Source organism: Anabaena azotica SJ-1 (assembly GCF_047275885.1).
Lineage (GTDB): Bacteria > Cyanobacteriota > Cyanobacteriia > Cyanobacteriales > Nostocaceae > Trichormus_B > Trichormus_B azotica_A.
The window spans coordinates 3,689,287-3,804,629 of sequence record NZ_CP178454.1 but is presented as its reverse complement, the minus strand read 5'-3'; the positions used below and the strand labels follow the sequence as shown (position 1 = coordinate 3,804,629).

General features: G+C 39.6%; 94 protein-coding genes, 1 tRNA gene, 2 pseudogenes and 1 other annotated feature (1 of these 98 running past the window's edge). Of the genes and pseudogenes, 53 read left to right on the top strand and 44 right to left on the bottom strand.

Features of this window, described 5'->3' with window-relative positions:
• The 4 genes from ACLLO5_RS16660 to argH form a co-directional block, all read left to right on the top strand.
• Positions 1 to 1,002: the 3' portion of an ABC transporter substrate-binding protein gene (locus ACLLO5_RS16660; RefSeq protein ID WP_413171612.1), read on the top strand. The gene continues 786 nt to the left of window position 1, outside the view; only the last 1,002 of its 1,788 coding nucleotides appear in the window; the start codon falls outside the window, past its left edge; it ends in the stop codon at positions 1,000 to 1,002.
• A gap of 139 nt (positions 1,003 to 1,141) precedes the next feature.
• A complete protein-coding gene (larB, locus tag ACLLO5_RS16655) occupies positions 1,142 to 1,927 on the top strand; it encodes a nickel pincer cofactor biosynthesis protein LarB (protein ID WP_413171611.1) in 786 nt (261 codons plus the stop codon).
• A 102-nt stretch (positions 1,928 to 2,029) separates the two neighbouring features.
• Entirely contained in the window at positions 2,030 to 2,272 is a 243-nt protein-coding gene (locus ACLLO5_RS16650; protein ID WP_413171610.1) for a hypothetical protein, read from the top strand.
• Between the two features lie 84 nt (positions 2,273 to 2,356).
• Entirely contained in the window at positions 2,357 to 3,748 is a 1,392-nt protein-coding gene (gene argH, locus ACLLO5_RS16645; RefSeq protein WP_413171609.1) for an argininosuccinate lyase, read from the top strand.
• Positions 3,749 to 3,981: 233 nt separating this feature from the next.
• Here argH and ACLLO5_RS16640 read toward each other — a convergent pair whose 3' ends face one another.
• A complete protein-coding gene (locus ACLLO5_RS16640; RefSeq protein WP_413176214.1) occupies positions 3,982 to 4,248 on the bottom strand; it encodes a hypothetical protein in 267 nt (88 codons plus the stop codon).
• 702 nt (positions 4,249 to 4,950) lie between these two features.
• On the opposite strand from ACLLO5_RS16640, the gene ACLLO5_RS16635 reads away from it, so the two are divergent.
• Positions 4,951 to 5,424, top strand: coding sequence for an NUDIX hydrolase (locus tag ACLLO5_RS16635; RefSeq protein ID WP_413171608.1), 474 nt, complete (start codon positions 4,951 to 4,953; stop codon positions 5,422 to 5,424).
• A gap of 242 nt (positions 5,425 to 5,666) precedes the next feature.
• On the opposite strand, the gene ACLLO5_RS16630 is transcribed toward ACLLO5_RS16635, so the two are convergent.
• Entirely contained in the window at positions 5,667 to 6,428 is a 762-nt protein-coding gene (locus tag ACLLO5_RS16630) for a pantothenate kinase (protein ID WP_413176112.1), read from the bottom strand.
• Positions 6,429 to 6,590: 162 nt separating this feature from the next.
• Here ACLLO5_RS16630 and ACLLO5_RS16625 point away from each other — a divergent pair, with 162 nt between their 5' ends.
• From ACLLO5_RS16625 to ACLLO5_RS16615, 3 genes are all read left to right on the top strand, one after another.
• Positions 6,591 to 8,339, top strand: coding sequence for a diflavin flavoprotein (locus tag ACLLO5_RS16625; RefSeq protein WP_413171607.1), 1,749 nt, complete (start codon positions 6,591 to 6,593; stop codon positions 8,337 to 8,339).
• Between the two features lie 114 nt (positions 8,340 to 8,453).
• The gene (locus tag ACLLO5_RS16620) at positions 8,454 to 8,858 is read left to right on the top strand and encodes an endonuclease domain-containing protein (RefSeq protein WP_413171606.1); all 405 of its coding nucleotides are present in this window, start codon (positions 8,454 to 8,456) and stop codon (positions 8,856 to 8,858) included.
• Between the two features lie 72 nt (positions 8,859 to 8,930).
• A complete protein-coding gene (locus ACLLO5_RS16615) occupies positions 8,931 to 10,655 on the top strand; it encodes a diflavin flavoprotein (protein ID WP_413171605.1) in 1,725 nt (574 codons plus the stop codon).
• Between the two features lie 592 nt (positions 10,656 to 11,247).
• Here ACLLO5_RS16615 and ACLLO5_RS16610 read toward each other — a convergent pair.
• Entirely contained in the window at positions 11,248 to 11,586 is a 339-nt protein-coding gene (locus tag ACLLO5_RS16610; protein ID WP_413171604.1) for an RNA recognition motif domain-containing protein, read from the bottom strand.
• A 276-nt stretch (positions 11,587 to 11,862) separates the two neighbouring features.
• The gene (locus ACLLO5_RS16605) at positions 11,863 to 12,423 is read right to left on the bottom strand and encodes a phycobiliprotein lyase (protein WP_413171603.1); all 561 of its coding nucleotides are present in this window, start codon (positions 12,421 to 12,423) and stop codon (positions 11,863 to 11,865) included.
• Positions 12,424 to 12,941: 518 nt separating this feature from the next.
• Between ACLLO5_RS16605 and ACLLO5_RS16600 the strand changes: the two genes are divergently transcribed.
• Together ACLLO5_RS16600 and ACLLO5_RS16595 are read left to right on the top strand one after the other, a co-directional pair.
• A complete protein-coding gene (locus tag ACLLO5_RS16600) occupies positions 12,942 to 14,315 on the top strand; it encodes an efflux RND transporter periplasmic adaptor subunit (RefSeq protein WP_413171602.1) in 1,374 nt (457 codons plus the stop codon).
• Positions 14,316 to 14,431: 116 nt separating this feature from the next.
• Positions 14,432 to 17,650 (top strand): efflux RND transporter permease subunit, encoded by a 3,219-nt coding sequence (locus ACLLO5_RS16595; protein ID WP_413171601.1) that lies wholly within the window; start codon positions 14,432 to 14,434, stop codon positions 17,648 to 17,650.
• Positions 17,651 to 17,792: 142 nt separating this feature from the next.
• Here the strand turns inward: ACLLO5_RS16595 and ACLLO5_RS16590 are convergent, their stop codons facing one another.
• Positions 17,793 to 18,851, bottom strand: coding sequence for a glycosyltransferase (locus tag ACLLO5_RS16590; RefSeq protein WP_413176111.1), 1,059 nt, complete (start codon positions 18,849 to 18,851; stop codon positions 17,793 to 17,795).
• Between the two features lie 742 nt (positions 18,852 to 19,593).
• On the opposite strand from ACLLO5_RS16590, the gene rplS reads away from it, so the two are divergent.
• The 8 genes from rplS (at position 19,594) to rplL (ending at position 24,265) form a co-directional block, all read left to right on the top strand.
• Positions 19,594 to 19,956 carry a 50S ribosomal protein L19 gene (gene rplS / locus ACLLO5_RS16585; protein WP_413171600.1) on the top strand — a complete coding sequence of 121 codons (363 nt, stop codon included), beginning with the start codon at positions 19,594 to 19,596 and terminating at the stop codon, positions 19,954 to 19,956.
• 149 nt (positions 19,957 to 20,105) lie between these two features.
• Positions 20,106 to 20,178 (top strand) — tRNA-Trp (locus tag ACLLO5_RS16580).
• A gap of 525 nt (positions 20,179 to 20,703) precedes the next feature.
• Positions 20,704 to 20,925: a preprotein translocase subunit SecE gene (gene secE, locus ACLLO5_RS16575; RefSeq protein ID WP_104387733.1), complete on the top strand. Its 222-nt coding sequence runs from the start codon at positions 20,704 to 20,706 to the stop codon at positions 20,923 to 20,925.
• A complete protein-coding gene (gene nusG / locus ACLLO5_RS16570) occupies positions 20,925 to 21,554 on the top strand; it encodes a transcription termination/antitermination protein NusG (protein ID WP_413171599.1) in 630 nt (209 codons plus the stop codon). Before secE ends, nusG begins: the two co-directional genes overlap by 1 nt.
• Positions 21,555 to 21,560: 6 nt before the next feature.
• On the top strand, positions 21,561 to 21,986 hold the full coding sequence (rplK, locus tag ACLLO5_RS16565) for a 50S ribosomal protein L11 (RefSeq protein WP_190561412.1): 426 nt from the start codon (positions 21,561 to 21,563) through the stop codon (positions 21,984 to 21,986).
• Between the two features lie 171 nt (positions 21,987 to 22,157).
• Positions 22,158 to 22,874: a 50S ribosomal protein L1 gene (gene rplA, locus ACLLO5_RS16560; protein ID WP_413171598.1), complete on the top strand. Its 717-nt coding sequence runs from the start codon at positions 22,158 to 22,160 to the stop codon at positions 22,872 to 22,874.
• A gap of 103 nt (positions 22,875 to 22,977) precedes the next feature.
• Positions 22,978 to 23,143, top strand: a sequence feature (ribosomal protein L10 leader region).
• Between the two features lie 83 nt (positions 23,144 to 23,226).
• Complete coding sequence (gene rplJ, locus ACLLO5_RS16555; protein WP_413171597.1) at positions 23,227 to 23,778, top strand: 50S ribosomal protein L10; 552 nt, start codon at positions 23,227 to 23,229, stop codon at positions 23,776 to 23,778.
• Positions 23,779 to 23,875: 97 nt separating this feature from the next.
• Positions 23,876 to 24,265 carry a 50S ribosomal protein L7/L12 gene (gene rplL / locus ACLLO5_RS16550; protein WP_413171596.1) on the top strand — a complete coding sequence of 130 codons (390 nt, stop codon included), beginning with the start codon at positions 23,876 to 23,878 and terminating at the stop codon, positions 24,263 to 24,265.
• Between the two features lie 121 nt (positions 24,266 to 24,386).
• Here rplL and ACLLO5_RS16545 read toward each other — a convergent pair whose 3' ends face one another.
• The 6 genes from ACLLO5_RS16545 to ACLLO5_RS16520 form a co-directional block, all read right to left on the bottom strand.
• Positions 24,387 to 26,255 (bottom strand): serine/threonine protein kinase, encoded by a 1,869-nt coding sequence (locus tag ACLLO5_RS16545; RefSeq protein WP_413171595.1) that lies wholly within the window; start codon positions 26,253 to 26,255, stop codon positions 24,387 to 24,389.
• 78 nt (positions 26,256 to 26,333) lie between these two features.
• Positions 26,334 to 26,786, bottom strand: a complete 453-nt coding sequence (locus tag ACLLO5_RS16540) for an SRPBCC family protein (protein WP_413171594.1) — start codon at positions 26,784 to 26,786, stop codon at positions 26,334 to 26,336.
• 27 nt (positions 26,787 to 26,813) lie between these two features.
• Positions 26,814 to 28,259, bottom strand: a complete 1,446-nt coding sequence (locus tag ACLLO5_RS16535) for a protein kinase domain-containing protein (RefSeq protein WP_413171593.1) — start codon at positions 28,257 to 28,259, stop codon at positions 26,814 to 26,816.
• 39 nt (positions 28,260 to 28,298) lie between these two features.
• Positions 28,299 to 28,919, bottom strand: coding sequence for a 2OG-Fe(II) oxygenase (locus ACLLO5_RS16530; protein WP_413171592.1), 621 nt, complete (start codon positions 28,917 to 28,919; stop codon positions 28,299 to 28,301).
• A 60-nt stretch (positions 28,920 to 28,979) separates the two neighbouring features.
• The gene (locus ACLLO5_RS16525) at positions 28,980 to 29,849 is read right to left on the bottom strand and encodes a fructosamine kinase family protein (protein WP_413171591.1); all 870 of its coding nucleotides are present in this window, start codon (positions 29,847 to 29,849) and stop codon (positions 28,980 to 28,982) included.
• A gap of 299 nt (positions 29,850 to 30,148) precedes the next feature.
• Positions 30,149 to 31,432, bottom strand: a complete 1,284-nt coding sequence (locus tag ACLLO5_RS16520; RefSeq protein ID WP_413171590.1) for a M16 family metallopeptidase — start codon at positions 31,430 to 31,432, stop codon at positions 30,149 to 30,151.
• Positions 31,433 to 32,085: 653 nt separating this feature from the next.
• On the opposite strand from ACLLO5_RS16520, the gene ACLLO5_RS16515 reads away from it, so the two are divergent.
• The 4 genes from ACLLO5_RS16515 to ACLLO5_RS16500 all read left to right on the top strand — a co-directional run bounded on the left by ACLLO5_RS16515 (position 32,086) and on the right by ACLLO5_RS16500 (position 35,130).
• A complete protein-coding gene (locus tag ACLLO5_RS16515; RefSeq protein ID WP_413171589.1) occupies positions 32,086 to 32,943 on the top strand; it encodes a DUF4388 domain-containing protein in 858 nt (285 codons plus the stop codon).
• Positions 32,944 to 33,354: 411 nt separating this feature from the next.
• On the top strand, positions 33,355 to 33,819 hold the full coding sequence (locus ACLLO5_RS16510; RefSeq protein WP_413171588.1) for a hydrocarbon-binding protein: 465 nt from the start codon (positions 33,355 to 33,357) through the stop codon (positions 33,817 to 33,819).
• 91 nt (positions 33,820 to 33,910) lie between these two features.
• Positions 33,911 to 34,282, top strand: a complete 372-nt coding sequence (locus ACLLO5_RS16505) for a roadblock/LC7 domain-containing protein (protein ID WP_413171587.1) — start codon at positions 33,911 to 33,913, stop codon at positions 34,280 to 34,282.
• A 302-nt stretch (positions 34,283 to 34,584) separates the two neighbouring features.
• A complete protein-coding gene (locus ACLLO5_RS16500) occupies positions 34,585 to 35,130 on the top strand; it encodes a GTP-binding protein (protein ID WP_413171586.1) in 546 nt (181 codons plus the stop codon).
• Between the two features lie 105 nt (positions 35,131 to 35,235).
• On the opposite strand, the gene ACLLO5_RS16495 is transcribed toward ACLLO5_RS16500, so the two are convergent.
• The gene (locus ACLLO5_RS16495; RefSeq protein ID WP_413171585.1) at positions 35,236 to 35,550 is read right to left on the bottom strand and encodes a YciI family protein; all 315 of its coding nucleotides are present in this window, start codon (positions 35,548 to 35,550) and stop codon (positions 35,236 to 35,238) included.
• A 200-nt stretch (positions 35,551 to 35,750) separates the two neighbouring features.
• On the bottom strand, positions 35,751 to 36,470 hold the full coding sequence (locus tag ACLLO5_RS16490) for a hypothetical protein (RefSeq protein ID WP_413171584.1): 720 nt from the start codon (positions 36,468 to 36,470) through the stop codon (positions 35,751 to 35,753).
• A gap of 143 nt (positions 36,471 to 36,613) precedes the next feature.
• Here ACLLO5_RS16490 and crtD point away from each other — a divergent pair, with 143 nt between their 5' ends.
• Positions 36,614 to 38,128 (top strand): C-3',4' desaturase CrtD, encoded by a 1,515-nt coding sequence (gene crtD, locus ACLLO5_RS16485; protein WP_413171583.1) that lies wholly within the window; start codon positions 36,614 to 36,616, stop codon positions 38,126 to 38,128.
• Positions 38,129 to 38,245: 117 nt separating this feature from the next.
• Here the strand turns inward: crtD and ACLLO5_RS16480 are convergent, their stop codons facing one another.
• The 4 genes from ACLLO5_RS16480 to hslO all read right to left on the bottom strand — a co-directional run bounded on the left by ACLLO5_RS16480 (position 38,246) and on the right by hslO (position 42,389).
• Positions 38,246 to 38,572, bottom strand: coding sequence for a DNA-binding protein (locus tag ACLLO5_RS16480; protein WP_413171582.1), 327 nt, complete (start codon positions 38,570 to 38,572; stop codon positions 38,246 to 38,248).
• Complete coding sequence (locus tag ACLLO5_RS16475; protein ID WP_413171581.1) at positions 38,544 to 38,888, bottom strand: type II toxin-antitoxin system RelE/ParE family toxin; 345 nt, start codon at positions 38,886 to 38,888, stop codon at positions 38,544 to 38,546. Before ACLLO5_RS16475 ends, ACLLO5_RS16480 begins: the two co-directional genes overlap by 29 nt.
• A 360-nt stretch (positions 38,889 to 39,248) precedes the next feature.
• Positions 39,249 to 41,327 carry a chromosome segregation ATPase gene (locus tag ACLLO5_RS16470; protein WP_413171580.1) on the bottom strand — a complete coding sequence of 693 codons (2,079 nt, stop codon included), beginning with the start codon at positions 41,325 to 41,327 and terminating at the stop codon, positions 39,249 to 39,251.
• Positions 41,328 to 41,483: 156 nt separating this feature from the next.
• Positions 41,484 to 42,389, bottom strand: coding sequence for an Hsp33 family molecular chaperone HslO (gene hslO, locus ACLLO5_RS16465; RefSeq protein ID WP_413171579.1), 906 nt, complete (start codon positions 42,387 to 42,389; stop codon positions 41,484 to 41,486).
• 110 nt (positions 42,390 to 42,499) lie between these two features.
• On the opposite strand from hslO, the gene ACLLO5_RS16460 reads away from it, so the two are divergent.
• The 5 genes and pseudogenes from ACLLO5_RS16460 (at position 42,500) to ACLLO5_RS16440 (ending at position 45,458) form a co-directional block, all read left to right on the top strand.
• On the top strand, positions 42,500 to 42,880 hold the full coding sequence (locus ACLLO5_RS16460) for a hypothetical protein (RefSeq protein WP_413171578.1): 381 nt from the start codon (positions 42,500 to 42,502) through the stop codon (positions 42,878 to 42,880).
• 650 nt (positions 42,881 to 43,530) lie between these two features.
• Positions 43,531 to 43,689, top strand: a complete 159-nt coding sequence (locus ACLLO5_RS16455) for a hypothetical protein (RefSeq protein ID WP_413171577.1) — start codon at positions 43,531 to 43,533, stop codon at positions 43,687 to 43,689.
• Entirely contained in the window at positions 43,677 to 43,988 is a 312-nt protein-coding gene (locus ACLLO5_RS16450; protein ID WP_413171576.1) for a DUF433 domain-containing protein, read from the top strand. Before ACLLO5_RS16455 ends, ACLLO5_RS16450 begins: the two co-directional genes overlap by 13 nt.
• On the top strand, positions 43,981 to 44,121 hold the full coding sequence (locus ACLLO5_RS16445) for a hypothetical protein (protein ID WP_413171575.1): 141 nt from the start codon (positions 43,981 to 43,983) through the stop codon (positions 44,119 to 44,121). The genes ACLLO5_RS16450 and ACLLO5_RS16445 overlap by 8 nt, the downstream gene beginning before the upstream one ends.
• A 136-nt stretch (positions 44,122 to 44,257) precedes the next feature.
• Positions 44,258 to 45,458, top strand: a pseudogene (locus ACLLO5_RS16440) (ISAzo13 family transposase).
• Between the two features lie 245 nt (positions 45,459 to 45,703).
• Here the strand turns inward: ACLLO5_RS16440 and ACLLO5_RS16435 are convergent.
• Positions 45,704 to 46,836 (bottom strand): annotated as a pseudogene (locus ACLLO5_RS16435) (ISAs1 family transposase).
• A 180-nt stretch (positions 46,837 to 47,016) separates the two neighbouring features.
• On the opposite strand from ACLLO5_RS16435, the gene ACLLO5_RS16430 reads away from it, so the two are divergent.
• Together ACLLO5_RS16430 and ACLLO5_RS16425 are read left to right on the top strand one after the other, a co-directional pair.
• Positions 47,017 to 47,223, top strand: a complete 207-nt coding sequence (locus tag ACLLO5_RS16430; protein WP_413171574.1) for a DUF5615 family PIN-like protein — start codon at positions 47,017 to 47,019, stop codon at positions 47,221 to 47,223.
• A gap of 166 nt (positions 47,224 to 47,389) precedes the next feature.
• Entirely contained in the window at positions 47,390 to 47,641 is a 252-nt protein-coding gene (locus ACLLO5_RS16425) for a hypothetical protein (RefSeq protein WP_413171573.1), read from the top strand.
• Positions 47,642 to 47,786: 145 nt separating this feature from the next.
• On the opposite strand, the gene ACLLO5_RS16420 is transcribed toward ACLLO5_RS16425, so the two are convergent.
• Positions 47,787 to 48,215 (bottom strand): universal stress protein, encoded by a 429-nt coding sequence (locus tag ACLLO5_RS16420; protein WP_413171572.1) that lies wholly within the window; start codon positions 48,213 to 48,215, stop codon positions 47,787 to 47,789.
• 174 nt (positions 48,216 to 48,389) lie between these two features.
• A complete protein-coding gene (gene hisD / locus ACLLO5_RS16415; protein WP_413171571.1) occupies positions 48,390 to 49,715 on the bottom strand; it encodes a histidinol dehydrogenase in 1,326 nt (441 codons plus the stop codon).
• Between the two features lie 394 nt (positions 49,716 to 50,109).
• Here hisD and rpsT point away from each other — a divergent pair, with 394 nt between their 5' ends.
• Together rpsT and ACLLO5_RS16405 are read left to right on the top strand one after the other, a co-directional pair.
• The gene (gene rpsT / locus ACLLO5_RS16410; protein WP_413171570.1) at positions 50,110 to 50,403 is read left to right on the top strand and encodes a 30S ribosomal protein S20; all 294 of its coding nucleotides are present in this window, start codon (positions 50,110 to 50,112) and stop codon (positions 50,401 to 50,403) included.
• Positions 50,404 to 50,480: 77 nt separating this feature from the next.
• A complete protein-coding gene (locus ACLLO5_RS16405; protein WP_413171569.1) occupies positions 50,481 to 51,266 on the top strand; it encodes a TatD family hydrolase in 786 nt (261 codons plus the stop codon).
• Between the two features lie 597 nt (positions 51,267 to 51,863).
• Here the strand turns inward: ACLLO5_RS16405 and ACLLO5_RS16400 are convergent.
• Positions 51,864 to 52,085 (bottom strand): hypothetical protein, encoded by a 222-nt coding sequence (locus ACLLO5_RS16400; protein WP_413171568.1) that lies wholly within the window; start codon positions 52,083 to 52,085, stop codon positions 51,864 to 51,866.
• Here ACLLO5_RS16400 and rpoB point away from each other — a divergent pair.
• The 3 genes from rpoB to ACLLO5_RS16385 all read left to right on the top strand — a co-directional run bounded on the left by rpoB (position 52,084) and on the right by ACLLO5_RS16385 (position 61,836).
• On the top strand, positions 52,084 to 55,452 hold the full coding sequence (gene rpoB / locus ACLLO5_RS16395; protein WP_413171567.1) for a DNA-directed RNA polymerase subunit beta: 3,369 nt from the start codon (positions 52,084 to 52,086) through the stop codon (positions 55,450 to 55,452). The genes ACLLO5_RS16400 and rpoB overlap by 2 nt on opposite strands.
• A 217-nt stretch (positions 55,453 to 55,669) precedes the next feature.
• On the top strand, positions 55,670 to 57,547 hold the full coding sequence (locus ACLLO5_RS16390) for a DNA-directed RNA polymerase subunit gamma (RefSeq protein ID WP_413171566.1): 1,878 nt from the start codon (positions 55,670 to 55,672) through the stop codon (positions 57,545 to 57,547).
• Between the two features lie 116 nt (positions 57,548 to 57,663).
• Complete coding sequence (locus tag ACLLO5_RS16385) at positions 57,664 to 61,836, top strand: DNA-directed RNA polymerase subunit beta' (protein ID WP_413171565.1); 4,173 nt, start codon at positions 57,664 to 57,666, stop codon at positions 61,834 to 61,836.
• A gap of 104 nt (positions 61,837 to 61,940) precedes the next feature.
• Here ACLLO5_RS16385 and ACLLO5_RS16380 read toward each other — a convergent pair whose 3' ends face one another.
• The gene (locus ACLLO5_RS16380) at positions 61,941 to 62,336 is read right to left on the bottom strand and encodes a hypothetical protein (RefSeq protein WP_413171564.1); all 396 of its coding nucleotides are present in this window, start codon (positions 62,334 to 62,336) and stop codon (positions 61,941 to 61,943) included.
• Positions 62,337 to 62,633: 297 nt separating this feature from the next.
• Here ACLLO5_RS16380 and ACLLO5_RS16375 point away from each other — a divergent pair, with 297 nt between their 5' ends.
• Complete coding sequence (locus tag ACLLO5_RS16375) at positions 62,634 to 63,179, top strand: GIY-YIG nuclease family protein (RefSeq protein WP_413171563.1); 546 nt, start codon at positions 62,634 to 62,636, stop codon at positions 63,177 to 63,179.
• A 167-nt stretch (positions 63,180 to 63,346) separates the two neighbouring features.
• Positions 63,347 to 63,718 carry a Dethiobiotin synthetase gene (locus ACLLO5_RS16370; RefSeq protein ID WP_413171562.1) on the top strand — a complete coding sequence of 124 codons (372 nt, stop codon included), beginning with the start codon at positions 63,347 to 63,349 and terminating at the stop codon, positions 63,716 to 63,718.
• A gap of 26 nt (positions 63,719 to 63,744) precedes the next feature.
• On the opposite strand, the gene ACLLO5_RS16365 is transcribed toward ACLLO5_RS16370, so the two are convergent.
• The 7 genes from ACLLO5_RS16365 to ACLLO5_RS16335 form a co-directional block, all read right to left on the bottom strand.
• Positions 63,745 to 64,356: a hypothetical protein gene (locus tag ACLLO5_RS16365; RefSeq protein WP_413171561.1), complete on the bottom strand. Its 612-nt coding sequence runs from the start codon at positions 64,354 to 64,356 to the stop codon at positions 63,745 to 63,747.
• Between the two features lie 117 nt (positions 64,357 to 64,473).
• Complete coding sequence (locus ACLLO5_RS16360) at positions 64,474 to 65,505, bottom strand: zinc-dependent alcohol dehydrogenase (RefSeq protein ID WP_413171560.1); 1,032 nt, start codon at positions 65,503 to 65,505, stop codon at positions 64,474 to 64,476.
• A 189-nt stretch (positions 65,506 to 65,694) separates the two neighbouring features.
• Complete coding sequence (locus ACLLO5_RS16355; RefSeq protein ID WP_413171559.1) at positions 65,695 to 67,920, bottom strand: CHASE2 domain-containing protein; 2,226 nt, start codon at positions 67,918 to 67,920, stop codon at positions 65,695 to 65,697.
• A 3-nt stretch (positions 67,921 to 67,923) separates the two neighbouring features.
• A complete protein-coding gene (locus ACLLO5_RS16350; protein WP_413171558.1) occupies positions 67,924 to 68,727 on the bottom strand; it encodes a DUF928 domain-containing protein in 804 nt (267 codons plus the stop codon).
• Positions 68,728 to 69,050: 323 nt separating this feature from the next.
• Complete coding sequence (locus ACLLO5_RS16345; RefSeq protein ID WP_413171557.1) at positions 69,051 to 70,205, bottom strand: beta-ketoacyl-ACP synthase; 1,155 nt, start codon at positions 70,203 to 70,205, stop codon at positions 69,051 to 69,053.
• Between the two features lie 83 nt (positions 70,206 to 70,288).
• Positions 70,289 to 71,071 carry a peptidylprolyl isomerase gene (locus ACLLO5_RS16340; protein WP_413171556.1) on the bottom strand — a complete coding sequence of 261 codons (783 nt, stop codon included), beginning with the start codon at positions 71,069 to 71,071 and terminating at the stop codon, positions 70,289 to 70,291.
• Between the two features lie 303 nt (positions 71,072 to 71,374).
• A complete protein-coding gene (locus tag ACLLO5_RS16335) occupies positions 71,375 to 71,944 on the bottom strand; it encodes a photosystem I assembly protein Ycf4 (RefSeq protein ID WP_413171555.1) in 570 nt (189 codons plus the stop codon).
• 703 nt (positions 71,945 to 72,647) lie between these two features.
• Here ACLLO5_RS16335 and psbD point away from each other — a divergent pair.
• Together psbD and psbC are read left to right on the top strand one after the other, a co-directional pair.
• Complete coding sequence (gene psbD, locus ACLLO5_RS16330) at positions 72,648 to 73,703, top strand: photosystem II D2 protein (photosystem q(a) protein) (protein ID WP_413171554.1); 1,056 nt, start codon at positions 72,648 to 72,650, stop codon at positions 73,701 to 73,703.
• The gene (psbC, locus tag ACLLO5_RS16325; protein WP_413171553.1) at positions 73,687 to 75,072 is read left to right on the top strand and encodes a photosystem II reaction center protein CP43; all 1,386 of its coding nucleotides are present in this window, start codon (positions 73,687 to 73,689) and stop codon (positions 75,070 to 75,072) included. The genes psbD and psbC overlap by 17 nt, the downstream gene beginning before the upstream one ends.
• A 138-nt stretch (positions 75,073 to 75,210) precedes the next feature.
• Here psbC and ACLLO5_RS16320 read toward each other — a convergent pair whose 3' ends face one another.
• The 4 genes from ACLLO5_RS16320 to fabI form a co-directional block, all read right to left on the bottom strand.
• Positions 75,211 to 76,647: a polysaccharide biosynthesis/export family protein gene (locus tag ACLLO5_RS16320; protein WP_413171552.1), complete on the bottom strand. Its 1,437-nt coding sequence runs from the start codon at positions 76,645 to 76,647 to the stop codon at positions 75,211 to 75,213.
• Positions 76,648 to 77,234: 587 nt separating this feature from the next.
• A complete protein-coding gene (locus ACLLO5_RS16315; RefSeq protein ID WP_413171551.1) occupies positions 77,235 to 78,215 on the bottom strand; it encodes an ABC transporter ATP-binding protein in 981 nt (326 codons plus the stop codon).
• Positions 78,216 to 78,348: 133 nt separating this feature from the next.
• On the bottom strand, positions 78,349 to 78,945 hold the full coding sequence (hisB, locus tag ACLLO5_RS16310) for an imidazoleglycerol-phosphate dehydratase HisB (protein ID WP_413171550.1): 597 nt from the start codon (positions 78,943 to 78,945) through the stop codon (positions 78,349 to 78,351).
• Positions 78,946 to 79,093: 148 nt separating this feature from the next.
• Positions 79,094 to 79,870, bottom strand: coding sequence for an enoyl-ACP reductase FabI (fabI, locus tag ACLLO5_RS16305; protein ID WP_413171549.1), 777 nt, complete (start codon positions 79,868 to 79,870; stop codon positions 79,094 to 79,096).
• 471 nt (positions 79,871 to 80,341) lie between these two features.
• On the opposite strand from fabI, the gene ntcA reads away from it, so the two are divergent.
• The 3 genes from ntcA to ACLLO5_RS16290 all read left to right on the top strand — a co-directional run bounded on the left by ntcA (position 80,342) and on the right by ACLLO5_RS16290 (position 83,314).
• Positions 80,342 to 81,013 (top strand): global nitrogen regulator NtcA, encoded by a 672-nt coding sequence (gene ntcA / locus ACLLO5_RS16300; protein ID WP_190564903.1) that lies wholly within the window; start codon positions 80,342 to 80,344, stop codon positions 81,011 to 81,013.
• Positions 81,014 to 81,319: 306 nt separating this feature from the next.
• Positions 81,320 to 82,810: a DUF3084 domain-containing protein gene (locus ACLLO5_RS16295; RefSeq protein WP_413171548.1), complete on the top strand. Its 1,491-nt coding sequence runs from the start codon at positions 81,320 to 81,322 to the stop codon at positions 82,808 to 82,810.
• Between the two features lie 69 nt (positions 82,811 to 82,879).
• Complete coding sequence (locus ACLLO5_RS16290) at positions 82,880 to 83,314, top strand: pre-16S rRNA-processing nuclease YqgF (RefSeq protein WP_413171547.1); 435 nt, start codon at positions 82,880 to 82,882, stop codon at positions 83,312 to 83,314.
• A gap of 166 nt (positions 83,315 to 83,480) precedes the next feature.
• On the opposite strand, the gene ACLLO5_RS16285 is transcribed toward ACLLO5_RS16290, so the two are convergent.
• Both ACLLO5_RS16285 and ACLLO5_RS16280 read right to left on the bottom strand, forming a co-directional pair.
• Complete coding sequence (locus ACLLO5_RS16285) at positions 83,481 to 83,744, bottom strand: DUF3146 family protein (RefSeq protein WP_096566311.1); 264 nt, start codon at positions 83,742 to 83,744, stop codon at positions 83,481 to 83,483.
• A gap of 250 nt (positions 83,745 to 83,994) precedes the next feature.
• Positions 83,995 to 86,151 carry a polyribonucleotide nucleotidyltransferase gene (locus ACLLO5_RS16280; protein ID WP_413171546.1) on the bottom strand — a complete coding sequence of 719 codons (2,157 nt, stop codon included), beginning with the start codon at positions 86,149 to 86,151 and terminating at the stop codon, positions 83,995 to 83,997.
• 507 nt (positions 86,152 to 86,658) lie between these two features.
• Between ACLLO5_RS16280 and ACLLO5_RS16275 the strand changes: the two genes are divergently transcribed.
• The 4 genes from ACLLO5_RS16275 to ACLLO5_RS16260 all read left to right on the top strand — a co-directional run bounded on the left by ACLLO5_RS16275 (position 86,659) and on the right by ACLLO5_RS16260 (position 92,403).
• Positions 86,659 to 89,877 (top strand): DEAD/DEAH box helicase, encoded by a 3,219-nt coding sequence (locus ACLLO5_RS16275; RefSeq protein WP_413171545.1) that lies wholly within the window; start codon positions 86,659 to 86,661, stop codon positions 89,875 to 89,877.
• 87 nt (positions 89,878 to 89,964) lie between these two features.
• Complete coding sequence (locus ACLLO5_RS16270) at positions 89,965 to 90,273, top strand: DUF4351 domain-containing protein (protein ID WP_413171544.1); 309 nt, start codon at positions 89,965 to 89,967, stop codon at positions 90,271 to 90,273.
• A 126-nt stretch (positions 90,274 to 90,399) separates the two neighbouring features.
• Complete coding sequence (locus ACLLO5_RS16265) at positions 90,400 to 91,251, top strand: SWIM zinc finger family protein (RefSeq protein WP_413171543.1); 852 nt, start codon at positions 90,400 to 90,402, stop codon at positions 91,249 to 91,251.
• A 303-nt stretch (positions 91,252 to 91,554) separates the two neighbouring features.
• On the top strand, positions 91,555 to 92,403 hold the full coding sequence (locus tag ACLLO5_RS16260) for an SPFH domain-containing protein (RefSeq protein WP_413171542.1): 849 nt from the start codon (positions 91,555 to 91,557) through the stop codon (positions 92,401 to 92,403).
• A gap of 256 nt (positions 92,404 to 92,659) precedes the next feature.
• Here ACLLO5_RS16260 and ACLLO5_RS16255 read toward each other — a convergent pair whose 3' ends face one another.
• From ACLLO5_RS16255 to ACLLO5_RS16240, 4 genes are all read right to left on the bottom strand, one after another.
• On the bottom strand, positions 92,660 to 93,682 hold the full coding sequence (locus tag ACLLO5_RS16255) for an IS4 family transposase (RefSeq protein ID WP_413171541.1): 1,023 nt from the start codon (positions 93,680 to 93,682) through the stop codon (positions 92,660 to 92,662).
• A gap of 70 nt (positions 93,683 to 93,752) precedes the next feature.
• Positions 93,753 to 94,616, bottom strand: a complete 864-nt coding sequence (gene folP / locus ACLLO5_RS16250) for a dihydropteroate synthase (protein ID WP_413171540.1) — start codon at positions 94,614 to 94,616, stop codon at positions 93,753 to 93,755.
• A 174-nt stretch (positions 94,617 to 94,790) separates the two neighbouring features.
• Complete coding sequence (gene tpiA / locus ACLLO5_RS16245) at positions 94,791 to 95,516, bottom strand: triose-phosphate isomerase (protein ID WP_413176110.1); 726 nt, start codon at positions 95,514 to 95,516, stop codon at positions 94,791 to 94,793.
• Between the two features lie 475 nt (positions 95,517 to 95,991).
• Positions 95,992 to 96,174, bottom strand: a complete 183-nt coding sequence (locus ACLLO5_RS16240) for a hypothetical protein (protein ID WP_413171539.1) — start codon at positions 96,172 to 96,174, stop codon at positions 95,992 to 95,994.
• 114 nt (positions 96,175 to 96,288) lie between these two features.
• Between ACLLO5_RS16240 and ACLLO5_RS16235 the strand changes: the two genes are divergently transcribed.
• Entirely contained in the window at positions 96,289 to 99,558 is a 3,270-nt protein-coding gene (locus ACLLO5_RS16235) for a GAF domain-containing protein (protein ID WP_413171538.1), read from the top strand.
• Positions 99,559 to 99,771: 213 nt separating this feature from the next.
• On the opposite strand, the gene ACLLO5_RS16230 is transcribed toward ACLLO5_RS16235, so the two are convergent.
• Entirely contained in the window at positions 99,772 to 102,129 is a 2,358-nt protein-coding gene (locus ACLLO5_RS16230) for a CHAT domain-containing protein (RefSeq protein ID WP_413171537.1), read from the bottom strand.
• Positions 102,130 to 102,223: 94 nt separating this feature from the next.
• On the bottom strand, positions 102,224 to 102,802 hold the full coding sequence (locus tag ACLLO5_RS16225) for a hypothetical protein (RefSeq protein WP_413171536.1): 579 nt from the start codon (positions 102,800 to 102,802) through the stop codon (positions 102,224 to 102,226).
• Positions 102,803 to 102,853: 51 nt separating this feature from the next.
• On the opposite strand from ACLLO5_RS16225, the gene ACLLO5_RS16220 reads away from it, so the two are divergent.
• Positions 102,854 to 103,840, top strand: coding sequence for a hypothetical protein (locus ACLLO5_RS16220; RefSeq protein WP_413171535.1), 987 nt, complete (start codon positions 102,854 to 102,856; stop codon positions 103,838 to 103,840).
• 460 nt (positions 103,841 to 104,300) lie between these two features.
• On the opposite strand, the gene ACLLO5_RS16215 is transcribed toward ACLLO5_RS16220, so the two are convergent.
• Positions 104,301 to 106,022, bottom strand: coding sequence for an EAL domain-containing protein (locus ACLLO5_RS16215; protein ID WP_413171534.1), 1,722 nt, complete (start codon positions 106,020 to 106,022; stop codon positions 104,301 to 104,303).
• A 297-nt stretch (positions 106,023 to 106,319) separates the two neighbouring features.
• Between ACLLO5_RS16215 and ACLLO5_RS16210 the strand changes: the two genes are divergently transcribed.
• On the top strand, positions 106,320 to 107,774 hold the full coding sequence (locus ACLLO5_RS16210) for a GTP-binding protein (protein ID WP_413171533.1): 1,455 nt from the start codon (positions 106,320 to 106,322) through the stop codon (positions 107,772 to 107,774).
• Positions 107,775 to 108,023: 249 nt separating this feature from the next.
• Entirely contained in the window at positions 108,024 to 108,752 is a 729-nt protein-coding gene (locus tag ACLLO5_RS16205) for a DUF429 domain-containing protein (RefSeq protein WP_413176109.1), read from the top strand.
• A gap of 45 nt (positions 108,753 to 108,797) precedes the next feature.
• Here the strand turns inward: ACLLO5_RS16205 and ACLLO5_RS16200 are convergent, their stop codons facing one another.
• A complete protein-coding gene (locus tag ACLLO5_RS16200; RefSeq protein WP_413171532.1) occupies positions 108,798 to 109,922 on the bottom strand; it encodes an FAD-dependent oxidoreductase in 1,125 nt (374 codons plus the stop codon).
• 238 nt (positions 109,923 to 110,160) lie between these two features.
• Here ACLLO5_RS16200 and ACLLO5_RS16195 point away from each other — a divergent pair, with 238 nt between their 5' ends.
• The 3 genes from ACLLO5_RS16195 (at position 110,161) to ACLLO5_RS16185 (ending at position 114,317) form a co-directional block, all read left to right on the top strand.
• The gene (locus tag ACLLO5_RS16195) at positions 110,161 to 110,757 is read left to right on the top strand and encodes a pentapeptide repeat-containing protein (protein WP_413171531.1); all 597 of its coding nucleotides are present in this window, start codon (positions 110,161 to 110,163) and stop codon (positions 110,755 to 110,757) included.
• A 238-nt stretch (positions 110,758 to 110,995) separates the two neighbouring features.
• Positions 110,996 to 112,468 (top strand): pentapeptide repeat-containing protein, encoded by a 1,473-nt coding sequence (locus ACLLO5_RS16190; protein ID WP_413171530.1) that lies wholly within the window; start codon positions 110,996 to 110,998, stop codon positions 112,466 to 112,468.
• A 373-nt stretch (positions 112,469 to 112,841) separates the two neighbouring features.
• Complete coding sequence (locus tag ACLLO5_RS16185) at positions 112,842 to 114,317, top strand: S8 family peptidase (protein ID WP_413171529.1); 1,476 nt, start codon at positions 112,842 to 112,844, stop codon at positions 114,315 to 114,317.
• Between the two features lie 409 nt (positions 114,318 to 114,726).
• Here ACLLO5_RS16185 and ACLLO5_RS16180 read toward each other — a convergent pair whose 3' ends face one another.
• Positions 114,727 to 115,272: a hypothetical protein gene (locus tag ACLLO5_RS16180; protein WP_413171528.1), complete on the bottom strand. Its 546-nt coding sequence runs from the start codon at positions 115,270 to 115,272 to the stop codon at positions 114,727 to 114,729.
• Between the last annotated feature and the right edge of the window lie 71 nt (positions 115,273 to 115,343).

Sequence of the window (115,343 nt, the reverse complement as noted above, 5' to 3'; positions counted from 1 at the left end):
ATTGTCGAATCAACAGATACTTCTTTGTTACAATTTCGTTCTGGTGGTTTAGATGCTGTGGGGGTAGCACCAGACTATTTTTCTTTATTAAAGGTACAAGAAAAACAAGGTAATTTCCAAATTTATAATGGAGGTCCATCTACAAGTACAAGTTTTGTAGTTTTTAATTTGAATCAAGGGTCAAGAAATGGTAAACCACTGATAGACCCCATTAAATCACGTTGGTTTAATAATGTAGATTTTCGCCAAGCTGTGGCTTATGCAATTGATAGACAAACCATGATTAATAATACATTTCGTGGTTTGGGTAAACCGCAAGATTCACCCATTTCTGTACAGAGTCCCTATTACCTTTCTCCAGAAGCAGGACTAAAAGTTTATAACTATAATCCCGAAAAAGCTAAGGAATTATTACTCAAAGCTGGGTTTAAATACAATGATCAAAATCAGTTAGAAGATGATCAAGGAAACCGTGTTAGGTTTGCTTTACTTACCAATGCTGGTAATAAGATTCGTGAAGCAATGGGTTCACAAATTAAACAGGACTTGAGTAAAATTGGTATCCAAGTTGATTTTACTCCTTTAGCGTGGAATACTTTTATAGATAAGCTATCTAACACTTTAGATTGGGAAGCTTCTTTACTCGGTTTAACTGGTGGATTAGAACCAAATGATGGGGCTAATGTGTGGTCTCCTGAAGGGGGGCTACATATGTTTAATCAAAAACCCCAACCTGGACAAAAGCCAATAGAAGGCTGGAAAGTTGCACCTTGGGAAGCGAAGATTCATGAACTTTATATTCAAGGCGCACAGGAATTTGATGAAGCAAAAGTGAAAGAAATTTATGCTGAAAGTCAACAATTAACCCAGGAAAATTTACCATTTATTTATTTAGTAAATTCCTATTCTCTTTCCGCAGTCCGCAACCGTTTTCAAGGAATTAAATTTTCTGCTTTGGGTGGTCCTTTCTGGAATATTCATGAAATTAAAATTACAAAGTAGGTGACAGGTGATAGGTGACAGGTGACAGTAAGAAGGGAATAGTCCGCATTTCACCAATTAAGCTTTACCAAAATATCAATCCAAAATCCAAAATCTAAAGTCCAAAATCCAAAATCCAAAATCTAAAATCTAAAATTGAATGTCTCAACCTGAAGCTTTGCGATCGCTCCTGGAAGCGGTTGCTAATGGTAAAATTACCCCAGATATAGCCTTAAACTCACTCAAAGACTTATCTTATGAATCTGTAGGTGAGTTTGCCAAAATAGATAACCATCGTCAATTAAGAACCGGTTTCCCAGAAGTGATTTGGGGACAAGGTAAAACTATTGATCAAATTGTACAAATCATGACAGTGATGCGTCAGCGTAATTCGGTAGTTATGGCTACCCGAATTGAACCATCAGTTTACGCTGAACTGCAAAAAAAAGTTAGAGGTCTACAATACTACGAATTTGCACGCATTTGTGCCATAGCACCCCCAGAAATTGAAATCAAATTCCCTGGACAAATCGGTATTCTCTCTGCGGGTACGGCTGATTTACCTGTAGCGGAAGAAGCCGCAGTTACAGCAGAACTTTCCGGTTTTCGTGTCCACCGTCTTTGGGATGTAGGTGTAGCCGGAATTCACCGTTTACTTAGTAACCGGCACTTACTAGAGTCATCATCCGTGTTAATTGTTGTTGCAGGGATGGAAGGAGCTTTACCTAGTGTGGTAGCAGGTTTAGTAGATTGTCCCGTGATTGCTGTTCCTACCAGCATCGGTTATGGTGCAAGTTTTTCTGGTTTAGCTCCTTTATTGACAATGCTTAACTCTTGTGCCGCTGGTGTAGGTGTAGTTAATATAGATAACGGCTTTGGTGCAGCAATTTTAGCAGGACAAATTTTGCGGACTTCAGAAAAGTTACGCTTGGCATCTCAAAGTTAATCAGCTAATAAAGTAAATACTGTGTATAATTACGGTTATTTGATCTGAGATTAGTTACTATCATTTTTGGGAATTCTATATCAACTCTTTGGGCATAAAATTATGGAACATTTGAATGATACGGTATTTTCCCTCTTAGGCAACCTGCACTTCCATCTCAGTTTTCCCATTAGTGACCATACTCATTTTTTCCTAGTTGGTGATTACACTAACGTTAAAGATGCGGATCTTTTAGGTCAAATGCAACGTACTTGGAATAATTTTGTCAAAACAGGTCAAATTTGGGCGATGTTGATTGGTATGATTGTTGGCTATCTTCTCAAGGGTTTAACCAGTTACGGTTAAATAGATTTTAGATTTTAGATTTTGGATTGATATTGATTCAAAATCTGAAATCTTAAGTTGATTTATTACTCTTCCTTCTAATTTATGACCGAAAAACAAACTTGGAGCCAGCGGTTTGAATCTGCACTACATCCAGCGATCGCACGTTTTAATGCTAGTATAAGTTTTGACATTGAACTCATAGAGTATGATATCACTGGTTCTCAAGCTCATGCTCAAATGTTGGCTCATACAGGGATTATTTCCCCAGAAGAAGGAAAGCAATTAGTTACAGGTTTAGAGCAAATTCGGCAAGAATACCAACAAGGCAAATTTCAGCCTGGTATTGATGCTGAAGACGTACATTTTGCCGTTGAAAAGCGACTTACAGAAATTGTTGGTGATGTCGGGAAAAAGCTACATACCGCCCGTTCTCGTAATGACCAAGTAGGAACTGATACTAGACTCTACTTACGCGACCAAATCCAGCAAATTCGCCAGCATTTACGGGAATTTCAAAGCGTCTTACTTGACATAGCTGAAAAAAACATTGAAACCCTGATTCCTGGCTATACCCACCTGCAACGCGCCCAGCCTCTCAGTTTAGCGCACCACCTCCTGGCATACTTTCAGATGGCACAACGAGACTTGGAACGCTTAGGAGACGTTTCTCAACGAGTGAATATTTCTCCCTTGGGTTGTGGTGCGTTAGCGGGAACAACTTTTCCCATTGACCGGCATTACACCGCCAAATTATTGCATTTTGATCAAATTTATGCTAATAGCTTGGATGGAGTGAGCGATCGCGACTTTGCCATCGAATTTCTGTGTGCAGCCAGCATTATCATGGTTCATCTCAGCCGACTCTCAGAAGAAGTCATTCTCTGGTCATCAGAAGAATTCCGCTTTGTCACCCTCAAAGATAGCTGTGCCACAGGTTCTAGCATCATGCCCCAAAAGAAAAATCCCGACGTGCCAGAATTAGTACGAGGGAAAACCGGGCGTGTTTTTGGTCATCTCCAAGCAATGTTAGTCATTATGAAAGGGCTACCCCTGGCATATAACAAAGACCTACAAGAAGACAAAGAAGGCATATTTGACAGCGTCAATACAGTCAAAGCCTGTCTAGAAGCCATGACCATTTTGTTGAGAGAAGGCTTAGAATTTCGTCCCCAGCGACTAGCACAAGCAGTCACAGAAGACTTTTCTAACGCTACCGATGTCGCAGACTATTTAGCAGCACGAGGAGTACCCTTCCGCGAAGCTTACAACCTTGTAGGTAAAGTAGTAAAAACCAGCATAGCCGCAGGTAAACTACTCAAAGACTTAACCATAGAAGAATGGCAACAAATACACCCAGCATTTGCAGCCGATATTTATGAAGCCATATCCCCCCGTCAAGTAGTTGCAGCCCGCAACAGTCACGGTGGTACTGGTTTTGCACAAGTTCGCCAAGCTCTTCTTGCAGCCCGTACTCAAGTCAGTGCTGAATTATAGCAACCGCTAATGTAGTCAGGACATCAAATAAGAGGGCTTTCTTCCTGACTCCTGACTCAAAAATAAATAAAGGCGTACAAATACTAGATAGATGTACGCCCAAATATACAAAATTAATATAGCAGTTGTCAGGGTAATTAGGGCAAGCTCAAATTCCCAACTCTTGATTATCTAAGGTTTATCAAAAGCTGAATGCTGACTGCTACACAAGAGTAAATATTTAAACAGTCAAATTATTCAGCAGCGTCCATTGCTGCTGCGCCTGTTCCTTCATCTTCTTCACTCTTCGGTGGTCTTTGTTGGAACCTTCTTTGCATTCTTCCTGTCGTAGTCCGTTTACGAAACTTTCTGGCATAAGCCTGGTTCCGTAGCGCCTTTTCTTTTTTCGGGTTGCGGCGCTTGGCCATATTCACCTCATGAATAAACAACAAAAAATCCACATCTAGGCATTTCTCGGTAATATCAGCTACCGATTTTATTAATATAGTTCCAAAAAGCATAGATATTCATTTATCTCATGCCTTAAGTTAATCGGATATAACCGATGGGGCTAACTAAAAAACCCAATCCCTAAAGTATAAAGCTGTCGGGATTACTTTGCGCCTAGTGCAGTAAACATTAACACTTTAAACAGCATACTATTATAGCGTACTCACATAGTTGCTGTCAAGCTATATTGGCATTCATTTATGTTTATAGCTACAGTAAATAATTTTTCATAACCAGAACCCCGAATTCTTTTAAAATTTGGGGATCTGAAGCCAGCACTCATGTAGAAGTTCAAAACTTGGTAATTTAAACACTGCGCTTTTTAGCAATTCAACCGGAATGTAGTTAACAACCCTAGTATTGATTATTGCTGTGAATCAAGCTCATAGTGTTTAAAATCGGGGAATACTTAAAAAGTATGAGTTATCAATTTTATTCCCAGTGGGAAGGAAAACACAAGCCAGGAATTAGGGATTTATAGATCCTTTTTGATGTCTGAATATACGTCTAATCAATTTTTACTGGTTAATGATTTATAGTTAAATAGTATAATTGATGTATTATACGTATGTTCGCTAAAATAAAAGCTCTAATCCCACTATATCTATATCCAACAAAACTCAATTTATATTTTACTAATTGAGTTTATATCAGTGGTGGGAAATTACCAACTACACCAAAAAATTTAGATATTGAATACTATTAATTTTCTTATGCCAGTGATTCAGCCCATACGCAGTTTATGGCACTTTGGACAAACGGTTTTGGGTATTATCTTTCGCCATCCCATTACTGGTACTAGTGTGATTCCAATTTTACCTGATGGTCGAATTGTGTTAATTCGTCGGAAAGATGATGGTTGCTGGTCTTTACCTGGTGGTATGGTTGACTGGGGAGAAGATATTCCTCATGCAGTGCGTCGAGAGTTGATGGAAGAAACCGGACTGGATGTGTTAAAAATTCGGCGTTTGGTGGGAGTTTATTCTTCACCAGACCGTGATCCGAGAATCCATTCTATTTGTGTTGTTGTTGAGGCTGAAGTCCAAGGAGAAATGAAGGTTCAAGATAATTTAGAAGTAATGGAAATTAAGGCTTTTAATCCTAGTTCTTTACCTCAACCACAGATGTCTCATGACCATGCTCGACAGTTGCAAGATTATTTGCATGGTTTAACGACTTTGGCATGATCAACCAAATTGCTAGTTATATAGTTTAGCCTGGTAATTGGTGATAAAATACGGTGATGTCATTTCACTCATTTTTGCTGCTACAGTGAAACCCTATTTTGGTTTAAAGCAGCTTAGATTTGATTTGAAGATAGTTTTCTTGATCATAATTTGATTCATCAGGTTTGGAACAAACAAAAATTCCTGTATTCCTTATCTGTTCCCTGCTATATCTTTACTAAGATTAAAAGTTCGTATTTATATTAACCATTCCCAAATAAGATTTTTTCCATACCCAAGAAAATTAAATTTTTTTCGGAAATTAATTGTGCAGATATTTCGGGATCATAGGTCTGGAAATAGCTTTTTAATAAATCACTATCTCCACCAGTAATTGCTATTTTACTATCTGGAAATAAAGACAACCAAGATTCAATAAAATCTTTAGTTCCTGCTAACAATGTATAAATCACTCCACTTTGAATTGCTTCTTTTGTGTTCAGGGCAAAACGTTGTGGTAGAGAAGTGATTGAATTTGTTTTTAATGATGGTAATTGTCCTGTATTTTGACCCAAACTGTTAAATTGTAAACTTAGTCCTGGTAAAATTGCACCACCTATTAAACGCTGCTGATGATCAACACCTGTAAAAGTTAGTGCTGTGCCGACATCAATGACTAATATAGGAAATCCATAAGTTTTACCGGCACCATATAAAGCCAGCGCCCGGTCAATTCCTAGTGTGGGATACATACCCTTGATGGGGATGTGGTTTAAGGTAATTAAGCGGACATTTGGGTAAGTTTGCCAAAGTTTTGTTTGAGTGGGAACTACGGAAGCTAAAACGAGAGTGATGGGGAGGTTGGAAGAGAGGAAAATAGGTCGAGTAGAAGATGGTGAGAGAGGTAGAGTATTTGTTTTAGCTAACAGTTGCATATCAGATGCTGATAAATGCTCTGTGTCCCAAGTTGAGTTGAGGGTATTATCAACAAATAACGCCCAATGTAAGCGGGAATTACCAATCATTAATCCTAGCCAAAGATTATCTGTGGTTATTTGGTGGGTATTCTGTTTCACTCTTTTAATTTTCTTAAGTCAGCTATAGGTTTTTCAAGAAAAAGTAACATTCAACCCGTGTCACAATAAAGGAAGAGGAATAAATACTCAATTTTGTCAAGGAGGGGAGTTATGGTATTGCTCACCGATAAATTTGAAGGACAGGGAAACCCAGCCCCGGAAAAACGTCTCACGATACAGACTGTAGAGATTGCTGAAGATACAACAGCGATTCGGTCTTTGGACTGGGATCGCGATCGCTTTGATATTGAGTTTGGTTTGCAGAATGGTACAACTTATAACTCATTTCTCATCCGTGGTGAGCAAACTGCCTTAGTTGATACGTCTCACGAAAAATTCCGTCAGCTATACTTTGATACACTCACGGCTTTAATTAATCCTGAAGAGATAAATTATTTAATTATCAGCCACACTGAGCCAGACCACAGCGGGTTGGTGAAAGATTTGCTATCTATGGCTCCTGATATTACTGTAGTCGGTTCTAAGGTGGCAATCCAGTTTTTGGAAGATTTGGTACATCGGCCTTTTAAACGGCGGATTGTCAAAAATGGCGATCGCTTGGATTTAGGTAATGGTCACGAATTTGAATTTGTCATTGCCCCTAATCTACACTGGCCTGACACTATTTTCAGCTTTGACCACAAAACCCAAACTCTCTTCACCTGCGATGCTTTTGGGTTGCACTATTGCTCAAATAGTACCTTTGATGACAACTTAGCAGCCATTGAAAAAGATTTTCAATATTATTACGACTGCTTGATGGGTCCAAATGCCCGTTCTGTTTTATCTGCCCTGAAGCGGATGGGAGAATTAAAAACAATCAAAATGGTCGCTACAGGTCATGGTCCGTTACTCTACCATAACGTTGAGGAATTAATTGGACGTTACCGGAATTGGAGTCAAGGACAAACCAAGGCAGAAACCGCTGTTGGGGTATTTTATGTTTCTGAGTATGGGTATAGCGATCGCTTGGCGCAATCAATCACCAACGGTATCGTTAAAACAGGCGTAGCTGTAGAAATGGTTGATATGGGTGGAGCAGTCGATTTACAAGAGTTACGGGAGCTTGTAGGTCGTTGTGCGGGGCTAATTGTGGGGATGCCTCCTGCTTCTGGTAGTGCCACTATTCAAGCTGCCCTAAGTACAGTTTTAGGTTCTGCAAAAGAAAAACAAGCGATCGGTATTTTTGAAACCGGTGGTGGAGATGATGAACCAACTTACCCACTATTAAATCAATTCCGGGCTGCGGGTTTAAATGTTGCTTTTCCTGTCATTGAAATTCGGGAAACACCGACAGAGAACATTTACAAAAAATGTGAAGAAGCGGGAACCGACTTAGGTCAATGGGTGACTAGAGACAAAAGCATCAAAGCCATGAAATCCCTTGGTGCTGACTTAGACAAAGCATTGGGGAGAATTAGCGGCGGTTTATATATCATCACCGCCAAAAAAGGCGATGTATCCAGCGCCATGTTAGCTTCTTGGGTAAGTCAAGCCAGTTTCAAACCTTTAGGATTTTCCATCGCTGTTGCTAAAGACCGGGCGATTGAATCACTCATGCAAGTAGGCGATCGCTTCGTTCTCAATGTATTAGAAGAAGGCAACTATCAACCATTGATGAAACACTTCTTAAAACGGTTCGCTCCTGGTGCAGATCGTTTTGAAGGAGTTAAAACCCAACCAGCGGAAAATGGTGCGCCTATTTTAGGTGATGCTCTCGCCTACATGGAATGCGAAGTAATTAGTAGAATGGACTGTGGCGACCATTGGGCAGTATTCAGCACCGTCTACGCCGGAAGAGTATCAAAACCCGATTCACTAACAGCAGTTCACCACCGGAAGGTTGGTAATCACTATTAAAATCAAACTATCTTGTCCCCCCTCCTCGCTTGCGGGGAGGGGGTTAGGGGGTGGGGTTTTACGGCTATGGGAAAACGATTAACTCTATAAATTAAACCAAACTGTCAATATCAAATGATTCCAGATCATCACGGCACAGGTTTAGGAGGAGGGGTTGCTGTACCTTGGCAAAGCCCACCAGAACTCTGGGAAAAACTTAAACCTTTAGCCCGACAGATGCGGACTGAATCCACATTAGCAGAAAAGCTACTTTGGCAAAGATTAAAAAATAAGCAACTGCTAGGTTTTAAGTTTCGTCGTCAGCAGGTTATTGATAGATTTATAGTTGACTTTTATTGCCACGAAATCAAATTAATAATTGAGGTGGATGGTGAAATTCACAATTACACTAAAGTAGAAGATGCTATTCGACAGGAGTTTTTAAAGTCTTTGGGTTTACGGGTTCTGAGGTTTAAAAATGAGGATGTTTTGTTCAGGATAGAGGGTGTTTTGGAGGAGATTGTGCGGTGGTTACAATAAAACCCCACCCCTAACCCCTCCCCGCAAGCGAGGAGGGGGACAAGAATTTATTGAAAATAAGGAAATAAAATCATGCCAGAAAATACTAAACCCCGTGATATTCAAATCCTCCCAATTGGGACAGATACAACAATTTTGCGATCGCGCAGTTGGACAAGATTAAGATTTGAAATAGAATATGCTCTTGCTAAAGGTACAACTGCTAATTCTTTTTTAATTCAAGGTGATAAAATCGCCATAATTGATCCACCAGGCGAAACTTTTACCGAAATTTATTTAGCAGCTTTACAGCAAAGAATTGATGTAAAAACCATTGATTATGTAATTCTTGGTCACGTTAATCCTAACCGGGCTGCGACATTAAAAGCTTTACTAGAAATTGCCCCACAAATCACCTTTGTTTGTTCAAATCCAGGGGCGATAAATTTAAAAGCAGCATTAGAAAATCAAGCACTAGAAAATCAGAATCCAATTTTAGTAATGCGGGGTGAAGAAACTTTAGATTTAGGTAAAGGACATCATCTGCAATTTATTCCTACACCTAATCCCCGCTATGCTGACGAACTTTGCACCTACGATCCCCAAACAGAAATACTATTTTCTGATAAATTATTTGGGGCGCATATTTGTGGTGATCAAGTATTTGATGAAGGTTGGGAAGTCTTTAACGAAGATAGGCGTTATTATTTCGATTGTCTCATGGCTCCCCACGCCAAACAAGTAGAAACAGCGTTAGATAAATTATCTGGTTTACCAGTAAGATTATACGCCACTGGTCACGGTCCATTAGTTCGTTATGGTTTAATTGAACTTACCCATTCTTATCGGGAATGGATTCAGCAACAAACCAATGCTGATATGACCGTAACTTTGATTTATGCTTCTGCTTATGGGAATACAGCAACATTGGCTGGTGCGATCGCCCGTGGTATAACTAAAGCAGGTGTTAGTGTTGAGTCAATTAACTGCGAATTTGCTGACCCCGAAGAAATCAAAACCGCGATCGAAAAATCCGCAGGTTTTGTTATCGGTTCTCCCACATTAGGCGGACACGCACCCACACCAGTACAAACAGCTTTAGGAATAGTTCTCTCTACTGCTACTAACAACAAACTCGCTGGAGTTTTCGGTTCTTTTGGTTGGAGTGGAGAAGCAGTTGATTTAATAGAAAGTAAACTCAAAGACGCAGGTTACAGATTTGGTTTTGACACCATTCGCGTCAAGTTCAAACCCAACGAAGTCACCTTACAAACCTGTGAAGAAGCAGGAACAGATTTCGCCCAAGCACTAAAACGTGCTGCGAAAAGATCAGTTGTGGCTAAACAACCTGCAACTAATGTAGAACAAGCCGTTGGGCGCATTGTTGGTTCTCTGTGTGTTGTCACCGCTACTCAAGGGGAAGTGAAAACAGGAATGTTAGCATCTTGGGTGACACAAGCCAGCTTTAGTCCTCCTGGTTTAACCATTGCGGTAGCTAAAGATAGAGCGATGGAAAACATGACCCACACTGGTAATCAATTTGTGGTCAACATCTTGGCAGAAGGTCGGGAAATACGCAAGCATTTTATGAAGGTTTACGCCCCTGGACAAGATAGATTTGCAGGTTTAGATACAGCAGAATCTAGTAATGGTGGTGTGATTCTGAATGGTGCTTTAGCTTACCTGGAGTGTTCTGTCCAAAGTCGCATGGAAGCCGGTGATCATTGGTTGGTTTATGCGACTGTTAATGATGGGAAGGTGTTAAATCAAGATAGTGTAACTGCTGTGCATCATCGCAAATCCGCGAGTTATTATTAAACATAGGGTGGGCAATGCCCACCTAAATATACAGCAGAATCATTTTCCCATTCTTTCTAATTCTTCTCGCAATACTCGTCTGAGAGTTGCTTCTAAGGGTTCACGGCGTTGTTGAATATACTCAAGCAGAGCATCATTAATCAATGTTTGGTAATTTCCCCCACCTGCTTGGTGTACTTGTTCACGAAATCATGTCAGTATTTCATCATCTAGACGAATTGTAATCCTTGTTTTTCCAGGTGGTGTGGGTTCAATCGCACCCCTTTTACCTTGATTAAAATTATACTCAGACTCCATAAATTTATCCTGCCTCATATTGTCTTTTCTCATAATTCGTGGCTTTGCGAGCATAAATCTTGAACTAACCGCAACAGGACAACTAATAATTCTCCCAGGTTTTAGAAATTTACCGACTCGGAAAACCTGTAGAAATTGTCCAACTTCCCGCGCTACTTTCTGGAGAAGAAGTTTGACCAGGATTTGAATTACAGCTTTAAATTTAAAATGAAAAACCAAAACACTAAAAAGCAACCCACCCCGAAGTCGGAATGGGTTGCTTCTATTTAATGGAAATTAGCTGTTTAGGGGAAACTTAGTAGCGATTGCGACTACCGCCGCCGCCACCACCACCGTAACCGCCGCGACCACCGCCGCCGCCGCCATAACCACCACCACCGCCACCACGGTCTTCTTTGGGCTTGGCTTTGTTAACTTTCAAATCACGACCCATCCATTCAGCACCATCAAGGGCTTCAATGGCTGCGGTTTCTTCTGCATCAGAACTCATTTCTACAAAGGCGAAGCCACGTACACGGCCTGTTTCCCGGTCAGTGGGAATTTGAACACGCTTTACAGAACCGTATTCTGCAAAAACCTGTGTCAAAGCGTCCTGTGTAACTTCGTAAGAAAGATTGCCTACGTAAACTGACATATAATGTCTCCAAAATCACGAGTTTGTAGAGATTTAGATTTCGGAGAGCAGTCTGTAAATACCACAAGTAAAAAGCCTGTCAATACTAACAACAAAATCACTAATCGCCGAATTAATTCTCTCCCTAATGATGACATACAAACCAGGTTTTTGGGAGAAGATTTTACGAAATTTTTATAGAAAATTTTGCCAGCCCTGAAAATATTAGTGCTGGCTAGTATTTCAAGCTGATAGCTGACGGATGTAGACGGACTTGAGGCAGGGTTATCTAAATATTTATATTGACGGACTACTTTGGGCTTGAATGCGCTTTTCCAAATATTGACCAATCATTAGCTGTTCCCCAGCACGGGAAATAATACTTTGTCTGGTGCGGTATTTATCACCAATGAGCTTAATTTCTTCCTCAAATACTGAGTTGTTGTATTCGGTTCGTAAGCACAGGGTTTGGGGATGGGGGAAATTATATTGAGCCGTTACAGGTTTGGTGGTGGCAAAACCGCGATCGCGATACAAAATATTTCCCAAAGCGCCAAAAATTGTCATACCGACGGCTTCTTTTCTAGCATTGTGTAAGTCGGTACTGTCCCAGGTGACTTTTGCACCACAAGTCAAACTGCCTAAATCTGACAACTCGTGTAACTGAGCTAGTTTTTGTAGTTCAACATCGCCCTGTGCCAAAAATTGGATGGTAACAATACTTACAATTTCCTTAGTTTCCCCTTCCGGCAGGGTGTAATAGCGCCGTTCAGAACGCCATTGTCCTACAGATGCTTGAAAAAATTCTGCAATCAGTTGTTCATCGGCAGTTTGGACAATTTTCAGCAGTGATGTCACTTGTTACCTTCCTCACCTAACGTGAATTGTTGCTTTAGTAACTTCTGTCCATAGTCTATGGTGATCACAAAAGCAATATTTCTTTAATATTCTTAATATATACACAAAGTCTTCAAAAATTCTAGTCTAAATAACTCTTTAACCGACAAATTTCCCATAAAAACTAATTTTTTAGCAGCTAAATCATGACTAATTACCTATTACCTATTGCTGGCATAATCTTTATACTAACTTTATAATTTTTGAGACTACAGAATATGGTGATAATTCTGTCAGTTGGAATAAGCCAAAAAAAGTGATGAGGAATACATAAATAGTTGAAACAAGGATAAATTTTAATCGTTATTAGGACTTACAGCAGATAGCAGATCAATGAGATAAAGAATTTAAATTGAATCCTAGACAGCAAGAGAGATTTACTCGTCACTCTTGTCTTCTGCTGTAATTCATAGCTATTCCCGATCAATTGCGAAGAAAAAGCTGTTTGAGTGCAAATACTGCCCAATTGGAGAAAATTCATGGTTTTGGACACAAATAAGTCACAAAAACAGGTGAAAATATCAACTCTTATAGTTACCAAACCAGTTATAAATAACCATAGTTTATTAATGTTCTGTATGCTGTTACTGGCATTACTAACAGCCAGTTGTGGTTCATCACCAAAGGAATCAGCCGAAGCCCAATCGAGGCGGCCTGGTGGGAGAGAAAGAGGTAATAGTGAAACATCTGTAGATGTAGCGATCGCCCGGACTAACTTATTAAGTCCACCAGCGGATTATATCGGTAACACCACCCCATATCGGACAGTTTCTGTGCGATCGCAAGTAGAAGGAAGACTCATCGCCCTCAATTTAGATGTCGGGGATACAGTCAACCGTGGACAAATTATTAGCCAGTTAGACGACGTTCTACTGATGACAGCATCACAGCAAGCAGAAGCAGAACTAGCAACCAGTCAATCAGAAGTTGCTAGGGCGATGACACAAGTAAGTAATGCTCAAGCAGAAGTCGAAAAAGCCAAATTAGAAGTCATCCAAGCCCAAGCAGACTCCCAAAGACAACAACAATTATTCAAAGCGGGAGCAATTTCCGAACAAGCCGCCCAACAAGCCAAAACCAAAGCCCAAACAGTCCAAAAAGCCCTACAAGCCACCATTGAACAAGTCCGTACAGAAAAACAAGCTGTAGCCGCCGCCCAAGGTAGAGTATTCGCCCAGCAAGCAGTAGTTAAAGCCGCCAAAGAACGCCGTTCCTATTCCCGCTTAATCTCCCCCATCACAGGCGTAGTCACAGAAAAAGTCACAGAACCGGGTAATCTTCTACAACCAGGAAGCGAAGTCTTAAAAATTGCTGACTTGAGTCGGATTAAAGTAGTAGTCCAAATTTCCGAATTAGAACTAGCAAAAATACAGGTCGGGCAATCTGTACAAGTGCGTTTAGATGCCTTCCCAGATCAAACCATCATTGGTAGAGTGGCGCGTATTTCTCCAACTGCTGATAGCACAGCCAGATTAATACCTATAGAAGTAGTCATCCCCAATAGTGGCGGAAAAATTGGTAGCGGACTACTAGCACGAGTCAATTTTACAACCCAAACACCACAGCGAATCGTAGTCTCACAAACAGCAATTAATGGAACAGATCAACAAACAAAATCAGAAAACACCACAGGTACAGTATTTATCGTCCAAGAAACTGACGGTAAAGCCAAAGTAAAAGAACAATCTGTAACTTTAGGGAAAAAAGCTGATGGTAATGTAGAAATTCTCTCTGGCTTACAACCAGGAGAAAGTTATGTTGTTCGCAGTAGTAAGCCTTTAAAAGATGGTGAAGTTGTCAAGTTATCAATTTTGTCAGAAGGCAGGAGGCAGAAGGCAGGAGGCAGGAGGTAGGAGGCAGGGAGCAGGGAGCAGGAGAGATGGGGAGCAGGGGAGCAGGGGAGCAGGGGAGAAGATTTTTCCCAATCACCCATTACCCATCACCAATCACCAATCACCATTAATTAAAGATGCAAATAACAAATAACAACGGCTTTAGTATCAGCGCCATTTCTATCCGTCAGCATATCGGTACACTCATGCTGACCTTGGCTGTAATTGTCATGGGCGTATTTTTCATTATTCGTTTACCCGTAGATTTACTTCCATCTATTACTTATCCCCGGATTGGTGTGAGGATAGAAGCACCAGGAATTTCTCCAGAAGTAGCAGTTGATGAAGTTACAAAACCGTTAGAAGAAGCCTTTTCGGCAACAGAAGGTGTAGTTCAAGTTTTTTCTCGTACTCGTGAAGGTCAAGTAAGTTTAGATTTGTATTTTCAACCAGGAGGAAATATTGACCAGGCATTGAATGATACTACAGCTACCTTTAACCGTTCCAGAAATAGATTACCAGACACCATAGAAGAACCCCGTTTATTTAAAGTCGATCCTTCCCAATTACCAGTTTATGAATTTGCGCTCACTTCACCTACACTTAAAAATGTTGATTTGCGAGTCTTTGCTGAAGAAGAATTAGCTCGTGAACTGGGTGTAGTGCCAGGTGTAGCAGTAGTAGATGTCTCAGGAGGAGTCCAGGAAGAAGTTAGAGTCAATATTGATTTAGAGCGTCTTCAGGCTATTGGTGTCGGTTTAACTGATGTGTTAAACGAACTACAAAACCGTAACCAAGATATCTCCGGGGGAAGAATTTTAGGAACTAATTCTGAACCATTAACCCGGACTGTAGGACGTTTTCAAAATGCCGAAGAAATCAATAATCTTTCCTTTGAAGTATCTACAGCTAATTCTCCTATCAAAAATCGTGTTTATTTGCGTGACTTTGCCCAAGTTATTGACGGTTCAGAAAAACAACGAGTTTACGTTTTACTCGATGGACAAGAAGCGGTAAAAGTCAGTATTCAAAAACAAGCAGATGCTAATACAGTTAATGTTGTTGATGGAGTCAAAAAAAGGTTAGCAGAACTTAAGCAAACTGGTGTGATTCCATCCGAAGCAACTTTCACCCCTACTTTAGATGAGTCAAAATTTATCCGAAATTCCTTAGCAGATGTTACCAATGCTGCGATTTCTGGAGCTTTATTGGCAGCAGTAGCAGTATTGTTATTTTTGGGTTCATTTCGGCAGGCATTCATTATTTCTTTGTCAATTCCCCTTTGCACCCTGGCAGCAATTATTTTGATGAAACAGTTTAACTTATCTTTAAATGTATTTAGTTTAGGCGGTTTAGCACTGGGAATTGGGCAAGCAATTGATACTTCAGTGGTGATTTTAGAAAATATAGCAGTTAATACAGAGATTACTTTTGGCAAGTCCAGTCTAAATAAATTAACACCTGAGCGGATGATTGCCACAGCTATTACTTCTTCTCAAGAAGTAGAATCCTCATTAATTGCCTCAACTGCTGCCAATTTAATCTCCGTATTGCCATTTTTGTTCATTGGCGGATTTATATCATTACTATTTAATGAGTTAATTTTGACTATCAGTTTTGCTGTCGCAGCTTCGCTGCTGGTTGCACTTACTTTAGTGCCAATGTTAGCTTCCCGATTATTTGCCATTAAATGGTCTAGCCGAATTGATCAATTTTGGCTTTTGCGACAGTTTAATAGTAAATTTGCCGCTGCAACTCATAGTTATTCTCGTAATTTGAGTTGGGTGTTACAGCATAGGTTATTAATCATTGCGATCGCTATTTTTTTATTAGGTGGTAGTAGTTGGTGGATGGCTCCCCAACTTAGCCAAGAAATTCTTCCTCGCATCAACACTGGACAAGTTAGCTTAATTGCTCAATTTCCTCCCGGTACACCATTGGAAACTAATCAAAAAGTGATGAAAGCTGTAGATGATATTCTCCGTCAGCAGCCAGAAACAGAATATGTTTTCTCTACAGTTGGTGGTTTTCTTTTTGGTAACAACAGTACGGCTAATCCTCTGCGTAGTTCCAGCACCATTACTCTTAAACCAAACACAGATATAGATACTTATGTTGAGCGTGTCACTAAAGAATTTAGCAAGCTGAATTTAGTAGATATTCGTCTGCGTTTAACTCCTGGTCAAGTGCGGGGTTTAATTCTCAATAATTCTCCCACTCGCGGTGCTGACGTTGATTTAATTCTTCAAGGAAATGACTCAGACACTTTAGAAAAAGCAGGTCGTGAATTATTAGCAACCTTAGAAGAAAAAGTCACCTCAGTTAGATTCCGTCCTGATGCAGATGCACGTCAACCAGAAATCCAGATTTTACCAGACTGGGAACGAGTAGCTAATGTCGGTTTAAATACTAAAGATATTGGCGAAACAATTCAGACCGCCATTACAGGTAGCGTACCGACCCAACTGCAACGTAATAACCGTTTAGTAGATGTACGAGTTGAGTTAAATGAAGCTTCAGTACAAACAACTTCCCAATTAGAGAGATTACCTTTATTTATAGAAGGTAATCAACAAATTCGCTTGAGTGATGTAGCAACAATTAAAGAAAGTCAAGCACCAGGAGAAATTCAACGCATTAATCAGCGTCAAGTCTTCTTAATTGCTGGTAATTTGGCAGAAGGAGCAAGTCTGAGTACAGCTTTAAATCAAGTTGATGAAGTTCTCAAAACCGCCAATTTTCCTGAAGGTGTAAGTCTTTTACCCAGTGCCACAGTAGAATCTAATCAACAACTACAACAATCGCTGCAACTTTTGGGAGGTTTGGCAATTTTCTTAGTATTTGTAGTGATGGCTGTACAATACAATTCTCTCGTTGACCCTTTAGTAATTCTGTTTACAGTTCCTCTAGCTTTAGCCGGGGGAATTTTTGGGCTTTACATCACCCAAACTGCTATTGGTGCAACAGTAATTGTCGGTGCAGTTTTGCTAGTGGGTATTGTGGTTAACAACGCCATTATTATGGTGGAATTAGCCAATCAAATTCGGGAAAGAGAAAAAATTGATCGTCGCACCGCCATTTTAAAAGCCGCACCTCAGCGTTTACGTCCCATTTTAATGACTACAACTACTACAGTTTTAGGTATTCTTCCCCTGGCATTGGGAGTCGGAGAAGGGTCAGAGTTTCTTCAACCACTGGGTGTGGTAGTATTTTTTGGGATGTCTTTAGCAACACTACTAACACTGTTTATTATCCCCTGTTTTTATACTCTGCTGCACGATTTAATTGGTGGTCGTTGGGCAAAAACTGTATTTATCAAATTCCGTATCTGGAAAAAGAATTTCAAGAAAGCATAATTTGTCAGACAAAAAAATAGGTAAGAATTCAGGAGTCAGGAGTCCCTGCCCTTGGAGGGAATGTAAGTCCAATAGAACTATGGAGTTCTGGAGGCTATTCCCGATGAATTGGGAAACTCCATCCCTCTTACGGCGGAGTAGTTCACTTAACTAATTCTTGATATACTGCTAAAGTTTCCTGATGCACACGAACAACGCTTAACCTTTCTAAATTTTCCTGTGCGCGATATTTCCACTCTTGCAGCTGATCTGGATTACTTAATAAATTTACTAATGCTTCAGCTAAAGCTTGACTATCTTTAGCTGGTACTAAAACCCCAGCTTGTCCATTGTCCAAAGCTTCTGGGATACCGTCTACTCTTGTTGCAATAATAGCAGCACCAGCTTCCCTCGCTTCGGAAATTACTAAGGGACATGGGTCACGATGAGAAGCCAGAACGAAAATATCACAAGCTAATAGATAACGTTGTGGCTCTGTTTGAAAACCTGCAAAATGAATCCGATTACATACACTGGTTGATTTTGCTTGTTCTTCAAATATCTCTCTATCGGGTCCATCTCCCACTAAATAAAGATGTGCTGTGGGAAAGTCTAAAGCAATTTTTTCAAAACCAGTAATTAACTCATTTATACCTTTACGTTTATACATACCTGCTACGGTGGCGATCGCTGGTTGTTGTAATTTTAAAGGTTGATAATCTGAGATTTGTCTTGTGCGGGGACTTCCTAAAGTACCATTCCGTACTACCCTTAATTTATTCTCTGGTATACCACGCTGCATCATCGAAATTTGCACAGCTTGGCTAACAGCAATTACCCTATCTGCCAACCCCATCAATAAACTAGCTCGTTGAAATTCATTGTGTACTGTGGAAACTAAAGCATACTGGTTTCTAAATCTCAAAATACTAGCTAAAACTATTCCAGTCATCATGTGAGCATGAACAATATCCGGCTGAAATTCTTGTATAATTTCCCGAAAAGATAATGCTGCTTTTAGAATATTGATGGGCTGACGATTTTGGTTTATTTTGTAGTGTTTAACACCAAATTTATCCAATAAAATTTCATATTCTCCCCCACCAGATATTACTGCGACCTCATCACCATTCCTGGCCTGTAAACACGCTAAATCTATAGCTACGTTGACAATTCCATTTCCAATTTCTTGAACATGGTTCAATATATGTATTATTCGCATCATCTTGAAAACAAGTGTTAAATTTTTACAATTACTTCTACCAATTTAAAAAGCAAAAAATGTAACTAAATAGAAGTCATTAAGCAAGTAATATGTTAGTGAAGTGACAGATTAATAAGAAAATGAGCATTTTATCCACGATTTTTTCATTAGTCTTGACTACTTCCAACTTATAGGAATGACTAGGCATTATCTGCCCTATTCATAAGTTGTATGTGATGAAAATTTCTATTTCTGCTTTATCATATACAGCGTTATTATATTTTTTCTGTTCCTAGAGAAATAGATTGTTATTGCATTTAATTCTCTGGACAAAATTAAAAATAATCAGCTTTATTTAATTCAATTGACAGATGAATGCTTACATTTTTACATTTTTTTCCAAAAAAAATAACAATTAAAATCACATTTAGTATAAATAAATTCAATCACTTCAAAAATTTATAAGAGGACGTTTAATTTTCATGCTGTAGCTTGCTTTCCTCTAAATTATTTTTATTAAGCATATTAAAGCAACTTAAATAAAGATTAAGTGTCTTACAAGAGGCTATATTTAAATACTATTTAGTACATAGGCTATTCTATGCGTAACATAGCAACTAGATTAATAGTGGAAGAAAGCAAAAATCTTTAACTGGTTATACACACCGGAAAAAATCAACAATCTTAAATATCTGGACTCTCAGGCAGTTATGGATTTATGATTGGTGATCGTGGGTTTTTTTCAGAAAATTAAAATATTATGAACGCTCAAGAAATTATTCGTTCCATAGAAGCGGAACACATCAAATCCGATCTACCTGACATTTATGTAGGTGATACAGTCAGAGTAGGAGTAAAAATTAAGGAAGGCGAAAAATTCCGCGTCCAACCCTATGAAGGAGTGGTAATCGCTAAACGCAATGGTGGAATCAATGAAACAATCACCGTCCGTCGAGTGTTTCAAGGTGTTGGCGTTGAGCGAGTATTTTTGTTGCACTCTCCCCGTATTGACAACATCAAAGTCTTGCGTCGTGGTAGAGTAAGACGCGCTAAACTATATTATCTGCGCGATCGCGTCGGTAAGGCCACCCGGATTAAGCAACGGTTTGACCGCGCCCTGTGATTCACTCTGTCCTAGTGGGAGAGGAATTTAAATCTACAAGCGGCATCTGCCGCTAATTTGCTTTTTGTGAAAAATTAAGTTACAATCACAAAGAAGTTGTGTTAGACTAAATAAAGTTCAGCGCAATCACTGAAACAAAGACAGCTTGTGCGCTCTTAGTTCAGTTGGTAGAACGCAGGTCTCCAAAACCTGATGTCGGGGGTTCAAGTCCTCCAGGGCGCGCTCAAAAGCAAAAAATATAGCCCGAAACAAAAACGCATCTGCTAAAATAGCAGACAGCGTTGATTATTTCGGGTCTAATTATTTTTTACTTGCAGCTTTCTTGTTTCCATCAGATAGGTTAAAGCTGTAAACCTTGGTGCAAAATAACAAGGTGTTCAAATTATTAAATACTTTTATCCTCAACATCCAAACATAAGACTGACTATCAAACCAAAGGGTGAAAGTCCCGCTACTACAAAAAAGAAGCGTTAATCGCTATAAAAAAACTTAAACTTATGTATAAGAGCAAGAAAACATGGTTGATCAGAAACAGTTATAAAGGATAAGGGTAAATGTATTCCCAGTGTCCCCCAAAATAGGATTAGGGATAGTATAGGCGAGCAGTTCGCCTGTGAGAAGGTTTAGCATTGCGAAAGCCTTACTCAGAAGGGAAGATTCATGAATCATCCGTACAAAATCTAATGTCCATATTTTGGTATGGCATTATGAACTGTAGCTATGTAAGAAACGGGGGGTATGACGACCGTGGCCAAAAAAAACGAAGCAGAAATGCCAGAAACCGAAAATGGGTTTAGCTTAAACAATTTCTTCCAAGGAACAAAAGAAGAACTTGAAAAAGTAGTTTGGCCCAGTCGGAAACAGTTGGTGAGCGAATCAGCAGCTGTGTTATTAATGGTGACACTCTCCGCATCTTTGATATATTTGGTCGATGGATTGTTTGCTTGGGCAGCAAAACAGGTATTCTGATGACTTCTGCAACAGACGAACCACGGGATGCTTTACAGTCAGAGGACGCACGAGAAGCAGCGATAAAAGAAGCCCGCTGGTATGCAGTGCAAGTAGCCTCTGGGTGTGAGAAGCGCGTGAAGACAAACTTAGAGCAGCGCATCCAAACCTTTGATGTTGCTGACAAAATCATTCAAGTGGAAATCCCCCACACACCAACGGTAAAAATCCGTAAAGATGGTAAACGCCAACCCTCGGAAGAGAAAGTCTTTCCTGGTTATGTGCTGGTGCGGATGATGTTGAATGACGACACCTGGCAGGTGGTACGCAACACTACTCATGTAATTAACTTTGTGGGCGCAGAGCAAAAACGTGGTACCGGCAAAGGTCGGGGTCATGTTAAGCCAGTACCCCTGAGCAACTCAGAAGTAGAACGTATATTCAAACAAACCAGTGAACAAGAGCCAGTAGTCAAAATTGATATGGCTACAGGTGATAAGATAATGGTGCTTTCTGGTCCATTTAAGGACTTTGAAGGTGAGGTGATTGAAGTTTCGCCAGAACGGAGTAAGCTAAAAGCTCTACTCTCGATTTTTGGACGAGATACACCAGTAGAATTGGAATTTAATCAGGTAGAAAAACAGAGCTAAATCCAAATGGCGAAGAAAGTAGTAGCGGTCATTAAACTGGCCCTGAATGCTGGAAAAGCCAACCCAGCACCGCCAGTAGGCCCAGCATTGGGTCAACACGGCGTTAACATCATGATGTTCTGCAAAGAGTACAACGCCAAAACAGCAGACCAAGCTGGAATGGTGATACCCGTAGAAATTTCGGTTTTTGAAGACCGGAGCTTTACATTTGTACTCAAAACGCCCCCAGCATCAGTTTTGATTCGCAAGGCAGCGAAAATTGAAAGAGGCTCTAATGAACCCAACAAAAAGAAAGTTGGGAGCATTACTAAAGCTCAATTAAAGGAAATCGCCCAAACCAAACTTCCTGACCTCAACGCTAACGACATTGACGCAGCAATGAATATTGTGGCAGGAACAGCTAAAAACATGGGTGTTACCATCACAGATTAATAGGTGACAGGATTAGGTGATAGGCAACAGGTGACAGGTGACAGTAAATAAGCAAAATTAAAACTGCCAACTAACAACTGACCAATAACAAAATCCAAAATCTAAAATCCAAAATCTAAAATTATATCGGGGGAGAGGTGAGAAACTTCGAGATCACCCCAGGAGCAAAAAATGGGTAAGAAAATATCACGCCGTTTACAGGCGTTGCAAGACAAGGTAGAAGACCGGGATTATACACCCTTAGAAGCGTTGGCTCTGTTAAAAGAGACAGCAACGGCTAAATTCGCCGAAGCCGCAGAAGCGCATATCCGGCTAGGAATTGACCCCAAGTATACAGATCAACAGTTGCGGACAACAGTAGCACTGCCTAAAGGTACAGGACAAATCGTGCGTGTGGCAGTTATCGCTAGAGGTGAAAAGGTAACAGAAGCCACTAATGCAGGTGCTGACATAGCTGGTTCTGAAGAACTGATTGATCAAATTCAAAAAGGCATGATGGATTTTGACAAGCTAATTGCCACACCTGATGTGATGCCAATGGTGGCAAAACTTGGTAAATTGCTTGGGCCTCGTGGTTTGATGCCATCACCCAAAGGTGGTACAGTGACAACTGATGTTGCTAGTGCGATCGCAGAATTCAAAGCTGGTAAATTAGAATTCCGTGCTGATCGGACTGGTATTGTCCATGTTATGTTTGGTAAGGCATCCTTCGCGCCAGAAGATTTGTTAATCAACCTCAAAGCATTGCAAGAGACAATTGATCGTAACCGTCCTTCAGGAGCAAAAGGCCGTTACTGGCGTACATTCTACGTCTCTGCCACCATGGGACCTTCGATTAAAATCGACATCAGCGCCCTAAGAGATTTAAAACTGACTGAAGCTGCATAATTTTAGATTTGAGATTTGAGATTTTAGATTGAGCGTTGGTAAAAATAGGCAACTGAATTTTTTGCTTCATTATCAACCTTTAATTTCAAATCCAAAATCCAAAATCCAAAATTTAATAGAGCCGGAGACAGCAGGTGCTAACAGCTTAAAATCCTGCCGAGGTGAATTTTAAATGACTGAAGTTTGCTCAACAACAATGTGAAAACGACAGCACTAAAATTACCTCTGTGAAACCCTGGCCAAGATAGCTGGGGTTTATTGTTTTCGGTAAGTCAGTCAACTGTAAACAGTGAACAGTTAAAAGTGATAACTGATAACTGAATAAGATTTTGCCCTTGGAGGTGAAAACATAATGGGTCGAACGTTAGAAAACAAGAAAGAGATAGTAGCTGACCTCAAAGGAACTTTGAGCGAGTCAACTTTAGCACTGGTAATTGATTACCAAGGTCTAACAGTTGCAGAAATCAGTGACTTAAGGCGGCGTTTACGTCCTAGTGGCACTGTTTGTAAGGTGGCTAAAAACACCTTTATGGGCATTGCCATTCAGGAAGATGAAAAATGGCAACCTTTGTCAGAACTACTAAAAGGTTCCTCTGCCTTTTTGCTAGTTAAAGAAGATTTCTCTTCAGCAATTAAGGCTTACCAAGAATTCCAAAAAACCTCCAAGAAGACAGAACTTCGTGGCGGCGTTATGGACGGTCGGCTGCTGAAAGAATCAGATGTCAAGGCTTTAGGAGACTTGCCATCTAAGGAACAACTTATGGCGCAAATTGCTGGAGCTATCAACGCTTTGGCTACCAAAGTTGCTGTGGGTATCAACGAAGTTCCCAGTTCCTTGGCTCGCGCTGTTCAGGCTGTTGCTGATAAAGATAAAGACGATAGTCCTGAAGCTGCGGCTGAATAAAACTTTTTCATTAGTTAAACGCTGTTAGTAAAAACTAATAACTAACGACTAATGACAACTGACAGAAAACAAATCAAAATTTTTTAGGAGTATATCCATGTCTGCTGCAACCGATCAAATTTTAGAACAATTGAAATCTTTGACCTTGTTGGAAGCTTCTGAATTAGTTAAGCAAATTGAAGAAGCTTTTGGCGTAAGTGCTGCTCCTGCTGCTGGTGGAATGATGATGATGGCGGCTCCTGGTGCTGCTGCTGCTGAAGTTGTAGAAGAAAAGACCGAATTTGATGCAATTCTTGAAGCTGTACCTGCTGATAAGAAAATTGCAGTTCTGAAGATTGTCCGTGAAATCACAGGTTTAGGTCTGAAAGAAGCTAAAGACTTAGTAGAAGCTGCTCCTAAGCCAGTTAAAGAAGGCATTGCTAAAGATGCTGCTGAAGACATCAAAAAACGCATCGCTGAAGCTGGTGGTACTGTAGTTATTAAGTAATTCGTAATTGCTAATTCTTGGCACTATTTAGTGATTAGGAATTAGGAATGGATTAGTTAATTCATTAATTAATTGAGGAGTCTTTTTTAGACTCCTTTTTTGATGTTTATTTTTGACTTTTTTAACATTGTTTAGCGTCTGACGGATTCACAAAATCATGTAAATCTTCATCCCAAATACTGATGTAGATGAAATCACAATTTTGTCGGACTATCTGACCTTTTATTGAACCTTTACTAAAAGTGAAATTGTCTGTTTGACGTTGTTGAATCTGTTGCAGTCCTTGTTTAATTTCTGCTGTAGCTTTTCCAGCTAATAAACCATTTAAGGTTGTCTGCATCAGTTGATTGTCTACTGATGAAGCAAAAGCTACTTCTGTTTGTCTGAGTCTACCAGTATCACGATCAAATAAGTAGCCTAAGTCTATTTGATTTGGAACTACTTTATAGGTAACAGCACGGGTGTTTGGCCATAAACCCCTTAAATCTCTTCTGGGTTTGCCCAGTGTTGCTTCTACAGTGCTTCTGGATGTTCCTGTAGGAAATACTGGTACACTTTGCCTGATGTTGGTTGCTAATTTATTAGGTAATTCCTGTTTTTTCTTGTCTGGTTTTTTCTGAGTCTCGGAAAATACATCTGTTGTGGGAACTACATCTGGCTGAGGTTGCTGTTGTTGTATTTCTGGTTCGGGTGTGACTGCGGGAGTGGGAGTATCTTCAATTACAGGTTCATCAACTGGTGGTGTTAATACTGGTGAAGAATTAGTTTTTGGTAAGGGGTTAGAAATGAGTTGCTGTTCTGTAGCAGGAGTTGGTGTAATTACTGGTGTTGGGGAAACCTCCTCCGTAACTGGGGTATTTGTAGGTACGCTAGTGGGAGTCTCGGTTTCTGTTGTGACTGTGGAGTTAGTAGCTACTGGGGTTGAGGGTTGTAGCTGACGGTTGGATATTCCTACTGCAACAATTAAACTACTCACTAGCAAACTACCAACAATTAGAGCGGTTTTTTGACCGTTTGCAGGATTGTTAACTTCTCTAATAACAGGAGTTCTTGCGGGTGAAGATATTGGCTGGGTCGGGTGGCTGGTAGGAGGAGGAGGGCTAAGACTAATTGTGGCGCTGGTAGTGGGAGAATGGGAAGAAATATAATTATTGTGACCAGTGTTATGGCCAGATTTTAAAGCATAGAGCATTTTGCTGGCTGTGGTGTAGCGATCGCTCGGACGTGGTTCAATAGCTTGAGTAATTATCTGTACCATTTCTGGGGATAAACCAGCAGCGTATTGTTGCCAAAGTATTTGCCCTGTTTGGGGGTGAGTTTCTAACTCTTGGGGTTGTTTACCTGTCAGTAGATAAATTGCCGTCAAGCCTAAACTATAGATATCAGTAGCGTACACTGGACGACCGATCGCTTGCTCACTGGGCATATACCCAGGTGTACCTATGACTATTGATTGTACGGGATTTCCTGAAGGATTGATGACTGTACGGATAGTTTCCTTAACAGCACCGAAATCAATTAAAACTGGTTTATTATCTTGGGAGCGAAGGATGATATTATCTGGTTTTATATCTCGATGAATGATACCTTTGCTGTGAACATAATCTAAAACTGACAGCAAACTTAAAAGAATTTCTCGAACAATCGTTTCGTTTAATTTGCCTTTTGATTTGATAATATTGGTGAGCGTTTGACCTTCAATCCATTCTTGGACAAGGTAAAATTTACCATTTTCTGGAAAATAAGCGTAAAGTTTGGGAATTTGATCACTAATTTCTCCCAAATTTTCCAAAATAGCCGCTTCTCTTTCAAATCTTTGTTGAATTAGTGTAGAGGTTGCTGGATCATTGTTAATTGGTTTTAGTTCTTTAATAACAAAGCGACGACGAGAAGGTAAATGGGTATCTTCTGCAAGAGAGGTTTCCCCAAAGCCACCTGCACCTAGTAATTGGATAACTTGATAGCGGTTGTTTAACAGTTTTGTTGTCATGAAACGTTACACGCGAGATCCTTTCCCAATGTATACCAGATACTTGGACGATATAGTGATGGGATGTTTCCCAGTGATTTACGATTTGGCAGAAATCAGCTTTGCACCTAGTCGCTGTGCTAAAGCTTTTCCTCCCTCTTCCATGATGGCATTATGATTCCATTCCATTAAGGGACGAAGAAATATTGCTAAGATATTCATCCAAGCTTTTGTAGTTTTTACTTTCCAGGTGTAACGGACTAAAGTACCTGATTCAATTGACTCTAGTTCCCATAAACCCACACCATCTACATCTCCTTTAGCCATTAATTCCAATACATTTGGAGGTTCGACTCTAATTAATTTGATATCGAATGCGAGTTTATAAGCTAGGGGTGTTTTCCAGATGAAACGGTGGTAATCTTGGATAGAAATAACTCTTTCTACATATTTCCACCAAGTTGGCCAGTTGGGATAATTAATAATTTCTGACCATACTTTTTCTATGGGTGCGTCGATAATCCAAGTTGTAACGAAATTATATTCTGTCATAATGTGAGTTTAAATTTATTATTAGATTTATTTTTTGAAATAACGCAAATTATTACGATCTTGATATTTAGAAATATATTCTACATTTTCCATCTCTAATTTTGACAACAAATTTACAGGAAATTGTTTTGGTGAATAACGGGGATTATACCAAGACTGTTGATTAAAGTAATCTTGTAAACCAGGAGTATCAAACCTGCGACCATGAACTGCAAAAATTGTATTTCGCATAATATCTAATTCATAACCACTTTTACCGGCTAAATCTGCTTCCGTGACTCGTCTTTCAGAAAGCCATAAATAATAATTATTATTGGTAGGATTTATAGTTTGTTGTTCTTGAATTCTAGAAATTTGAATTTCCGAAGTTGTAATTATTGGTGTTGGTGGTGTTTTATTCACATTAGGTTTTGAAGTTTGAGAACCTGTAGAATTCTCTGAGACTTGTGGTGTTTCGTATGTTCTTTTAGCAGAAATTGATACTTCTGTCTCTTGAACAGATTCTGTTGATTTGGTTAAAAATTGTCCAATAATTATAAAACCACCAATTAAACTACCAATAATTAAACTAGTGATAGTAATATTCTTTTTATTATTATTAATAACAACAGGTTTACTAACATTAAGAGTTGGCGGTTGTGTGGGTGGAATAGGATTTGTTCTGCTTTGCAAAGCATCCAACATTTCCCTAGCAGAACTAAAGCGTTCCCGTGGATGATAAGCTATAGCTTGATCAATTACTCCTGCTAAAATAGGATTCATATCACTCGCAAAATGTCGCCACACAATTTCACCTGTTTGGGAATCTGTCTCTAATTGTTGAGGTTGTCTCCCAGTTAATAAATAAATGACTGTTAAACCTAAACTATATAAATCGCTTGAATAAACTGGTCTTCCGGCTGCTTGTTCACTGGGCATAAATCCAGGTGTCCCAATGACAATTGAACTGGTAGGATTTCCTTGAGAATTTAACACAGTTGCCATTGATTCTCGCACCGCACCAAAATCAATTAAAACTGGTTTATTATCACTATGGCGCAAAATAATGTTATCTGGTTTGATATCCCGATGTACTATATGTTGAGAATGAACATACTCTAAAATAGGCAATATATTAATTAATAATTCTTCTATGGAATTTTCAGTAAATAATCCCTGCTTTTGAATTTTTGCTGTTAAAGTATCCCCTTCTATCCACTCCTGAACTAAGTAAAATTCTCCTCCAGTGGAAAAGTAAGCATATAAAGCTGGAATTTGTGCAGATGCGCCACCCAGTGCTTCTAAAATAGCTGCTTCTCGTTGGAATCGCTCTTGTACTATTTGGTAAATTTGAGGATTATTGTGAATTGGTTTTAGCTGTTTTACCACACAGAGACGCTGTGATGGCATATTAGTGTCTTGAGCGAGAAATGTTTCACCAAATCCACCTGATCCCAGAGTACGAATGACTTGATAGCGGTTGTTTAGCAGCATGGTTTTTAAGAATTGCCAGATGCAATATATTTACTATATTTAATAGCCATATTTGCGTTTTTTAGTTGCAGATTGAGTAGCTCTTGATTCTAAGGTAAATTCTGGTATTTCTTCAAGTTCATCTTCAGTTAAATTATACTGTTCACAGACTAAACTTAAGCGATTTCCGGGAGTTTTGACTGCGTTAACTGAATGGGTTAAATCACCTTGAAAGAAAACCAAGGAGTTGGTTTGAGGTTTAACTTGTCCAACTTGGCGTTTAGGCGATTTTAGCACCAATTCGCCCCCTTCCATGTTTTCCGGTACACGCACATAGAGAACACTAACAAGGTGAGGTGGTTCAATGGTTTTGCAGTAAGAACGCAAGGAACGATCTATGTGTGGATCGACACGAGAACCTTCTTTTAATAGCAAAGGATTGAGATAAAAAGCATTACAATTAGGCTGAAGTGCTAAATCTAGATAAGGTTTAAAAAAGGGAAATTTTTGTTCAACTGTGGTTAGTCCTTGACGCTGAAAAACTACGGAAAATCCTTTGGTATTGATGAAATCACGGTTGAGATTGTTGATAGCAAAGTAAGGACTAGCATGAATTTCTCCCCACAGATCATTAAGGTAATTATTAGGTAAAATATTGGTTTGTAATTGATAGTATTTCATTTGACATTTGATGATTTAAGAAATTAAGAAATATTGAGTTTGAGACTGGTATTAATTTTTTTATACACTCTGCAAAATTCGCTCAATCATCTGATTTGCTTGGGAAGCATAACCACCACCGAATAAATTAAAATGATTCAAAACATGGTATAGATTATAAAGAGTTTTGCGTTTTTCATAACCCTGATCTAAAGGAAATATTTCTTGATATCCTTGATAAAAACTGGGTGGAAAACCACCAAATAATTCGGTCATGGCAATATCAACTTCTCTATCACCAAAATAAGTTGCTGGATCAAAAATTACGGGTTCACCATCAACTGTAAATCCTGCATTCCCTCCCCATAAATCACCATGCACTAAGGAAGGTTGTACTTGATAATTTGCTAATATTTTGGGAATAGCTGCTAATAACTGATCTTGTAAAGCAAATTTCCCTCCTTTTTGCTTTGCTAACTGAAATTGATAACTTAAGCGATGTTGAATGTAAAATTCTATCCAGTCGGATTTCCAAGTATTAATTTGGGGGGTAGAACCGATAGTATTATTCATGTTCCAGCCGAAACCTTGGTTACTGCTGATTTTGTGCATTGCTGCTAAGTTACGCCCCATTTTTTGCCAAGATTTGCTATTACCATCGGCCATTTCTAGCCATTCCAATACGATATAACTAGAATTGGCTGTAGTTCCCCAACATAGAGGTTGAGGAACGCGGATAGTGTTTGTGTTGTGCATTTGCTGTAACCCCAGCATTTCTGCTGCAAACATCTCTCCATGAGAGGCTTGGTTAAGTTTGACAAAGTAGGTTATTTTGCCATCAGTGAGTGCATAACCTTGATTAATACAGCCACCACTTACAGATAGCCGTTGTGAAGAATGGAATTTTTCCCCTGTCACCTGGCTAATATGAGCGTCAATTTCAATCCACATCTTCAAATGTCAGTTAAAATTTAATATTATTAAACCATTGATCACTGATATAGCACGAGTCAGCAGTCAAGAGCAAAACTCTCTTGCTGTCTAGGTTTAAATTTAGATTCTGTACATCGTTGATCTGAAATCTGCTGTAATTGTTGTAAGTATTCAGGATACAGGATACTCCAAATCAGGAGAATAAATGCTTTTTTAGTCAACGTTGATGATTTTGATAAAATCTCATTTCTGGACTATTCTTCATTTCATTAGCATTCTGACTCCTGACTCCTGACTCCTGAATTCTGACTAATTGTTTACTGAACAGGTTTGATCACAACTACACCATAAGCGTTGGGGTCAAGATATTTTTGTGCTGCTTGCATTAAATTATTTGTGTTTTGCGCTTGTATATATTGAGGATAATTAAATGCTGGTTCTAAGTCGCCTATTAAAGATTGATAATAACCATACAACCCAGAGCGATCGCTTGGTGATTCATTCCCAAATATAAACCGATTGGCTACCCGTCGCCTTACACGACAAATTTCTGATTCTTTGACTAATTCTGTTTGTATTGTATACAGATGTTGAGAAATTGCGGCTTCTACTGCTGCTAAATCTTCTACTTCACACTTAGCAGAAATAGAAAATATCCCTTGCAGTCGATGATTGATATTACTAACAGCAATTGAGGACACCAGTCCTCTTTCTTCCCGTAAATCATGGACTAATCTAGATGTACGTCCATGTCCTAAAATTCCTGCTAACACATCTAAAGAGTATGTTTCGTCTAATTCCATGAGTCCAGGAACTCGCCATAACATGATTAATCTAGCTTGTTGTACACTCTCGTCAGTAAATTCCCGACGCACAATTTCTGTAAATGCTGGTTCCTGACTAACGCTTAATTGTTGATTATTATTAATTTTTGATTTTTGAGTATTTTTACTAAATTGTTCGGCAATAATTTCTATTAATTCTTCTACTGGTAGATTACCGACAGCAACCGCAGTGATGGAAGAAGGTTGATACCAGGTATGGTGAAAATCTCGCATTTGCTGTGGTGTAACTTGAGAAATTACTTCTTCTGGACCGAGTACGGGACGACGATAAGGTAAAACATCAAAAGCGGTTTCCATTGTGCGGCGATAAATCCGCCGTCTAGGGTTATCTTCTGAACGTCTGATTTCTTCTAGAACTACTAAGCGTTCTCTCTCAAAAGCATCGTTAGGAATACTAGGATTACAAACAACATCTATTTGCAATGGTGCTAATTCTGCAAAGTCTTTCGGCGCGGTCGTAATATAATAGTGTGTATAATCCTGGCTGGTAGCAGCATTAGTAACAGCACCACGCTCTTCAATCCGACGTTCAAACTCACCACTGGCTAGTCTCTCTGTTCCCTTAAAAACAATATGTTCTAAAAAATGAGCCATGCCATTAATAGCATCTGACTCTACAGCAGAACCTATTTTTACCCATACATTGAGGTTAACTGCTGCTACTGGCATTTGCTCGGCGATGATAGTTAAACCATTTGGTAAATGATGCACCTTGGGAGCATTAAGTCGAGGAAATTTTAACAGAGTTGATGTCATTGGTAGTGGTGAGGTGAGGGCTATCTTACTTCTTATATCTTACAACTCCCTTAGTGGATGTTTTAAAAGTCCTTTATAATGTATCAAAATTCTTGAGAGTCTCCTCAATACCCCTTATATAAAAAGGGGGACTTTGACTCTAGTTCCCCAATTTCTTAGGGAGTTTTAGGGTAATAATTAGTGTCTATAATTACAAACCAATTACTTTTAAAACAACTCCCTGAATGGAGTAAATCAAAAGTCTCAAATCCGATCCAAAATTTACGCCGCACTGAGCTACTAAGTAAAAACACGGTAAAAGCCAACACATCTAAACGAGTATAAATTCACAAATTTCTGACAACCCAGATTTTACATTTTTTACAAAAATAAACATAGATAAAACTTATAGGTACTATATACTTAATGCTATTAGTTCACAAGACATTGGCGATCGCACGTTAGTTCAATAAATTAATACAGTGTAAGCTTTTCAGTAATTTAGAATGGGTAGTTTATCCCACTGGATTTTAGTAATAGCAAGGGATATCACTGATTAAGGGTTATTGCTTAAGTGTTACATAAATATATTTTCTACTTAAGTGATTATTCTGCACAAGTTTTACACATTTTGGATCTATATTTCTAAATACGGACTTCACAAGGGGTATGATATGGCTATTTCAGGATTTCTATCTGAGCTTTCCCTTCCTGAAATCTTCCAGCTGCTTGAGCAAGGAAACAAAACAGGACGGCTAACTATTAAAGCAAAATCACCGGATTCGTCTCAAGAAGGGAAAGATTTTCACATTTGGTTTAAGCAAGGACTAATTGTTGCTGCTGCGAATAGATTAGATGGACAGGGATTGTTGTCCATCATCCAAAAGCAAGGTTGGCTCACTGCGCGTGCAGCTGCTCGAATTACAGATGTATGTGCAACTAATCAACCAACTGGTTTGTGTCTCAAATTACAAGGAATACTCGACGCGCAGCAATTAAAAATGTTATTCAGTTATCAAGTTTTGAATCAAGTTTGTAAATTATTTGAATTGCAAGATGGATCGTTTCATTTTGATTCGAGAACGTCTATACCTAACTCCGAAATGACAGGTCTGACTGCTATACCTAAAGAAGTTATACTCAAAGGTCTAAGGGTTCTGCGTAATTGGAAAATGCTGGAAGACAAATTACCAGATCCAACTTGTGCTTTGATCAACACAATCCATACCAAGCCTCTATTGAGCTTAAATCAACTAGAATGGCAAATTTGGGAATTCACCAAAGGCACAGTTTCAATTATAGCGATCGCCGAACAGTTAGGTGTGCCTGTGGAAAAAATCCAACAAGCCGCATTTCGACTCATGGTTGTTGGTCTGGTAGAAGAAGTTCCCATCATTTCAGAAGCACCAGAAGAGCTATATGAATTAGAATCCACAATGATTGACATGAAATTTGAGCCTAGCAAACAAGAAAATACCGTTAGTCAATCTTTTCTCAATAGTTTGGTCGGTTTCCTCAAAAACAAGGTTTAATTTAGCTTTAAATGCCAAATTATTTTGACTAGATAGCTAGGGCTAAAGCATCAACATCTGATATGATTTCGGCAAAAGTTCAGTATAACATCGGCTTTATTATTTTTTCGTTTTCCTGTCATCCAAAGTATTTTGCTTGTTCACCTATTAACCATTTCTAAGATTTGAAGACTGCCATGGTCAAGCCAGGTAAATCATCAATAATAAATTAGGGTGCAGAACTATCTAATTAGAAGTAAAAATATTAAGAAACATAAAATAAATTACCAGTTAATTTATTTCCACGATTTTTACACAATAATTAGTTATATTTAGAAGCAAGTTCAGGATAACCAAATATTTTTTCACAACATCCAGAGCTTAAGAAAGTAAATAGTAATATCCACAATTCTCTACCTGGAAATTTAAACTATGTCAGCTTTACGGCAACAGTTGGGCGATTTTAGTAGTATTATTTGCTTCAAGGCAGCTATTACAGGCATGGAAGAAGCTTTAGGAGACAAAGCGACAGCTATTGCTTTAACTTCAGCCGGTCGTGCCAGAGGAAAAAAGTTAGCTGAAGAATTGGGTTTAGCGGGATCTTCAATGTCATTAGATGAAGCAGCCTCTAAATTAAATATGGCTTTGGGTAAGGACGGCACTCGTTTGTGCATAGTTGAGAAAATTGTGGCTGAAGGTGACAACATTAAGGTCTATACTTCTGAAACTTTTTGTTCTGCTGGTGAACCACCAAATTCACCCCGCAAATGTACTTTTACAATGGGTGCAGTTTGGGGTGCTATTGAGCAACTAATTGGTAAACGTTTCAAGGGAGTGCATACTGAATCTGTACTCAGAGGTGGTACTCATGATGTATTTGAATTCACTCCTTTTTAGTAACAAGTATATATGACATGAATTCCAAACCTGAATTCATAATTTTCTACCAAATTTAAACTCGCACTAATCTTAATAGAGAATTCCTGCAATGGCAATTAACACAGAAAAACTGGGCATGATTTTGCAAAATTTTGCGACTTCTACCTCTGGTGTTCAGGGAGCAGCCCTTGTTACCCCTGATGGTTTACCTTTGGGTGCAAGCTTGCCTGGTAGTATGGATGAAGAAAGAGTATCAGCAATGTCAGCTTCCATGCTATCTTTAGGCGAACGTATTGGTATGGAATTGGCTAGAGGTACGGTTGATCGTATCTTTGTAGAAGGAAATAAAGGCTTTGGTATTTTGACTGGTTGTGGTGAAGATGCAGTTTTGCTAGTTTTAGCTAGTGAAACCGCTAAACAAGGACTTTTGATGTTAGAAATTAAGCGTGTTATCTCTGAAATAAAATCAGTTTTGCTTTAGTTGATAGTTGCATTCAACATCTAAATCTAAATTTAAATAAAAATTCCCTGATCTGGCATTCTTACATCATTTGTGGAAAATTTTTTTATTCCCTATGTTGGCAAGTAAATTTATAAATCAAATTCAATAATTTGAAGATAATGCTAGATTAGGGACATTTTTTAGGTAAGCAGATTAATTTTATAACTGGGGTTAAGGGACTGGGGTTTCGTGAGCTTACGTCCACAAGGCTCAGACAAGCCGGATGAAAGGTGTGGGTAAGTTTTATTAATTATCTACTTTAGATTTTTTGAGAACAATATATGGAGATTATGCGCTTGGTTGTGACCGGAACAGTAGGAGCAGGAAAATCTACTTTTATCCGTTCTGTCAGTGAAATTGAAGTCGTAGATACAGATACTCGTGCAACTGATGAAACAGCATTATTGAAACAAAGAACTACGGTTGCATTTGATTTTGGTCGGTTGCAATTTGGACCAGAAACGGCGTTGCATCTTTATGGAACACCCGGTCAATCTCGCTTTGATTTTATGTGGGATATTTTAATTCGCAAGGCTCATGCTTATATCTTACTGATAGCAGCCCATCGTCCTGGTGAATTTCGCCAAGCACGTAAAATTATTACTTTTATGAATCAACGGATGCAGATTCCGATGATTATTGGTGTTACTCATACGGACTGTCCTGGTGCATGGAGTAACGAAGATATTTTCTTTGCTCTGGGGTATATGGATGAGAACAATCGTCCTCCTATGGTCAATGTCAATGCCACACAGACGGCATCTGTAGCTGAAGCTGTAATTGCTCTAGTAGAACAATTAATAATGCAAAAAAATTATTGTATGTAATTTTAGGAATCTAAATTACAGCAGATTGCAGGTAAATTAGGTAGATACCAAAAAAATTTTAACCGTATTTTCTGTTCTCTGCTGTAATTATTCACAAAGTGCAACTTAATTATTTTGAATAAAGCGATCGCTTCCTAAATGTACATTCCATTCTACTACTCTAGCTGCTGCTGCTAACATTCCATCTCGAACACGAGGACTAGTATTAACTATTCCCATAGCCTCATCAACATTTTCTGCTTTGATCACCCATAGTCCTGTTCCATCATGAGGTACAAATGGTCCACAACAAAGCAGAATTCCTTTTTTATATTGTTCCTGAAACCATGCCAGTTGATCTTGATCATGTTCTGGATGTTCTTTTTTATATTCGTAGTATTCGGGAACAGTTGCCACAACAACAGCAAAAAGTTTAGCCATAGTTATTTGTCATTTTGAAAAGATTTCTCAAACCTAAATATCAGTATATGCTGCTTATGCGTTTTTATTAATAGGACTTATGCAAGTGTTACAATCAAGTCTCTTTTAGGGTGCATAAGACATAATGAATGATTAATTAATTTTGGGCAGGCAAATGCCCACCCTACAAAAATTAAACTACTACCACCACTACATTTTTATCAGCTTTTTGCCATTGGTGGAAAAACAGAAATACTTCTTTGTGCTTCAGTTGATGGTAAGAATTTTTCAACTAACAACCGCTGAAAGGTGTTTAATGAATCTTGCCAGTTCTGAACTATGTGTTGTAAGTCTTGTAATCTGTCTATCGGAGTATTTCCTAATAAAGAATAGTTGAAGTTACCAGAAAATAAAATTGCAGCCGCTACTTTATCAGGAAACTGCACATTTGCTTGGTTAATACTTAAGTTGAGTATTCCCCGTTTTAAAGGATAACTTAACTGTAAAGCAGCATTGACTTTCCCCCCTTCAAATTCTTGCCATGAACCAGGTGCTAAAAGTCTACCATTGATGTATTGGTACGCTTCAGCTTCTGAATTAAAAGTAATAAAGCCTCTGGGGTTAATTCCAATGCGCTGATACTCAACTTGGGATAGTTTTTCTACTAGTTGTTGAGTAATTTTTGATATTTGAATTTCCTCCAGTGGTTTTGCTCCTATTGCCTCCAATATAGTGACATTATTAGCCTGGGCAATAATTCCTACACCGGTGGTGAAAAAAATCTGCACTACGCCGTTTGTATAAACTGGTTGTTTTGCTAATTCCCAATCTGCGGGAATAATACCCGTATATTTAAGGAAATCAGGGTTAATAACTGTGGGATTAAGATTTTTAGCAATAATTGCGATCGCTAATTCCTGAATTTCTAAACCTTGACTCATGTTTAATTTTGCCTATTTTTATCACAGCATAAATACTGTATTCCTAAATGCCAGTATAAAGCAGGTGACAGCTAACTCCCATACTGCCCGATTTAATTTAAAATTATGAGTAGTAATATTAAGAATTGTAAAATTAAGTATCAATGCCTAGCCTATCCCTTAACAAAAAGCAATCCCGTGTCATCGTTATCGGTGCGGGAATAGGTGGACTAACTGCCGCTGCATTATTGGCACATAGAGGTTACAGCGTCTTAATTCTCGACCAGGCTTTAGTTCCCGGTGGTTGTGCTTCCACCTTTAAACGTCAAGGCTTTACCTTTGATGTGGGTGCAACTCAAGTTGCTGGGTTAGAACCTGGGGGTATACATCACCGCATTTTCTCAGAATTAGGAATTGAGTTACCCGCAGCTACTTTTTGTGACCCGGCTTGTGCAGTTTATCTTCCTGGTGAGTCCACACCTATTAATGTTTGGCGTGATCCTGAAAAATGGCAACAAGAACGCCAAAAACAATTTCCTGGTAGTGAACCGTTTTGGCAATTATTAGCAAGTTTATTTAAGGCTAGTTGGGAATTTCAAGGACGTGACCCTGTTTTACCACCACGGAATTTATGGGACTTGTGGCAGTTAACGCAAGCTGTACGTCCTAGTACCTTCATCACTGCACCCTTTACTTTTATGACGGTGGGGGATGCTTTACGTTTATATGGTTTGGGAAATGACCAACGACTGCGGACATTTTTAGATTTACAACTGAAGTTATATTCCCAAGTCAGTGCGGAAGAAACAGCCTTACTGTATGCGGCTACGGCTTTGAGTGTATCTCAATCGCCACAAGGATTATATCATCTTCAAGGTAGTATGCAGGTATTGAGCGATCGCCTGGTCGAATCGTTAGAAAGAGACGGCGGTAAATTATTAATGCGTCACACCGTCGAAAAAATCAACGTTGAAAATGGCCAAGCTAACGCTGTAGTGATTAGAAACCAGAAAACAGGGGAAATTTTCACCGAGAAAGCAGATCATGTAGTTGCTAACGTCACTGTGCAGAATTTAGTAGAATTATTAGGTGAAAAAGCCCCATCTGGATATAAACAAAGAGTAGAAAAACTACCAGCAGCTTCTGGTGCCTTTGTAGTTTATTTAGGTGTAGATGCTAGTGCAATTCCTTACGAATGTCCGCCCCATCTCCAATTTTTATATGATATTAACGGACCAATTGGTGAAAATAATTCTTTGTTTGTATCTGTAAGTCATCCTGGAGACGGCCGCGCACCAGCAGGAAAAGCCACAATTATCGCTTCTTCCTTTGTTGATTTTACACCCTGGTGGCATACTCAAGATTATCAAGGGTTAAAAGAAAAATTTACCCAAGATGCAATATCCAAACTTTCCCAATATTTCTATTTAAAACCAGAAACGATCATTCATGTAGAAGCTGCCACACCCAGAACTTTTGCTCATTTTACTGGACGTGATCAAGGAATTGTTGGTGGAATCGGTCAAAGAATTCCTACCTTTGGACCCTTTGGTTTTGCAAATCGTACACCTATTAATAATTTGTGGTTAGTTGGTGATTCAACTCATCCAGGAGAAGGTACAGCAGGTGTAAGTTATTCAGCTTTGACGGTGGTTAAACAAATTCAAGCTCAAAATTGAGGTTAAATAAAACACGAGCAAAATTCAGGACTAAAACTCTCTTGCTGTCTATATTTCAATTTAGATTCTGTACCTTATTGATCTGCAATCTGCTGTAAATGCAAATTTTCAACAGATTTATTCTTTAGGTACTAAAGCAATGCGATAACCTAAAGCATCTAAAAATTCAATCAAGGTGTAAATTTCATTTCCCGCATTTTCTGATAATAATTGATCAAGTTCTTCATAACGTTGTTTTGCTTTTTCTGAGAGATCATTAGCCAATATTCTGGCATCAATAATATCTTTTAACGCTGAACGCAGTATTTCTGCTTCACGTCCTTCTTCATCTAATTCTAAAAAAGTTTCTAGGTAAGCAGTAGCTTCTTCTATGTCTTTGAGGGATGAAATTAGATAATCATGGTAACTGCTACTTCTACTCGTTGCTGTTTTCACTTTTGTCATAATCTCTCCAATATTCTTTAGCTGTTAAAATGTCTTGTTCTTGGGTACTTTTATCTCCACCGCAGAGTAAAAGTATGATTTTTGACCCGATTTGTCCAAAATAGATCCGGTATCCAGATCCATAGTCAATTTTTAGTTCACAAACTCCTTCACCAACTGCACGGTAGTTTCCTAAATTACCTGATTCAACTCGTTTCAGTCTACTCCTTATTTTAGCTCTTGCAGTTCTGTCTCGCAAAGAATTAAGCCATTCTGCAAAAGGACTTTTACCCGTTGGTGTGATGTAGTTTTGTATTTCTCTTGGTTGTGCTTCCACTCTGAGTTTATTAATGCTGCATGAATTAGTTTACTGGAAAAAGATAATCTCAAATCGCTAAGATACGAGGTTGACATAGATAGTAATTGAATTAATAGTTATAGCGGTATGCACTTAAATGAAATACATAATTTACTGCAAAATCCATGCACTAAAAAACTTTCAACTCTGTTTCCTGTTCTCTGCTATAATAGTTAGTCAGTTAATTTTCGCGAAACTTGCACTTTTCGTAATTGGGTTAAACTGGCAATAAATGAATAATATTCAACAAAAAAAGAGGGCTGATTTAATACAGTCCCCAATGTTAATGATGAATATTTTCTTTTCACCAATTACCAATTACCAATCACCAATTACCCATTACAAGCCATCACTAATTGATGATGGAGATTGTTCAACATCAGGTGATGGTTCAGAAGATGGTGTAGATGGTGTGCGAGGTATGATAAATTGTTTCCAAGTTCTAATTTGCTCCTGGGCATCTCTGTAAGCAGAACTACCACGAGGAATTAATCTAGCAGTCTCAATGCTTTTAGAAACATCAAACTCGCTTTGGGAACGTGCCATTTGTAACAATTGTTGACTCCATTGATCAATAGCCACATTCGCATCCATGCGTAAAACGTTGCGATTGGAAACCCGGTCAGCTAACCGTATCGCTTCCGCTAAAGCTTCTGGTGTGCCAGTAATTGCCACTTCTCTGGCTTTTCTCCAGTTTTCTTTAGCACGGATTTGTTCTTGCCAACTATCGACAGCTGTTTGTGCTTCACTAGCAAGCGCCCTTCCTGATGAGGCAATTTTTTGAGCTTCTCTAATAGCTGTGTTTAAATCCCCGCTATCAGCGATAATTCTGGCTTGATCTAAGTAAGGTTGATCTTGAATTCGTTGTACTTTAGCCGTCCAAGTGCGGATTTTCTTCCGTGCTTCTGGATATAATGAACGCCCGGAGCGAATTTGATTAGCCTCTGCGATCGCAGCCTGTAAGGATGTAATATCCTCTAATAAAGCTATTTGTTCAGCCCGGTCTAAGTAAGGTCTGTCTTCAATAGACTCTACTTGTCCACGCCAGCGATTCATCTCCTGACGTGCTTCGTCAGCACGGGGATTACTATCAGGAATCATCTGGGCTTCGGAAATTGCTGCCGTTAACTCGTTAATAGTACCTTGACTAGCCAAAGTTCGTGCTTTTTCTAACCGAGAAACATCTTGAATTTCTAATTGCCAACGCGCAATCAGTTCTTGTGCTTTCTCATACACTTCCCTAGAAGCATCAATTTGTTGGGCTTGGGAAATAGCAGCCTCTAAACCAGAAACCGTTCCGATCCAAGCACTCCTTTGTGCTTCACCCAAAACCACAAAATCATCAATTTCTGATTGTAATTCAGGAATAGGTGGAATTTGGCGTACAATTTCCAATGCTGTATCCGCATCTCGTTTATCCATCTTGGCTTGTGCCAATTTCAGGATCTTGCGTCCAAATACAGGAATCAATTCCTGCGCTTTTTGATATAGATAACTATCTGACTTAATCGACTCAGCCAACTTAATAGCGGCTAGGACATTATCTAATGAGCGACTATCAGCTAAACCTTCAGCCTTGTAGAGTTTATCACCATCTTCCCGTGCTGTGACAATGATGCGATTTAGTTCATCATACTTAGTAGTTGCCCAATATTTATTATTAACGCGCAGAAGTTTAGATGACAGCATAAAAGCTGATTGCCAATGCCTTTGTCCCAGTTCTTTTAAGGATTCTTGGTAAATTTCTTCTGCCTTTGACCAAATCGACTGCCATTTAGTAATTTGGTCTTCTACTATTTTTCGAGCTTCCAAATCTTCAGGAATTTGCCGTGAAGTAGCGATCGCTTCCTCTAAATTACCAGATTGGAAACTCTGATCAGCCAACCGTAATATATCCCGTGACCACTCTTCTAAAAAACTATTAATTTGCCCTCTGAGTGGATGATTCTGCGGCAATGCCTTTACCAGTGCGATCGCTTGCAGTAAATCATTTACCGTCTGCTTAGAAGCCGCCAATTGAGCGCAATGTAACCGCACTGATGCACTAGCTAAAGGCCAAAATATCTCTGGACAATTTGGTGCTGATGGCAGCTTTAGCAACATTGACATTGATATAAATCCGATACCGCTAGGAATCAACGTCAACATTATTGACCATAGCACCCAGCTTTTCATCCAGTTTGGCAATTTCTCAGTTATATTACTGAGATTAAAAGTTTTATCTGAATGGGTTTTTATAGGTAATCCTTCTGTATTGTTCTCTTGTTGTTGCGTCACTGATTTAAAGTTAGAACCAGTAGCTGGGACACCAGATGATTGAGTAGTCCCGACTTCTGGAGTTCGGGATAATCTTGTGTTTTGATCTGGCTTTCTGGCTCTGGCTGGAGACCAACTATCTGAAATATCCCGATCTGTCATCTCTCACACCAAAGTAGTTGAATAGCAGCCATTATCAGACTGATAATTCCATTTTTGCCATAGTAACTTTCTTTCTCATCATTAAAAAGCTATTTTTTTCATCTTCTCTCTCCACAGATAACATTTATATTTTGGAGTTTTAGTATTATTTCATACTTATTCAGCAACAGAAACTTCCTTCTGTAAATCATCAATTAGTCGTGCTAGATTATCACTACTTGCTTGATAAACGCTGCCACAAAAATCACAAGTTGCTTCTGCACCTTCATCTTTAAGAATCATATCTTGCAATTCTGCCTCTCCCAGCATTTTCAACGCTCCTAACACCCGATCAAAAGAACAACCACAATGGAAGCGCAGAATCTGACTTTCTGGAAATATATTTAAACCCATATCTCCCAGCAAATCACCGAAAATTTCACTTAGCGTCTTTCCAGCTTGTAACAACGGTGTGAACCCAGATAAAGTAGAAACCCTTGATTCCAACGTTGCTACCAAGGCTTCATCTCTAGCAGCTTTCGGCAACACTTGTATCATTAGCCCTCCCGAAGCTGTCACCCCACTAGACCCTACAAACACACCCAAAACCAAAGCTGAAGGTGTTTGCTCGGAATTTACCAAATAATGAGCGACATCATCGCCAATTTCCCCAGAAACGAGTTCAACTGTACTAGAGTAGGGATAACCATAGCCAATATCCCGAACAACATAGAGATACCCACTACCCACAGCACCGCCAACATCTAGCTTACCTTTAGCATTAGGAGGCAATTCCACCGATGGGTTCTGCACATAGCCCCTTACCGTCCCATCCAAGCCCGCATCCACCAATATACCACCTAAAGGCCCATCGCCCTTAACTCGCACATTGACCCTAGACCCAACACGCTTCATACTAGAAGCCATCAACAAACCTGCTGCCATCGTTCTTCCCAGTGCGGCTGTAGCCACATAAGAAAGCTTATGACGTACTCGTGCTTCCTCCGTTAAGCGTGTAGTAATCACACCTACCGCCCGAATACCTCCGTCTGCTGCTGTCGCCCGAATTAATTGATCCGCCATGAAAACCCTTACAATTCTTAACAAGATGACTTTTCTATTGTAAGTTCTTCAGGCAATAGGGAACAGGAGGTAGGGGGAGTTAATAACCCAATCAACTATCAACTATCACCATGTTAGGTACTTTTCAACAAAGCCAACTGCGAATTGAAATTGAAGCATCCGCTGATGCTATTCACGATAGTCTATTAATTCCAGCACAACTAGAAAAATGGTTAGTAGGACAAAGTTTTTCCCTTGGAATGCCGGAAAAATTAACATCTGGTTTTGATTTTACTACTTCTACCGGACTCGTCCAAATCCATCATCATGTCGATGTAGCTAAAGCTAATTGCTTGCGCTTATTACTCAGTGGTGGAATAGACGGTTTTCATGAATGGTATTGGGGAGAAGGTTGGGTACAGTCTCGTTTAGAGGGGATATCAATTTTACCTTTGAATTTGGGTCAGACTGTAAGTTTGTTGAGTTTGCGTGAGTTTTTAAGAGGTAAATGAGGGGAGAAGAGTTTTTTTAACGCAGAGGAACGCGGAGGTGGCGCGGAGGTTCGCTGAGAGTTTTTTGTGGGGTGGGTCGAACATCAACGGATTTTTGACATTTGACTCACCCAGTCAGCAATTACAATTTTGAGCATTAGTTCAATTAAAAGCGGATAAATTATTTTTGATGAATAAATTAAGAATACATATTTTATAGCGATCGCTCTCTCTTGGCTTTTAGATAAATTTCAGTTATGTAAAATTTAAAATCATTTAGGATTTTCTAACTTCCAAAGTTTTCTCCTTTATATTTTCTTAATAATTAATTGAGAATTATTTTTATTTATCAACGGTATTGCAATACTTTCAGCGATCTGCTATGATTTAGGAGAATTTGTATTATGCCCTATTATATCTATTTTTAAGACGGCGTTTACAGCAGTAGATTAAAAGCCTTTATTTATAAGTATTTCAGAACTCGCAAAACTGAACATCTAAGAAAATATGAGGAAATTATCAAGGTTTCCTGACAGGAGAATTACAAAAATTCTGATGCTGTTGTTTGCGGGTTGGAATTGGAAGATTGACAAATAAGATATTTTATGGTGTTCAGCCTGGATTAGTAAAAAGAATAAAAGGAAAGTAACAATATTAACTATTTTCAGTGAATGAGAAGGAGAAAAGCATTAGCGAAACTTACCGAAGATATCGCTCTTGTGAAGTCAATGTGGCTAGAGGCTAGAGAGCGATCGCTATATCTGCTATATGGCTATTTACTATATAATAAATATATTAAAAAATACAGAGATAGTTTATGGCAGCAGTAATTACTAATCATATTGAAATAACGCCGGGTATATGTGGTGGAAAACCTCGCATTGCTGGACATCGAATTAAAGTACAAAATATCGTCTTATGGTATGAACGCATGGGAATGTCACCAGATGAAATTGTCTATCATTATCCTAGTATTACTTTAGCGGATGTTCATGCCGCATTGGCTTATTATTATGACCATCTAGAAGAAATTAGAAAAGATATAGAAGATGACGAAGTATTTGCTAAGGAGATGAAAGCTCAAACTCCTTCGTTAGTTCAGCAGAAACTTCAAAACAGTGGTGGTTAGAGAAATTAAATTTCATTTAGATGAAAATGTCAGCAATGCGATCGCTGCTGGACTTCGTAAAAGGGGAATTGATGTAACGAAAACTCCAGAGCAAGGACTTATTGCTGTATCTGATCAGGGGAAACGCATCTAAATTATATTGACAAAATGTCATATTAGTGTATCTAGACAGAGAAAAACATAATAAGAGAACTCCACAGAATGATTGATCCTATGATGAAAGAAGATAATTTCAGTGTGTAGCCTACCTCATGTATCCAAAATCTATCATTCAACTAACAGAGAACCTCAAATCTCTGTACATCAAAACAGCCAAAAAACTCAAGGGAAGCGACCGAAGACAATTCATGGCAGAAGTGGTCAAAGGATTGGGAATAGGTGGACAAACTTTAGTAGAAAGAGAGTTGGGATGGAATAGACGCACAATTCGGAAAGGGATGCAGGAATTGGAGAGTGGTAAGCCGTTTATTGATGGTTTCGGGCGTAGTGGACGGAAGCGGGTGGAAACAAAATTACCAAACTATTAGAGGATATGAAATCGTTAGTAGACCCACACAGTCAAACAGACCCTAGCTTTAAGAGTATCCGATTATATACGCGAATGACTGCAAGTGAAGTACGTCGTCAACTAATTGAACAATTTGGTTACAGTGATGAAGAACTACCTTCATCAGAGACAATTCGACGACGATTGAATGAATTGGGTTATACATTAAAACGAGTTCTTAAAACCAAGCCTATCAAGAAAATTCCCGAAACAGAAGCAATTTTTGAACAAGTTGAGCTTCTTAATAGTGAAGCTGATAATGACCCTCATACTCTGCGGATTTCCATTGATGCAAAGGTAGCAGTTAAGGTTGGAGAATTTGACCGAGGTGGTAAAACTCGGATGCCAACTATTTCAATAGACCATGACTTCCCGACCGAAACAACTCTAATTCCCTACGGCATTTTTATTCCTGAGTACAACGAGTTATTTTTATTCTTCGTTGCTTCTAAATTAACCGCTGATTGTATTGTTGACTTGCTTGAAAGCTGGTGGCAGAGTGTTAAACACAGATTTGCTCATATTCAAAAACTGGTAATTAATCAGGATAATGGACCTGAAAAAATCATTCTCGTCGCACTCAGTTTATGAAGCGGATCGTAGATTTTGGTACATCATCTCAACTGACGTTACAACTTGCTTATTATCCGCCTTATCATAGTAAATATAACCCGATAGAACGTTGTTTTGGTTGGTTAGAACAGCATTGGAATGGTAGTTTACTTGATACAGTTGAAACTGTACTAAATTTTGCTCAGACTCTTAGATTTCAGGGAAAAAACCCGGTTGTTACATTGGTAGAAAAAGTTTATTCCACAGGAGTTAAACTCACAACAGAAGCTATGGCAGAAATTGAAACACAGATTCACCGCCTCCCCCATCTCAAAAAATGGTTTGTTGAAATTTTTGCTAAACCAGTATAGCTATTGGATCATCTTTTTTGTGGAGTTCTCATTAATGGAATTGAAATGCTGATTAAGTCCTTTATTAATATCCTAAGATTTTAATAAATTTAGAGTAATTAGTTATTTTCAATAATGAGTTAATTTTGTTCTTTTCTATATATTAATTGTCTGAATATCTAGATTTTTGACATCACAAATCTAGATTCTTTTGAGAATCTGGTGAGAATAAATTATTTATGTTTATCTAAATATTCTGATTTTTATCAGATACATTCTAAAATCTTCTCTAAATATTCATTATCCCATCCTGCACAAATCTGCTTATTTTTAATTCCTAGTTTTTGGCTTTTTTCTTTTCTTACTGCATTTACTGCTATATGACGTAGAACGGCAAAATTTTGTGGTGCATTATCCTTTCTTATTCTACAATCATCTTCTCTCAACGCTACATCCAAGACCCAATGTAATGAGTTTTCTATACCCCAATGGCTTCTCACTGATTCTCCTAATAATTTCGCATTATCTGTCAAACTACTAATATAATAACGGGTTTCAACTTTTGTTTTTCCATTGACTTTTCGTATATATTCTACCATTCCTACACTTTGAAGGTTTATCCATTTTTTGCCTGTATCTATTCTTTCTTGAATGTCTGATAACATCAGATAATGACGTATTTCTTCTCTTCCATGTTCGTCTTGCTTTGTATGAAAATCACTACATTTGAATCCCTCAAACCCTTTGGTTATAGCCTCTTTGAAAATTTCTTCTACGTTTTTATATAAATTACCTTGATTCTTTTTTAGTGCAATAACATATTCACCTGATTTATCTACAATTGATTTTACTATCTCTTTTTGACACCCCATTGCATCAATTGTTACTATACATCCGGCTATATCTAATACTTTGATTAATTCTGGTATTGCTGTTATTTCATTTGATTTTTCATCTACCTTACATTGTCCTAATACTAGACGATTAGTGGTTGCCCATGCACTCACCATGTGAATAGCACCTTTATCCTTTCCTTTATCATATGAATGCCTTAACGTTTTACCGTCTATTGCTATTACTTCTCCCTGGGTAATTTTATTTATTGATTTTATCCAACTCAAAAAACTATTCTGTAATTGTTGTGGGTCTATTCTCGCAAATACTCTGGCAAATGTATCATGGGAGGGAATTCCATTTGGTAGTTCTAAAAATTGTTTTAGCCATTTTTTTCTTTTTTTCCATAAGTCTCCATCAATACCCAACTATCTGCTCCACATATTACTGCACAAATCGCAATGGTGACTATATCAATTAATTTATGCTTTTTTGTCCGTTCAACTCTTTTATCTTCTAAATCTTTAAAGTGATCTACTATTGTGATTTTTGGTGATAGCTTCATTTTCGGGTTTTTTCTCTTTGAATTAAAAAGAGAATACCACTTCACCCCATTTTATTGATTCTTCTATAAACGAAATTTACCATCAAATTTTTTCATATGTGTTTATTGACTTGATACCAACTTACTAGTGTTACCCTTTTTTTGTATTCACATAAGTTACATTTTGTCAAAATAAATTAGATGCGTTTCCCCTGTGTATCTGATGAGGTGCAATTAGAATTTTCTTTGTCCCAAGGAAGAGTTATTTTTACTCAGGATACAGATTTTTTGAGATTAAATCAATCAAATATAAATCATTTAGGAATTGTTTATTGTCCTCAACAAACTAAAATCTATTGGGCAAATTATTCAAGGTTTAGTATTAATTTGGGAGTTGCTATCACCTGAAGAGATGTTTGGAAGGATTGAATATTTATAAATAAAAACAGAAAAGCAATCGCTCTTGTGAAGTCAACGTGGCTAGAGACTAGAGTGCGATCGCTATAAGTCAATATGTAAGGATTCAGGTCGGGGGTATTGACAAGTGTGATATGGGAAGCAGAATATATCAATTATGGAAAAAAACCTGCCCCCAAAACTAGACAGTGAAACCTTGAGACAGTTGGCGACAGAGCAACTGGTAGGGATAATAATGGAGCAGGCGCTCGCCATAGAAGCACTAAAAACCAGAGTAATAGAACTAGAAATAGTAGAATATCAAAGATATAGCTGTATTTGCAGCCAGTGTGGAGAAACACAAACAGCAGACTGGTCACCAGAGATAGTACCAGGACAAGATATAGGAATTAGACTGCAAGCTTTGTAAGTATTCAGGATAAAAATACTCTAAGTCAGGAGAATAAAGGCTTTTTTGGTCAATTTTGATGATTTTGATAAAATCTCACTGCTCTCTCTTCTTCATTTCATAAGCATTCTGACTCCTGATTCCTGACTCCTGAATTCTTACCAAATTACTTACCGGGTTTTACTACCAAAACTGAACAATTAGCCTCTTCCATGACTTGAGTGCTAACAGAACCCTGGACAATTCTCTTCATTCCCGTTAAACCCCGACTTCCAATCACAACTAAGTCGGCTTTGTAAATATTAGCTAGTCGAATAATTTCATCAGCAGGATCACCACTTACCAGTTCTAACTCGCTTTTAACTGGTAATTTTTCCTGGTAGGATTGCATCTGCTTCTCAATGTGAAAATAAGAAAACTTTGGTGAATCGGGCTGAGGACGATCAGCGGGTAATTCTATTTCTGACTCTGGTGTAGGAAATACATGACAAAGAATTACATTAGTGTTTGGTGACAACACCAAATCACCTAAAGTCTGAATTACTCGTTCAGCAATTTCCGAACCATCCAGAGCTACTAAAATAGTCTTTAACACCGCTTTTGTCTCCTCAAGAGTAGACCCCTTAAATTATCACATCAGGAATTGTATTAGCGTGAACACCAACAATTTCTCAAATGTGAGCTTTGGTTTGCTAAATTCACAAACTCACTATCATTAACTATGGAGTAGCTGCTGTCAACCGCATTCAGGAAAAATAAGCATTCTAAATTACTCTTTATCCTCAACTCGCCTCCGTACCGAATCCGCATGGGAAGGCAAACCTTCAGCTGTAGCTAAAGAGTCAATAGCATTAGCTACTTTGTTCAGTGCAGTTGGTGAGTATTGGATAATACTAGAATGTTTGAGGAAAGTTTCCACGCCTAATGCAGAAGCATAACGAGCTGCACCAGAAGTGGGCAAGGTGTGGTTGGGTCCGGCTAAATAGTCTCCCACAGCTTCTGGTGTTGAATAACCCAGGAAAATGGCTCCAGCGTGTCGGATTTGAGACATTAAAGACCAAGGATCTTTAACTTCTAATTCTAGATGTTCAGGTGCAAACTCATTGGAGAGTTCTACTGCTGCTTCTAGGGATTCGACTACTACAATTAAGCCATAATGGGCGATCGCTTTTTCTGTGTCTATCCGTCGTGGGTGATCCACCAATTGTCTATCTACAGCTACTTGGACTTTTTTTGCTAAACCAGCATCTGTGGTTAACAAAATCGCCGCCGCCATTGGATCATGTTCGGCTTGCGCTAACAAGTCCGTGGCTACATGAACGGGATTCGCTGTTTCATCGGCAATAATTAGCACTTCGCTAGGGCCTGCCAAAGAATCAATACCCACTGTTCCATAGACTAGCTTTTTGGCCAAGGTGACATAAATGTTACCTGGTCCAGTAATTACATTCACTTTGGGGATAGTTTCTGTACCGTAAGCTAAAGCAGCGATCGCTTGAGCGCCCCCAATGCGATAAATTTCTTGTATCCCAGCTTCTTGTGCAGCTACTAAAACCGCTGAGTTCATCGTTTTTCCACCTCGTGCTGGTGTCACCATCACTATCCTGGGTACACCTGCTACTTTGGCTGGAATAGCATTCATTAACACTGTACTGGGATAGGAAGCGCGACCTCCAGGAACGTATAAACCTGCCCGATCTACAGGTGTATAGCGTTTACCCAGCACTACTTCATCATCGCCAAAGTGTACCCAGCTTTTTGGTACTCGCTGACGGTGAAACGCTTCTATTTGGCGACAAGCTAGCTGAATAGCTGCCAACAAATCCTTTGATACCTGTTGGTAAGCTGCATCCAGTTCTGAACCAGTCACCCGTAGTTCTTCTGGTTGCAAGGTTTGATGGTCAAATTCGGCTGTGTAGTGCAGTACAGCTTTATCGCCTTGGCGTTTAACTGCCTGCAACACTTCCCGCACGGTTGCTTCTTTATGAAGCAATTGTTCATCCTGGGTGCGTTCGCCTTCGGCGCGTTGTAGACGTTCGCAGATACGTTGTAGTTCGGTTCTAACGTCTGCCTGCTGAGTAATAATTCGCAGCATGGAGTAAGGACAATGCCAAAATTAGAATGTTCCCGCTTGAGAATCAGTTTTGCTTTTCACCCATTTAGGGTTAAAGCTGACTCTAATTCTCTTCTCTAGCTTAACCTGGATTTTTTTGATACTCCCAGGATAATTATTTACTTTTTTCTTTAAGGTTATTTATCTTTAGATAAACCATTTTAACCCATTTCCCATTGGGAAAACATACCCAAATGTGGGGATTTTCTAAGAAGATAGCGTCAAGATGGACTGATGGGCAGATAAATCGCTTTCTGTCTTCTGCCTCTTGTTACCTAATTTTTTTTTCAGAAATGATAACATTGGCGGTTTGGATGCTATATTAGTAAATCTAGTAGTGTGTGTACACAATTATATAGTCTTTTTGGAACTGACTGTGGCGAATACAAAGTCTGCTCTCAAACGCGCCCAAATCGCAGAACGTAACCGACTGCGTAATAAAGCATATAAATCAGCAGTAAAAACGCTGATGAAAAAATACTTTGCTGCTGTTGAAGTCTATACAGCCAATCCTACTCCAGAATCAAAACAAGCAGTAGAAGAGCGGATGTCCGAAGCTTACAGCAAAATTGACAAAGCTGTGAAACGGGGGGTACTTCATCCCAACACCGGAGCTAGGAGAAAATCCAGATTAGCCCATAAGCTCAAACCAACTGCTCAAACGGCCTAGTAGTCATTAGTCATTAGTTAAAAGCTATAGAGATTAATGACTTACAGCGTCCCCCAGCAATGACTTATGACTAAATCATGCAATTAGTAGACACCCACGTACATCTCAACTTTGACCTTTTTCAACCGGATTTAGCAGCAGTGCGATCGCGTTGGCAAGAAGCAGGGATAGTACGTTTAGTGCATTCCTGTGTTCACCCAGACGAGTTTGCCAGCATTCAAGCCTTAGCTCACCAATTTCCCGAAATCAGTTTTGCCGTTGGTTTACATCCACTAGATGCAGCTAAATGGAATCACCAGACAGCAGAGAAAATCAAATTTCTAGCCAGTTCTGATTCTCAAGTGGTAGCGATCGGGGAAATGGGACTAGACTTTTACAAAGCAAATAACTATGAACAACAGCATCAAGTATTTGAGGCACAACTGGCGATCGCATCTGAACTTAACCTACCAGTGATCATCCATTGTCGTGATGCCGCGCCAGAGGTTAGAAAAGTCTTGCAAAAATGGAGTGAAAGTCAAGGAGAAAGAGCGCGGGGTGTCATGCATTGTTGGGGAGGAACACCAGAAGAAACCCAATGGTTTCTAGACTTAGGCTTCTACATCAGCTTTAGTGGGACAGTCACATTTAAAAGCGCGAAAACTATACAAGCATCAGCGAGTATAGTGAGTAGCGACCGATTATTAATTGAAACAGATTGTCCCTTCCTTGCTCCCACACCGAAAAGAGGCGAAAAACGCAACGAACCTGCTTATGTTGCTTATATAGCAGAGCAATTAGCCAAATTACGCGGAGAAACAGTAGAAGCCATAGCCCAGCAAACCACTGATAATGCCTGCCAATTATTCGGTCTGTCATTATAGATAACACGGGAGTTCAATTATGAGTATTCCGTATTCCTTTGAGCAGATCGAAGAATTGGCAAAAATAAGACTAAAGAGGACAAAACTGTGCTAACATTATTCCCTCCAAAACAATTTGCTTGCGCCATAATTATAAAGGAAGGAATTTTTAACTAGCTTCGGAAATGAACTGGTTTTAAGTTGGTATAAAATCTATCTAACTGATAGGGAATTTGGACTTTTTGCTCACTATAAAAACCAAAAAATCACGGACATCTAAACTATCTCTACAAGCAGATGCTCTCAATAAATAACAAACCCTGGCAGTCTAGACTGATATGGACTTTTTCACAACATTGGATTTCTGTGTACTGAAACCTATAGAAAATTATTAAACATAAGCCCCTTGTGAATAAAATTCAGCAAAATAAATCCATCCTGATTCAGAGACGACTTTCGCGGATTCTTCATTTTTGGGATCTCACCGTGAGAATAGATAAAATTTTTTGAAAATAAAAAGCGTGTGGATGTGCATAGATTAATTAATGCGCGTTTTTGGAGGGGAAGTGAAGAAAAAAAATCAAACTCAGGAAGATATAACATTGTTGAATCAACTTCCTAGCTGGATTTTAGCAATCCAAACTGCTCTTCAAGGGCGATTACCCCCTTGTCAAAAGCACCCACTCCAGATTTAATTGCTGCGGAAAGTTCCCACCAGTAAATAACAGGTGGAGTCAGGATAAGTTTCCCAACAGCTTGCTTAGAGTCGCGTGTGGTCGGGAAAATTACCCAAGCAGTATTCAAGGGAAAGTTTAACCAGGTTGACAAAGGTAGAGGCATGACTAACGAAACGTATATGGAATCCGCCTTTCTGTTACCCGACTTGATTGAAATCCAGCGTTCAAGCTTTCGCTGGTTTTTGGAAGAAGGGCTAATAGAAGAGTTGAACTCCTTTAGTCCAATTACAGACTATACAGGGAAACTAGAACTGCACTTTTTAGGTGATAAGTACAAACTTAAAGAACCAAAGTACAGCGTCGAAGAATCGAAAAGGCGGGATAGCACTTATGCAGTTCAAATGTATGTTCCCACAAGGCTTTTAAACAAAGAAACAGGGGATATCAAAGAACTAGAAGTATTTATAGGTGATCTGCCTTTGATGACAGATCGGGGTACGTTTATTATTAACGGAGCCGAGCGAGTCATTGTCAACCAGATAGTGCGATCGCCAGGAGTTTATTACAAATCAGAACTTGATAAAAACGGACGACGTACCTATTCTGCCAGCTTAATACCCAACCGGGGGGCATGGCTCAAATTTGAAACAGACCGTAACGACCTAGTATGGGTACGCATCGACAAAACCCGCAAACTTTCAGCCCAGGTACTGCTCAAAGCTTTAGGATTATCAGATAACGAAATCTTTGATGCCCTACGCCACCCCGAATACTTCCAAAAAACCATCGAAAAAGAAGGGCAATTTTCCGAAGAAGAAGCCCTAATGGAGTTATACCGCAAACTACGTCCAGGTGAACCACCCACCGTATTAGGCGGACAACAACTCCTAGACTCACGCTTCTTCGATCCCAAACGTTATGACCTCGGTCGTGTTGGTCGCTACAAACTCAACAAAAAACTCCGCCTTTCCGTCCCCGATACCATGCGCGTCCTCACACCTGGGGACATCTTAGCCGCAGTAGATTACCTCATCAACCTAGAATATGACATTGGCAGCATAGATGACATTGACCACCTCGGTAATCGCCGAGTTAGAAGCGTTGGTGAACTGCTGCAAAACCAAGTCAGAGTAGGTCTAAACCGTTTAGAACGAATAATTCGAGAACGGATGACAGTATCTGATGCCGAAGTTTTAACACCAGCATCCTTGGTTAACCCTAAACCCTTAGTAGCAGCAATCAAAGAATTCTTCGGTTCTAGCCAACTAAGTCAGTTTATGGATCAAACCAATCCATTGGCAGAACTAACCCACAAACGCCGTCTCAGCGCCTTGGGTCCCGGTGGTCTAACCAGAGAACGGGCAGGTTTTGCAGTGCGAGATATCCACCCCAGTCACTACGGACGGATATGCCCCATCGAAACACCAGAAGGACCAAACGCAGGATTAATCGGTTCATTAGCCACCCATGCCCGTGTTAACCAATATGGATTTTTAGAAACCCCCTTTAGACCAGTAGAAAATGGCAAAGTGCGGTTTGATGTGCCGCCAATTTACATGACTGCTGACGAAGAAGACGACCTGCGGACAGCAACAGGTGATATTCCCGTAGATGAAAACGGCTACATCAAAGGACCACAAGTACCAGTACGTTATCGTCAAGACTGGGCGACAACAACACCAGAACAAGTGGATTATGTCGCAGTATCACCAGTGCAAATTGTCTCCGTTGCCACCAGCATGATTCCCTTCCTGGAACATGATGATGCTAACCGGGCGCTGATGGGTTCCAACATGCAACGGCAAGCTGTACCCTTACTCAAACCAGAACGTCCCCTAGTAGGAACAGGCTTAGAAGCTCAAGGTGCAAGAGACTCCGGAATGGTAATTGTTTCCCGTACCGACGGCGACGTTGTATATGTAGATGCAGCACAGATTCGGGTGAGAGTGCGGGGTGATTTGTCAGGAGTCACAGGTAACTTGATCGCCGGAAAACAACATACAAACGAACAAGGACAACAGGTAACAGACAGAGAAATTAGATATGTCCTGTCCAAATACCAACGTTCCAACCAAGACACCTGCCTGAACCAAAAACCCCTGGTTCGCATTGGCGAAAAAGTCGTAGCCGGACAAGTGTTAGCAGATGGATCTTCCACCGAAGGAGGAGAACTGGCACTAGGACAAAACATCGTCGTGGCTTATATGCCATGGGAAGGCTACAACTACGAAGACGCGATTTTGATTTCTGAGCGCCTGGTACAAGATGACATTTACACCTCAATTCACATCGAAAAATACGAAATTGAGGCTAGACAGACAAAGCTAGGCCCAGAAGAAATCACCAGAGAAATTCCCAACGTAGGGGAAGATGCCCTCAGACAACTAGATGAACGGGGAATCATCCGCATTGGTGCCTGGGTAGAAGCAGGAGACATTCTAGTAGGAAAAGTCACACCAAAGGGTGAATCAGACCAACCACCAGAAGAAAAACTGCTGCGGGCGATCTTTGGTGAAAAAGCACGAGATGTGCGAGACAACTCCCTGCGAGTTCCCAACGGAGAAAAAGGCCGGGTCGTGTATGTGCGGTTGTTCACCAGAGAACAAGGGGACGAACTGCCACCAGGAGCAAATATGGTGGTGCGCGTTTACGTAGCACAAAAACGCAAAATCCAAGTCGGCGACAAAATGGCAGGTAGACACGGCAACAAGGGCATTATTTCCCGCATTCTCCCCGCCGAAGATATGCCCTACCTGCCTGATGGTTCACCAGTGGATATTGTTCTCAATCCCTTGGGTGTACCCAGCCGGATGAATGTTGGTCAAGTATTTGAATGTTTATTAGGTTGGGCGGGTCACAATTTGGGAGTCAGATTTAAGATCACTCCCTTTGACGAAATGTATGGGGAAGAATCTTCCCGTCGGATTGTGCATGGCAAGCTGCAAGAAGCTAGGGACGAAACCGGCAAAAACTGGGTATATAACCCCGATGATCCCGGCAAAATCATGGTCTATGACGGACGCACAGGCGAACCCTTTGACCGTCCGGTGACAGTGGGTGTGGCTTATATGCTCAAGCTAGTGCATTTAGTCGATGACAAAATTCACGCCCGTTCTACAGGACCATACTCCCTTGTTACCCAGCAACCTTTGGGTGGTAAAGCTCAACAAGGTGGTCAAAGATTCGGAGAAATGGAAGTGTGGGCGCTGGAAGCCTTTGGTGCAGCTTATACCTTGCAGGAATTGTTAACTGTCAAATCCGATGATATGCAAGGTCGGAATGAGGCTCTTAACGCCATTGTCAAAGGTAAGGCCATTCCCCGTCCAGGCACACCAGAATCCTTCAAAGTATTAATGCGGGAGTTGCAATCCTTGGGGTTAGATATTGCTGTGCATAAAGTGGAAACCCAAGCCGATGGCAGTTCCTTGGATGTGGAAGTGGACTTGATGGCAGACCAAGCATCCCGCCGTACTCCACCGCGCCCCACCTACGAATCGCTTTCTCGTGAATCTTTGGAAGAAGAGGAGTAAGAAGAAGGAGTTCAGGAGTTCAGGAGTTACAGGAGTTCAGGAGTATGGCTTACGCCAAGCTCCGCACTTCAGGAGAATAAGAAAATATTTTCCCTCTGCTCGTATTTGTTTGGGCATTCCTGCATTCCTGCATTCCTGCAAACCTTCTTATCTACTCTCCTTAATTCCTTGTTTTCTTATTCTGAACTACTGAACTCCTGAACTTCTATTTATTGCCATGCGATCCGCCCAATCTAATCAATTTGACTACGTAAAAATTGGACTAGCATCACCAGAACGTATCCGCCAGTGGGGTGAGCGCACTTTACCTAATGGTCAGGTGGTGGGTGAGGTGACAAAACCAGAAACCATCAACTACCGGACTCTGAAACCAGAGATGGATGGTTTATTCTGTGAGCGCATTTTTGGACCAGCTAAGGACTGGGAATGCCATTGCGGTAAGTATAAAAGGGTGCGTCACAGAGGTATTGTTTGTGAACGCTGTGGTGTAGAGGTGACAGAATCAAGGGTGCGCCGCCACAGAATGGGTTTTATCAAGCTGGCGGCTCCGGTGGCTCATGTTTGGTATCTCAAGGGTATCCCTAGTTATATTGCCATTTTGTTGGATATGCCCTTGCGGGATGTGGAGCAAATTGTTTATTTCAACTCCTATTGTGTGTTAGCTCCTGGTAATGCGGATACTCTGACTTACAAACAACTGTTGAGTGAAGACCAGTGGCTAGAAATTGAAGATGCCATCTACAGCGAAGATTCTCAACTGGTAGGTGTGGAGGTAGGCATTGGGGCTGAGGCTTTGCTGCGGCTGTTGGCAGATATTAATTTGGAAGAAGAAGCAGAAAAACTCAGGGAGGAAATTGAAAACGCCAAGGGACAAAAACGGGCAAAGTTGATTAAACGCCTACGGGTGATTGATAACTTTATTGCCACTGGTTCTAAGCCCGAATGGATGGTAATGGCGGTGATTCCCGTGATTCCTCCCGATTTGCGCCCAATGGTGCAGTTGGATGGTGGTAGATTTGCCACTAGTGATTTAAATGATTTATACCGTCGGGTAATTAACCGCAACAACCGTCTAGCCAGACTGCAAGAAATCCTTGCGCCGGAGATTATTGTCCGTAACGAAAAACGGATGCTGCAAGAAGCGGTGGATGCCCTGATTGATAATGGTCGGCGGGGACGGACTGTGGTGGGGGCAAACAACCGCCCCTTGAAGTCTTTGTCAGACATTATTGAAGGTAAACAAGGACGTTTCCGCCAAAACCTGTTGGGTAAACGGGTGGACTATTCTGGACGTTCTGTAATTGTGGTCGGTCCAAAGCTGCAAATTCACCAGTGCGGACTGCCTAGAGAAATGGCGATTGAGTTGTTTCAGCCCTTTGTGATTAACCGTCTGATTCGTTCCGGCATGGTGAATAACATCAAGGCAGCCAAAAAACTGATTTCTCGCAACGACCCCAGTGTGTGGGATGTGTTGGAGGAGGTGATTGAAGGGCATCCGGTGATGTTAAACCGTGCGCCCACTCTCCACCGTTTGGGGATTCAGGCTTTTGAACCAATTTTGGTAGAAGGGAGAGCAATTCAACTCCATCCCCTAGTGTGTCCAGCTTTTAACGCTGACTTTGATGGTGACCAAATGGCGGTTCACGTACCTTTATCATTGGAAAGTCAGGCAGAGGCGAGATTGTTAATGTTAGCTTCTAACAACATTCTTTCCCCTGCAACGGGCAAACCCATTGTCACCCCTAGTCAAGATATGGTGTTAGGGGCTTATTACCTAACGGCAGAAAACCCCGGTGCTACCAAAGGGGCTGGAGGTTACTTTGCTTCCCTGGATGACGTGATTATGGCATATCAGCAAGAACAGGTTGACCTGCATTCTTATGTTTATGTGCGGTTTGATGGAGAGATGGAAACCAGTCAACCAGATACTGAGCCAGTGGAAGTAATAGAAAATGAGGATGGTACCCGGACTTTAATGTATAAGTTCCGCCGTGTCCGTCAAGATGCCACAGGTAATTTAATTTCTCAATATATCTACACTACCCCTGGTCGGGTAATTTATAACAAAGCAATTCAAGAAGCGTTAGCAAGCTAAGAGGTTCAGGAGCAATTTCTGAACGGGCGGGGAAACCCAGCTAAACTCCTGTAACTTCTGAATGGGCGGGGAAATCCCGCCCCTACTGAACTCCTGTAACTCCTGAACTTCTTCTTATGACTGAAAAAATGATTTTCCGTAACCTTGTCGTTAACAAGGGTCAACTGAGAAACTTAATTTCCTGGGCGTTTACCCACTATGGGACAGCGCGGACGGCGGTGATGGCGGATAAGCTGAAAGACTTGGGTTTTCGGTATGCTACCAAAGCCGGGGTTTCTATTAGTGTGGATGATTTGATGGTGCCGCCTTCCAAGAAATCGCTGCTGGAAGCTGCGGAAACGGAAATTCTCAGCACAGAAGCCCGGTTTAAACGGGGGGAAATTACGGAAGTGGAACGTTTCCAGAAGGTAATTGATACCTGGAACAGTACCTCCGAAAGCCTGAAGGATGAGGTGGTTGCTCACTTCAAACAAACCAATCCCCTCAACTCGGTGTATATGATGGCCTTTTCGGGCGCACGGGGAAATATTTCTCAGGTGCGGCAGTTGGTGGGGATGCGGGGACTGATGGCAGATCCCCAAGGGGAGATTATTGACTTACCAATTAAGACCAATTTCCGAGAAGGTTTAACAGTTACAGAATATATTATTTCTAGTTATGGTGCCAGGAAGGGACTAGTAGATACTGCTCTCCGGACTGCGGACTCTGGTTATTTGACCAGACGGTTGGTGGATGTATCCCAAGATGTGATTATTCGGGAATTTGACTGTGGCACAACCAGGGGCATTCCTTTGCGGGATATGACGGAAGGGGCAAAGGTGTTGATTCCCCTCGCTACCAGATTGATGGGGCGGGTAGTGGGAGAAGATGTGGTACATCCAGTGACTGGAGAGGTGATTGCACCCCGTAATACTCCGATTTCTGATGATTTGGCCGCGGTGATTGGCAAGTCTGGGGTGAAGGAAGTGATCGCGCGATCGCCTCTGACCTGTGAAGCTGCCCGTTCTGTGTGTCAACATTGTTATGGTTGGAGTTTGGCACACGCCAAAATGGTGGATTTGGGTGAAGCGGTGGGAATTATTGCCGCCCAAAGTATTGGTGAACCTGGTACCCAGTTAACCATGCGGACTTTCCACACCGGGGGGGTTTTCACTGGGGAAGTGGCACAACAGGTGAGATCCAAAATTGATGGGGCGGTGAAAATTTCTCGCAAGCTGAAAACCCGTCCCTATCGTACCCGCCACGGTGAAGATGCCCTCTATGCCGAAACCAACGGGACGTTAATTATAGAAGCCAAAAATCCAGGGGTGGAAAATCAAGAAATTTCCATTACCCAAGGTTCAACGGTATATATTACTCCCGGTCAACAGGTAAAAGCGTTACAGTTGTTGGCAGAGGTGGCACTGGGAGGTAGAACCGCCAGAGCGAATACAGAAAAAGCCGTCAAAGATGTGGCTTCTGACCTGGCTGGAGAAGTGCAGTTTGCCGATGTAGTAGCAGAACAAAAAACCGACCGTCAAGGCAACACCACCACCACCGCCTCTAGAGGGGGTTTGATTTGGATTCTGTCTGGGGAAGTGTATAACTTGCCACCGGGTGCAGAATTGGTAGTGAATAATGGCGATGCGATCGCTGCCAATGGAGTCTTAGCCGAAACCAAATTAACCAGTGTCCACGGTGGGGTAGTGCGTCTACCAGAAGCCATTCCTGGCAAGGCCACCAGAGAAATTGAAATTATCACCGCCTCCGTAGTCCTAGACGAAGCCACGGTTACAGTCCAGAGTTCCCAAGGACGCAATCATTATTTGATTCATACAGGAAAGGAGTCAGGAGTCAGGAGTCAGGAGTCACCAGAAGAGGAAGATAATTCTTCACTTTTACCTGTCACCTCTGGACTGTCACCTTCTTCCCAAACCTTTAACCTCCGGGCGACACCGGGGACAAAGGTACAAAATGGACAGGTGGTGGCGGAATTGATAGATGACCGTTATCGCACCACCACCGGCGGGTTCTTGAAGTTTGCTGGCATTGAAGTCCAGAAAAAAGGCAAGGCTAAATTAGGTTATGAAGTAGTCACCGGTGGCACACTGCTGTGGATTCCTGAAGAAACCCACGAAGTCAACAAAGACATTTCGTTGTTGTTGGTGGAAGATGGGCAGTATGTAGAAGCTGGAACAGAAGTGGTGAGAGAGATTTTCTGTCAAACCAGCGGAGTAATTGAAGTTACCCAGAAAAACGACATCCTCAGAGAAGTGGTGATTAAACCCGGTGAACTGCTGATGGTGGATGATCCAGAGGCGGTTTTGGGCAGGGATAACACCTTTGTGCAACCAGGGGAAGAGTTCCAAGGCACAGTTGCCACCGAACTGCGATATATCCAGTACATAGAGTCACCAGAAGGCCCGGCATTATTAAGCCGTCCGGTAATTGAATTTGATGTCCCCAACAATCCCGATGTTCCTTCGACTTCAGTCAGTCAACAAACAGGCCGTTCCATTCAGTTGCGGGCGGTGCAGCGTTTGCCCTACAAGGATTCCGAACGGGTGAAATCTGTAGAAGGAGTGGAACTGCTGCGGACTCAACTGGTGTTGGAAATTGAGCAGGAAGGGGAACAAGACCACAACGCCTCACCTCTGGCTGCGGATATTGAACTGGTGCCAGATACAGAAAACTCTGAGGTTCAAAGATTGCAGTTGGTGATTTTGGAATCTTTGGTGGTGCGGCGAGATATCACCGCTGATGCCACCCAAGGCAGCACCCAAACCACATTAGAAGTGGAAGATGGGTTAACCATTGCCCCTGGGGCTGTGGTAGCAAGGACACAGATTTTGTGTAAGGACGGCGGTGTAGTCCGTGGTGTCCGCAAGGGTTCAGAAGCGGTACGACGCTGTTTGGTGCTGCGCGACAGCGACATGATCTCCATCTCCAGCACTACTGCTCCCAAGGTGAAAAAAGGCGACCTGTTGGTAGAAGGTTCAGAAATTGCCCCTGGTGTATTTGCACCAGAATCGGGACAAGTTGTTTCTGTGAAAGCAGGTGACAGTAAAGGTTACAGGTTACAGGTTACAGGTGACAGTAAAGGAGAAAGTGCTTCCCCTGCTTCCCCTGCTTCCCCTGCCTCTTACTCCATCACTTTAAGAGTTGGTCGTCCCTACCGAGTCAGTCCTGGTGCAGTGTTGCAAATTGAAGATGGGGACTTGGTGCAACGGGGTGACAACTTGGTGTTGTTGGTGTTTGAACGTGCCAAGACCGGAGACATTATTCAAGGTTTGCCCCGGATTGAGGAATTGCTAGAAGCCCGTAAACCCAAGGAAGCCTGTATTTTGTGCCGTCGTCCTGGGGAAGTGAAGGTGGTCTATGGTGATGGTGATGAGGCATTAATTTCACGAGAAGCTTATGCCATCAAAGTTGTGGAATCCAATGGTGTGGTGACAGACTATCCCCTTGGCCCTGGACAAAACTTGATGATTCCTGATGGCGCTCATGTTTTGGCTGGTCAACCCCTGACAGATGGACCCTCCAACCCCCACGAGATTTTGGAAATTTTCTTTAGTCTCGGTTCTGATGATGGTATTTATGCCTGTGCCAGCCATGCTTTGCAGAAGGTACAAAGCTTTTTGGTGAATGAGGTGCAGATGGTGTATCAGTCCCAAGGCATTGATATTGCTGACAAGCACATTGAGGTGATTGTCCGGCAGATGACCAACAAAGTCCGCATTGATGATGGTGGTGATACGACCATGTTACCGGGTGAGTTGGTGGAATTGCGCCAGGTGGAACAGGTGAATGAGGCTATGTCCATTACCGGTGGTGCCAAGGCTCAATATACTCCTGTGTTGTTGGGGATTACTAAGGCATCGTTGAACACCGATAGCTTTATTTCTGCGGCTTCTTTCCAAGAAACCACCAGGGTGCTAACTGAAGCAGCCATTGAGGGCAAGTCTGATTGGCTGCGTGGTCTGAAGGAAAATGTGATTATTGGGCGGTTGATTCCGGCTGGTACTGGTTACAACACTTATGATGAACCCAGCACCATTGAGGACTATGGTACTGATTTGGGTACTGGGGTTTTGGATGAGGTTGATGACCCGTTGGATATGGTGCTAGATGACCGTACTGCGAAACTTTATAGCTTAGATACTCCTGGTTTGGGAGATGGTAGCTATGGTGGTAGACGGGGAGAAAGGTCTATTTTGGATGATGATGATTTGATTGCAGATGAGGTCAGCGACCTTGTTGATGATGATGAGGAAGACGATGAGGAAGAAGAGGATGATTACTATGAATAATAAAGTCGATCGCCCACGATAGTCTCATTTGAGGTAAAAGGCAATAATCTGAAAGGCAAAAGATTAAATTCTTTTGCCTTTTTTTAGAGGTTGACAGAATTTGATCAAAAATTCGTTACAGTCACACTTAGTCCTGAATCAAGTCGAGGAACTTTTAAATACTCAATTGGTTCATGACTTTGAAGATTTGAGCCAGTTGTCGCCAAACATGGTTGGAAAAATGTCTCTGGATTTTTAATATACTCCAACGGGTTGATTTTCTTACATTCTGGATCAGTTACTCTCAAACTTGCATTAGGATTATTTGTATTATCAATTACAGTATTCCACTGATTAGTAAGTGTGGCAGCTTCTGTTACTAAATTAGCCGACTGACTTTTTTGATCTGCGATCGCAGGAATTGGTTTTGGGTTAGCATAAGCACCGGGAGCAATAGCGATGATTACACCTAACCCAGATATTGAACCGATCATGGTTAAGGCTAAAAGTGAAAATTTCATAATTAACTTGATAAAATTTAAGGTGGATGAAAAATTACATTCAGTTATAAGTGAACACTAAGTATACAAATTCAGTTTAAACCAGATTTAAAGTTTAATTTGGTAATAATAGTAGTTTTCTCTATTTTTATTCTTAAAACTCTGTTAAACTTCAAAATTCTTGATTTTGGGATCGTTTTTACAGGACTGACATAATTACGATCATCCAAGAGACTAATTTTATGTTTTACTAAAATTATCAACTACTGAGACAAATAACAAATTTTAGTAAATTTTAGTAAATTTTAAATTTCGATTATGACTACTGAAACTAATCTTCCTACTTTAGCCAGTCTAGAATATGTTGCTTATATTGATGATGTTGGTGAATTACCAGAACAATTCCAAGGTCAAATAGGAGTTTATGCTATTTTTAACCAAGAAAAAATTCTCCAATTTGTTGGCTATTCTCGTGATGTTTATCTCAGTCTGAAGCAACATTTAGTCCGTCAACCAGATGAATGTTATTGGGTGAAGGTACAAACTATTGAACGTCCTAATCGCACGCTTTTAGAAAATATTGAAAATGCTTGGATATCTGAAAATGGTTCTGTTGGTTTAGCATCTGCTGAAAATAAAGAAAAATGGATTAATCCTATTAATAGTCTGGCATTAATGACAGATGAGGAAAAGACTAATTATCAAAATCCCTTAATTGATGATTTAGTAAAAATGAAACTTATTAAAAATGTAGCTCGGCGTGTTGAAGCTGAAATTTTAGAGGTATTAAAAATACGGGGTTTGAAAACTCAAATTCGTTTTAATCCTAAATTAAAAGAAGAAGGTTTGCTGGATTTGAAATAACGAAAAAGATAATTAGTAATTGGAATAATTCCTCATTTTTCCCTTTGCTCTCAATACGGTTTAGATAAGCCTATTTTGCCTCTGCTTCCCCAGATTGACTAAATAGATAATTTTCCTTAACTGAACCGTATTTCCAATGCTCTCTGCCCCTATTCCCCATTTCCTACATGAACTACGAAATAGCGCGAAAACTAATCATAGACCAAACAACTAACGAGGAAAACTCAGATGCCTTGTTAAATCATCTTAAACAAGGAAAACCACCAGTACCTGGTCAAATTACCTCAATTTTGTTAGCGTTAAAGGTGGTATTTGAAGCTTTAAAAGATGCTCCTGGTTTGGATAAAGAACTGGCTTTTGCTTTATATAAATTAGGTATTAGAGGTTTACAGTTATTTGCGACAGGACGCAAAGCTGGTGTTGACTGGCCGCCATTGTTGCAGGAGGATTTGCAACGTATTTCCTTAGCTGCTGAAAGTATTTTTTGCGGCAAATGGCAAACTTTAACTTTGGGAGTTAAGGTGAAGGATGAAGGATGATTCAAAAACCTACATCCTTAGTTAAGCTAACGGGTTCTCAGTTCTGCTTCTAATTTATCTAGGTCAGATTTCAGAAAAACTGTAATTTGTCCAGTCAAAGCTTTACCCTCTCTGGGTTTAGCAATTTCTATCCAATAGGCGTAGCGATCGCCTAATCGTAACTCTCCCTTCAATGCTTCCCGAATTGGTGTTTTTGCTAAACGAGCTTGATTAATTGCACTCTGATTAGGATAGCTGTAAACTACCTGAGCGCGATTATAGTCTTGATAAATATCCAAACCATAAATGACCCGTAAAGATTCCTGAAGACGCTCAATGGTAACACCATTCACACCATCATACATACTGAGGCGTTCAGTGCGTATTGTGCTGCGGTCTTTGGTAAATGTTACCTTACCTGGAGGCAATACCGAAGCTTGAAAAGTGAATCTTTGAGCAGCTGTGTCACTTTTACTGACAAATAGTTTTTCCCCGCTTCGAGGACGAAGGGTAGGATGGCCTTGAATCCAGGTCGTTACTTCCTCTGTGCTTTCTCCAGGTAAAGCTTGAACTGGATAATTCAGGAGTATTCCTACAGATAAGCAAGGTATAATCGAACAAGAGGAAATTAAAAAATTACGCAAATATTTTTTTAGCATTTTCCTATTCAGGAATAACATCGCCATTGAAAATAGTTTTCCATGAGTTTTCCATAGGATTAAACTTTATCTCAAGATTTAGCTTTTCGTCAGGTCTGTAAAGCTAAAATAATTACCCTAAGAAGGTAACATTGCCACCTTAATAACTTTGCGGGCTTTCATATCAGCAAACACCTGTTCTAAATCTTGTAATGGTCGCCGTTCACTTATTAGCAACTCGAAAGGAATTTTCCTACTGGCTATCAGTGACAATGCCAGTCTTACATATTCTGGTGTATTGTGAAATACGCCTTTGAGAGTTAATTCACTATAATGTAGCTGTTCGGTATTTACGGTGATCGTTGTATTTTTGGGACAACCACCAAATAAATTGACAGTTGCACCAGGACGGGCGCAAGCGATCGCCACTTCCCATACACTCGGAACTCCTGTCGCTTCTATCACCACATCCGCACCCCAAGCTTCAGTTAACTCCTTGACTACACCAGGAATATCAGCGACTTGATGATAATTAAAAACCTGTGCCGCACCCAATTTTTTGCCAATTTCTAACCGTCGGTCATTACCTCCCCACAGCAATACCTCAGCTTGAGTTTCCGCTGCTAAAACCGCCACAAACATTAAGCCAATTGCTCCATCTCCCAGCACAACTACCCGGTTGTTAGGTTTGACATGAGAACGCCCCAAACCATGCAAAACACAGGCTAAAGGTTCAGTCATGGCTGCCAATTCAAAGGGTAACTGATTGGGAATTGGCAACATATTATGCTGGACAATCGGTGCAGGAATTTTCAAATATTCCGCAAAAGTACCATTATTCCATGTCAAATTTGGACAAAGGGAATATTCTTGGCGTTGACAAAAAAAACATTTCATGCATGGTGCAGAATTATTAGCAACAATTCTGTTACCCACCTGCCAATTAGCCACACCAGCACCCACAGCTACAATTGTTCCCGCCGCTTCATGACCAAACAATGTTGGGGGAGTCAACATTTTCGCATGACCACCACGCCGCCAAACCTTTAAATCTGTACCGCAAGTGGTAGCTGCACCCACTTTGATCACCACTTCCCCATCGTCTGGAGTTGGTTCAGGGACTTGCTCTAGGCGTAAATCTTCCTGTCCGTAAAGTAAAGCTGCTAACAAAGCTTTTCACCCATGAATTAGCTGCTAACCGATTTTACAGGATATTGTGGAAAATTTGAGCATCGTTTCTCAATCCATAAGATGTGTTTTTAGCCTATTTTCTGATAAATTTTCCTTTAAGAGGTGTAATTCGCCCAAGACTTAATAAGTTAAACTCTCGTGAATTCTGAACTCCTGACACCGTCACCTTTAAGCCAAACTCTGACGGACTTTTCTGAGTCGTTTCAGCCCCTTGGGAGGAATTCCTGTAAACCGAATTAAAAAATGATTTTCTGGAACATCAAATTTTTTCACAACTTTGGCATATATATCTGGTTCTTCGGTAAATATTGCCGTTTCTGTTAATAATTTTAGCTTAATATTAGTTAATGATTCCAAATCATATTTACAGCACAGTTGTGCGCCATTTTCAGACAAACCAACTAACACCCCTGGTAATAATTGACCATCTGCTTGTTTACCATGTAAAACAATAAATTCTACAGGTAATTCATCACTCAAAAGCTCTATATCTTCATCAACTTTAGGTAAATATAAATTATATTTTTCACCAATACCACCAATCTCATAAATAGTAATCGGATGTTTAATTCCTTTTGGTTCTACCTGTGATTTACTATCAATTCTCAAATCAATATTGGCATCCAATAAAGTATACTCAGAAATTAAAATCTGTCCTCCTACAGAATATGATTCAATCCGAGCAGCTAAATTCACATGACTACCAATTACAGTATATTCAGCCCGTTTTTGAGAACCAATATTTCCGGCTACAACTTCTCCTGTATTAATACCGATTCCCATTTCTAGAATGGGTAAATTCATTTGCTGATTTTTTTCATTCACTTTTTGCATTGCCAACTGCATGGCTACAGCACAAGCAATTGCTCTTTGAGAATCATCTTCACGACTGATAGGCGCTCCAAACATCACCAAAATACCATCACCCATAAAATCATTAATCGTACCTTTGTGCTGATTAATTACATCTGTCATTACTTCCAGATAAAGATTTAGAATTTCTACTACTTGTTCAGGAGGATATTCTTCAGAAATAGCGGAAAATCCTCTAACATCAGATACTAAAATTGTAACTTTTCTCCGTTCTCCTCCTAACTTTAAACCAGAAGGCGTTTCTATTAAATTAGTGACAACTTCATCTGTAAGATAACGCCCAAAAGTTTTTTGCATATTGACTGCACTCTGAAAAATATATTGGGTAATAATCACAGTTGATCCTGCTAAAGCTAATATTGGTGGAATCAAAGGAATCCACCAGCCAGCTAAAAATGCTAAGAAGCAACAGATTATCAATGCACTACCAGTCAGCACAAAACTAACAGTAATCAAAAATATATTATGGCGTTGCTGCCAAAATAATATAGAACCAATCATAGACCATAATAAAATCCACAGTCCTTCTTCAAACTCAGACCAAGATTTAATTTGTGGACGACCATCTATAGCCGAACTCAAAATTTGACTGGTTAAATTAGCGTGAATTGTTACACCTGCCATTCGTGGTGTATCTGCAAATAATTTACTACTATAAGGTGTAAAAAAGCTATCTCTTAAACTTTCCGCAGTTGAACCAATTATTACCACTTTTCCTAACATTAAATTTGTGTCAATTTTGTTTTCTAATACATCTGTGAAAGAAACTTTGACAAATTTTTGCATTGTTCCTCGATAGTTTAATAGTATTTGGTAGCTACCAGATTTTTCTCTAACGTAACCACCATCATTATTCTTAAATCTGGGGAAAATACCCTTACCTAGTTGTAAGTATTTGGGGTTAGTTGTTGCTGCTTTTTCAGTAATTCCTTCTGCTTTTAAATATAATAGTGCTAACTTGAGGCTAAGACTTTCGATATAATCATTTTCATTTAAATATAAATACAACATTCCTCGACGGATTTTACCATCTCCATCAAGAGGCATATCATTTCCTCCCACTTGTTGAAGTTTTTTTAAAATAGGCGATGCTTGTACTAAAGAACTATCCCTATTTTCTAATACTTTTTCAATGCCAATCAAATTAGGTGTAGATTCAAATAATTTAACCAGTTCTGTATATCCTGGATTAACTGGCCAATTACGATAAATATCTAAACCTATAGCCCTTGGTTGTTGCTGTTTGATATTTTTTAATAATTTGGTCATGACCGCATCAGAAATAGGCCAGCTTTTTTGATTATTAATATCTTTTTCATTAATTTCGACTATGACAATGCGATTATCAATTGGTTCTTGTGGACGGAGTAGAAACAATTGATCTAATGCTGTTAATTCTAAAGATTGAAGTAATCCAGTGAAACGTAGTGCAATCACAATAAATGTGACATTGGGAACAGCAATTAAAACGCCACGCCATTCCCATAGACTTTTTTTTAAATTATCTAGAATGAAATTCATTGATTAATTCTTGGTCGTGCAAGAATCCACTAATGGTTCAGATGCAATATTATTTAATCCCACTGAGTCTAAAAATTGTCTCCAATGTATTTTGACTATTTGGTTATTAGGCTCAGTACAACGTAGTTCCACAAAAGAAGATAGTGCTTCATGCCAAATTCCAGCTTGTGCATAGAAAGTAGATTTCTGGAGTAAATCTGCATTGACTAAGGACTCTGATAATGGTAAATTTGCTGGAATTCGTTTAACAAAACCTTCTACATAAGGATTTTTGCTAGAGTCTTCTTCATCACAAATTAGGGTTAAATACCAACGATAAGTTGTATTTATTGTTAGTTCGGGTGCATTTTTAGGTAGGGTAAAGCTGATTATTCCTGGTTGTTTAGGTAAGGTTAAATTGGTTTTATAAATTACTTTCTCTTCGGCATCATTGATGAGAGCAAATTCAGCAGTTTGCTCGGAAATTTGGGGTATGTGCCAAAAAAATGTAGGATGTTCATTTAAGGTCAGTGCTGATTTATTGGCAGGAATTAAGGCTGTTATTTCCTGTTGATTTTTGAGGCATGAAGAACCACGAGTTGCTGCTCCAACTGTTGGAGGATTAGGTTGATCATCTACTGGCGGTTTAAATCTAGCTGCAAAACCAAGGGCTGGAAGTTTGGACTGATTATCTATTGAAGTTGGCAATTTTTGACTTATTTGCTTAGTTTTGGTGTTGGAATATGATTGAGCTAGTACCGATGGTACTTGGGAATATAAAGATAAAGAAAATACTAGAAAAGATATAGATGCCTGAAGCCATTTCATTGTTGAATATCCCCTTGATTGATTATTGTGATAGATGCACGTTACGTGATTCGATTTTGGACTTGCGGGAGTCTCAGTCGAACGATCTTGGATTTACCCCACGGATAAATTTGGGGGCTTGTACTATTAAAGAATTATTGGTCAGGGAGATGAAGGAAAAGATACAATATCATTTAATTACAATGTGTTCATATTGATTTACGAACTATCTTTGTTAATTGGATGATTTTTAAGATGGTGCTTAATGCTTGACAAGACGAAATATTTATCCGCAATGTTTCTGTTACCAACTTTAAATTTAGCACTCAGCAATCAAATTGCCACTACTTACTTAAAGCGATAACTGCATTCTGTCCGCCAAAACCAAAGCTGGAACAGAGTATATGGGAGATTTTTGTCTCTTTTGCTGTGGTGACAAAATTTAAATCAAATTCTGGTTGCTGTAATCCCACGCAAGGGGGCAATTTTTGATACTTTAAACTCATGAGTGCAAAAGCTACACCTAAAGCTGCTGATGCTCCGAGTGTATGACCTGAACTACCTTTGGTGGAACTAATTGCTACTGTTGGGGGAAATAAATGTTGAATTATTTTGCTTTCTATGAGGTCGTTGAGGATAGTACCTGTACCATGGGCGTGAATGTAGTCAATATCTGTTGGTGTTAAGTGACTGCGTTTTAAACATTGCTGGATAGCTGCGATCGCACTTTTCCCTTCTGGTTCTGGTTGAAACCCATGAAAAGCGTCTGCTGTCAAGCCAAAACCCAGAATTTCTCCATAAATATTTTCTGGTTTTGTTTGACGTTGTTTTACCAAGTCCGCAGATTCGAGAACCAATACAGCCCCACCTTCACCTAATACCAAACCTTCTCGGTGGACATCAAAGGGATAAGCCCCTGTTTTGGCTAAAGCCCCCATTTGCTGAAATCCACAAATGGTCAGAGGGGTAATTGGTGCTTCCACTGCACCTGCGATCGCTCTTTGACATTGACCAGTTTGAATTAACATTGCTGCTTGGGCAATTGCCCAAATCCCCGTAGAACAAGCCGCCATTGGGGCTAAAACCATCCCTGCTGCACCGATTTGTCTAGCTACGGCGATCGCATTCATTTGCGGTAAGGTATGTAACCAATCTTCTAATTTTAAGGATAGTTCGCGGGTATCTTTGCCATACATTTGTCGCGCTAACTTTTCCCAAGACCCTTGATAACCACGGCTAGAACCAATTACCACTGCACAATCAATCAAAGGCGCTGCTAGTTTAGCATCTTCTAAAGCAGAATTAACAACCATCTGAGTCAGGGTACTCAAATCAGATGGGGTTTCACCGATTAAAGCTAAAGGAATTTTTGAAAGTTCTGGAAATGGTTGATGTAATTTAATTCCCGTTGTACCAGATAGTAAATTTTGCCAGCTATCTTCCAAGCTTTTACCTAAAGCACAAACTAAACCAATACCAGTGACAACAACCCTAACCAATTTTAGATTTTAGATTTTAGATTTTAGATTTTGGATTTTAGCAGTTGTCAGCAGGTTTATTCCCACTGACAACTAACTACTGACTACTTAGGAGATTTTAAGTTTTCAGCACCTTTAGTTACTTTGGCAGAATCAATGCGATCGCCCTGCTCAATTTTATTAACTACATCAAAGCCATCAGTGACATAACCAAACACCGCGTAGCTACCATCGAGAAAACCCAGATCCGCTAGAGCAAAATAAAACTGGGAAGAAGCAGAATCAGGCATTTGCGATCGTGCCATAGCTACTGCACCTTGCTTGTGTGTCAAAACAGGTTTTTGAGCAATTGTTTGACCATAAACAGGTTTTTCTGCCCCCTCTGGCTTAATTTCCAGTGGGATACGGCGTTCAGTTCCTATTTTTGGGTCTATGTAACCACCAGTTCCCAAACTATTTGCGGGAACTTTGGGATCTCGACTTTGAGGATCACCACCTTGAACCACAAATGGTTGAGGATCACGCACTACCCGATGGAATGCCAAACCATCGTAAACACCCTTCTGCACCAAATCAACAAAGTTGCCAGCAGTAATGGGAGCATTAACACCATCTACTTCGATAGTGATTGGTGCGCCTTTAACTGTGATTACCACAGTAGCTTTACCTTCGAGCCGTGGTAAATCTTTCATTCCAGGAATACTCTCACTACTAGTTTCTGATATTTTTGCTTCAGCAGTCGACTTGGAACTTGCCTCAGTTGCCTTTGAGGTAGCCGTCGAAGCTGGAGATGTATTAGAAACTACTTTCTCTGTTGAACATCCTCCTAACATCAAACCACCGATCATCAACAGAAGCATTAAAAATTGTGAAAATTTTAACCGCATTGCCAGTTACTGATTCAACCAGAGTATCTTAGCTTCTCTTATTGACATAATCCCCGTCCTAAAAGTGCGGAGATTCTGGATTCAAACAACAGTTGCAGTTTCATACCGTCTTACACTATCTCGCCCAACAGAACAATACCTTGACTGTTTGCACTATTGTATCAGAGAGCCGTCCTTGTAGGACAGGGCTTTGAACCCATTTTTCGGTAATTTTGGATTTTGGAACATGAAACATGGAAGACAAGAAATAAATTATTTACAGCAAATCACCTTGTTTTGAATCCAAAATCCAAAATCTAAAATCTACAATCCTTCCAAGGGTACACCCAAAAAGCGAGCTAACTTGGCACCTTGAGTTTCCAAATCAGCTAAAGATAAAGGTTGACCCACCCTTGTCAAAGGAATATCCCGTCGTCCTTTAACCCTGAGATAAAGTGCGCGTTGGGGATTTAGACCTTCCTTAATGGAGATACGGACAGATTGTATATCTTGGATGCGACTTTCAATTTCAATTTGACGGTCTTTACCAGGAAAACCCCAGCGAAAGATTTTGAATTTACCAGTTTCTTGATTGAATTCGTTGTAACCGCCACCGACATCCCATAAAATAACCAGCCACAAGTATAAAGCCAACAGCACGCCCGCCATGCCGTATAAGCTCATCACCAATCCTTGAGGGACAAAAATCAGTTGAGTTGGATCAGTAACTATGAGTAAATTAACTTTTAGGTAGCTGGAAATACCAGCCAACAAAAAGCCAGATGCTCCCAAGCTAACAATAGTTGCCCACCAGTAGTTACTAAACCGACGAGAACCGAGGACATTTTGATGCAAGAGGCCATCGCCTATATTAATCTTTGTTGAAGCCGTCATAGAACTACCTTGGCCATGAGATATTCTCATTCAAAGTCTGCCACTTCAGCCGTCTGAATTGCAAGTTATCAATGGGGGGGGTTGGTAATTGGTAATTGGTAATTGGTAATTGGGTTATTAACCTTCCCTGTCACCTGTCCCCTGTCATCTGTCACCTGTTCCCTGTTCCCTGTTCCCTGTCACCTGTCCCCTGTCACCTGTCACCTGTCCCCTGTCCCCTGTCACCTGTCACCTGTCACCTGTCACCTGTCACCTGTCACCTGTCCCCTGTTCCCTGTTCCCTGTTCCCTGTCACCTGTTCCCTGTTCCCTGTCACCTGTTCCCTGTTCCCTCTATCCTGAAAAAGATTTCTGAGAAAAGTTGTGTCAGATTGTTAAAATTCTGATATTCATTATATTTAATATCCTTAATGCGTAATTTACCTGCGTATCTCCAGCGCAAACCCTGAATTAATGTGATAAGTTAAGAATCATTAAGTTACCACAACTTAGATTATTAGTTAGTGGTTGGCGTAATGGCATAATCATGAGAAACGCTCAACTAGTAAGGCGTTGATTTCTCAAAATTTTAGGCGCTTGTTAAGTGGCTAAAAGTGTCAAAAAAACGTTTAATTCCTCGTGGTATTCGCTCCAAATCAGAAAATCTGATCAAAGCGCAGCCTTAAAAACGTAGCAATTTTAGTAAACAAGAGGATTTTAGTTCAATGACCATCGCAGTTGGACGCGCCCCGTCAAGAGGGTGGTTTGACGTACTAGACGACTGGTTGAAGCGCGATCGCTTCGTATTCGTAGGTTGGTCAGGAATATTACTATTCCCCTGCGCCTTCCTAGCACTAGGCGGCTGGCTAACCGGTACAACCTTCGTCACCTCCTGGTACACCCACGGATTAGCATCCTCCTACCTAGAAGGAGCAAACTTCCTAACAGTAGCAGTATCCACACCAGCAGACAGCATGGGACATTCCCTGTTGTTGCTATGGGGACCAGAAGCACAAGGTAACTTAACTCGTTGGTTTCAACTAGGTGGCTTATGGCCATTTGTGGCATTACACGGAGCATTCGGACTAATCGGCTTCATGTTGCGCCAATTTGAAATTGCCAGACTAGTAGGGATTCGTCCTTACAACGCTCTAGCCTTCTCAGGACCAATCGCCGTATTCGTCAGCGTCTTCTTGATGTATCCTTTGGGACAATCTAGCTGGTTCTTTGCACCCAGCTTTGGAGTAGCGGCAATCTTCCGTTTCCTATTGTTCCTACAAGGTTTCCACAACTGGACACTCAACCCCTTCCACATGATGGGTGTAGCGGGTATTTTAGGTGGAGCATTGCTATCTGCAATACATGGTGCAACCGTAGAAAACACCCTGTTTGAAGATGGCGAAGGCTCAAACACCTTCCCCGGATTTAATCCCACCCAAGCGGAAGAAACCTACTCCATGGTGACAGCAAACCGATTCTGGTCACAGATTTTCGGGATTGCCTTCTCCAACAAACGCTGGTTACACTTCTTCATGTTGTTCGTCCCAGTCACAGGCTTGTGGATGAGCGCAGTCGGAATTGTGGGTTTAGCATTAAACCTACGGGCTTATGACTTCGTTTCCCAAGAATTACGGGCAGCAGAAGACCCAGAGTTTGAAACTTTCTATACCAAAAATATTTTGTTGAACGAGGGTATCCGCGCTTGGATGGCTCCTCAAGACCAACCCCACGAACAGTTCGTATTCCCAGAGGAGGTACTACCACGTGGTAACGCTCTCTAATAGATCAGTTATAGGCGGTGGCCGCGACCAAGAATCAAGCGGTTTTGCTTGGTGGTCCGGTAACGCTCGTTTAATCAACCTATCCGGTAAACTACTTGGCGCTCACGTTGCTCATGCTGGTTTAATCGTCTTCTGGGCTGGAGCAATGACTTTATTTGAAGTTGCTCACTTTATCCCAGAAAAGCCTATGTACGAACAGGGCTTGATTCTTCTGCCTCACATCGCTACATTAGGTTGGGGCGTTGGTGCTGGTGGTGAAGTAATCGACACCTTCCCCTACTTTGTTGCTGGTGTACTGCACCTAATTTCCTCTGCTGTACTGGGTTTTGGCGGTATTTATCATGCCGTTCGCGGTCCAGAAACATTAGAAGAGTATTCTTCCTTCTTCGGTTACGACTGGAAAGACAAGAACAAGATGACCAACATCATCGGCTTCCACCTGATCATCTTAGGATGTGGTGCGTTGCTGTTAGTGTTAAAGGCCATGTTCTTCGGCGGTGTTTATGATACTTGGGCACCCGGTGGTGGTGATGTGCGTGTTATTACTAACCCCACACTCAATCCAGCTATCATCTTTGGTTATCTAATTAAAGCTCCCTTCGGTGGCGAAGGCTGGATTGTTAGTGTTGATAACATGGAAGATGTTATTGGCGGTCACATCTGGATTGCTTTAATTTGTATTTCCGGTGGTATTTGGCACATCTTCACTAAGCCTTTTGCTTGGGCGCGTCGCGCTTTCATCTGGTCTGGTGAAGCTTACCTTTCCTACAGCTTGGGCGCTCTTTCCTTGATGGGCTTTATCGCTTCCATCATGGTTTGGTACAACAACACTGTTTACCCCAGTGAATTCTTCGGTCCTACTGGTCCTGAAGCTTCTCAAGCACAAGCTTTAACTTTCTTGATTCGTGACCAACGCTTAGGCGCTAACGTTGGTTCTGCTCAAGGTCCTACAGGTCTTGGTAAATACCTGATGCGTTCTCCTACAGGTGAAATCATCTTCGGTGGTGAAACCATGCGCTTCTGGGATTTCCGTGGTCCTTGGTTAGAGCCTCTCCGTGGTCCTAACGGTCTTGACCTCGAAAAAATCAAGAATGATATTCAGCCTTGGCAAGCTCGTCGTGCTGCTGAATACATGACTCACGCTCCTCTGGGTTCTTTGAACTCTGTAGGTGGTGTGGCGACTGAAATCAACTCTTTCAACTATGTATCTCCTCGTGCGTGGTTGTCTACCTCTCACTTCGTGTTAGGTTTCTTCTTCCTCATTGGTCACTTGTGGCACGCAGGACGCGCTCGTGCGGCTGCTGGTGGTTTTGAGAGAGGTATTGATCGTGAGAACGAACCAGCATACAACATGAAGGATCTTGACTAGATTGTTGCTTTTGGTTATTTCATCACTGACAATCAATTAATTTCCAGCTCTTGCTCCACAGCAAGAGTTTTTTTATGGCTAAAAAAACAAGCCTGCATGAGCAGGCTTAAATTCTGTATTTTGATGATGAAAAGAAATCTAGAATCCAAAAAACAACCTGACAATACCCAAGACAGTACCTAAAGGTCCGGCTACAGTATTGACTGTATCACTAGTCTTAGCAATACCAGAACGGCTAACTACGACAACATCATTATTGCGAAGTATAGGGTTAGTTTCGTCATTAATTCCCTTTGAGAAATCTATTTTTACTACCCGTTTACTAACGGTGCCATTGGAGTTGAGACGAATCAAATCTACAGCAGCACTACTGGCTCTAGCATCATTGAAACCTCCAGCAGCCAGCAAAGCCTGATTTAAAGAACTATTGGGTTGTAAAGCTGTTAATCCAGGTTTTTTGACTTCTCCTACTACCCCAACTTGAATAGTTGCAGGTGACAAAGTAGTGGTAGCTAATTGGGTCACTTCTGATGTGTTAATCTCAGTTGCTGTGGGGACGACAATTGTATCTCCATCTTGCAACACCACGTCTTGATTAAGATCCCCAGTTTGCAGCAATTCCCAGAGATTAACATTTAAGCTTTGTTCTGAGCCAATTCTTGTAGGACGACGGATTTTAATACTTCTTACATCAGCTAGTGATGTAATTCCTCCAGCTAGTTGAATCGCTCGCATTACTGTTGGTAAGCCACTTCCAGGGGCTACAGTACCTCCTTCCGCAGTGGAAGAACCTGGTGTTACTAGATAAGAACCGGGGCGGTAAACTTGTCCTGTAATTGCTACTGTGCGAGGTGCGTTTTGACTGGCTGCATAGTTAGCAGCAAATAAATTTCGGGCTTCAGCAACGTTAAAGTTTGTGGCGGTGGGAACAACTATGGTATCTCCATCCCGTAAGGTAATATCTTGGGGTATTTTCCCTGTTTGGGTGATTTCTTTTAAGTTAAAACTAACTACTTGTTCACCAGAACGTCCTATTTTACGGCGTAATTGTACTTTGGTTACATCTGCTGCTAGTGTTACCCCTTGGGCTGTAGTCAGGGCAGCTAATACGGTCGGGTATTGTACACCAGGATTATCGCCTCCACTTCCCTGTAAGCTGAGGGTGTAAGATCCTGGTCTTGTTACTTCTCCGGCTACGAAAACATTAATAGGACGAGATGATAACAAATTCACGGAAATCAGTGGACGTTTCAGAAAACGAGCATATTTTCTAGCTATTTCGTCTGCTGCCTGTTCTGTTGTTAATCCCAGAACGGATATGCTGCCAATTAAGGGCAAATTAATCGCACCACCAGGGGGGACTTGGTATTCGCCTGTATATTCTGGTACTTCAAAGACATTGACACGAATGCGATCGCCACCGCCTAATAAGTAATCTGTGGATATAGTTGAGGCTGCTGATACTTTTTGTGTCTGGGCTAGGCTGACAGATGGTAAAGCAATATTAACTGTTGTTAATAAAACTACAGCTGTAGTTGAATGACTGAAAATTTTCCACAAATGTATATTAAGCATATTTACCTGAGACTGTGAGACTAGGATCTGTAAAGTATTGTCTAAACATTTTACCGTTGACTATACTTAATTATTCAAGTTCCTCAATACTGTTATTTTCGTAAGTAATCTTGATTTTCCGGATCTAATTTAATGAGGCATTCAGAATTTTGAGTGAAGCTAATTTAAAGCTGAACTAAGTGAAATACATTAATTGTTTATGATTAGAGCAAGTTTTATGACTATAGTCAATAGTTAAGAATCAAAGTTTATATTTATATTGCCAATACTTTTCTGGTTTATGCAATCATCCTCTAATTAATATCTATCAATAGGAAATTTTGAATTAATTCTTAAACTAATTTAAGTAGCTAAAACTACTTTTAGTTATTTAGAGAAAATTCAATTAAGGTATCAATAAAAAGGTTGTTAGTGCCAGGGTGGAGAAAAAAATTAGCGGTGACTATGACCCCAAAGTGCTTTCTCTTGCGGGTGTAAAAAAAGTCAATTTTTTGTTTTCTCCCCACATCCTACAAACTAGTACCGCAAGGCGAAAGTCAAAAGCCAATAGTCTTGTTTGACTAACTATCAACAACAGGGCTGAATACTTACAATGGCAAGTTTTGTTTTTGGATCTGTTGGATAAAGAACTCTTCTAAAGATTGATGAGTTAAGTTTATGGTGATGATTTTACCTCCCATTAACCGAAGACTAGCAAGAAAATCATAGTAATCATCTTGTAATATGCCGTGCCAATCACCATTAGGCTCAAATTCTAGATCGGGTATCCTTTGTTTGAGAAGTTCTGTATCGCCTCCTTGACCCTTAACATGATATGTGTTTTGGGTATCTAAGAGTTCATTAAGAGATCCAGAGCAAATTAATTCTCCTCGATGTAGGATGGCTATGCGATCGCAAATTTGTTCTACTTCACTCAACACATGACTGTTGAAAAATATGGTCTTTCCCTCAGATTTGAGTGCAAGAATAATTTCTCGCATTTGGTAGCGTCCTAAAGGATCAAGTCCAGACATAGGTTCATCTAGAAATACTAAGTCGGGATCGTTAATTAATGCTTGCGCCATACCAACACGCTGAAGCATACCCTTAGAATAACGCCGCATTTGTTTTTTGCGAGCGTCAGTTTGGGATAAACCGACTAATTCTAGCAATTGGGGAATACGTTGACGTTGAACTTTGTGGGAAATTTGGAATAAACCAGCAGCTAATTCCAAAAATTCCCAACCAGTAAGATAGTCGTATAAATAGGGATTTTCTGGTAAATAGCCAATACGTTGCTTCACAGAGCGATCGCCTAGTGGCTTACCCAATAATAAACCCCTACCAGAAGAAGGACGGATAATTCCTAGTAACAGTTTTAACAGTGTTGTTTTACCAGCACCATTGGGTCCTAGCAAACCAAAGGTTTGTCCTGGGTAAACTTGTAAAGAACAGTTTTTGAGAGATACAACTTTTTGATTCAGCCAAAAACCAGTGCGATAGACTTTTCGCAACTCAGAAGTTAAGACTACTGGTGGTTGATCTACAGGATTCAGTTGAGGTTCAGGGGTTTCTGCAACAGAATTCATGGTGGTTAAATGACCAATTCCTGGCTAGGTGTGATTAATTACAGGTTAATTAAGTAAGACGATAATAACCAGCACTACAGGCTCTGTCAATTATCGCTAATAGAGTATGCTTTTGGATTCTGATAGTGGTAACTTATAACACTCCCTTAGAACTAGGAATAGTCTCAGCACGACGAGGATCAATTTCTACAGCCATTCGCATAGCTCTAGCAAAAGCTTTAAAAGTTGCTTCGATAATATGATGGGAATTAATACCATCTAGTTGGCGAATATGCAAGGTCATTTGGCTATGGTTTACCAAAGCTACAAAAAATTCCCGCACCAGTTGAGTATCATAATTTCCTACCCGTTGAGTAGGAATTTGTAAACCATAGGTGAGGTGAGGTCTTCCAGAAAAGTCTAAAGCCACCTGAATTAAAGCCTCATCAAGAGGTGCAAGAAAATTACCAAAGCGGACAATACCTTTTTTATTACCTAGTGCTTGATGTAAAGCTTGACCCAAGGTAATACCCACATCTTCATTGGTGTGGTGGTCATCAATTTCCCAATCACCTTTGGCTTGAATATCCAAGTCAAACAGCCCATGAGAGGCAATTTGATGCAACATATGATCCAAAAAAGGAATCCCGGTAGCAGCCTTGCAAATGCCTGTACCATCAAGGTTAATGGTGACTTGGATATCAGTTTCCCCAGTAGTGCGGTGAACTGTAGCAATGCGATTGTTAATCATTGGTCATTAATCATTAGTCATTTGACATGGAGCAACTTAGTGGAAGAGGAGACAGAGAAAAGAACAATCTGCTTTCTCCTGAACTCCTCAACTCCTGATAGCGAAGCGTGGCGTTAGCCATACTCCTGAACTCCTGAACTCCTATTCCCTACATCCCCATGATTTCATATCCTGCATCTACATACAGAATTTGCCCAGTCACACCGCTAGACAAATCGCTGCATAAGAAAGCTGCTGTATTCCCTACTTCGATCTGTGTGACGGTGCGACGTAGGGGAGCAACTTTTTCAACATGATGAATCATATCCAGAATACCGCCTACTGCTGAAGATGCCAAAGTGCGGATTGGTCCTGCGGAAATACCATTAACACGAATATTTTGGGGACCAAGTTCTGCGGCTAGGTAACGAACACTTGCTTCTAATCCAGCTTTGGCTACACCCATGATGTTATAGTTAGGAATTGCCCGAACTGCACCCAAATACGTAAGAGTAACGATACTACCACCCTCTGTCATCAAAGGTTTAGCAGCACCACTTAACTGAACTAGTGAATAAGTGCTTACTTCCAAAGCTTTATTGAAACCAGAACGAGAGGTTTGACTAAAATCTCCAGTTAAGTCATCTCTATTAGCAAAAGCTAGACAATGAATGAGGATGTCTAGTTTTCCCCACTGCTGACGTACAGTTTCAAACGTAGCTTGAATTTGCTCGTCATTCTCGACGTTACAGGGCAGGAATAAGCTTGGTTTAAGTGGTTCTACTAATTCTGCTACTTTTTTCTCGAATTTGCCTTTTTCATCTGGCAAGTAGGTAATGCCCAAGTTAGCACCTGCTTGATGGAGTTGTTGGGCAATTCCCCACGCGATGGATCGGTTATTGGCAATACCTGTTACTAGGGCATTTTTTCCGGACAGATTCAGCATAGAAATTGTTAATGTGATCAATCATTAGGAGCATACTAGAATCTGAGCATATTTTGACTTTGTTAGGAATGTGATTTTGAAAAAAACAATTAAGTAGTCTTCATCAACTGGGTAAGCACAATGCATGAATATAGATATTTCTTTTACCCCTTAAGCTTTTCCTCTTACCCCGTACCTTATTTTCTAGTTAGGGTGTTGAGTGCAACAAATTTTCTCCTCATTGATTAAGAAGTTATAAAGATATTAGAAATTTTTACCCAAAAAACCTTTTAAGTTGAGCCTCTGAAACTACTTATCAATAACTGATGGCTAAAAATAACAAGAATTAGGTATCATGATAAACAAATAAAGATAAAGTGGTAGATTTGAGTATAGGAAAAAACAGAAAGGTTGACGGTGCTTTCTTGATTTTTCAGGTGTATTCTTAGGTAATCAGTTTTTATTTTTCCGGCATTGGGTAGGGGAAGGGAGATGATCGTGACACAAGATAAAGCCCTAGCAAATGTTTTTCGTCAGATGGCAACTGGAGCCTTTCCACCGGTTGTGGAGACGTTTGAACGCAACAAAACGATCTTTTTTCCCGGCGATCCCGCCGAACGAGTTTATTTTCTTCTCAAGGGTGCTGTGAAGCTTTCCAGGGTATATGAGGCAGGAGAAGAAATAACGGTGGCACTGCTACGGGAAAATAGCGTTTTTGGTGTGTTGTCATTGCTAACGGGTAACAAGTCAGATAGATTTTACCATGCAGTGGCATTTACTGCTGTAGAATTACTATCTGCACCAATTGAACAAGTTGAACAAGCATTAAAGGAAAATCCAGAGTTATCAATGTTAATGCTACGGGGTCTTTCTTCCCGTATTCTCCAGACAGAGATGATGATTGAAACTCTTGCTCACCGAGATATGGGTTCTAGGTTGGTGAGTTTTTTATTAATTCTCTGTCGAGATTTTGGTGTACCTTGTGCTGATGGGATCACAATTGATTTGAAGTTATCTCATCAGGCGATCGCTGAAGCAATTGGTTCTACTCGTGTTACTGTCACCAGGTTACTTGGCGACCTCCGCGAGAAAAAAATGATTTCCATCCACAAGAAGAAGATTACTGTACATAAGCCTGTTACCTTAAGTAAGCAATTTACTTAAGAGTGAGCAGTTTTATCACACTCGTTTAAATCTCCCATCAATTGCTGCAAGGCGTTGGTGGGGGATTTAAATCCTCCGCTTCATAGTTGATCACTGTTCTCTATTCATGCCCTGTAATCACAACTGGGGGAGGACATTGGCACATCTGGTATTTCCAGAAAAAATATACACAATTGGAGGTAATTTAAAAATTGATTAATTTCTGCTTTTGCCAATCTCCTTTCCCCCACAGACAATCGTTGAAAGTAGTAGGCTGTATTTGGAAGCATTATGCCTCCGGTACACTACGTGAACGGTAGTTAAAAGATGACCACCGGGTACATCCTGATAGCAGCTATTTTGATTTTGGGAGGTGTGATTGCCACAGTGGGCGATCGCATCGGCACAAGAGTTGGCAAAGCACGCCTCTCACTGTTTAAGCTGCGTCCCAAAAATACGGCGGTGCTGGTAACTATTTTTACTGGCGGTTTAATTTCCGCCTCAACCCTAGCAATTTTATTTGCTGCTGATGAAGGATTGCGGAAGGGCGTATTTGAATTAGAGGATATTCAAAAAGACCTGAGAAACAAGCGAGAACAACTTAAAACCGCAGAAACGGAAAAAAGCCAGGTAGAAAAACAGCTGACGGAAGCTAGAAAAGAACAAACTCAGGCACAACAAGATTTACAAAAAATTAATCAGTCTTTACAAGCTGTCAATGCTAAACAACGCATAACACAAGCTCAACTCAACCGCACCATTAGTCAACAAGCTAAAACCCAAGCTCAACTGCAAGGTACTCAAAGCCGACTTGGTGAAGTAGTGATACAGTATCAACAAGCTAGAACTGAACTACAAACCCTTTATAATCAACGTCAGGCATTGCAAACAGCAGTTGAAGAATTAAAGACAGAACGGCAGCGACTATATGCAGAAGCGAAAAAAGCGATTGACGAAGCAAAAACAGCTATTGAAAAACGCGATCAGGAACTTGCTAATCGCCAAGAAGCTATTGAAAAACGTGATCAGAAAATTGCTAAATTAGATCAACTAATTCAAAATCGTAATCTAGAGATTAAAAAACGGGAGCAAGTAATTGCTACTAGGGAATCTCGTCTCAAAGAGTTGGAACAACAGCAAGGTTATTTAGAACAAGAAGTAGCAAGGCTGGAAAAATATTACCAGTCATATCGTGACTTGCGTTTAGGTAAATTGGCTTTAGTTCGTGGACAAGTTTTGGCTGCTGGTGTGGTACAAGTCAATAAACCTACTGCGGCTCGTCAGGTAGTAGTCCAAATTTTGCAGGAAGCTAACCGCAATGCCAACATTGAATTAAGCGAACCTGGTTCTAATCCTGCCAATACAGAACTATTGCGTGTCACTCAAGATAGAGTTGAGCAACTCATCAATCAAATCGACGATGGCAGAGAATATGTAGTGCGAATCTTCTCTGCTGGTAATTACGTTAGGGGAGAAAAGCAGATAGAATTTTTTGCTGATGCTACGCGCAATCAATTGGTATTTTCCACGGGTCAAATCCTGGCTACAACTGCGGCTGATATGAAAAACATGACATCATATCAATTAAGGCAAAGGCTAGACCTGCTGATTTCTGCTTCCCAATTTCGCGCTCGCAATGCAGGAATTATCGAAACCGTACAAATAGAAGGTACGTTTTTGCGCTTTTTTGCCCAATTGCAACAGTCTAATCAAGCATTAGAAATTAAAGCTATAGCTGCGGAGGATACCTACACAGCCGGTCCTTTAAGAGTAAAATTAGTGGCAATTTTCAATGGTCAAGTTATTTTTAGCACTTAAACAGGTGACAGGTGACAGGTGACAGAGAAGAAAATTAACTAATGATTAATGATTAATGACCAATGACCAATGACAAACACACAACCAGCAATTTTAGGGTTTGATCCCGGTCGAGATAAATGTGGTGTAGCCGTGATGGGGGTGGATCGGCAACTGTATGATCATCAAGTAGTCCCTGCGAATGATGCGATCGCTCACATTGAAAAACTACGGCAAAAGTTTCCTATTTCCTTAATTGTCATGGGGGATCAAACTACCGCCAAAAAATGGAAACAGCAGCTAAATCAGGAATTAACAGATTCACTAAATATTATTTTAATAGATGAGCGTTATACAACTTTAGAAGCACGCGATCGCTATTGGCAGATGTTCCCACCAACAGGACTCACAAAACTCTTACCCAAAGGTATGCGACAGCCACCAAGACCAATAGATGACATTGTGGCCATCCTTTTAATTGAACGCTACCTCAACCGCTTAACTTCCAATAGTTCTAATGACTAATGACAAGGGCTTGCTGTTCGCGTAGCGTGCCGCTAGGCATAAAAATCTTTTCGTGGAGACAGGCAACAGGCAACAGGTAACAGGCAAGAGTTTGAGGTTATCTGTAATGAATCTAGGTTTTTCTCTACATTTTGACTCCTGACTCCTGACTCCTGAATTCTTCTATTTACAATTCTGCCCGAATAGTAAAAGCATAATCTCCCCCTGGTTCTAATTGATAATCTTGTTTTTCCAAAAAGCGGCCGAGAGGTTCTTTAATTAATGCACGACCCTGGGAAGGCTTGACAGAAAGCTCTCCCCGTCGAAAATGCCATTGAAAATGCCATTCAAAATCGCCGGCGCTGACATCACCTTCAAGAAAGCCATGCTGCCAAGATTGGCGGGTGATTCTGACGTGGGCGGTAGTTTCTGGTAGACGTTTAGCACTCACTATGCTGGATGTCAAGTATAGGATAAAAGCCAACCGTGTAGGTTACTTAATCTTTATGTACCAAAAATCCCGGAAATTGACAAATTGGCAAAAAACGAGAAACTCTCATTTCTTGGGGTCGTAAGCTAGGACGTTTGTATATTCAAAAATAATTAAAAAAATCATACAGCGATGCCCGCTGAAATAAGGCATCGCGGATTTTAGAATTGGGATTTATCTCTAATCCAAAATCTAAAATCCTTAATCGTTATTAACGATTCACGGCCGCAGCTTCCCGCGCAGCAGCTGCTTGATCTGGGTGTATACCCAAGCGTGTCAGGTTAATTCTACCTTTATTGTCAATTTCGCGCACTTTGACAATCACTTCATCACCGACTGCTACTTCATCTTCAACTTTACCAACACGATAGTCAGCGAGTTGAGAAATGTGAATCATGCCTTCTTTTCCGGGCAAGAATTCTACAAATGCACCAATTGGTATAATCCGTGTCACACGACCAACATAAACATCACCTTCATGCAGCTTGCGAGTCATGCCTTGGACAATGTTTCTAGCTCTTTTCGCTCTGCTTTCATCAACTGCGGAAATGGTGACTGTGCCATCATCTTCAATGTCAATTTTTGCACCAGTTTCTTCAGTGATACCCTTGATGGTCTTACCTCCGGGTCCAATGACTAAACCAATCATGTCGGGATCAATCTTGATCGTCAACAGACGTGGGGCAAAAGGTGAAGTTTCAATGCGTGGGGTGTCGATAGTCTGGAGCATCTTGTCCAGAATGTGTAACCGGGCAGCTTTGGCTTGGTGGACGGCTTGGGCAATAACTTCTAAGGACAAACCAGATATTTTCATATCCATTTGTAAAGCTGTGATACCAGAATCGGTACCAGCTACTTTGAAGTCCATGTCACCCAAAAAGTCTTCAATACCTTGAATATCGGTGAGGACGCGCACTTCGTCGCCTTCCTTAATCAAGCCCATTGCTGCACCGCTGACGGGTTTGAGAATGGGTACACCAGCATCCATGAGGGCGAGGGTAGAACCGCAGACTGAACCCATGGAGGTGGAGCCGTTGGAAGAAAGGACTTCCGAAACTACGCGAATTACGTAGGGGAATTGTTCTTTTGGCGGTAGCACAGGTAAAATTGCTCTTTCGGCTAAAGCCCCGTGTCCGATTTCCCGTCTTCCTGGCGCACGCATCGGTTTGGTTTCCCCAACTGAGAAGGGGGGGAAGTTATAATGATGCAGGTAACGCTTATGTTGATCTACTTGTAAATCATCGTTAAGGTTTTGGGCATCTCCTGGTGTGCCGAGAGTGCAACAGCTTAAGACCTGGGTTAGACCCCGGTTAAATAAACCGCTACCATGTACCCGCTTAGGTAAAACATCAACTTGGCAGGAAACTGGACGGACTTGATCTAGTTTGCGACCATCAACGCGCACGTTGTCTTCAACGATTTGACGGCGCATAAAGTATTTGGTGATATCCTTAAAGGTATTACCAAGGGCTTTACTATTAGCTGTAGCAGCGACTCGAATTGGATCTTCTTCGGGTAGGGCTTCTATTTCAGCTTTGATCCCATCTTTAACTACATCTAAAGCCGCATCACGTTCAGTTTTGGTTAACTCAAATTGCGCTAAGATTTTTTTAATTTCAGCATTTGCGCGATCGCGGATATAGTTTTCTAGTGTTTGGTCTACTTCTGGTGGTGCTTCTTGCACAATTTTTAGACCCAGTTCTTCCACTAAATCTAGCTGCGCTTGAATTAAATCCCGCACCGCTTCGTAACCAAAATCAATTGCCTCGATAATATCTCGCTCTGGCAACTGATTAGCTCCTGCTTCCACCATGATGACACCATCTGGTGAACCAGCGACAATGAGATCCAAGTCTCCCGCTTCAATTTCTGCATAGGTGGGGTTAATAATGAAATCATCACCCACTAAGCCTACCCGCACGGCTGCCATTGGCCCATTAAAAGGAATTTGGGCAATCAGGGTGGCAATAGAAGCACCTGTTACAGCTAACACATCTGGCGGTACTTGCTCATCCATTGACAGGGTGAAAGCAATTACTTGCAAATCATCCCGCAACCATGAAGGGAATAGAGGACGGAGGGGACGGTCAATCAGACGACTGGTGAGAATCGCTCTTTCTGGTGGACGACCTTCTCGGCGCATAATACCACCAGGGATTCTCCCAGCGGCATACAATCTTTCTTCATAATCTACAGTGAGAGGAAGAAAATCTATGCCTTCTCTGGCTTGCGATCGTGTAGCTGTCACCAAAACAGCAGTATCCCCTGATTCTATCAACACCGACCCACCAGCTTGGGGGGCTAACAGTCCTACCTTCAGCCGAATATCCCGTCCATCAAAGGATATTGACTTATCAACTTCTGCCATTCAGTTTTTTTTCCTTCTATGCACACTATTCTCTCTCTGTGGCAATCCTAACATTTATGCAATATAGACGGCTTCTGTTCAATACAAAGATAAACAAGGTTTGCTCAGTAAGTTCAAGTAAACTATGATATACATATCATCTCATGGATTCAGGCAACATCAGTTAACAGCTAATCTGGTCGCCGCTAAGAACCTCCATAAGTAAGTATAATTACGATTTATTGACAAAAAATAAGCATAATTACGTAATATTTAACTGCTAAAAACTCAGATGATACAGAAAAATAAGATTTTAGGAGAGTTTTGGCATAAGTGCTAATTAAATAGGAATCCTATATGAAGGATTAATTACTCTACTGCAAATTTTTATTACAATGATTGTACAAATTGATAAAAATACGTTACGCACATCTATTTTTATGAAATCCAAATTCTTCCATCAAAAATATCTTTCAATTTACTAGTCAATATAGTTCTGTTAAAATAAAAAATATTGCAATAAAAAATATGGCAATTTTACATGGTAGCTGGTTACTAAAAAATCAAAAAAGTTGTTTATTTATTTGGGGAGAAACTTGGCGAAATTCCCAGATAAATTTAGAATTTATAACTTTATCAGAATTGCCATCGAATCCCTTGGCTATGATAGCAGATGAGTTGCAGGCATTCTTGGCAGCAAATGATTTTAAATTGCCTAATAATATTAATCAAAATTCCTCAGACACTAATAGCAGAACGAAAGTTAAAGAAAGTAAAAATACACCAGCAACAAACCTCCTGAATACAACCGAAAGAATTGCTCTATTAACAAATTTCATCGACCAAAATAGCATAATTTCGCCAGTACATTCTGCTAGCTTAGGCGTTGACAAAAAGACTCCACAATATTTACAACCTTGGAAAGTAGAAGGTTTCTATTTACAACCCAGTACAGCAATAAAATTTCTAACTTCTCTCCCATTAAGTTCCAGCGATGGAAAAAACGGATTGTTAGGGGGAGATATACGTTTCTGGGTACAAATAGCTCGTTGGAGTTTAGATTTAATCTCACGCTGTAAGTTTTTACCAACTGTTCAAAAAAAAGCAGATGGTTCTTTAGTTGCCCAATGGCAGGTACTGTTAGACAGTGCTTTAGATACCACTCGATTAGAAAAATTTGCAGCTAAAATGCCATTAATTTGTCGTACCTATCAAGAAGATAGCGATGAAAGCCAAAAATATTTAGCAGTTGATTTACCATTAGCACCACAAGAATTAATTTTAAAATTCCTCAATAGCGTCATAGATGCCCAAATACGGGATATGCTTGCTTCTCAATCTCCCATAGAAAATAGGTTAATGATGTCTTTACCACCAGCAGTACAGCAGTGGTTACAGGCTTTAACTGGTGCATCTAATAAAATTAATGATGATGCAATGGGATTGGAAAGACTAGAAGCTGCACTAAAAGCTTGGACTCTACCATTACAATATCAATTAACAGGAAAAGCTTCATTTCGCACCTGTTTTCAACTTCATCCTCCAGAGTCAGAAAAAACAGATTGGATACTAGCTTATTTTCTCCAAGCAGCAGATGATTCTAAATTTTTAGTAGATGCAGCAACTATTTGGAAGTATCCTGTAGAAAAATTAGTTTATCAGCATCGGACAATTGAACAGCCCCAGGAAACATTTTTACGGGGTTTGGGTTTAGCGTCTCGATTGTATCCAGTTATTACACCCAGTTTAGAAACTGAATCTCCGCAATTTTGCCAACTTACTCCCATGCAAGCTTATGAGTTTATCAAAACTATAGCATGGAGGTTAGAAGATAGCGGTTTAGGAGTAATTTTACCACCAAGTTTAGCCAATCGAGAAGGATGGGCAAACCGCTTAGGATTGAAAATTAGTGCCGAACCACCAAAGAAAAAACAGGGACGTTTGGGTTTACAAAGTTTGTTAAATTTCCAGTGGCAATTAGCAATTGGTGGACAGACAATTTCTAAATCTGAGTTTGATAAATTGGTAGCTTTAAATAGCCCTTTGGTGGAAATTAATGGTGAGTGGGTAGAACTGCGTCCCCAAGATATTAAAACCGCCCAAAACTTTTTTGCATCTCGCAAAGAACAGATGTCTTTATCATTAGAAGATGCTTTAAGGATTAGTACAGGAGATACTCAAGTAATTGAGAAATTACCTGTGGTGAGTTTTGAAGCATCTGGTGCATTGCAGGAATTAGTTGGGACTTTAACTAATAATCAAGATATTCAACCTTTACCAACTCCTAGCAATTTTCGCGGACAATTACGACCTTATCAAGAACGAGGTGCTGCTTGGTTAGCGTTTCTAGAAAGATGGGGTTTGGGTGCGTGTCTCGCAGATGATATGGGACTGGGTAAAACCGTGCAGTTTATCGCTTTCCTACTTCATCTCCAAGAACAGGATGCACTAGAAAACCCCACTTTGTTAGTTTGTCCCACTTCTGTTTTAGGTAATTGGGAAAGAGAAATTAAGAAATTTGCTCCCACCCTCAAAGTTTTAGAATATCACGGTGATAAACGACCCAAAGGTAAGGCATTTACCGAAACCGCAAATAAACACAATTTAGTAATTACTAGTTATTCACTGGTGCAAAGAGATATTAAATTATTACAAACCGTTAATTGGCAGATTGTTGTTTTAGATGAAGCCCAGAATGTCAAAAATGCAGATGCAAAGCAATCTCAAGCTGTACGAAAATTAGAAACTACATTTAGAATTGCTTTAACAGGGACACCAGTAGAAAATAGATTGCAGGAATTATGGTCTATTTTAGATTTTCTCAACCCTGGTTATTTGGGTAATAAACAGTTTTTCCAGCGACGGTTTGCTATGCCCATCGAAAAATATGGTGATACTGCTTCTTTAACACAATTAAGGTCATTAGTTCAACCTTTTATTTTACGCCGTTTAAAAACTGATAAATCAATTATTCAAGACTTGCCAGAAAAGCAAGAAATGACTGTATTTTGTGGTCTAACTGCTGAACAAGGGCAATTATATCAACAGTTGGTAGATGAATCTTTAGTGGAAATTGAATCAGCAGATGGTTTACAGCGCAGAGGAATGATTTTAGCTTTATTAATTAAGCTGAAACAAATTTGCAATCATCCTGCACAGTATTTGAAAGAGTCAAGTTTAGCAAAACATCATTCAGCTAAATTACAACGTCTAGAGGAAATGTTAGAGGAAGTTTTAGCAGAAGAAAACCGGGCTTTAATTTTCACCCAATTTGCTGAGTGGGGTAAATTGCTTAAACCCTATTTAGAAAAACAGCTAGGTAGAGAAATTTTCTTTTTATATGGTAGTACCACGAAAAAGCAACGTGAAGAAATGATTGACCGATTCCAAAATGACCCCCAAGGACCACCGATTATGATTCTTTCTTTAAAAGCTGGTGGTGTGGGTTTGAATTTAACTAGGGCTAATCATGTATTTCACTTTGATAGATGGTGGAATCCTGCTGTAGAAAATCAAGCTACAGATAGAGTATTTAGAATTGGACAAACGAAGAATGTACAAGTACATAAATTTGTCTGTACTGGAACTTTAGAAGAAAAAATTCATGAAATGATTGAAAGTAAAAAACAACTAGCAGAACAAGTTGTTGGTGCTGGTGAAGAATGGTTAACTGAATTAGATACAGACCAACTGCGTGATTTATTATTACTTGACCGTAATGCCATAATTGATGAGGATGAAGTTTAAAAACAATACTCATAAACATCGCATAAATCCTACTTAAAATTAAATCCAGCCAAGATGCAATTGATATCCGGGTTCATTGACACATATTTGAGATTAAATAAAATAGAAGAAGAAAAATTCAAAACAGAAATAGGCACATTAATTAAAGGAGAAAAGGAGGAAGTTATGCAAATTGTCACCAGTTGGATGGAAGAAGGAATTGAAAGAGGAATTGAAAGAGAAAAGAATTTAATTCTTCGTCAAATTAATAGGAATTTTGGACAAATTGATCTAGAGTTGGAAACCGAAATTAGAAATTTAAATATAGAAATTATGGAAGCTTTGGGAGAGGCAATTTTTGATTTAAATACTGACTGTAGAAGATTTGCAAAATTGGTTAGAGAATGTTTGATATAGGAAGATGACATATAAAGAAGTTTAGCCAGGTCTGGCAATAACTCCTATAAGCATTTTTTGATAAGCTAAAATCATTTTATTGTCAGTATTTTGTTTGTATACTTTATCCCAATTTTTGCATTGATTATGACTAACGCAACCTTACAAGCAAGTAGAGAATGGTGGTCACAAAGATGGCTAGATTTACTAGATTCTTATCGGTTTAAAAAGCGTCTGGAAAGGGCTAGAAATTATTCTAGACAAGGGAATGTTTTGAGTATTGAGTTTAAAGGTGCGAAAGTTTTAGCGCGGGTACAAGGTAGTGAAGTAGAACCTTATAAAGTTTCTCTTTTTCTTGACTCTTTTAGTGATGAAGAATGGGGTTATGTAATTGAAACAATGTCCCATAAGTCAATTTTTGCGGCTAAGTTACTAGCGGGAGAAATGCCGCAAAATATAGAAGAAGTGTTTACATCTAACGGACTTTCATTATTTCCTTTTACCTTGGTTGATGTTCACGGTAAATGTTCTTGTCCTGATAAGGCAGTGCCTTGTAAACATATTGGTGCGGTATATTATCAATTAGGCGATCGCTTTAGTGAAGACCCATTTGTTTTATTTCAATTACGGGGACGTACCAAAGAACAAATTATTAGCGATTTACGAAATTTACGCAGCACTAAGAATGTAAATTCGGTGTTGGAAACGTTTATACAAGAAGAAAATGATACTCATCAATCGTCAATTTCTCAACAGGAAGATTCCATAGAAATAGATAATTTTTGGCAATATAATGAGCCTTTAGAATCTTCTTTAGTCGTAATTGTTCCTTCGGTTAATGAGACAGTATTAGATGTTTTGGGTACAATTCCTCTGGCTAAAGATGAAGAAAATTTAGGAAATTCATCTGTGGGTGATATCACTATGAATTATTTACAAACTGTTTATAAAGATATTAGTCAAAAGGCTGTTTTGGTAGCAATGAATGTGGATGGATAAATTTATACTAGTTTTTATGTTTTTAGATATAGCAGTGATTAATCTAAATCGCTACTACGCGATTAGTCTTGGCAAAGATTATCTATCTTAGTCAAACTACAGCGCATAATTGCAAAAATAAGAGGTTAAAAGTTCATAATTCAGAATGGGGAATTTTTTGGTAAAGTTATTAACAAGTTTATTCCTTGCCAGCTTGTGATCAAGGTGCTTTAATAGCTCAAAAGATTTAGACTTACAGGTAAGAAAAGCTAATATCACACCTTATTTACACTCAATTCTCGTAAACACTACATAGGAGCATATATGGAGCCAATTATTGCTATAGTTTTAGCACTCATAGGTTATGCTTTAGGATCTGCAAAACAGATTAATCAAGGTAATGAAGCCTTAGTTGAACGGTTGGGACGGTATCATCGGAAACTTAAACCAGGTCTTAATTTTATTGTTCCTTTTATTGACCAAATTGTCATGGAGGATACAACACGGGAACAGGTTTTAGATATTAAACCGCAAAATGTGATCACTAAAGATAACATTTATTTAGAAGTTGATGCTGTCGTTTACTGGCGGATCACAGAGATAGAAAAAAGCTTTTATGCGATTGACAATCTGGAACAGGCGCTATCTAACTTAGCCACAACTACACTACGGGAAATTATGGCTCAGAACACCTTAGAAGATACCAATATGTCCAGAGCAAATATTGACAGTTCTCTGTTGGGTCAGTTAAATCCCATTACTAAGGAGTGGGGTGTTGATGTGATGCGGTTGGATATTCAGAGAATCACACCCCCTGAAAGTGTGCGTAAATCAATGGAAGAAGAACGTGCTGCGGAAATTAAAAAACGGGCGCTGATTTCGGAAGCGGAAGGTGAAAGACAAGCTGCAATTAAAAAAGCAGAAGGAACTAAAACTTCTATGCAAATTATCGGTGAAGCTATACGTTCCCATCCTGAAAGTAGAGAAATTCTTCGGTATCTTGTTGCTCAAGATTATGTACAGGCTAGTCAAAAACTAGGTGCAAGTAATAATGCTAAAATTGTCTTTGTAGACCCGGCTAATTCTACGGAGATGTTTCAGGAGTTGATTGCGGAATCTGTTTCTAAAGAAGAACCTAATCACACTGCTGGTAATGGTAATGGATCTACTTAAGTTTTTGATGAAGGAAGTACAAAAAAAGCGGCATTTTGCTAATGGAGTATCAAAAAATAGAACTATACTCAAGAGTTAACACTGCTTTCCATCTCCCTATCTACACAGATAACTTTTATGGCTTACTCTTGGTGTTAGCTATCAGCAAACTCTAGTTATCTGCGTTTTTGGAGATTATGTTTTTTGTCAGAAATGTTGAATGTCGTTACAAAACTTTACATATTTAAGTATAGTAGTACTATCAAGGGTGAAAATGTCAACATTTCATAATATGTTCCATCCAATGAACATAACTGATTTGTTGACACATACAAGCTTGAAGATAGCGGAATTTATCTAACATCTTTTCACCCCATTCTTTCGGAACAGAGACAAGTTGTAAAATCAGATAAGCGATGAGACTAGCATAGATTTGAATGGCAATACCATTAACATTTTTGGTAATTAATCTATCCAGTTTTAAGTGCATCTTTAAAAATTTCCATAACAGTTCAACTCCCCACCGTAAACGATAAATATCTCTGATTTCATCATCTGTAACTGCTGCCTCTCCATCGGCAGGTAAATTCGTGACTAACCGAAATTCAGTTTTCGTTTCTAAATCACAAAAATTAATTACCCTGTAAGCGGGAGCATCGGTCGATGAACCGATTTTGACTAATCCAGTTTCTGATTCAAATTCTAGTTTCCAATTATTCTTAATTCGCACTACAAAATATTTGTCTTTTTGCACTAACTCTTGCATAAAATTTAGCCCCGCAAATCCTCTATCCATTACCCCAACTGCATCTGGTGGTAAATTAGACATCATTGATGAACCGAATTTATAATCATGGTCATGACCAAAATTTATCAAATTATCTTCTGGACTGCCTGTTGACAGATTAAGGGAACTAAACAGTTTTACTTGATGATGACCTAGCACCCATAGCAACTTACTTGTCAATGTAATAATTGTTGAATCAATTGGACATATTGCATATTTATCATGTAACTTTTTGTGGACTTTATTCTGGACTAATTGATTTAATTGATGATAAATTTTCTGGAATACTTCTTGACTTCGATGAGTGTTGGCTTTGGAAAATGTGGAAATATCTACATCAAATCCTGTATTATTTAATCGTTTAAATAAATCCCGCATACTCGTTAAGCTATTATCCAGAGCATAAGCCAACCAACACTCAACAAAAAGACGGCTGTTCAAAACAGGATAATCATTTTTGGGTAGCCCTCCCAGGATATTTTTGACAATCTTGGGAAATGAGTTTATGATCATGGTTAATCAAAATATTTTAATCCTTCGCCCAAAATTTAACATATTTTGGGCTATTTTTATCAGGCTTTTATTAACATTCAACACTTCTGGTTTTTTGTCTATAGATAGCATCAGCAACTAGTAAGACCTCTCGCATTTCTGGAACATCGTGAACTCTGACGATATCAGTACCGTTAAAAACGGCTGCACAACAAGCCGCGGCTGTTCCCCAAACTCTGGCTTTTGGATCTGGTTGGTTTAAGATTTTGCCTATAAAACTTTTACGGGAAGCTCCCACCAGTATTGGACATTCCAGCCTTTTTAAGGTTCGCAAGCGGCGAAAAATTTCTAAATTTTGCTCATAATTTTTAGCAAAGCCAATACCAGGATCTATAATGATTTTGTTCTGTTTAATACCCGCAGCAATAGCAGCAGAAATTTGCTGTGATAAAAAACTATAAATTTCCCCCATTAAATCCTGATAATCAGTTTGTTGTTGCATTGTTTGGGGAGTTCCTTTGATGTGCATTAACATAATTGGCACATCTAAGCTGGCTACAGTTGGTAACATTTCTGGGTCGTAGGTGCCTCCAGAAATATCATTGACTATATCTACTCCCGCTTCTACCGCAGCTTTTGCTACATCTGCTCTAGTTGTATCTATAGAAATAGGGATGGCAATTTCTGGTCGAATTATTTGTAAAACTGACAGCACTCGGTCAAGTTCTTCTGTGAGGGTGATGAGTTTGGCTCCTGGTCTGGTTGATTGACCACCTATATCAATGATATCAGCACCAGCAGCTACCATTGCTTGCGCCTGGGCTAAGGCGGCTGATGTTGTGTTAAATTGACCACCGTCACTAAAGCTGTCAGGAGTGATATTTAAAATTCCCATTAAATAAGTTCGCTGTCCCCAGATGAAACGGTGTTCTCGAATAATTAATTGGTTGGACATAATTTAATGAAGGGAATAGGGAAAATCAATAATTAGGTTCGAGAAGGTTTTTTGAAGGGCATATTAAGACTTGGTGGAACTGCTTTTACCTCTCCCCGGAATGAATTCCGGGGCAATAACAAAAGTCCGTGAAAACGGACTAAATTTAGTGAATAAAAGGTTGTAAATGTGATGCTATTGATAATTAACAATCCTGGCAAAACTATCAGCTTCTAGACTAGCACCTCCTACGAGAGCGCCATCTATTTCTGGTTGTGCCATTATCTCATCAATATTATTTGGTTTGACTGAACCACCGTATTGAATTGAGACGTTAGGATTGGTCAATTGAGAGCGAATTAGGCGAATTACCCGATTTGCTTCTGTGGCTTCACAGGTATCACCAGTACCTATTGCCCAAATTGGTTCATAAGCAATAACCAAATTTTTTTGATTAATGTCCACTAAGTCTTTTTCTAGCTGGGAGATAATCAGTTTTTCGGTTTCTCCTGCGTCTCGTTGTTGTTTGGTTTCACCAACACAGAGAATGGGTATTAGTCCATGCTTTTGGGCTGCTTTGAGGCGGAGGTTAACGGTTGCGTCTGTTTCGCCAAAGTATTGCCGTCTTTCGCTATGACCAACTATGACATAGCGCACGCCAATTTCTGTGAGCATGGGAGCAGCAATTTCTCCTGTGTAGGCTCCATTTTCTTCCCAGTGGACGTTTTGTGCGCCCAGTTGGATAAGGCTACCATGCAAATATTTGGACATGACGCTTAAGTCAGTGAAGGGAGGACACAGTACAACTTCTCGTTCTGAGGGTGTTTCCTCCATGTGGGGCAGAAATCCGCGTAAGAATGTTTCGGATTCTGACCGGGTTTTGAACATTTTCCAGTTACCGGCAATAACGATTTTTCGCACAGGTGATTTTGTCAAGATGCTAACGCTACGAGATGCATTTTTTACTGTACTACTTTTTCGCGCATTCCTTGAGGTACTGGCTGGGGAAAGTGCTTTGGTTTCTGGTTCCAGGTACAAAGATGCAAGGAAGAGGGTGCAAGATTTGAGTTGTGTGGCGATCGCCACGTTTATAAGCAATTAAATGTAATTAAACATAACTTTGTGCAAAAAAATTAATTGGGCTTAAATCTTCTTCCCTATTACTTGCACAATTCTCTCTAGCCAATTTACAAGCGGCTTGGTTCGGTTCTAGACACACCATTGTCAGACCTAATTGAGCAAAAAATACAGTTGCATTCCTGGTCTACATCCTAATTCAAGAATGATACTTTTTGGAGTAAGTTGAGCTACTTCAATAGCGCGGTTAATAATTGCTTGGGGATAGCGTGGTCCGACTTTATTAGGACTTACGCAAGTGTCACACCAAACATCTATTTTATGGTGCGTCAGACTTCATAAATCCTGCAAATAAACAGATATTTGATATCTGACTCACCCTACTAATATGCCAGTTGCGTAAGTCCTGTTTATTATAAGCATCTGCTATGGGGGAATACCAGTTTTTTTTTAGTTCTAAGGTTTGGGGATATAAATTTTTTAGTTGTTCTAATTCTTTCATAATTTTTATGATCTGATGAGAATTATTTGAAAAATCAATTATGCTGTGTTAAATTGTAGTGCGATTATTATAAGAGTAATTACATAAAATCAAAATAAATAAATTTATTCCCAAATGTTGATACCTGCAAGTTCTATCAGTGAAGCTGAACTAAAGTCGGCTATTGTTCGTAATCCGTTAACAGTGACAAAAGATACAACTGTTATGGAAGCGATCGCCCAAATGAGTGGTCTAAGAGCAGTTTGTTCGGTTTCTCAAGCCACTGATAGCCAAATGGATAGCTTACTCGTGGAGGCACGCTCTAGCTGTGTACTGGTAGTAGAAGATAATCAACCAGTGGGGATTTTCACAGAACGGGATGTGGTACGACTGAGCGCCCAAAAACGAAATTTAGACAACCTAGCTATCCGTGATGTGATGGCTCATCCTGTAGTTACCTTGCGTGAATCGGAATTTACTGACCTCTTTTTTGCTGTTAATGTACTCCAACACAACCGCATTCGCCATTTACCTGTGGTTGATGAGCAAAATCAACTGGTGGGATTGCTGACTCACGAAAGTTTGCGGCAAAAATCACGTCCAGTAGACCTGTTGCGGTTGCGGCTTGTCAATGAAGTGATGACGAAAAAGGTGATTTGTGCTGCTCCTAATGTTTCCATATTAGCGATCGCTCGGTTAATGGCAGAAAATCGAGTTAGTTCCGTGATGATTGTGCAAACACAGGAATCTGGACAAATTCCCATGGGAATTGTCACTGAGCGTGATATTGTCCAGTTTCAGGCTCTAAACCTGAATTTTGAAACCTGTTCAGCACAGGCTGTGATGAGTACACCTGTCTTCTGTGTCAATGCTAATGAATCTTTGTGGACTGTGCAGCAGATGATGGAGCAGCGATTGATTCAGCGTTTAGCAGTGATAGGAATAGAAGGGGAACTGCTAGGCATTGTTACACAAAGCAGCATTTTACAAGTCCTTAATCCCTTAGAATTATATAAATTAACCGAAGTATTAGAAAAAAAAGTATTGCAATTAGAAGCCGAGAAAATAGAACTACTAGAAAATCGCAATGTTGAACTAAAACAGGAAGTAGATGATCAAACCATCATACTCAGGAGAAAAATAGAGCGCGAGCAATTAATTACTAAAGTTGCTTCTCAAATTCGCTCATCTCTAGATTTACAAGATATTCTCAATACCACAGTTGCAGAGATCAGAACGCTGTTGAAGTGCGATCGCGTCATTATCTACCAATTATATCCCCATTTAACTGGGATCGTGATCGCCGAATCCATAGTGAATCGTGAGCTTTCTGTCCTTAATCGCCAGTTTCAAGATCCCTGTATGACTACAGAACACCTTGAACCTTACCGTCAAGGACAGATTCAGGTAATCAATGATATCTACTCTGAATCTATTACTCAATGCTATCAAGATATACTCACAGGGTTTGATATTCGCGCCAAACTCATGGTTCCCATCATCGTGGCAGATCAACTGTGGGGGTTGATATTAACAAGTTACCATGATACTCCTCACAATTGGCAACTTGATGAAATCGAATTAGTGCGGCAACTGTCAATTCAACTTTCAGTTGCTATTCAACAAGCAAACTCTTACCAACAGCTACAAATTGAACTCATACAACGACAAAAAGCAGAATCAGAACTCCAACTAGCTTTAAATAGGTTACACCAACTCAATCAAGACTTGGAAAATCAAGTTCAAGAACGCACTCAAGCATTGCAAGCTAGTGAAACTAAATACCGCAATTTAGTAGAATTCGTTACTCATGTAACTTGGATATGTAACACAGAAGGAAAAGTAATCTACCTTTCACCACAATTTAAAGAGCGATTTGGCTGGGAAGTAGAAGAATGGTATGGAAAATCGTTTCTACAGTTAATTCATCCCGATGACCGCTCATACATCGGCAGCATTTTTGAAGAATTGGTCAAATGTAACAATCAGTTAGTAAATGTAGAATTGCGTCATCTTCATCAAGATGGTAGTTATATTTGGATGGCATCCCATGCTTCAGTTCTTAAAAAGACTGATGGTGTAGTTATAGGATGTCAAGGCATACTTATTGATATTACAGAACGCAAACAAGCAGAAAAAATAATTCAGCAACAAACAGAAAGAGAACATTTACTACACGAGACCACCCAACGCATTCGTCAATCCCTGGATTTAGCAACTATTTTTAATACTGCTACTCAAGAAATTAGACAATTAATTAATGCCGATCGGGTAGGAATTTTCAGATTTGATCCTGAGAGCAATTTTAACGATGGTGAAATTGTCTCAGAATCTGTAGTTACTGGTTTTATATCTGCCCTAACGACTAAAATTCATGACCATTGTTTTGGTGAAAAATATGCTTCCCACTATCAAAAAGGTAGAATTCAAGTAGTAGATGATATTGACAATGCCGGACTCACAGACTGTCATCGTGATGTTTTGGTACAATTTCAGGTGCGGGCTAATTTGGTGGTTCCATTACTAGAGGGAGAAAATTTATGGGGTTTATTGTGTATTCATCAATGTTCCCAAACCCGTCATTGGCAAGAGTTTGAGATTGAACTTGTCAAACAAATAGCCTACCAATTAGCGATCGCTATTCAACAAGCGGATCTGTTTGAGCAATTACAAAAGTCTCTAGTGCAAGAAAAAGAAGTCAGCAAGATGCGATCGCGCTTTATTTCCATGGCCTCCCATGAGTTTCGCACACCATTAGCGATTATTTCCTCATCTACAGGCATTTTACAAAATTTTGGCGATCGTCTCAATGCTGAAAAAAAACAGGGACATCTAGAGACTATCCAAAAAACCATCAAGCATATTGTCCAACTTCTTGATGATGTCCTCATGATCAATCGCACTGAATCAGAGAAGATGGAATTTAAACCAGAAGAATTAGATATCATTTCCTTCTGTCTTCGTCTCAAAGAGCAAATAGAAACTACTACTACTAAACATACAATAAAGTTTTCTCTCAATACCAGCGAGCCAATATTAGATAATACTTATGTTATTCAGTTCGACCCAAAAATTATCCGTCAAATTCTCACAAATCTCCTTAGCAATGCCATTAAATATTCTCCCGAAAATAGTTTAATTAACCTTAGTTTAAATATCAAAAATGACAAATTTATCTTAAAAATAAAAGATGCAGGTATCGGCATTCCTGAAGCAGATCAAATCAATTTATTTGCATCTTTTTATCGAGCCTCTAATGTTGGCAGTATTTCTGGTACAGGTTTGGGTTTAGCAATAGTCAAAAAATGTGTTGATCTGCACAAAGGAGATATTGAATTAGATAGCAAAGTAGGAAAGGGAACAACAATCACAGTTAGTATTCCTTATTCCAAGTCAGGAGAATAAGGGTGTCCGCCGAGATACGTGCAAGTGCGATTCGTTGTAAAGTTACAGCTACCAAATTAAAATAGCGTGATGCTGACAATCAAACTGTCCTGGTAGCACTGGCAATATCGCCAACTTCACCACTACCCAAATAAACATCATGAAGGATATCAAAACTGATAACCCCTCAGCTTTGCCATGCTGGTTTGACGCTAAAAATACCTATATGCTCATCTACCGTGGATCACCTATAAGGACAAAAGGCGACCAGTACCAAGGATGGCTTTTAGTCCTACTTAGCTTGGCTTGTCGTAAAGCCTCAGCTTTACTCAAACCCCGCTTAATATTTGCGTAAAAATCAACCATTATTTTCTGAGTACTTTTATCCTCAACACTCCAAAGACTGGCGATCACAGCTTTAGCACCAGCGCGTTCAAACAAGTATGCTAGTCCAGAAATTTCTTGTCCTTGTGAATCAGCTTTGAATCCAGTTTGACAAGCACTTAAGGTAATTAAGTCAACATTTTCTAGCCCTAGTAATGCAGCATCTTTTATTTCGAGTGTTTGATCAGCAAAGACGAGGGTATTTTTTTCCAAACCTAATCTAGGACAACCTCTTGGCTGAAAACAGCCGTGTGTTGCTAGGTGTAGTAGTGAAAAACGAGGAGCTTGAGTTTTAAAACTTTCAAGGGTAGCTTTGTCGCGGATAAGGGCTTCACTTTCTGGAAAAATATTAATAATACTCTTGACTTCTGTTTCTGCTCCTGAGAGTGCTAGGGTAGATTTAGGTTTGGGATTACCAACCGCCAAAACCCGTTTTGGTAATTGAGGGTTTGTTTTTTTGGCTACTTGAAGAGAATTTGGAGAGATTCGAGTCAAGTAACTAACAGAATATTTTTGAATCAAGTATTGGTCAGTTTTACTGTCATAAAGTGCTTCAAAAGGTATGTAGCGGAGTTGATCAGTGGCTATAAAGCTAAGTTGTTTGGGATTAGTTGCGTGAATTTGGATTTCTACTGGACGAATTATTAAATCATAGAGTTTTGCGAGGTTATCAAGGTAATCATCATCAAAACGGTTATTAAGATTTTTTAAGGTTTCAGTCAGTAGATTATCGTACTCAGCAGGTTTTATAGGTACAGTAGTTACTGTCAGCTTATCTTTAGTTAAGACAAATAATGCGATTGTGTTTGAAACATTTTTCACATTAGCCAGCAGAACAGGATGAATGACAGTTGTACCTGTGGGGATACTTGCTCTTAATTTGGCAATGTCAGTCGGAGTATTTTCAAACAGTTCCGCTACTTCAGGGAAGTCATGAGATATTTCTTCTCCTATCTGGTAAACTTTGGCTTCTTGCTCTCGCATTTGGTGAGATAGTTTTTCAGAAAATTTTTCTTGCAATTGCTGACGCAGAGATTTCAACTGCTGATTTTGTTGATTCCACTCATCAATCGCTTTTTGCGCGTCGGGATTTTTAACTTTGGCATTTATTAGGCGGATATAGTCAATTAAATCAGCAGTTGTAATAAGGTTTGCCCACTCATAGGCGGAATCTATTTGGTTTTGACGAATCAAAATGTCGATGAGGGCGATGGAAGTTCCTCGTTGTGCTTTCAAAAAATCAGGACGATTTATTCTCGTCAATCCTCCACGAGTTGCCAGAGTAATTTTGACTGATTCCTCAAATTTTTTAGTAGCTTTAACAATTTGCCCTAGATCCCTATAGATACCACCGATATTACTCAAAGTTGTAGCTTCTTCAAAACGCTCACCTATTTCTTGGTGAAGAGTCAGGGCTTTGTTAAAAAACTCCAAGGCTTTTTGGGGCTGCCCAGTGTTTCTGTGGATGCCACCGATATTATTCAAGGTAATGGCTTCTCCATAACGGTCACTTATCTTTCGGCGAATAGGCAGGGCTTGATTGTAATACTTCAAGGCTTCTTGAGGCTGTCCTATGTCACTGTAGACCAAACCAATATTATTCAAGGTTGTGGCTTCCCCAGAACGGTCGCTTATCTTTCGGCGAATAGGCAGGGCTTGATTGTAATACTTCAAGGCTTCTTGAGGCTGTTTTATGTCACTGTAGACACTACCGATATTATTCAGGGTTGTGGCTTCTCCATAACGGTCACTTATCTTTCGGCGAATAGGCAGGGCTTGATTGTAATACTTCAAAGCTTCTTGAGGTTGCCCTATGTAGCTGTAGATACTACCGATATTATTCAAGGCAATGGCTTCCCCAGAACGGTCACTTATCTCTCGGCAAATAGGCAGGGCTTGATTGTAATACTTCAAAGCTTCTTGAGGCTGCCCTATGTAGCTGTAGTTAAAACCGATTCCAAGCAGAGCAATTGCCTGTAGTTTTCTATCTTGTAACTGTTGTGCAATCCCTAGAAGTTGCTGAAAAGTTTCTATTGCTTGTTCCGGTTGCTGTTGTTGGGTTTGCTGCCGTGCTTGCTTCAAAAGTCTTAGTACTTCTTCTATCTGAGGATTCTGAGTTTGTATCCATCCTGGTTGATTAGCTGATTGCACAGCTAATGGAGCCAAGGTAATTCCCAAGGCAAAAAAAATACTGAGAGCGCGTTGCATATAAATTTACAGTTGATACAACTTAAAACTTCAGATGCTGTAGATATACATTGAAGGCATATCTGCACAGTTTAGATTTAGCAAGTTACTTATTTTATCTGTCGATAGGTGTGACTTTAATGTTTATTTCTCCTGAAGGATTGAACTCAATTTCATCTACTACGTATAAACTATTTTCGGATACCGAATGAATACCACGGAGTTGTCTGGGAGTTACTACATTTAATAAATCTACATTTATTTGTTCTTGTTGTAATAGCACCTGATTGAGTGGAATTTTTGACCACGTGCTTTGTCTGGAAACTGCATTATCCTCTCCTCGGATGATAGGGGGCTTACCATCGCTTTGTATCACTGGGCTACTTCTGTCAGCAACTATTCGTTGAATTTCACTAATTTGAATTGAGCGAGGACTACCTTGATTATGAGGTTTAATCTCAACAGTTTGTTTTTTAGAGTTAATTCCTATCAAAGTACCCAGTATAGAACGTCCGTTCTTGAGTACTATGCTCATAAGATTATGTAATCCCAAGGAAATTTTTTGCTGCGGGTTATATTTTTGTTTCTCTGTTTGAACTATCTCACTAGTTTTACTTACAGCTAGTAATTTTTCTCTTTTACCAATTGCTAGAACTGTCAAAATTAAAGTTAATATTACAAAAAAAACTTTCATATTTAAAATAGTAAGATGTTGACTACATATAAAGTAAAGCTAGTTAATCTTATGTCATCAAATACTAATAATTCTGTTAATGTCAATATTCTTAGCAGCTTTGCTAGTTTACTAGCAGTTTTAAGTATTTTTGTTTACTTTTCTGGCTGGATATATCGGTGGGCTTATTATGGCTTTTTTGAGCTAGAAATTACTTCTATTCAACTACCATTTGAGTCGTTTTTTATAGTACCTGTTCAAATATTTTTAGGAGACACATTAAAATTATTACAAACATCTTTATTAATTATTTGCTTATATGTTGTAATTAATTTTACCTTATGGTTAATTAAAGAAACGAATTCTAATGACCATAAAAATACTCATACACTAATATTATTACCAGCCAAGGTATATTTAATTAATAATGAAAGCAAACATAAATCTACATTACCTCAAACATCCAATATTAAGTCTCAAAAAATTTCCTATAAATGGAAACATTTTTCGCAACAACTGCATGAGTTTTATCTATTGAGAAAATTACGTTCTTTCACCAAGACATTGTCACAGCCTTTGTCTAAAGACATTGTGATTGTAAGCTGGGTATTAACTGCTTTGTTTTGCTTCTCTTATTACCAAGGTCATGCTGATGCTGTTCGGGATGCGGTTAATCAAACTTCTACCAGACCCATTGTTACTCTAGTCACAAAGAAAGAAAATTTGGCAATAGGGCGTAACCTAGTAGATCCGCAAGTTACTAAAGAACTAGACAAGTTGCTTAGTAAGCCTTCTTCACCAAATGATTTCCGTATTGTTGGGGATGTTAACCAATTTTATCTAATTTGGCGGTCACCAACAAATGATATGATAACTAACCCAGAAGAGCCTACAGTCTGGCGTTTGTTGATTCAAACCGATAAATGGGTTTATCTGTTCCCTGCATTATCATCCAAACGAAAATCTTATAACCGTCCTCCTTTATTAATAATAAACACAGACCAAAGCCAAATACAGTTATTAATCCTTAGCCGTCCTGCGGATATGGTTAATAAATAGAATAATTATTATTAATTGATTAATCTTCAACCAAAAGATAGAGTTAATAGCTTTCATTAGTGTATAAGGTATTGAGCCGAGATAACGGCAAAATGGGACACTTTATAAACAAATGTTGCAAAAACTGATTTAGTGATTTACTAACTTGTCCAAAAATGGTATGGAGACATTCAAGTATCTGGACAATAAAATCAACTCTTCACGCTATTCAGTCTCCCCAATTTGCCCATAAATGCCCTTTTTAGGGAATGTTTTCTTTTGAATAGTCAAGTTCAGATTGAGGCTGAAACAATGGTAAATTAAGGATTTTAGCAACCAAGTTAACTAAACTTTACACCGTGTCCCATTCTGCACATATCTCGGTCGATACCCAATAAAGGCTTTTTTAGTCAACGTTGATGATTTTGATCAAATCTCACTGCTCTCTATTCTTGATTTCATAAGCATTCTGACTCCTGACTTATGAATTATTCCTTGATAGAAATTTTTTTAATTCTTCTATTGATAAAGGAGGACTAAAAAAATAACCCTGCACGATCTCACAATTATTGTTTATCAGCCAATCTAACTCCTTTTTTGTTTCTACTCCTTCAGCAATAATATTGAGCTTGAGATTATCTGCTGTCTGAATAATACTCTTTACCAGCGCCTGTTTATTTTTAAAATGATCAATATTGCTAATAAAATAACGCTCTATTTTCAGATTATGAAAAGAAAATTCTTGCAGATATTTAAATGATGAATAACCAGTACCAAAGTCATCAATTGATATTTTAATACCCTGATTACTCAAAGCAGTTAATTTTTGCTTGACTGATTCAATGTCTTGAATAAATATTGTTTCCGTCAATTCTAATTCTAATAATTCAGGTGCAATACCAGTTTCAGTAATAATTTCCATAATTTTTTCACTGAAATTTGCTGTTTTCAACTGACAAGCAGATATATTTACAGCTATATTCAAATTATTTACAACAGATTGCAAAGTTTGAATTTGAGTACAAGCTGTTTTGAGTATCCATTCTCCCAAAGGAATAATAAAGCCAGATTCCTCAGCAATAGGAATAAATTCTGCTGGAGGAATCATTCCATATTCTGGATGTTTCCAACGGATTAATGCCTCAACACAAATAACTTTACCTGTTATGGCATTAACTTGAGGTTGATAATAAAGCTGAAATTCATTTCTGTCTAGAGCATAATGCAAATCAGTTTCTAAAATAACTTTTCTGAAAAAAATATCCAATATTTCTTGACTATAAAAATGATATAATCTCGTGTCTTCTGGTTGATAATGTTCTAAAGCAAATTCTGCATAAGTGAGTAATTGACTGAGTTGTAATCCATCATTAGGATAACAAGCGATGCCAATTCTTGCTTGCATAAATACTTCTTGATTATTGATAAATAAAGGTTGTGCTAAATTATCTAAAATTTCTTGAGCAATATCACCTACCATTTTAATATTTTGAATTGGTTTCAGAGATATTGCCAGTTGGTCTGTTTTCAAATGAGCAATTAAATTGATGGAATTATTTAGCAAATCCTCATAATTTAATCTTTTGACTAATGCTTTGATAAATAAATGTTTTAAATTAGTTCCAAAAAATAATTTATTACGGGGAAGTATATCTATATCAATGAGTAATAAGGGCAGTATTTGACACTGACTATAAACTTGAAAACGGATTTTATTGAAATGCTCTTCCAAAAAAAGTTGGTTAGGTAAATCTGTTAAGCTGTCATGACGAGCCAAATATATAGACTCATTTTCCAGGCGCTGGATTTGATTTATATAATGTTGAGTAACAGTTTGACGTTTCTTGAGTTGTGTCTTAATTGCTTGTAGGAGTTCAGGGGCTTCAAAAGGCTTAGTTAAGTAATCATCAGCACCAAGTTCCATTGCTTGACGTAGATCACAACGCTCTACTTTAGCCGTCAAAAAAATAAAAGGAATAGTTGCAGTGATTGGATTTTGTCTCAATGTCTGAATCAGGCTGTAACCATCCAAACGAGGCATCATCACATCACAAATTATCAAATCCGGTTGATACTGTTCAATCATTTGTAAGCCTTGCCACCCATTTTCTGCGGTTATGGTAGAGAATCCGTCAATATCGAGAATTTGCTGAATAATCTCTCGCATGATGGAATCATCTTCAATTATCAAAATCTTATTCATTTGGTAATGTTTGATTACAGGTGATAATTTAGATTGTTAACCAATTTTAAAGCCTGAGTGATATAGAAATTCTAAATCCTATGCGACAAAAAAGGAAATGCAAAAATTCAGGAGTCAGAATATTTGAGAAATTGGTTAATTATAAAATAGGTATTTTTGGCGTTAGCCTGAAAAAGCTGGTAGCCGGAGGTATTGAATAGAATACATATTTGTGCAAATTTTCCCTAACTGACGGCTAATATCGTGTTCGTTTGCTTACGATCAATAAAGAGGTTCATCAAAAATCCGGAAATTGACATGACATCGACATTACCCCAACCTGAACACAGTGATTCACCCAACTGGGAAGAAGAACTAGATAGCGCCATTTTTACGTTTGAAGATATTCAAGCGGAACTCAACTATACACAAGCAAAAACAGCACTACGTAATTTAGTCAACAATCTTGACCTCAGCACCCAGGAAAAATCAGGGTTGGAAGCTGAAATAGCCGACTTGGAAACCATGCTTGTAAAACTAGAAAGTATGGTGGTGCAGATTGCGGCATTTGGGATGGTAGGACGTGGTAAGTCTTCTCTACTTAATGCTTTAGTGGGTCAAGCTGTATTTGAAACTGGCCCCTTGCATGGTGTTACCCGTGCAGAACAAAAGGTGAATTGGCGTATCAGTGAAGAGGCAATGGGTACTTTAAGAGTGAGTTTACCTGCTACTGGTCAGTCCCAAGTGGAATTAATTGATACTCCGGGATTAGATGAAGTTGACGGTGAAACCCGCGCTGCGTTAGCCCAACAGGTGGCAAAACAAGCCGATTTAATTCTGTTTGTGATTTCTGGGGATATGACCAAAATTGAACAGGTGGCGCTTTCCCAGTTACGAGAAGTAGGTAAACCGATTATTTTGGTGTTTAACAAAGTTGACCAGTATCCAGAAGCTGACCGGATTGCAATTTACGAGAAAATTCGAGATGACAGGGTACGAGAGTTGCTTTCACCTGAAGAAATTGTCATGTCTGCGGCTTCACCTTTGGTAAAAACGGCTGTACTTCGTGCTGATGGTAGCAGGAGTATACAATTGCGTCAAGGTCATGCTCAAGTGGATGAACTAAAACTGAAAATTTTAGAAATTCTACACCGGGAAGGTAAGGCTTTGGTGGCGCTAAACTCCATGCTTTACGCTGATACAGTGAATGAGCAAGTTGTCCAGCGTAAACTGATGATTCGGGAACAAAATGCGAAGGAGTTGATTTGGAAAGCTGTGATGACCAAAGCTGTGGCGATCGCACTCAATCCTGTAACTGTAGTTGATATACTTAGCAGTGTGGTTATTGATATTGCCTTAATTTTAGGTTTATCTAAACTCTACGGCATCCCCATGACAGAAAGTGGTGCAGTCAAATTACTGCAAAAAATTGCCATGAGCATGGGTGGTATCGGAGCCAGTGAATTACTGGCAAATTTGGGATTAAGTGGGTTAAAAACCTTATTAGGTATCTCTGCTTCAGCCACAGCCGGAATCGCCCTTGGACCCTATATATCCGTAGCCATTACACAAGCAGGAGTCGCTGGTGTTTCTTCTTATGGTATTGGTCAAGTTACCAAGGCTTATTTAGCTAATGGGGCGACCTGGGGACCAGAAGGACCAAAAGCAGTCGTTAGTCAAATTTTGTCAACTTTGGATGAGACTTCCATTTTGAACCGCATCAAAGATGAGTTGTTGACAAAAGTGAAAGTGAGAAAAAGAGGTAATTCCTAATTCGTAATTATTTATTTTGGGCTTGCTGAATAAATATGAAAAGATTACAGGTAAAGGGTCTTAGCCTGTTGGAAGTAAAAAAAGTGCAAGCTTTTAGGAGGTGGAAACTTAAAAACCATGCATTTAATTCCTACTCAAAGAAAAAATCGTTCCCATCCAACTCTTGAAACTGTCACCTGTCACCTGTCACCTGTCACCTGTCATCACGAGAAGACTTTTTCAGCAAACCCTATTTTTACCCCATGCCCTATGAAATTTATCGGTATTGATTTAGGCTGGAAATCACAACCCAGTGGACTATGTTGTTTAGAATTAGTAGATGGAAAACTGCAACTACTGGATTTAGGTCGCCAAGAAGCCATTGCAGATATCTTGACTTGGATTGATAAAATTGTACAACCAGAAGCACCAGCGATGATTGCTGTAGATGCACCAACTTTGATCCCCAACTTTACAGGCAGTCGCTTACCAGATAAACTCAGTCATAAATACTTTGGTAAATATCATGCGGGATGCTACCCAGCCAACCAAAACTTAGCCTTTGCGGAACGTACTATTAATTTTGGACTGGAATTAGAATCCCGTGGTTTTGTTCATGCACCTACCATTGAACCCCAAACACCAGGAAGATATCAAATCGAAGTTTTCCCCCACCCGGCTATCGTCAACTTATTTGGATTAGAACGCATCCTCAAATATAAAAAAGGCAGAATAAGCGATCGCCGTTTAGAATTAATCAAACTCCAAAATTATATTCTGGAAATTCTTCCTTCTCTTTCACCTCCTCTGGGTCTTATTGATTCCTTCCCTTTAGAAATTCCCACCACAGGTACAGCACTTAAAGAAACAGAAGATAAATTAGATAGCTTAATTTGCGCTTATGTAGCTGCCTATTGGTGGTTTTGGGGGATACAAAGCAATCTAGTTTTAGGCGATTTAACCACAGGTTATATTGTCATACCGCTACTAAAAACCTAGACAAAGCTACCCAACAACTTTTTCCGAATACAGCCTCTGTAGATTTTACTGATGGGGAAATTGTTCCATAAAATTGCGATCGATCAAATCTTTCCAACACCACCATAACTGATGGGGAGGTAAAGTCAAATTGCCTCTATTAGCTAATGCACGTCCATCTCCTGTACCAATTAAACTTAAATAAGTTGTTTGTGGTTTATATGGTTTTAGAGATGCACCCGAAATCATTCTTCGTAAATTTTCATACAGCGGCTTACCTTGACGCACCGCAAATACACCAGCTTTTGGTAATTCATAATTAATCATTTTAGCAATATCACCTGCGGCAAAAATATGAGGATGCGTCACAGATTGCAAATAATCATTTACTAAAATAAAACCTTGGTCATCAGTACCAATTCCCGCAGCTTTCAACCAGCTTGCAGCAGAAGCTTGTGTCACCCAAAACGCATAATCACAAGTTACCATTAAGCCAGATTCACATTTAATTGCCAGCCGTTTATTTATTAGCTCTACAACCTCACACACCCTTTCACCTAAATGCAATTTAACATCTTTATTAATTAAAATATCTCGCATAATTCGCCGCACCAATTGGTGATGACTTGGCATTAATTCCTGACTACTTTGAAATAAATGAACTTCTGATTTTCTCAAACCAGCAACCATTGATAATGCCAATTCTACACCACCAGCACCACCGCCAACAATGGCAATATTTAGAGATTTTTGAGGATTTTTAACCGCATTTTCCTGTAATTTATACCAATGCTCCAAAAATTGCGCCACAGGTTTTGCAGCAATTGTATATTCTGCTGCACCTGGTACAGACAATTTTGACGGTGTGCTGCCAATATCAATAGACAATATATCAAAATCTACCGCAGGTTGGTTAGCACAAAGCACTTTTTTATTGTTTAAATCCAGTCCAATTACATGATCAAGACATAACTGAGCATGAGCAAAATTGCTTAAACTTTGCAAATCTATATGGCATTGAGAATAACTATAAAATCCTGCAATATGTCCGGGTAACATTCCTGAATATGGCGTATATATATCTGGTGTAATTAAAGCCAATCTGACCCCAGATAAAGGTTTATTACCCAAAAGTCTCAATACAAGGGCATGACTATGACCACCACCAATCAGCACTAGTTTTTTCGGCATTACATATTTGGGTTGTTTTTTGAATACTAAATTGAAGTAATTAATTCAAACACGAAACTTAAAAAGTAAAAAAAATGACCATTCCCTAGTTATAAATTACTAAAACTATACACAGAAAATGTTAAGAAAGATTATTTTTATTAATAATACCCCAATGATAAAAATCATCCGTTGGATTCTGGAAATTCAGGAGAAAATTAAACATAATCTAGATAATAATTCGTATCAATTTTACTTAATGAAGGTTATCAAAAGACTGGAAAATCATCCAATAGAAACCAGTCTATCAGCAATTAAGGATTTGGAGCATCTTCTGGAAGTTAATCCACAATACCACTGGATAATTATGGATATGCTGACTAAGTTTGTGCGAAATACAACCGCCAATCTATCCTCACAAGAAATAACAGCTAATTCCTCAGCAAACACACGAGCAGTAATTCAAGCAGCCATGACCATAATTGTGAGCAGAGATCCAAACAAAGATCCAGAAAATGAGCAGATTGACTTAAGTTATACAGACTTAAGGGGAATAAACTTACAAAATGCCAACCTAGAACAAAGTAACCTTTATCAAGCGAATTTATCACAGGCAAATCTTTCTGGCGCAAACCTAGAGGGTGCAATACTCAGTGCGGCAAATCTCTCTGGTGCAAATCTCAATTTTGTCAATCTTTCTGGTGCAATACTCAGTGCGGCAAATCTCTCTGGTGCTAATCTTTCTGGTGCTAATTTACATCGAGCTAATCTATATTTAGCTAGTTTACAGGATGCTATTTTGAATGATGCCATCCTTGAGGGAGCGAATTTAAGGGAAGCTAAGTTGAACTTTTAAAAAATAAGGCTGTAGGGTAAGAAAAACAGTTGCTTTGATTTGTAGCCAGTCGTTTACTGGCAGTATGACAACTTTTAAGAAACAAAATATACCAAGAATACTAAAGGTAAGGGGAAAAGGGAAAATTTTTCCCCTTTTTTGTGAGAAAATTTTAGATATCTAAATTTGAAGCTAAATGCTATACTATTTTTTTTAATCATCTCAGTAATAACTCATTATTGTGAAGCATCTTTCTGGTATGTCTGCTAAAAAGACAGATGCAACATTACATTGGTTGATCACCATCATCGTTATTGTTGCTCTGTCCTTAATACTGATTGTCTTCGCATCTACTAATATTGAGAAGTTATCACTTCAGCAGCGAATAACTAACAAAAACCAAGCATTAACTACCACTGCCATAGTTTTTCTGGGTTTAGCTGTTACACTTAATGCTTATTACGCAGCCAAGCGGAATCAAGTCATGCAAAAAAATGCTATTACGGCGGAGAAAACTCTGGCAATTGGCATTGAAAATACTAAACTCACCCAAGACAGACTAATTGCAGAACGATTTATTGGCTCTATTGCTCAGTTAGGACATGAGAAAGTAGAAACGCGCATAGGTGCTATTTATGCCTTAGAAAGAATTGCCCAGGATTTTCCTCAAGAACACTGGACAATTATGGAAATTCTTACTGCTTTTGTTCGTGAAAATGCACCCGTACAAATGGAGCGAAAGCTACAAAAACCAGAAGATATGATGGCGATTGATTTCGGTAAAAATCGTGACAGAGTGCGTCGTCAACAGCCAGCAGATTATTCTCTATCATGGGAATCTTTTAAACTTCGTACTGATATTCAAGCTGCTTTAACTGTCATCGGTAGACGCAATTTTCAACAAGACCGAGCAAATCAAAAACTGGATTTACGCAATATTGACATTAGACGAGTAGACTTAGCAGGAGCTAAACTACAACGAGTTGATTTGCGCGGATCTGATTTGTGCGGTGCAGACTTGCGGGAAGTTGATTTAAGTGAAGCAGACTTGGATGGTGTAAAACTTATTGGTTCGATTCTTTATGAAGCCAACTTATTTAAAGCGAGTTTACGGGGAGTTAATTTGAATCGGGCAAATCTGAATCTTGCTAATTTATATGGAGTAAACCTACGTTCAGCTAATTTGTGTGGTGCTAGTTTGCGTTCAGCTAATTTACAAGCTGCAAACTTGTATAAAGCCAATTTGCAACAAGCAAATCTCAAAGCTGCTAATTTATCAGGTGCTAAGTTATTTTTAGCTAACTTACAAGGAGCGAAATTGGGTAAAACTAATTTAAGTTCAGCCGGATTGACTGCGGCAAATTTGCAAGGCGCAAATCTCAATGGGGCGAATCTGCAAGGTGCAAATTTGAATGCTGCAAAATTACAGCAAACTGATATCTATTTTGCTAATCTCAGTGAGGCTAGTTTGACGGAAGCAGATTTACATAATGCTAATTTGATGGGAGCAAATCTTTCTCTAGCAACGCTTGATGAAGCTGATCTTTCCTGGGCAAATTTGATGGGGGCTAACTTATCAGGCGCTCATCTTTGTGATGTTAAACTGACTGGAGCGATTTTAACTGGGGCGAAAAACCTGGAATCTGAGCAGATAGTTATGGCGTTAGGCGATCGCACAACTCGTCTCCCTGATTATATCGAAGCGCCAGCCAGTTGGCTACAATCTGTTTAAATATCTAATTAAATCTCTAAAACAGCCCTTCTTGCTACCTTGGGTGCATTCTACATTTTTATTTAATTTTTCTGATTTTGAATACATTAATCCTCCTATTTAAAATTTTCCTGATTTTATTTCTTATTATTAAATCCTCACATTAAACTTCCCATTAAGTTATTAAATCCTGACTTAGCAATTGTCATGATTGCTTGTTTTTCAATTAGTAAATTCGTAATCAAAATAGCTTTTTATATTTGTCAATTCATAGTAATTATTAAACCAAGGGTAATAACTGAAAATTCCCAAGCAATTGCAAACTTTTGTTCAACCAAGGTTTGTTTAATTTAGGCTGATACAAAAAAATACTATTTTTAAGGATAAAAATCTGATGAAATTTGATATTACTAACAATTTTTCTGATCAAAAATCACTCAATATTGCTGCTATTTCTGCAAGTGATACATTTCAAACTCAAGCTGACAGTAGTTTAAGTTGGGGTAATCATAGCAGTTTAGCATCAGAGGAAAAGAGTGAACCTATTGCCACCGCTAGTAGCTATAACTCCAACAATGGCTATGGCTTAGTCAATGCAGGAGCAGCAGTCAGTAAAGCCAAGGGAGAGAGTCCTTATACAGATGCGCCTAAACAGGGTGGAAATAATTGGGGTGCAGATTTAATAAATGCTCCCACAGCTTGGCAAAATGGATATACAGGAAAGGGCATTATTGTTGCCGTTTTAGATACTGGAGTTGACTACAACCATAATGATTTGAATGATAATATCTGGACAAATAATAAAGAAATTGCTGGTAATGGTATAGATGATGATAGCAATGGTTATATTGATGACTTTCAAGGTTGGAACTTTGATAGTAATAGCAACAATGTTTTCGATGACAATGGTCATGGAACTCATGTTTCTGGAACTATTGCCGGAGAAAATAACGGTGATGGTGTAACTGGTATTGCCTATAATTCCAAAATTATGGCAGTAAAAGTTTTAGATGAAAGTGGTTCAGGTTCTTATGCAAATATTGCTAATGGTATCCGTTATGCAGTAGATAATGGCGCAAACGTAATTAACCTGAGCTTAGGGGGCAATTCTTCTAACAATACTCTCAAAACAGCTATTGAATATGCTGGCACTAAAGGGGTAATTGTTGTCATGGCCGCAGGTAATGATGGCGGTTCTATACCATCCTATCCGGCTCGTTATGCCTACGATTCAGGAATTGCTGTTGGAGCAGTAAATCAAAATAATCAACTGACTGATTTTTCTAACCGTTCTGGTTCTCAAGAAATCAAATATGTGACTGCTCCAGGTGAGAATATTTACTCCACACTGCCAGATAATAAATATGGTAATTACACTGGCACTTCTATGGCTGCTCCCCATGTAGCTGGGGTAGTGGCGCTGCTGCTTAGTGCTAACCCTAACCTGTCAGAAAGCCAAGTACGCGACATAATCACAAATACGGCTGAAAATAGCGCCAACTCTCCACAACCCAGTCAGCCTTCAAATCCAACCCCTTCAATGCCCTCTTTATTTCCACCTTTAGATTCTTTCTTTCCTATCAATTCGATTGATATAGGTTCACAATTTCCTTTTGATATAGGTTCACTATTTCCGCTAGGTTCTCAAACACAATTACCACCGATTGTCATGTCTGTTGGTGATAATAGTTTAGAGGTGAAGTTTGGTAATGCTAGTACGGCAACTTCCACAACTGCATACTTCACTTATGACAGTAAAAATAATAATAAATGGGAATTGCGCTTTTATGACAGCACTGGAAGTAAATCTACTATTGATAGAGATGGGGATATTGAAGGGGAAGATTTGTTTAAAAAATATTATTCCTAGTATTTATATTTAGGGCTTGCTGAAAAAGTCTTTCCATTAAGGCTAGGAGTCAGGAGTCAGGAGTCAGGAGGAAGAATTAGAAGAAGAGAAGAATAGTCTTGAATCAGATCCAGTGATAGTTTTTTGGTAGTTTCAACGCTTATTCCTTGCACCTGATTCACCTTTTTAACCTTCCAACTCTTGATATATCTAAGTTTTAGCTTTATTAACCAAGCCATATTTAGCATCAATAAAAGGCGTGGCTAATATATCGAGAAAATTAGCCAATTTACTCTTGTTTACACCTAAAAATTTTGTAAATATTTGTTTATATCTGTATAGTTTTGTTTGAAAAATTATTAGTCACAAAATAACTCTTACCCTGTTCGCGTAAGCGTGCCGAAGGCAAAAGGGGAGTGTGTGGAGTACGTCACTGACTTATTTCGTCGGTTTCTTCTGCTTTTACTGCTCCCCCTGGTTCTCCTACAGTCTTATTTGCTGCTCGCACCTTTGCTAAACTGTCAATAGCATCACCTAAAGCTGTGGTTAGGTTTTTACGGGTTTGAGCATGATTTTCTTGTTCTGTTTTCAAAGCTTGAATGAGGCGATCGCGTTCTTTAGTAACAGCGACGAGTTTAGCTTTTAATTCCTCTACAGATTTTGGTTCTACCAATTCTGATTCAATCGCTGTTGTGGTAGTTTCAGTGATTGTATCAGCGTCCATACCTGGGAATTTCTGAAGTTCAGCCTTTACAGATGCAATTCCTTGCGATCGCTTCGTTAACGTCTGTTGGTACATCTTGGCTTCTGCACGACGTTGTTCTGATTCAGTATTATAGAGTTGTCGCCATTTTTGTGAACTTTCCCAAGCCTCATCACGTTTTTGTTGCAGTTCAGCCATCTGCTGTTTTAGTGATTGAATTTCGGCTAACCATTTTTGTGTTAAGTGGGCTGTTTTATCAATATTGTCAGTCATCAGTTAAGTTAAGTGTATTAAGTATTAAATAATTCTGTCTTCTCGTAAAAAATTTTACCGTATAAATAGCG

Excerpts from the sequence above, each read along its gene's own strand:
- ACLLO5_RS16480 (WP_413171582.1), bottom strand. The coding sequence starts at position 38,572 with ATGACAAAAGTGAAAACAGCAACGAGTAGAAGTAGCAGTTACCATGAT.
- rplL (WP_413171596.1), top strand. The coding sequence starts at position 23,876 with ATGTCTGCTGCAACCGATCAAATTTTAGAACAATTGAAATCTTTGACC.
- ACLLO5_RS16385 (WP_413171565.1), top strand. The coding sequence starts at position 57,664 with ATGACTGAAAAAATGATTTTCCGTAACCTTGTCGTTAACAAGGGTCAA.
- ACLLO5_RS16390 (WP_413171566.1), top strand. The coding sequence starts at position 55,670 with ATGCGATCCGCCCAATCTAATCAATTTGACTACGTAAAAATTGGACTA.
- rplK (WP_190561412.1), top strand. The coding sequence starts at position 21,561 with ATGGCGAAGAAAGTAGTAGCGGTCATTAAACTGGCCCTGAATGCTGGA.
- ACLLO5_RS16640 (WP_413176214.1), bottom strand. The coding sequence starts at position 4,248 with ATGCTTTTTGGAACTATATTAATAAAATCGGTAGCTGATATTACCGAG.
- ACLLO5_RS16205 (WP_413176109.1), top strand. The coding sequence starts at position 108,024 with ATGAAATTTATCGGTATTGATTTAGGCTGGAAATCACAACCCAGTGGA.
- ACLLO5_RS16290 (WP_413171547.1), top strand. The coding sequence starts at position 82,880 with ATGACAAACACACAACCAGCAATTTTAGGGTTTGATCCCGGTCGAGAT.
- hisB (WP_413171550.1), bottom strand. The coding sequence starts at position 78,945 with ATGATTAACAATCGCATTGCTACAGTTCACCGCACTACTGGGGAAACT.
- ACLLO5_RS16295 (WP_413171548.1), top strand. The coding sequence starts at position 81,320 with ATGACCACCGGGTACATCCTGATAGCAGCTATTTTGATTTTGGGAGGT.
- ACLLO5_RS16620 (WP_413171606.1), top strand. The coding sequence starts at position 8,454 with ATGATTCCAGATCATCACGGCACAGGTTTAGGAGGAGGGGTTGCTGTA.
- ACLLO5_RS16450 (WP_413171576.1), top strand. The coding sequence starts at position 43,677 with ATGGCAGCAGTAATTACTAATCATATTGAAATAACGCCGGGTATATGT.
- ACLLO5_RS16355 (WP_413171559.1), bottom strand. The coding sequence starts at position 67,920 with ATGAATTTCATTCTAGATAATTTAAAAAAAAGTCTATGGGAATGGCGT.
- ACLLO5_RS16275 (WP_413171545.1), top strand. The coding sequence starts at position 86,659 with ATGGCAATTTTACATGGTAGCTGGTTACTAAAAAATCAAAAAAGTTGT.
- ACLLO5_RS16350 (WP_413171558.1), bottom strand. The coding sequence starts at position 68,727 with ATGAAATGGCTTCAGGCATCTATATCTTTTCTAGTATTTTCTTTATCT.
- ACLLO5_RS16405 (WP_413171569.1), top strand. The coding sequence starts at position 50,481 with ATGCAATTAGTAGACACCCACGTACATCTCAACTTTGACCTTTTTCAA.
- ACLLO5_RS16185 (WP_413171529.1), top strand. The coding sequence starts at position 112,842 with ATGAAATTTGATATTACTAACAATTTTTCTGATCAAAAATCACTCAAT.
- ACLLO5_RS16650 (WP_413171610.1), top strand. The coding sequence starts at position 2,030 with ATGGAACATTTGAATGATACGGTATTTTCCCTCTTAGGCAACCTGCAC.
- ACLLO5_RS16280 (WP_413171546.1), bottom strand. The coding sequence starts at position 86,151 with ATGGCAGAAGTTGATAAGTCAATATCCTTTGATGGACGGGATATTCGG.
- ACLLO5_RS16255 (WP_413171541.1), bottom strand. The coding sequence starts at position 93,682 with ATGATCATAAACTCATTTCCCAAGATTGTCAAAAATATCCTGGGAGGG.
- ACLLO5_RS16460 (WP_413171578.1), top strand. The coding sequence starts at position 42,500 with ATGTTAGGTACTTTTCAACAAAGCCAACTGCGAATTGAAATTGAAGCA.
- fabI (WP_413171549.1), bottom strand. The coding sequence starts at position 79,870 with ATGCTGAATCTGTCCGGAAAAAATGCCCTAGTAACAGGTATTGCCAAT.
- ACLLO5_RS16230 (WP_413171537.1), bottom strand. The coding sequence starts at position 102,129 with ATGCAACGCGCTCTCAGTATTTTTTTTGCCTTGGGAATTACCTTGGCT.
- ACLLO5_RS16180 (WP_413171528.1), bottom strand. The coding sequence starts at position 115,272 with ATGACTGACAATATTGATAAAACAGCCCACTTAACACAAAAATGGTTA.
- ACLLO5_RS16595 (WP_413171601.1), top strand. The coding sequence starts at position 14,432 with ATGCAAATAACAAATAACAACGGCTTTAGTATCAGCGCCATTTCTATC.
- ACLLO5_RS16500 (WP_413171586.1), top strand. The coding sequence starts at position 34,585 with ATGGAGATTATGCGCTTGGTTGTGACCGGAACAGTAGGAGCAGGAAAA.
- ACLLO5_RS16430 (WP_413171574.1), top strand. The coding sequence starts at position 47,017 with ATGCGTTTCCCCTGTGTATCTGATGAGGTGCAATTAGAATTTTCTTTG.
- ACLLO5_RS16610 (WP_413171604.1), bottom strand. The coding sequence starts at position 11,586 with ATGTCAGTTTACGTAGGCAATCTTTCTTACGAAGTTACACAGGACGCT.
- ACLLO5_RS16600 (WP_413171602.1), top strand. The coding sequence starts at position 12,942 with ATGGTTTTGGACACAAATAAGTCACAAAAACAGGTGAAAATATCAACT.
- rpoB (WP_413171567.1), top strand. The coding sequence starts at position 52,084 with ATGACTAACGAAACGTATATGGAATCCGCCTTTCTGTTACCCGACTTG.
- ACLLO5_RS16495 (WP_413171585.1), bottom strand. The coding sequence starts at position 35,550 with ATGGCTAAACTTTTTGCTGTTGTTGTGGCAACTGTTCCCGAATACTAC.
- ACLLO5_RS16315 (WP_413171551.1), bottom strand. The coding sequence starts at position 78,215 with ATGAATTCTGTTGCAGAAACCCCTGAACCTCAACTGAATCCTGTAGAT.
- ACLLO5_RS16215 (WP_413171534.1), bottom strand. The coding sequence starts at position 106,022 with ATGAATAAGATTTTGATAATTGAAGATGATTCCATCATGCGAGAGATT.
- ACLLO5_RS16590 (WP_413176111.1), bottom strand. The coding sequence starts at position 18,851 with ATGCGAATAATACATATATTGAACCATGTTCAAGAAATTGGAAATGGA.
- ACLLO5_RS16200 (WP_413171532.1), bottom strand. The coding sequence starts at position 109,922 with ATGCCGAAAAAACTAGTGCTGATTGGTGGTGGTCATAGTCATGCCCTT.
- rplJ (WP_413171597.1), top strand. The coding sequence starts at position 23,227 with ATGGGTCGAACGTTAGAAAACAAGAAAGAGATAGTAGCTGACCTCAAA.
- ACLLO5_RS16225 (WP_413171536.1), bottom strand. The coding sequence starts at position 102,802 with ATGAAAGTTTTTTTTGTAATATTAACTTTAATTTTGACAGTTCTAGCA.
- rplA (WP_413171598.1), top strand. The coding sequence starts at position 22,158 with ATGGGTAAGAAAATATCACGCCGTTTACAGGCGTTGCAAGACAAGGTA.
- ACLLO5_RS16190 (WP_413171530.1), top strand. The coding sequence starts at position 110,996 with ATGTCTGCTAAAAAGACAGATGCAACATTACATTGGTTGATCACCATC.
- ACLLO5_RS16470 (WP_413171580.1), bottom strand. The coding sequence starts at position 41,327 with ATGACAGATCGGGATATTTCAGATAGTTGGTCTCCAGCCAGAGCCAGA.
- ACLLO5_RS16520 (WP_413171590.1), bottom strand. The coding sequence starts at position 31,432 with ATGACATCAACTCTGTTAAAATTTCCTCGACTTAATGCTCCCAAGGTG.
- rplS (WP_413171600.1), top strand. The coding sequence starts at position 19,594 with ATGAACGCTCAAGAAATTATTCGTTCCATAGAAGCGGAACACATCAAA.
- ACLLO5_RS16530 (WP_413171592.1), bottom strand. The coding sequence starts at position 28,919 with ATGAAATACTATCAATTACAAACCAATATTTTACCTAATAATTACCTT.
- ACLLO5_RS16265 (WP_413171543.1), top strand. The coding sequence starts at position 90,400 with ATGACTAACGCAACCTTACAAGCAAGTAGAGAATGGTGGTCACAAAGA.
- ACLLO5_RS16455 (WP_413171577.1), top strand. The coding sequence starts at position 43,531 with ATGAGAAGGAGAAAAGCATTAGCGAAACTTACCGAAGATATCGCTCTT.
- folP (WP_413171540.1), bottom strand. The coding sequence starts at position 94,616 with ATGTCCAACCAATTAATTATTCGAGAACACCGTTTCATCTGGGGACAG.
- psbD (WP_413171554.1), top strand. The coding sequence starts at position 72,648 with ATGACCATCGCAGTTGGACGCGCCCCGTCAAGAGGGTGGTTTGACGTA.
- ACLLO5_RS16540 (WP_413171594.1), bottom strand. The coding sequence starts at position 26,786 with ATGACAGAATATAATTTCGTTACAACTTGGATTATCGACGCACCCATA.
- ACLLO5_RS16400 (WP_413171568.1), bottom strand. The coding sequence starts at position 52,085 with ATGCCTCTACCTTTGTCAACCTGGTTAAACTTTCCCTTGAATACTGCT.
- argH (WP_413171609.1), top strand. The coding sequence starts at position 2,357 with ATGACCGAAAAACAAACTTGGAGCCAGCGGTTTGAATCTGCACTACAT.
- ACLLO5_RS16515 (WP_413171589.1), top strand. The coding sequence starts at position 32,086 with ATGGCTATTTCAGGATTTCTATCTGAGCTTTCCCTTCCTGAAATCTTC.
- hslO (WP_413171579.1), bottom strand. The coding sequence starts at position 42,389 with ATGGCGGATCAATTAATTCGGGCGACAGCAGCAGACGGAGGTATTCGG.
- ACLLO5_RS16260 (WP_413171542.1), top strand. The coding sequence starts at position 91,555 with ATGGAGCCAATTATTGCTATAGTTTTAGCACTCATAGGTTATGCTTTA.
- ACLLO5_RS16615 (WP_413171605.1), top strand. The coding sequence starts at position 8,931 with ATGCCAGAAAATACTAAACCCCGTGATATTCAAATCCTCCCAATTGGG.
- ACLLO5_RS16535 (WP_413171593.1), bottom strand. The coding sequence starts at position 28,259 with ATGCTGCTAAACAACCGCTATCAAGTCATTCGTACTCTGGGATCAGGT.
- ACLLO5_RS16220 (WP_413171535.1), top strand. The coding sequence starts at position 102,854 with ATGTCATCAAATACTAATAATTCTGTTAATGTCAATATTCTTAGCAGC.
- larB (WP_413171611.1), top strand. The coding sequence starts at position 1,142 with ATGTCTCAACCTGAAGCTTTGCGATCGCTCCTGGAAGCGGTTGCTAAT.
- ACLLO5_RS16375 (WP_413171563.1), top strand. The coding sequence starts at position 62,634 with ATGACTACTGAAACTAATCTTCCTACTTTAGCCAGTCTAGAATATGTT.
- ACLLO5_RS16630 (WP_413176112.1), bottom strand. The coding sequence starts at position 6,428 with ATGATTGGTAATTCCCGCTTACATTGGGCGTTATTTGTTGATAATACC.
- ACLLO5_RS16335 (WP_413171555.1), bottom strand. The coding sequence starts at position 71,944 with ATGACGGCTTCAACAAAGATTAATATAGGCGATGGCCTCTTGCATCAA.
- ACLLO5_RS16545 (WP_413171595.1), bottom strand. The coding sequence starts at position 26,255 with ATGACAACAAAACTGTTAAACAACCGCTATCAAGTTATCCAATTACTA.
- ACLLO5_RS16505 (WP_413171587.1), top strand. The coding sequence starts at position 33,911 with ATGGCAATTAACACAGAAAAACTGGGCATGATTTTGCAAAATTTTGCG.
- ACLLO5_RS16235 (WP_413171538.1), top strand. The coding sequence starts at position 96,289 with ATGTTGATACCTGCAAGTTCTATCAGTGAAGCTGAACTAAAGTCGGCT.
- ACLLO5_RS16490 (WP_413171584.1), bottom strand. The coding sequence starts at position 36,470 with ATGAGTCAAGGTTTAGAAATTCAGGAATTAGCGATCGCAATTATTGCT.
- ACLLO5_RS16510 (WP_413171588.1), top strand. The coding sequence starts at position 33,355 with ATGTCAGCTTTACGGCAACAGTTGGGCGATTTTAGTAGTATTATTTGC.
- ACLLO5_RS16370 (WP_413171562.1), top strand. The coding sequence starts at position 63,347 with ATGAACTACGAAATAGCGCGAAAACTAATCATAGACCAAACAACTAAC.
- ACLLO5_RS16240 (WP_413171539.1), bottom strand. The coding sequence starts at position 96,174 with ATGAAAGAATTAGAACAACTAAAAAATTTATATCCCCAAACCTTAGAA.
- ACLLO5_RS16340 (WP_413171556.1), bottom strand. The coding sequence starts at position 71,071 with ATGCGGTTAAAATTTTCACAATTTTTAATGCTTCTGTTGATGATCGGT.
- ACLLO5_RS16425 (WP_413171573.1), top strand. The coding sequence starts at position 47,390 with ATGGAAAAAAACCTGCCCCCAAAACTAGACAGTGAAACCTTGAGACAG.
- hisD (WP_413171571.1), bottom strand. The coding sequence starts at position 49,715 with ATGCTGCGAATTATTACTCAGCAGGCAGACGTTAGAACCGAACTACAA.
- ACLLO5_RS16320 (WP_413171552.1), bottom strand. The coding sequence starts at position 76,647 with ATGCTTAATATACATTTGTGGAAAATTTTCAGTCATTCAACTACAGCT.
- ACLLO5_RS16210 (WP_413171533.1), top strand. The coding sequence starts at position 106,320 with ATGACATCGACATTACCCCAACCTGAACACAGTGATTCACCCAACTGG.
- ACLLO5_RS16365 (WP_413171561.1), bottom strand. The coding sequence starts at position 64,356 with ATGCTAAAAAAATATTTGCGTAATTTTTTAATTTCCTCTTGTTCGATT.
- ACLLO5_RS16635 (WP_413171608.1), top strand. The coding sequence starts at position 4,951 with ATGCCAGTGATTCAGCCCATACGCAGTTTATGGCACTTTGGACAAACG.
- nusG (WP_413171599.1), top strand. The coding sequence starts at position 20,925 with ATGACTTCTGCAACAGACGAACCACGGGATGCTTTACAGTCAGAGGAC.
- ntcA (WP_190564903.1), top strand. The coding sequence starts at position 80,342 with ATGATCGTGACACAAGATAAAGCCCTAGCAAATGTTTTTCGTCAGATG.
- ACLLO5_RS16625 (WP_413171607.1), top strand. The coding sequence starts at position 6,591 with ATGGTATTGCTCACCGATAAATTTGAAGGACAGGGAAACCCAGCCCCG.
- crtD (WP_413171583.1), top strand. The coding sequence starts at position 36,614 with ATGCCTAGCCTATCCCTTAACAAAAAGCAATCCCGTGTCATCGTTATC.
- ACLLO5_RS16380 (WP_413171564.1), bottom strand. The coding sequence starts at position 62,336 with ATGAAATTTTCACTTTTAGCCTTAACCATGATCGGTTCAATATCTGGG.
- ACLLO5_RS16525 (WP_413171591.1), bottom strand. The coding sequence starts at position 29,849 with ATGTGGATTGAAATTGACGCTCATATTAGCCAGGTGACAGGGGAAAAA.
- ACLLO5_RS16195 (WP_413171531.1), top strand. The coding sequence starts at position 110,161 with ATGAAGGTTATCAAAAGACTGGAAAATCATCCAATAGAAACCAGTCTA.